The sequence below is a fragment of the Aestuariicoccus sp. MJ-SS9 genome, from assembly GCF_032586235.1.
Taxonomy (GTDB): domain Bacteria; phylum Pseudomonadota; class Alphaproteobacteria; order Rhodobacterales; family Rhodobacteraceae; genus Aestuariicoccus.
Genome location: NZ_JAWHTD010000008.1, coordinates 1 through 111,731, shown reverse-complemented (window position 1 = coordinate 111,731; position 111,731 = coordinate 1). Strand labels below are relative to the sequence as shown.

Sequence of the window (111,731 nt, the reverse complement as noted above, 5' to 3'; positions counted from 1 at the left end):
GTCGGCGAGTTGGCGGGTGATCTCGTCGCTTTCCATCTCGGCCATGATCGCCCCGGCATCCAGCCCGAGCGTTTCGGCGATGCGGGTAAGCGCGGTGTCGGTGGGATCGCCGTTCAGGGTGATCAGCGCATCGTGCACGTCCTTGTAGGCCGCGTCGCCGGCCACCATCCGCGTGGCCATGGCAAAGCGCGATGAGATCACCGAGGCCTCGCCCAGGATCGGGAATTCCTTGAGGATCAGCCGGATATTGCCGTCGCTGGCGACCAGCTCTTCGACCTCGGGATGGGCGCGGCGGCAATAGCCGCAGCGGTAGTCGGTGAACTCGACGATGGTGATGTCGCCCTCGGGATTGCCGCCGACCCAGCTGTAGCCGTCGTCAAAGATCGCCTCGGCATTGTCGGTGACAAGCTGCACATCCGCCTGCGCCTGGGCCTGCGCCTGCCGCGCCTCGAGAGCATTGACCGCCTCGATGATCACCTCGGGGTTTTCCATCAGGTAGCGGCGCACTTCCTCACCGAAGGCGGCGCGCTGGTCGTCGGTCATCGCCTCGGCGTCGAAGGCCTGAGCGGGGCCGCTGGCCAGCGTCAAGGCCAGAGCGGCGGCGGTCAGGGGGGCGGTGTATCGCATATGTCGGGGTCTCCGGAACTTGGGGGATCGAGGCCGGGCCATGGGCTCAGCGTTGTCTTTCAAAGGCACTTAACACATCCTGCGCCCGTTGCCACGGGCCGGAACCGCGCGGCAGCCGGGCGACGGCGCGTTTGGCGTGGATGGCCGCGTCTTTCAGCCGTCCTTGCAGCGCATAGCGTTCGGCGGTGACGACCGAGGCCATGGCTGGCTGGCCGATCTTGGCATAGGCCACCGCCAGATCGCGCAGCACGCGGCCGTCGCGCCAGTCGCGACCGCGCGCCGCCTCGAGCGAGCGCAGCGCGGCCTGTGCGTTGCCGTTGGCCAGCTGCGCGCGGCCCAGACCTCCGAGGATCTGCGGCTCGCGCGGGGCCAGCTTGGCGGCCTGGGCATAGACGCGCTCGGCCTCGGTCGCGCGGCGGCTTTCAAGAAGGATCTGCCCCTTGAGGTCATAGAGATACGCATCGCGCGGGCGCAGCGCGATGGCGCCGTCGATCGCTTTGAGCGCGCGGCCGAGGTCGCTTTGCCGGTGATAGGCCACCGCCTCGCGCATCAGGTCGATGTCGCGGCTCGGGCCTTCGCCGATGCGGCGCAGGGTCCATTTCGGCGCGCGCTTGAAGGCCGAAAGCTTGCCCTTGGCGCGGGCGAACCAGTATTGCGCGGCCTTGTCCTGGATGATCTCGCCGTCGCGCGCGGCGACAAAGCTTTTCATGGCGCGCAGCCGGTCGCGGGTCAGCGGATGGGTGCGCATGTAAGGATCCTGCCGCCCGGCCGACAGCGCCTCTTGTCCGCGGAAGATGTCCAGCACTTCGACCGCGCCTCTTGGATCGACGCCCGCGCGCAGCAGGTAGCGGACCGAACTTTGATCGGCCGAGGCCTCTTCGGCGCGGGTATGGGCCAGGAACGACCGCGTCGCCGCCGAGGACGTGCCCAGAGCGATGCCCGCTGCCGCGTCGCCGCGGCCCGCGCTGGCCGCGGCGGCGGCCAGCACCAGCCCCAGCCCCGCGGCGGTGCGGGCCGAACGCATGTTGCCCACGCGGCGCGAGATGTGGCCGTTGGCGATATGCGCGGCCTCATGCGCGATCACCGCCTGCAGGGCGCGGGCGGTGTCGAGCTTCAGGATCAGGCCGGAATGGATGAAGATGTGCTGGGTGTCGACGATGAAGGCGTTGAGCGAGCTGTCGTCGGTCACCAGGATGCGCACCTGCGACGGGCTCAGCCCGGCGGCGCGCAGGATCGGCTTGGCCAGTTCGGTCAGGCTGTATTCCATATCCGCGTCGCGCAACAGCGTCGTGGCACGCAGCGGGGTCGCCGCCAGCAGCGCCAGCAGCAGCAATCCTGCCATCAGGTTCCGGTGAAACATTGACGCGCCGCCCCGTTCGCTCGTACTTCGCACATGGCGCACCATAAGGAGACGGGGATGAGGAACTCAAGCCGGGGGGCGGTCGATCCCTTTATTGTGATGGACGTGATGGAGGCCGCGCGGCAGGCCGAAGAGGCGGGGCGGCACATCATCCACATGGAGGTGGGCCAGCCCGGCACTCCCGCGCCCGCCGCCGCGCGCGCCGCCGTCGCCGTGGCCATGCAGGACGGCGACCCGATGGGCTACACGGTGGCGCTGGGCCTGCCCGCGCTGCGCCAGCGCATCGCAAGGCTTTACGGCGATTGGTATAATGTCGATCTGGATCCGGCGCGGGTGGTGGTGACGCCGGGCTCGTCCGGCGGGTTCATCCTGGCCTTCACGGCGCTCTTCGACGCGGGTGACCGGGTGGCGCTGGGGGCGCCGGGCTATCCGTCCTACCGCCAGATCCTGCGCGCGCTCGATCTGGTGCCGGTCGAGGTGCAGACCTCGGCGGCAAACCGCCTGCAGCCGGTGCCCGCCGATCTCGAGGGCATCGAGTACCAGGGGCTGATGGTCGCCTCGCCCGCAAACCCCACCGGCACGATGCTGGACCGTGCCGCGATGGGTGCGCTCGTCGAGGCGGCGCAGGCGCGCGGCGCGGCCTTCCTGTCGGACGAGATCTATCACGGCATCGAATACGAGGCGAAGGCGGTTACCGCGCTGGAAATCAGCGACGATGTCTGCGTGATCAACTCGTTTTCCAAGTATTTCAGCATGACCGGCTGGCGCGTGGGCTGGCTGGTGGTGCCGCCCGCGCAGGTGCGCCAGGTCGAGCGTCTGGCCCAGAACATGTTCATCTGCGCACCCCATGCGGCCCAAGTGGCCGCGCTGGCGGCGATGGACGCAACCGAGGAATTGCAGGCCAACATGGCCGTCTACGCCGAAAACCGGCGGCTGATGATCGAAGGCCTGCCGCGCGCCGGGTTCGACCGGATCGCGCCGCCCGACGGGGCGTTCTACGTCTATGCTGACGTCAGCCATCTGACCGACGATTCGCGCGCCTTTGCGCGGGAAATTCTCGATCAGGCCGGTGTTGCCGTGACGCCGGGGCTGGATTTCGATCCTGTGCGCGGGGCCGGGACGCTGCGGTTTTCCTATGCCCGCAGCACCGAGGACATCGCCGAGGGGCTGGCGCGGCTGGAACGGTTCATGGCGGCGCGCGGCTAAGTGCGCTTTGCCGAAACGCGGTGGAAATCGGCCGATCCGGGGGTGCCAAACCGGCGCGCCCGGTGTACCCTCGGCCCGCGCGCCCGAAAGAGGTGCGGCGGAAAGAGCACGAGCGGGATGATCCGACTTTTGACCCTTTGTCTGGGCCTTCTGGCCGGTGCCGCGCAGGCGCAGGACCTTGGCGCCGTGGCGCGGTTCGAATCCGGCGCGATCAGCGACCGGACCTTCGGCGGCACCGATGTGACGCTGACTCTGTCGCAGGGCGTGCCGTGGCGCATCTTCACCCTGACCGACCCGCTGCGGCTGGTGCTGGATTTCAAGGAAGTCGACTGGAGCGCGGCCCGGCCCGAGGCGCTGGACCGCTCCGACCGGATCACCGCGCTGCGGATGGGGCCGTTCCGGCCGGGCTGGTCGCGTCTGGTGGCCGCGCTCGACCGGCCGATGCGGATCGACAGCGCCGGGCTGCGCATCGACGAGGAAAGCGGCCGCGCGACGCTGGATGTGGCGCTGTCGAAGACCGACGCCGAAAGCTTTGCCGCCACGGCGGGCCTGCCGCGCACGCCGGGCTGGGACGCGCCGACCGATCAGGTGGTGCTGCGCGCGCCGCCGCCGCGCGACGGGCCGCGCGATCTGGTGGTGATGCTGGACCCCGGGCATGGCGGCATCGACCCCGGCGCCGAAACCGAAAGCATCAACGAGGCGCAGCTGATGCTGACCTTCGCCCGCGAATTGCAAGAGGTGCTGCGCCGCGCGGGCGGCTTCGACGTGCGCCTGACGCGCGAGGCCGATGTCTTTGTGTCGCTGGAGGGGCGGGTGGCGTTGGCCCATGCGGCGGGGGCGGATCTGTTCATCTCGCTGCACGCCGACGCGCTGGACGAGGGCGTGGCGCGCGGCGCGACGGTCTACACCCTGTCCGAAGAGGCGTCCGACGCGGCCTCGGCCGCGCTCGCCGAACGGCACGACCGCGACGCGCTGCTCAGCGGGCTCGATTTGTCGGGATCGGACGACCGGGTGGCGGGGGTCCTGCTCGATCTGGCGCGGCTCGACAACAGCCCGCGCAGCCAGGCGCTGGCGGGCCATCTGGTGGCGGGGATCCGCAACGCCGTGGGGCAGGTGCACAAGCGCCCGCGCCGGCAGGCGGGCTTTTCGGTGCTCAAGGCCGCCGACATCCCCTCGGTGCTGATCGAGCTGGGGTTTCTGTCCACACGCGGCGATCTGGAAAAGCTTAGCGATCCGATCTGGCGGGCGGGCATGGCCGCGGGCATCCGCGACGGTATCCAGTCCTGGGCGCTGGAAGACGCGGCGCTGGCCCGGCTCCGGCGGCAGTGACCGGCGATCACAAAGGCGGGAACCGGCCCATGCACGCAACGTTGCGGTTTTGACCTTGGCCGCCGTCGCGTATAGTGGACACTCAGCGATCTAAGGGGCTCTTTGCGTGACACGGTTCATCCTCTCGTTCTTCGGTGCGATCTTCAGCGTGGTGACGCTGGGGCTGATGATGGTCGCGCTGACCATCGGGGCGGTGTTCTGGATGTACGGCCGCGACCTGCCCAGCCACGAAAGCCTTGCGCAATACACCCCGCCGACGATCAGCCGCATCTATTCGGTCCAAGGCAGGATCATCGACGAATTCGCGCAGGAACGGCGGCTTTTCACGCCCGCCAGCGAGATCCCCGATCTGGTAAAACAGGCGTTCATCAGCGCCGAGGACAAGAATTTCTATCAACATCAGGGCTATGACGTGCGCGGCATCGCGGCGGCGGCGATCGACGCGGTGCGCTCGCGCGGGCGCGATCTGCGCGGCGCCTCGACGATCACCCAGCAGGTGATGAAGAACTTTCTGCTGTCCGGCGACCGGCGCGCCGAACGCAAGATCAAGGAAATCATTCTGGCCAGCCGCGTCGAGCAGGCGCTGAGCAAGGAAAAGATCCTCGAGCTTTATCTCAACGAGATTTTCCTGGGTCAGAACTCTTACGGGGTCACGGCCGCCGCGCAGACCTATTTCAACAAGACCCTGCTGCAGCTCGCCCCGCACGAGGCGGCGTTCCTCGCCTCGCTGCCCAAGGCGCCGTCGAACTTCCATCCGGTGCGCAACAAGGACCGGGTGCTGGCGCGGCGCGACTTCGTTCTCAAGGAGATGTTCGAGAACGGCTTTATCGACGAGGCGACCTACCGGTCCGAGGTCGAACAGCCGCTGCGGTCGGTGCAGAACGGCGATTTCGAACCCTACCAGCAGGCGCTGCCGCCGCGCGATTACTTCACCGACGAAATCCGCCGCCAGCTCAGCCGCGATTTCGGCGAGGGCGAGTTCTTTTCGGGCGGCTTCAGCGTGCGCGCGACCGTCGATCCCGAGATGCAGCTAGAGGCCGCCGATGCGCTGCGCCGCAAGCTCGAGGAATACGACCGCGGCGTGGGGCGCTGGCGCGGCACCGGCGTCACACTGCCTGCCGAGGCCATGGCAGACGAGGCCGCCTGGCGCGATGCGCTGGCCCAGACCGACGTGGCGCGCGACATCTCGCTAGATGGGAAGTGGCACGCGGCAGTGGTGCGGGAGGTGCGCGATCAGGAGCTGCTGATCGGGATCGAGGACATCCCGCTTGACGATCCGCGCGGCATGGCCGTGCCGCGCGCGGACACCAGCTGGTTTTCGGGCAGCCTCAGGGACAACTTCTCGGTCGGCGACGTGATCCATGTGCGCGCGCTGACCGACGGCGACGCCTTCCAGAGCTGGTCGCTGCGGCAGGTGCCCGAGGTGCAGGGCGGGTTCATGGCGATGGACGTCAACACCGGGCGGGTGATCGCCATGCAGGGCGGGTTCTCGTACCAGCATTCGGTGTTCAACCGTGCCACCCAGGCGCAGCGCCAGCCTGGGTCCAGCTTCAAGCCCTTCGTCTATGCCGCGGCGCTCGACAGCGGCTACAGCCCGGCGACCATCGTCATCGACGCCCCGATCGAGATCAACACCCCGCAGGGCGTCTGGCGCCCCAAGAACGCCAGCAACCAGTTCTACGGGCCCACCCCGCTGCGCACCGGGATCGAGCGGTCGCGTAACCTGATGACCGTGCGTCTGGCGCAGGAGGTGGGGATGGACGTGGTTGCCCGCTATGCCGAGCGTTTCGGCGTCTACGACAACATGGGCCGGGTGCTGGCCAATTCGCTGGGCTCGGACGAGACCACGCTTTTCAAGATGGTGGCGGCCTATGCCATGTTCGCCAACGGCGGCGAACGGGTCGAGCCCACGCTGGTCGACCGGGTTCAGGACCGCTATGGCAACAGCGTCTATCGCCACGACGCCGCAAAGGGCAACGAGCGCACCTGCGTCAATTGCGACGATCCCAACCTGCCGCCTGGACAGGCCCCGCGCATCGAGAACAAGCGCGAGCGGATCATGGATGCGGTCACCGCCTATCAGCTGACCTCGATGATGCAGGGCGTGGTCGAGCGCGGCACCGCCAGCCGGACCGTGAACCTCAGCGTGCCCACGGCAGGCAAGACCGGCACCACCAATGACGCCAAGGACGTGTGGTTCGTGGGCTTCACCTCGAACATCGTGGCCGGGTGCTATATCGGCTTCGACACGCCGCGCGGTCTTGGCCGGGGGGCCTCGGGCGGCGGGTTCTGCGGGCCGGTCTTCACCCAGTTCATGCAGAAGGCGGTCGAGAAATACGGCGGCGGCAAGTTCCGCGTGCCCGAGGCCTGCCAGTTCATCAAGATCGACCGTTTCACCGGCGCGCGTCTGAGCAACGATGCCAGCGGCCCCAACGTGGTGGCCGAGTGTTTCCGCGAGGGCGAGGATCCCATGTTCGGCATCCAGTTCGACGGCGGCTTCGCGATGGGTGGCAACTTTGACCTGATCACCCCGGATGGCGGCAGCGCCCGGCAGGTCACCACCTCGACCGGGCGCAAAGGCACGGTCGGCCCCAAAGCCAGCTTTGGCACGCTCAGCTCGGGCGGCCTATACTAAGCGGGGGGCGGCTGGGGCCTTCCCACCCGGTGGCCCGTCTTACGGCAGGCTGATCTTGCGGACATAGACCGGCACATCGGCAATCGCGACCAGGCTTTCGCTGCCGTCAAAGACGGCCGCCAGTTCGGGGATGTCGGTGGACATCTCGAAACTGCCGCTCAGCGGTTTGCCGAGCGCCGTGCTCATCAGCAAGTCGGTGAGTTGATCGTAGCGATAGATGCGGCTGAACGCTGGATTGGCGGCCGAGAATGGACGTGCTTCGTTGGGGCTCCAGACCGGTTTGCCGGTCGTGAAGGAGAGGCTGACCGAGAACGCGCCGTCATCGGTGCTGATGCTCCACGCGTCTTGATGATCGCGCCCAAGGTTGGCATTGCCGGACTGGGTCAGTGTGCGTGTCACCGTTGCCTGTCGCTCCGTTCCGTAGGTATCCGATCCGTCCGAGACATAATTTCTGTAGATGAAAATGCGCACCGCGTCGCCGGACGCCTCTTTTGCCAGCCCCAGAAATGCCACCGCTCGACGGTTCGGCGGGTCGGTGACATTGCCTTCCGCGTCGTACCCGGCGCGCTGATCGATCAGGTTCGTTATCAGGTTCGCGCCTGAGAACGGGCCTCTGGGGAAGGGGACCGGAACCCAGCCTTCCGGAGCCCACGCAGCCAGCGCATCGCTCTCGACGGTGAATGCCAGCGTCACCCGGCTCTCGATGCTTGAGCCGATGGGCGTTTCCGCCGCAGCAGCCAGATGGGTCGCCACGATCATCAGGCCGCCCAGCAGCAGCCTTTTGGCAAGTGGCAGAATCGTGCGGATCATGATGGACCTCCCGTATTGAACGCCCGGCCGTCGGCCCCGCCGGTCGACAGCCATCGCGGATCCAGCGTAAGGCCATGCCGCGCGGTCCTCGTTGATGCGTGTCAAGAACCGGGCCGGGCGCGCGCCACCTTGTCGAGCCGCGGGCCGCTTGGTATCACGCAGTCCTTGAGGCACGAACAGGACACCCCCAATGCGCGCAGAAGCTCAGAACACCGTCGAGAAGATCGAGAAATCGCTCGATCTGCTGCGCCAGCGGCTGGATTGGGACACCGCCCAGCACCGGCTCGAGGAATTCAACGCCCGGGTCGAGGATCCGAATCTCTGGAACGATCCGGAGGCGGCGCAAAAGCTGATGCGCGACCGGCAGCTGCTGGTCGACGCGATCGAGACCTATACCACCATCAAGCAGGACCTGTCGGACAACGTCGAACTGATCGAGCTGGGCGAGATGGAGGACGACGCCGAGGTCGTGGCCGAGGCCGAGGCGACGCTGAAGGCGCTGGCCGAGAAGGCCGCCAAGAAAGAGCTCGAGGCGCTGCTGGACGGCGAGGCGGATGGCAACGATACCTTCCTCGAGATCAACGCGGGCGCGGGCGGGACCGAAAGCTGCGACTGGGCCAATATGCTGGCGCGGATGTATGTGCGCTGGGCCGAGCAGCACGGTTATGACGTCGAACTGCAATCCGAACAGCCCGGCGAAGAGGCGGGGGTCAAATCGGCGGCCTACAAGATCAGCGGGCCCAACGCCTACGGCTGGCTCAAATCCGAAAGCGGCGTGCACCGGCTGGTGCGCATCTCTCCGTTCGATTCGGCGGCCAAGCGGCATACCTCGTTCTGCTCGGTCTGGGTCTATCCGGTGGTGGACGACAATATCGAGATCGAGGTGAACCCCGCCGATATCCGCATCGACACCTACCGGTCGTCGGGGGCGGGCGGGCAGCACGTCAACACCACCGACTCGGCGGTTCGGATCACCCACCATCCCACAGGGATCGTCGTGACCAGCTCGGAAAAATCGCAGCACCAGAACCGCGACATCGCCATGAAGGCGCTGAAGTCGCGGCTGTATCAGCTGGAGCTGGAACGCCGCACCGCCGACATCAACGCCGCGCACGAGGCCAAGGGCGATGCGGGCTGGGGCAACCAGATCCGGTCATACGTGCTGCAGCCCTACCAGATGGTGAAGGACCTGCGCACGGGGTTCGAGACTTCGGACACCAAGGGCGTTCTCGACGGCGATCTCGACGGGTTCATGGCGGCGACGCTGGCGCTGCAGGTCTCGGGCAAAAGCCGGGCTGACGCGCAGGGCGAGTGACCCGCCGCAGCGAAGACGCCCACAAGGGCGGATGAGCTGCTCCTCAAGCCCTTGCGGGCTTTCCTCGCGGCGGTGTTTGCGCTTTAATCCGAACTCGAAACGCGCGGGCCCGGTCGAAGGAGGAAGACCATGCCCGATACACCCAAACCCGGCGTCCCCGAACTGGGCGCCGTGACGCCCGCCATCCTGCGCGAGGCGCTGCGTCGCGGCGGGCAGGACATGCGCCGCGCGCCGGTCTTCGCGCTTGTCTTCGCGGGCTTCTACGTGCTGTCGGGCTGGGCGATGACGCAGATCACGCTGGCCACTGGCACGACCTTCTGGCTGGTTCTGGCCGCGATCGGCTTTCCGCTGCTGGGGCCTTTCGCGGCGGTGGGTTTTTACGACGTCAGCCGCCGGATCGCGCAGGGCCGCCCGCTGGACCAGGCCGAGATCCTGAGCGTGATCCTGCGACAGTCCAAGCGCCAGTTGCCGTCGATGTCGGCGGTGATCGTCGTGGTTTTCCTCTTCTGGTTCTTTTTCGGCCACATGGTCTTTGCGCTTTTTCTGGGCCTTTCGACCATGACCAACATCTCCTCGAGCTTCGATGTGTTCCTGACCGTCAACGGGCTGACCATGCTGGCGGTGGGCACCGGCATCGGTGCTGCCTTTGCCACGCTGCTCTACATGCTCACCGTTCTGGCGCTACCGATGCTGCTGGACCGCGAGATCGACTTTGTCACCGCGATGATCACCTCGTTCCAGTACGTTGCCCGGCATCCGGTGGTGATGCTGGGCTGGGGGGCGTTCATCGCGGTTGCGCTCTTTGTGTCCTTGCTGCCGGCGTTTCTGGGCCTCTTTCTGACCTTGCCGCTGCTGGGGCACGCCACCTGGCACCTCTATGACATGCTGGCCTATGGCACTGCGCCGCGTCCCGCCGCGACCCCGCAGCATGGCTGATCTGGATCAATAATCGTCGCAGTTCCGGGTGTTACGATCGCCGTGCATCCCGTTGGCCGCCTTGCGCCCGGCGCGGGTGCAGGGCAAACACATCCGGGAGGGACACCTATGTTTCGACGCATTTCCACGATGGCGATGGGCGCCGCTCTGGCCGTGATGGCCGGTCCGGGGCTGGCGCAGGACGCCGATCTCGGCGAGGCGATCTATACGCAATATTGCGCGACCTGTCATGGCGCTGGCGGTCAGGGCAATGGCCCGCTGACCGATCTGTTGACCACGCAGGTCCCCGATCTGACCCAGCTGTCGGCGGGGAACGACAATGTCTTTCCGATGCTGCAGGTGATCCACGTGATCGACGGGCGGACCGGATTGCGCGCGCATGGCGGGCCGATGCCGGTCTATGGCGCGCTCTTCAGCGAGGAAAGCCCGTCGGACACCAAATACGGCGATGTGCTTTTTACCCGCGGCAAGGTGCTGTCGCTGGCCTATTACCTGGAGACGATCCAGCAATAGCGCGCGGGCACCCGCTGCCGGTCGGGCGCCAAGGCACCGCCCGGCCGGCAGCCAGTTGCCTTCAGGGCGCCTATTCCTCGCGCCCGTGCGCGCGCAGGCTGGCGCGCAGTGCGCCACAGCGCGGGTCGCCAAGTTCCAGCGCGTAGACATAGGCATGGGTCAGGAAGAAACAGCTGGCGTCGAGGTCGTTCGCCCCCGCCGCGGCCTCTGAATAAAGTGCCACGAGTGCGGCCTTGTCACCGCCCGCATGGGCCGCCAGAAGCCGCGCGTGCAGATCGCCGCCCGTCATTCCGCCGCATGCGGCTGCCCGCGCCAGGCCTCGACCTTGGCGGCGACCCAGGCGTGGAAGCAATGCGTCGGGCTGTCCATCGCCGGCGAGAACCGCCCGCCGTCAAAACCCACCGCGTGCCGGCCGCGCTGCATGCCTTCGACCACAAAGATGTCCTCTTCGAACACGGTCTTCCAAAGCTGCGTGTTGCGCTGGCGCAGCCCGCCGTCGGTCTTCGGCCGGGCGTAATAGAGGTGGACATGCTCGACCGTCTTTTCCGGGCCCTCGGGCACCAGGACGATGGCGAAGGCGTGGTCGCGATGCACCCCCAAGAGGACGTTGGGATAGACCGCGATATATTCGGCGGCGGTGTCCCACTTGGATGAGAGCCCCTCGAAATCGGGGAAGCTTTCGCCGTTTTCGTTGGTCAGCTGGCGATAGACCAGCGTGCCCTGGCCGGAATATTCGCCGGGCTTTTCGATGTGGTAGTGATCCTCCAGCCGCGAATAGGCGTTCAGCCCCGGATGCACCCAGGGCAGGTGGTAGCTTTCGCAGTAGTTCTCGATCGCGAGCTTCCAGTTGGTCGCCACCTCGAGCTGAAAGCGGCTGTCGCTGCCGCCGTGGTAGACCGGCTGTTCGAATTCGGCCCAGCGGGCCATGGCATCGGCCATGGCGACCTCGAAGGCGGGCGCGTCGCCGCTGACGTTGATCCAGACGACGTCGCGCCAGATGTGGCTGCGCACTTCGACAAGGCCCAGCGTCGCGCGGTCGATGGCTTCGTGCGTGTTGTGGCCGGGGCCCCCCACATGGGGCGTGCTGACCAGCCGGCCGTCGGTGGCGTAGCACCAGGAATGATAGGGGCAGCGGATCGCGCCCTCGATCTTGCGCGGAGCATCGACGAGGATCATCCCGCGATGACGGCAGATGTTCTGGAACACCCGCACCGCGCCGTCCCGCCCGCGCACCAGCAAAAGCGGCATGCCCAGAAAGTCGATGGGCTTGGCGTCGCCCGGCTCTGGCACATCGGCGGCCACGCCGAGGCCCGCCCATTGCGAAAAGAGCAGGGCGTGCTTTTCTTCGTCATAAACGGCGGGGTCGATGTAATGCGCGTTGGGCAGCCCCTGTGCCTGATCGACATTGCGGCGAACGGCAGAGAGATCGGTGACAAAAGAGGCCATCGGCAGCGCTCCTGCATGGGTTGGACACCCTGCTTTAACGGCCATGGCCCGGGCCGCCCCGCCTGTTCGCGACCGCCTTGTCCCGACCGCGACATCGCGGCGGTCTCAGGTAAAGGGCTGGTCGAGCCGCAATTGCTGGCGGTGGAAGGTCGGCAGGTCCTCGGCCGGACAGAGCCCGGTTCTGCGCGCCGCGCCCAGCACCTTCGCCGTGTCGCGCCCGAGATATTCATAGACCAGACGCGCCACGCGTTTTCCCGTTACCGTCTCCCGCGTCGTGCGCGCGGCATATCCGACCCAGAAGGCGTTCGAGATCGACGGCAGGGGGGACAGGAAATTGAAGGTCGTCGTCAACGAATTGCGCCGGCTGACAAAGGCCGCGACTCCGCCCTCCTGCGGCAGCAGGACGCCGCGGAATTCGCGGTTGGCGGGATCGTCGCGCAGACCCTGCTGCAGCATGGCCTGCCTGGCCTCGAAGCCGCGCAGAAAGGCAAAGCCGTCGCGCCGAAAGACGTAGACGAGGTTTTGCAGACACAGAGCGTTGTCGACGAAGCTGGGCCGCGAGAACCTGTAGAAGCCGGAGGGAAAGGTCTCTTCGTTCAGCGGGATCACGCCGGCGCCGATGAACTCGGCCACCACCGGGTGGTTCAGGATATCGCGGAAGGACGGTTGGATGTCGTCGACCGGTTGAAGCAGGATCCGCGCGTCGACGTCGAAGAAGGTGCAGATGCGATAAAGCACGTCCGGGCGCGGAAAGCTTTCGCCGGCGAGGTAGCGGTTGAATTGCGTTCGGTTGATCTTGAGATCGCGGCAGAGCGCCGAAATCGAGGTGGCATTCCGCGCGAGTTTACGCAGATTGGCCCCCAGCATGCTGCGCAGATCGGCAGGGCTGGGAGCGGGCGGCGAAGCATCCGTCATCGGGTCTTCCGGGTGTTTGTCTAGAATATAGCATACCAAGCCGACGGGTTCGAAAATTGACTGACACTGAATGGCGTCAGCGTTGACGCCATTCAGTGTCAAGGGTGCCGCCTGTCGTTAAGAATTGCAATAAGTTGCTCTTAAAATTTTGCGATCGCCGAACCTTGCCGCGCCAGGACGCCGCGGACGTTCGGGCATGGAGAAGCGGATCTTCCATACGCGGCTGGCGGCGTCCAACGCAGCGATTGGCGCAGGAGGATCGGCCGATCAGGCGGCCGATGCCGCCCCGGAACATCGGAGCGAGCCGAGGATCGGGGAGGCCCTGGTAGCCTCGGGGCCAGGAGGGAGGGTGGCGCGCGCCGTTACGTCCCGCGCGACAGAGCGGCGACGCCGGTGCGAGCGACTTCCACAAGACCGAGAGGGCGCATCAGATCGGCGAAGGCGTCGATCTTGTCAGGCGTCCCGGTCAGCTGGAAAACAAAGCTTTCCAAAGTGCTGTCGACCACATTGGCGCGGAAGATATCCGCAAGCCGCAGTGCCTCGACCCTTTTGTCGCCGGTTCCGGCCACCTTGAACAGCGCCAGCTCGCGTTCGACCGAACGGCCCTCGACCGTGAGATCGTGCACGTCGTGCACCGACACGATCCGGCCCAGCTGGGCCTTGATCTGTTCGATGACCTGTGGCGTGCCGGTGGTGACGATGGTGATGCGCGACAGGTGCCCCTCGTGGTCGACCTCGGCCACGGTCAGGCTGTCGATATTGTAGCCGCGCCCGGAAAAGAGCCCGATCACACGGGCCAGCACGCCGGGCTCGTTCTCCACCAGAACGGCCAGAGTGTGGGTTTCCTGAACGTCCGAAAAGGTGGGACGCAGGTTGTAGGCGGAATGACGGGACGAGCCTTTCTTGATCTTCAGAGGCGACATGGTTCTTCCTTCGGTTCGACCGCACGGGGCCGGATTTTTAGTAAAAATCCGGATCGGAAAATTTCGAATTTTCCGATCCGTTTTCTTTGCAAGAAAACGCGGCCGGTTACACCAGAACCGCGCCTTTGGACCCGATGGCGTCGTCGGTCGATGCGTCCCCGAGCAGCATCTTGTTGTGAGGCTCGCCCGACGGAATCATGGGGAAACAGTTTTCGTGCTTCTCCACCAGGCAATCGAAGATTACCGGCCCGTCGTGCTCGATCATCTCCATGATGGCGTCGTCGAGATCGGCCGGGTCCGAGCACAGGATGCCCTTGGCCCCGAAGGCCTCGGCCAGTTTGACGAAGTCGGGCAGCGCTTCGGACCAGGATTCCGAATAGCGCTCGCCGTGCAGCAATTGCTGCCATTGCCGCACCATGCCGAGGCGTTCGTTGTTGAGGATGAACTGCTTGACCGGCAGGCGGTATTGCACCGCGGTGCCCATTTCCTGCATGTTCATCAGCCACGACGCTTCGCCGGCCACGTTGATCACCAGCGCTTCGGGATGCGCCATCTGGACGCCGATCGAGGCCGGGAAGCCGTAGCCCATGGTGCCCAGCCCGCCCGAGGTCATCCAGCGGTTGGGGTCCTCGAAGCCCAGGTACTGCGCCGCCCACATCTGGTGCTGGCCCACTTCGGTGCAGATGTAGCGGTCACGTCCCTTGGTCAGCGCTTCGAGCCGGGACAAAGCATGCTGCGGCTTGATCGTCGTTTCCGAAGGCTTGAACTTCAGGCAATCGACCTTCTTCCATTCCTCGATGCTGTGCCACCATTTGGCCAGCCCCTCGCGGTTGACCTTGCGCCCGCGGGACTTCCAGACCTTGAGCACATCCTCCAGCACATGGCCGACATCGCCGATAATGGGCATGTCGACGCGGATCACCTTGTTGATCGACGAAGGGTCGATGTCGATATGCGCCTTCTTCGACCGGGGCGAAAACGCGTCCAGCCGCCCGGTGATCCGGTCGTCGAAGCGCGCGCCCACATTGATCATCAGATCGCAGCCGTGCATCGCCAGGTTGGCCTCGTAGAGCCCGTGCATGCCCAACATGCCCAGCCAGTGCTTGCCCGAGGCCGGGTAGGCGCCCAGCCCCATCAGTGTCGAAGTGATCGGGAAGCCGGTGGCGTCCACCAGTTCGCGCAGCAATTGCGATGCGCCGGGGCCCGAGTTGATCACCCCGCCGCCGGTATAGAATACCGGCCGCTCGGCGGTCTCGATCGCCTCGACCAGCTCCTGGATGGTGTCCATGTCGCCCTTGACCTGCGGCTGGTAATGGCCGACCGGGGCCTTCGGCTTGGGCGTATAGTCGGCGCTGGCGAACTGCACATCCTTGGGGATGTCGACCAGCACCGGGCCGGGACGGCCCGAGGTGGCGACGTGGAAGGCCTGATGGATGACCGAGCCGAGCTTTTCGGTGTCCTTGACCAGCCAGTTGTGCTTGGTGCAGGGGCGGGTGATGCCCACGGTGTCGGCCTCCTGAAAGGCGTCCGAGCCGATCATGAAGGTGGGGACCTGCCCCGTCAGCACCACGATCGGGATCGAATCCAGCAGCGCATCGGTCAGGCCGGTCACCGCGTTGGTGGCACCTGGGCCCGAGGTCACCAGAACCACGCCGGGCTTGCCGGTGGCGCGGGCATAGCCCTCGGCGGCGTGGACCGCGCCCTGTTCGTGCCGCACCAGAATGTGGCGGATGTCATTTTGCAGGAAAATCTCGTCGTAAATCGGCAGTACCGCGCCCCCGGGATATCCGAATACCGTGTCCACACCCTGATCCCGCAGGGCCTGAACCACCATTTTCGCTCCGGTCATTTGCCGTGTCATAAGCTTGTGTCTCCGTTTACGACGTCTTTGTTTTTGCGCATAAAAAAGCCCCCGAGGATCATCCGGGGGCGCATGGGGAACCGAAAGGGTTTCCGTTACCGGCCCATGCGCCATGTTCCTACGATGATAATCAGCGGTGCCACGATGGACGCTCCTTTGCGTTGCGCGTGGACATTATGGCGGACGCCGGGGGGCGTCAACCGCTGCAATGCCGAAAAAACGAACGCCGGGGTCGATTTTTCTTTGCATTTGTTTCGTGGGCAGGGCGTTTGCGGGACATTTTCGGAAACAAGCCCATGGCGGATCGGGAGCGAGCGCGACCGCGCGCGAAAACGTGAATTGAAGAGGAACGGGTTGTGCGGCAGAGTTGAACTCATCGGTTCACTTATTCCGCCAGGGGGCTGGCATGAAGACGCATATCACACATCGCAATTTCACCATGGCGCACGCGGCGGTTCTGGCCGCCCTGATCGGCGCGGCCTGCCTGTTGAGCCCGCTCAACGGCGGGACGCATTATCCGGTGGCACAGGCGGCCGACACGCCGGAGCACGGGGCGGTCGACACCGGCCACACCGCAATCGTGGTCCGGACTGCGGGCGCGAAAGACGGCGTGGTCTGGTTCTTCGGCGCGCGCATCAAGGCGCAGTGTGACACTGCGGCGGACCAGCCCACCGCCCTTTGAACCCAAGCCCTATCAGACGTTGACGCCGGTGCCCTGCAGCACACCGTGTTCCAGCGCATAGCGCGTCAGCCCGGCGGTCGAACTGATGCCCAGCTTGCGTTTGATGTTCTTGCGGTGAGTCTCGACCGTGCGCACCGAGATATCCAGCGACTGGGCCACTTCCTTGTTGGATTTGCCCTGCGCCAGTTGCAGCAGCACCGTCTGTTCGCGGGTTGTCAGCTGTTCGCGCACGCCGGCGGCGGGCGAAAGCGCCCCCTCGGCCCCGGTGCAAAGATAAGTGTCGCCCGTCATCACCGCGTCGATGGCGCGCTTGATTTCTTCGGTGGGGACGTCCTTGAGCACATAACCCCGCGCGCCGTGGCTCATCGCGGTCGATACGTATTCGGGCGTGTCGTGCATCGACAGCACCAGAATGCGCGTCTTGGGCTTGCGTTCCAGGATCATCTCGGTGGCCGAAAGACCGTTGAGCCCGGGCATGTTCAGATCCATCAGGATGACGTCGGGCGACAATTCGTCGAGCCGGTCGATCATCTGCCTGCCGTCCGACAGCGTGGCGAGCACCTCGATATCGTCGTAGCCCTCGAGAATCGCCTCGATCCCCTCGGCCACCATGGGATGATCGTCGACGACGACGACGCGGGTCCTTTCGGTCATGCCTGAGCCTTTCTGATGTCGGAATGCCCCGGTTCGGGGGGCAGCATATGCGTCAGCGGCACCTTGGCCTCGATCACCGTGCCGCTGCGCGACGACAGCACGCGCAGCACGCCGCCCAGCTGCTCCATGCGTTCCTGCATGTTGCGCAGGCCGATGCCGTGGCTGTCCTTGTCGGTCGCGTTCAGCCCGCGCCCGTTGTCGGAGATGCGCAAGGTGGCCCCGGTGCGGTGGCCGCGCACGTCGATCTGCACCTCGGTCGCGCCGGAATGGCGCTCGACATTGGTCAGCGCCTCCTGCGCGATGCGGTAGAGCGCGATCTTGGCGTCCTGGTCCAGCCGGTTGCGGAAGACCACGGTGTCGAACCGGGTCTCGATGCCCGTACGGGCGCGGAAATCGTCGGTCAGCGACTTGAGCGCCGGGCCGAGGCCCAGATCGTCAAGCACGCCGGGCCGCAGGTCGCGGCTGATTCGGCGCACTTCCTGAATGGCCTGGCCCAGGTTCTCGACGCCCTTTTCCAGCGTGTCCTCGGCGCGCGCGTCGCCTTGCGCGACCCTGCGGCGGGCGATGTCGAGCGCATATTTCACCCCGACGAGGATCTGGCTGATCCCGTCATGAAGTTCGCGCGCGACGCGGCTGCGTTCCTCTTCCTGCGCGTCGAAGACCCGCTGGGTCAGCTCCTTGAGCTTGGCGTCCGCCAGCCGCCGTTCGCGGATGTTGAGGATCAGCCCCGAACCGAACACCAGCAGCAGCGCCGCCAGCGTGATCGCGCCGATATAAAGGAACGTGCGCTGCACCCGCGCCTCGACCTCGGCGCGCGCGGCGGCGACGGTCTCGAGCGCATCGTCGATGAACACGCCCGTGCCGACGGCCCAGCGCCACGACGGGAAGGAGGTGACATAGGTGATCATGCGCGCCTCTTGCCCGGTCGAGGGCTTGGGCCAGAGGTGTTCGACATATCCCGCGCCAGAACGCGCGGTGTGGATGAATTCGGCCACCACCGGCGTACCCTCGCTGTCGGTGAGGTCGATGAAATTGCCGTTGATCATCTCGGTCTGGCGCGGGCTGACCAGGTTGTTGCCGTCATAATCGTAGACAAAGAAAAAGCCCTCTTCGCCATAGATCATCGCCGCAAGGATCTGCATCACCTGCTGCTTGGCCTCTTCGTCGTCGGGCGGGGCGTTGCCGTAGATAAAGTAGAACCCGTTGCGCGCCTGGGTGACGTAGTTGCGCAATTCCTGCTTTTTCGCCTCGATCAGCTGGTTCTCCAGGCTGCGGATCTCGCGGTCGGCCAGCTCCCGCGATTGCATGGCCACCAGCACGGCAATGGCGCTGACCGCCAGCACGAGCGGAACGGCCGCCAGAAGAAAGAGTTTCTGGCGGTAGCTGAGCCGGAAATGTGCAAGTCCGAGAGCCATGCGCAACGCTATCCCATCGCAACGGGGCTGTGCAATCGCGTCCGCCACGGGCGCGGCGGCGCGGTCCGGTCTGGCCCGGCAGGGCCGTTAGCGCCAACAGCGGGAGTTCTCCTGAAAATCGGTCAGATTTTCTGCCCAACTCCGTAGCAGTGGGTATTTCTTTGGCGGAAATGCCCCGCTAGGGTCCGCCGCACTGTCAACGATCCGCGCGGGCCTCGGGGGAGCCGGGATCCGCGCATCCATAAACGGGAGGACCTCTATGGATCGTCGCTCATTCCTTCGGGCATCAACCGTCGGTGCAGGCGCTGCTGCTGCAACGACGCTCGCCACGCCGCTGGTGGCGCAAAGCACCCGCACCCTGACCATGGTCACCTCGTGGCCGCGCGGCTTTGCCGTTCTGGACGACGCCGCCAGCTACTTCGAGACCATGGTGCGCGAAATGTCCGGTGGCAGCCTCGTCATCGACAAGAAAGCCCCGGGCGAACTGGTGGGCGCGCTGGAAGTGTTCGACGCCGTGTCGTCGGGCCAGGCCGACCTCTATCACTCGGCCGATTACTATTTCATCGGTCAGCACCCGGGCTACGCCTATTTCACCGCCGTGCCCTTCGGCGGCACCGCGCAGGAAGTCAGCAACTGGTACTACCACGGCGGCGGCGAAGAGCTGCACGACGAGCTGGGCATGATCTTCAACCTCAAGGGTCTGCTGGCGGGTAACTCGGGCTCGCAGTCGGGCGGCTGGTTCCGCAAGGAAATCAACTCGGCCGACGACTTCAACGGCCTCAAGTTCCGGATGCCCGGTCTGGGTGGCAAGGTGCTGGGCGAGCTCGGCGCATCGGTGCAGAACATCCCCGGCGGCGAGCTTTACCAGGCGCTGTCCTCGGGCGCGCTGGACGGTCTGGAGTGGGTGGGCCCGATGGCCGACGAACGCGCCGGCTTCCAGGAAGTGGCCAAGATCTACTACACCGCCGGCTTCCACGAGCCGGGCTCGGCGCTGGCGTCGTCGGTCAACCTCGACGTCTGGAACGAGCTGTCGGATACCCACAAGGCGATCATGCGCTACGCGTCGATGGCCACGACCCAGTACCAGCTGGCCGAAACCCTGGCCAACAACGGCGCCGCTCTGGCGCGTCTGCAGGCACAGGGCGTCAAGACGCTGCAATTCCCCGACGACGTCTGGGATGCCTTCGGCTCCGCATCGGCCAAGGTCATGGACGAGAACATGGGCGACGAGCTCTTCGCCAAGATCCGCAACTCGTTCGAAGCCAGCCTGGCACAGTCGGCGTCGTGGATTCAAAAGTCCGACGGCTACTACGTCGAACAGCGCGTGCGCGTGCTGGGCGGCTGAACCAAGCCTTGAGAACCGGAGGCCCTCTGCCCGGCAGAGGGCCTCTTTTGACGTCGGTGCCGAAATCTTTGAAAGATTTCGGTCCGATTTCTTTCAAAGAAATCGGCGCGATCCGGTTTCGGGTGCACGGAAAACGTGGGGGACATCATGGAAGAAGAGGCCACGGGATCGGCCATCGGAGCGCTGGGGGACGGCATCCTTTGGGTGCTGACCAACATTGCCATGGCGTTTTACAATTTCGGCTACGCCATAACGCATCCGCAGCTCTGGCTGGACTGGTCGGACAAGGAAGCCGTGATGCGCTTCATCTACTACGGCGGGTCGGTCGAATTTTTCTTCGTTGTCTTCACCGCTTTCCTGGTGATGACCGCGGTCGGGATGTACAACAACCGCTTCATGTGGGGCGCCGTTCGGGTGCTGGAGGGGTTCGCCAACACCGTCGGGCGCCTGTTCGCCTGGGCGGGTCTTCTGATGGTGCTGCAGCAGGTCATCATCGTCTTCATGCAGCGCATCTTCACCCGGCCCGATATCTCTATCGGCTTCGGCATTCCGCTGCAGTTCGACATCTCGTGGTATGCCGAAGAGCTCAAGCTCTACAACGCCCTCGTGGTTTCGCTCTGCCTGACCTACACCTTCGTGCAGGGCGGCCATGTGCGCGTCGACCTGGTCTACAGCGCGGTGCGCTTCCGCACCAAGAAGGTGATCGACATGTTCGGGTCGCTCTTCTTCATGATGCCGATGGCGGTGCTGATCTGGATGTATTCCTGGTACTTCCTGTGGCGGCACCTGATCGTGCCCAAGCCTTCGGCCTCCGACCAGCTCGACCGTCTGCTGATGAAATCGCGCGCGCTGCGCTGGAACGTCGAGACCATCGGCTTCAGCCCCAACGGCTTTACCGGCTACTTCCTGTTCAAGATCCTCATGGTCGCGCTGGTCGGTATGATCTTCATCCACGCCATCGCCTATTTCTTCCGTTCGTATCTGGAATGGAAAGAGGGTGAGGAAAGCGAAAACAAGTATCTCGACAAAGACGTGCTCGAAGAGGGTGAAGAGCCCTACGATCACGCAGAATTTTAAGGGGCAACGCTATGCTGTTCGGACTTGATGGCGTCGAGATTGGCCTGATCATCGTCTTTCTCACGCTCTTTTCCGCGATCCTGTCGGGCTTTCCGGTGGCCTTCGCCATCGGCGGTGCGGGGGTCATATCCTTCGGGATCATCGCCGCGCTCGACAGTGCGGGCCTGCTGATCCACCAGGCCATCGACACCGGGTCTGACGCCTATTCGGCGCTGGTGTCGAGCGGGGTGAAACCGGATCTGATCTCGATCTTCCGTTACCCCGACCTGCCGCGCATGGCCGAACCGGTGTTCCCGCAGGGCTGGGAATACGCGCTCGACCGCAATGTCAGCTTCATCGTCAACCGCATCAACGAGCGGGTCATCGCCGGGCAGAGCATCGAGACCCTGCTGGCGGTGCTGATGTTCGTGCTGATGGGCATCGTGCTGGAGCGCTCGAAGATCGCGAACGATCTGCTGACCACCATGGCGCGGGTTTTTGGCCCGTTGCCGGGCGGTCTGGCCGTGTCCATCGTCGTTGTGGGCGCGTTCCTCGCCGCCTCGACCGGGATCGTCGGCGCGACCGTGGTCACCATGGGCCTGCTGGCGTTGCCGACGATGCTGCGGAACAACTATTCGCCAGAGCTGGCCACGGGTGTGATCGCCGCGTCGGGGACGCTGGGGCAGATTATCCCGCCATCGATCGTGATCGTTCTGCTGGGAACGCTGGCTGGCGACCTCTACTCGGCCGCGCAGGAGAACCGCGCCATCGAGGCCGGCTGCACCGACGCGCTGACCTATCTGGGCGAACCCGCGGTGGTGTCTGTCGGCACGCTCTTCCAGGCGGCGCTGCTGCCGGGGATCATGCTGGCGGGGCTCTATGCCGCCTATGCCTTTGGCTTTGCCATGCTCAACCCGTCCAAGGCGCCTGCCGTTGAACTGGGTGCGTCCAACAACGAGCCGGTCACACGAGGTGAGGCCTTTACCTGGTTCCTCGGCGTGCCGATCGGCCTGATCGCGGGCGTCATGCTGCTGGCCAACGTGGGCGTCGTGGGCAACCAGTCGACCACCGTGTCCAGCTTTTCGGACATCGGCGAGGCGGCCAGCCTGCGCACCAACGTGTCCGAGGATTGCCAGGCGTCGATGATCGAGCTTCACGGGCAAGAGGCCTGGGACACCGCCATCGCCCAGCAGGCCGTGATCGACTCGTCGGGCGGCGCGACCGAAAGCACCCGCCTGACGCCCGAAGAGATCGAGGCCGCCCGCGCCGATCTGGTGGCCAGTGCCGCCCCCATCGGGACCGGTATCGCGATCCTGACGGTGATGCTGGGGCTGATCCTGGCGGTGGCGCGTGGCGTGTCGCCGTCCGCCGACCCTATGCCGCTGCTGGTCGGGGCCGGGGGGCTGGTGCTTGGTCTTCTGGTCGACATCATAGCCCTTGGCCCGCTGACCACGCCCGGCACCACAGTCGTGCTGATGGTGATCCCGTGGCTGATCGCGCTCTGGGGCTGTATGCACGCGGTCAAACGCCTGTCGCAGAACGAACTGATCCGCGTGGTCTTCCCGCCGCTGGTTCTGATCGTGGCGGTGCTGGGCTCGATCCTGGGCGGCATCACCAACCCCACGCCCGCCGCGGCGCTGGGTGCGGCCGGTGCGATCATGCTGGCGGCCTACCGCAAGCTGAAAGAGCAGGACCGCAGCCCCAAGGTGATCATCTGGTCGACCCTTGCGGTGATCGTGATGATCCTCGTGGGCATCAACTTCGATCTGCGCATCAACACCGACGAGGTCGGGTTCGAATCCTGGGTGGCGTTCTTCTTTGCCTATGCCGCCTATCTCTATGCGCTCTTCGGGTTGCTGTTCAGCTGCTGGATCCTGTTCAAGTCGGGGGTTCTGACCCCGGCGGTGCGCGAGACCGCCAAGGTGACCAGCATGGTCTTTACCATCCTGATCGCCAGCCAGCTGTTGAACCTTGTGGTGATCTCTTTCGGGGGCGAGCATTACATCCAGGACTTCCTCAAGAGCTTCGATAACGAGTTCAAGGTCTTCCTGATCGTGATGCTGGTGCTCTTCATCCTCGGCTTCGTTCTGGACTTCCTCGAGATCATCTACATCGTCGTGCCCATCGTGGGGCCGGTGATCTATGGCGGATCGTTCGATCCCAAATGGGTGACGATCATGATCGCGGTGAACCTGCAGACCTCGTTCCTGACGCCGCCCTTCGGCTTTGCGCTGTTCTATCTGCGCGGGGTCGCGCCGAAAGAGGTCACCACCGGCCATATCTACCGCGGCGTGGTGCCTTTTGTGCTGATCCAGGTGGTGGGGCTTTCGATCCTGTGGTTCTTCCCGGGCATCGTCACGATCCTGCCCGATCTGATGAACTGACGGGGCCACCCCGAAACCAGAAAAGGCCGCCCTTCGAGGCGGCCTTTTTCATGTCTGTAGAGCGCTACCCGTCCGGGCCGGCTCATGGTCGAGAATGTGGTGCAGCGCGGTCGGCCCGCGTGGCGCTCAGCCCAGCCGGTCCGGCAGGGCGATATTGGCGACCTGTTCGGCGATGGGATCGTTGGACAGCGGATGGGTGTCGGCACTGTGGGCCTTGGGGTCGTCCAGCCGCTGCCACGCGCCACGGCTGTAAATCTCGAGCGCGTCGAACTGCGCCTTGTAGCCCATCTTGTCGCTGCCGGGCACCCAATAGCCCAGGTAGACATAGGGCAGACCAGCCTCGCGCGCGATCTCGACATGGTCGAGGATCATCCAGGTGCCCAGCGATTGCCGCTGCAGATCGGGGTCGTAGAAGGAATAGACCATCGACAGCCCGTCATCGAGCACATCGGTCAGGCACACGGCCGCCAGATGCTTGTTGGTGTCGGTGTATTCCACCACACGCGACCGGATCGGCGTTTCCTCGATCATCGCGGCGAATTCGAAGACGTCCATATCGGCCATGCCGCCATCGGCATGGCGAAGGTCTAGGTAACGGCGGAAGAGGTCGTATTGCGCCTCGGTCGCCCAGGGGCTCGAGGCGCGGCGCGCCAGATGGGCGTTGCGGCGGATGGTGCGGCGCTGGCCCTTGGACGGCTTGAACCGCTGCACGTCGATCCGCGCCGAAAGACACGCCGCGCAATCCGAACAGGACGGACGGTAAAGCACGTTCTGCGACCGGCGAAAGCCCTGCTTGGATAGGGCATCGTTCAGCCGGTCGGCGTTTTCGCCCTGAAGCGCGGTGAACAGCTTTCGCTCCATCCGGTCCGGAAGATACGGACAGGGCTGCGGGGCCGTCACATAGAATTGCGGCGCAAGAGGCAGCGAATGGCGCATTTGGATCCCGAGGGTCAGCTGGTCGGATCAAAGCCTAGCAACGAATTTCGTCGCCGCCAACCCCTTCCGCCATCGCGGTTTTCGGGGAGGCGGCGACCCGCCGCTCAGGCGCGGCGGTTGATCATCGCGGTGCCCAACCCCATGTCCGTCAGGCTTTGACCGCGCTCGGAGGTGACGATCGTCACGATCGACACGAACTGGATCAGCGGGATCGACATCGACACGGTGTATCCAAGCGTGTGCAAAAGCGCCGTGCCGCCGTCCAGCCGCCGCCCGTAGGCATCGCGCAGCTCGATCGCCATCAGGCGCATGCCCCAGGTGGCCGATCCGCCCGCGATGGTGGCCGCGCGATAGACGAAGCCCACCACCAGGAACAGGAACGGCAGGAAGAAAAGGCCGATGAAGGCGGTCATGACGACGACCGGCACCACCAGCGCCAGGATCAGAATCGAGTCGATCACCCAGGCCAGCGCGCGTTTCAGCGTGACGTCGGCGTAAAACTCCGCCTGCGTCACCGGATCGGGCAGGTGATCTGTCGGGGTGGCGTAACGGTTCATGTCTTCTCTCTCGGGCAAGGGCCGGGGCCCGTTTTGCGGGCCCCGGTCGTAGGTGTCAAATCAGGCGTCTTCGTCTTCGCGCGTGGCTTCCCGGGCCTTGCGGGCGCGGTCGTCCATGAACTGGTCGAACTCGGCCTTGTCCTTGGCTTCGCGGAGGCGCTCGAGGAACGCCTCAAAGCTTTCCTGTTCTTCCTCCAGCCGGCGCAGCGTTTCGGCCTTGTAGGCGTCAAAGGCGCTGTTGCCACTGGATTTCATCGCCGTAAAGGCGTGGCGGGTGCGGTTCGAGCCGCGGCAGGATTTCGAAAACATGCGTTTGCTCCAGATCAGGTAGGCCAGAAGGGCAAGACCGACGGGCCAGAAGAAGATGAAACCAAGCACCATGGCCGCGATCCAGGCACCCTTGCCCTTGTGATCCAGCCAGGCCTCGGCACGCGTCAGCCAGCCGGAATGGGCAGGCAGCGGGGCGTTTTGTGCGACGGTGGTCATTTTGGTCTCCGTTTCTCTGTCGTGTGTCTCGGTGTTAATGTGAATGCTTTTCACATCACACTAGATCGGGATCAGAGCCGGAGCCTTCAAGGGTCAATGTGAACGTTTTTTACATTTTCTTGCTATGGGTTTGTTTTCATAGTTAAAATCCTATGAATTTTCAGGGGTTATCAGGCCGTGAAGCGGGCCGGAACGGCGTCTGTCAGGGCGACCAAAGCCTCCGGCGCGATGGGAAAGACATGCCGCGGCGTGCCTGCTGCCGCCCAGAGCAGGTCGAACGCCATCAGCCTGGGGTCGATCCAGGCGCGCACCGGGGTCAGGTGCCCGACCGGCGACACGCCCCCGATGGCAAAGCCGGTCTGCGCGCGCACCTGCGCCGCATCCGCCCGCACCAGCGGCTCGCCCACCGCCGACGCCGCCAGCGCCGGATCGACCCGGTTGCCGCCCGCCGTCAGCAGCAGCACCACGTCGCCGGTCGTGGCGGTGCCGAAAATCATGGATTTCGCGATCTGGTCGAGGTGACAGCCGACGCTGTCCGCGGCCTCGCCAGCCGTGCGGGCCTGCCCCACATCTCGGATGTCCGGGGCGATCCCGGCGGCTTCCAGCGCCGCGCGCACACGTTTCAGGCTCTTGCTCATGCGGCGCACCGTGGCGCAGCGCGCGGGCTGCCGCAAGTGGCCCATTGCGCTTTGCCGCGCCGCGTGGCCTTCTGCCGCCATGTGCTTTCGCGACCGTATCACGCGCCTGCCGCGCCCCTATGAGCCCGACCGCGCCGAAGAGGCCTGCGCCTTCGTGCCCTGGGCCGAGGGCCCCGTGGCCGAGCTGATCGCGGGCACGGCGGGCAGCTCGCCCTATCTTCGCACGCTGATCGAAAAAGAGGGCGGCTGGCTCGAGGCGGCGATGGACGCGCCCGAACGCGCCTTCGACGCTGTCTGCGCCGACATCCGCGCGGCCCCGCCCGACACCATCGGCGTCACGCTGCGGCAGGCCAAGCGGCGGGTCGCGCTGCTGATCGCGCTGGCCGATCTGGCCGGCGTCTGGCCGCTGGAGGAGGTGACAGGCCGTCTGACCGATTTCGCCGATCTGGCCGCGACCAGCGCGCTCCGCGCCGCCATCGGCGTCGAGATCCGGCGCAAGAAACTGCCCGGCCAGACCGAAGACGACATCGACACTGCCGGCGGCATGGTGGCGCTGGCCATGGGCAAGATGGGCGCGCATGAGCTCAACTACAGTTCCGACATCGACCTGATCTGCCTCTTCGACGAGACCCGCTTCGATCCCGGCGATTACCACGAGGCCCGCGCGAGTTTCGTGCGCGCGACCCGCAAGATGGCCACCACGCTGAGCGACCTGACCGGCGAGGGCTATGTCTTTCGCACCGATCTGCGGCTGCGCCCCGATCCGTCGGTGACGCCCGTCTGCATGGCGATGGAGGCCGCCGAGCGGTATTACGAAAGCCTCGGGCGGACCTGGGAACGCGCGGCCTATATCAAGGCGCGCCCGGCGGCGGGCGATCTTGCGGCGGGGCGGCGGTTTCTGGAAACGCTGCGGCCCTTCGTCTGGCGCAAACACCTCGATTTCGCGGCCATCCAGGACGCCCACGACATGCGCCTGCGCATCCGCGAACACAAAGGGCTGGGCGGGCCGATCACACTGCCGGGCCACAACATGAAGCTGGGGCGCGGCGGCATCCGCGAGATCGAGTTCTTCACCCAGACCCGCCAGATCATCGCCGGCGGGCGCGACCCGGATCTGCGGGTGCGCGGCACGGTCGAGGGGCTGCGGGTGCTGGCGTCCAAAGGGTGGGTGCCCGAAGGGGTGGCCGAGACGCTGGTCGCGCATTACCGCGCCCACCGCGAGGTCGAACACCGGGTCCAGATGGTCCGCGACGCCCAGACCCATGACCTGCCGCAATCGGACGACGGCTTTGACCGGCTGGCCTGCCTCATGGGCACCGACAGCGCCAGCCTGCGCGCCGATCTGAGCGCGCGGCTGGCCGAGGTGCACGAGCTGACCGAGGGCTTCTTCGCCCCCGGCACCGAAGACGCCGCCGCGCCGCAGGCGCTGGATCAAAGCGAGATTCCCAAGCGCTGGCCCAGCTATCCCGCGCTGCGTTCGGAACGGGCGGTTGGCATCTTCAACCGGCTCAAGCCTGAAATCCTGCGGCGGCTGGAAAAGGCTGCGCGCCCCGAAGAGGCGCTTGTCGCCTTCGACGGCTTTCTCGAAGGCCTGCCGGCGGGCGTGCAGCTTTTCTCGCTTTTCGAGGCCAATCCGCAGCTTATCGACCTGCTGGTGGGGATCGTCAGCGTCTCGCCCGATCTGGGGCGCTATCTGGCGCGGAATTCGGGCGTTTTCGACGCGGTGATCGGCGGCGATTTCTTTAGCCCCTGGCCGGGGGCGGCGGTGTTGGAGGCGATGCTGCGCGAACAACTGGCCCGCGACGACGATTACGAGCGCAAGCTCGACACCGCGCGGCGTTGGGGCAAGGAATGGCATTTCCGTGTCGGTGTGCACCTGCTGCGCGGGCTGATGGACACCGAGGAGGCGGGCCGCGCCTATGCCGATCTGGCCCAGGCGTCGCTGGCCGCCCTCTGGCCCGAGGTCGTGGCGCGATTCGCCGAAAAGCACGGGCGCCTGCCCGGGCGCGGTGCGATCGTGCTGGGGATGGGCTCGCTGGGCGCTGCGCGGCTGCATGCGCGGTCCGATCTGGATGTGATCGTGATCTACGACCCCGAGGACGACGAGGCCTCGGACGGGCGGCGGCCCTTGCCCGCGCGCACCTATTACGCGCGGCTGACGCAGGCGATGATCACCGCGATGACCGCGCCGATGGCCGAGGGGCGGCTTTACGAGGTCGACATGCGGCTGCGGCCCTCTGGCAACCAGGGGCCGGTGGCGACCTCGTGGAAGGCCTTCCAGACCTACCAGCGGACCGAGGCCTGGGTATGGGAACATCTGGCGCTGACCCGCGCCCGGCCGGTGGCGGGGTCCGAGACGCTGGCGCGGGATGTGGAGAGTTTCCGGCGGAGCTTGCTGGGTGAGGCGCGGGACCGGGACGCGGTGCTGCGCGAAGTGGCCGTCATGCGCGCGCGCATCGCCGAGGCCAAAGGCGCCGGCGATCCCTGGGATCCCAAGCTGGGGCGCGGGCGGATGCAGGACATCGAACTGGTGGCGCAGGCGGGCGCGCTTTTGTCCGGGGCGTCGCCGCGCAACGCGACCGACGGACTTCAGGCGGCGGCGACCTGCGGCTGGCTGACGGCGGCCGAGGCCGATCACCTGGCGGCGACATACCGGCTCTGCTGGGCGCTGCAGATCGGTGCGCGGCTGATCCGCGAGACCGCCCTCGATCCGGAGGATCTGGGCGAGGCCGGCTGCGCCTTTCTGCTGCGGCTGACCGATGCGCCGGATATGCCCGCCCTGGCGTCGCGGCTAGAGCAGATGGCCGCGCGGGCGGCTGCCATCATCGACGCGGCGCTGCCGGAGGATGACACGCGATGAGAAAAGGGGATGCGACGGACCCGAAGGGCCTGATCGCCGAAAGTTACGCCATCGACGGCATCAGCTATTCCGAATGCCGGTCGATCTTTCTGGATTGGGCGCTGGCGGTGCCGGTGGATGCCGACACCGCCACGCTGATCGCCGAATTGCTGGCGCGGCACGGGGCCGAGGGGCACCCGATGACGCAGGTGCTGCGCGAAGGGCAAGAGGCCATGGCCCGTCCCAGACGCCGCGGCGGCTGGCGTTCCCGCCCGCGCCAGGCGTAACCTCGCCCCGGACCTGATCCGGGGCCTCGTGGCGGGCGCCGGACGCCCCGGAGCGGGGTCCGGGGCAGGGTTGCGTCAGCGGGGCAGGGCGGCGGCTTCGCGGGCGAGGGCTTCGATCCCGGCCCAGTCGCCCTTGGCGATCAGCTCTTTCGGTGCGACCCAGCTGCCGCCGACGCAGAGCGTGTTGGAGAGCGAAAGGTACTCGCCCGCGTTCTTCAGCGACACGCCGCCCGTGGGGCAGAAGCGGACCTGCGGGATCGGCGCGCCGATGGCCTTGAGCGCGGGTACGCCGCCATTGGCCTCGGCGGGGAAGAATTTCTGTACCGAATAGCCGCGTTCCAGCAGCCGCATTGCCTCGGACGCGGTGGCAGCACCCGGCAGCAGTGGAAGGCCCGCGCTTTCGCAGGCCTCGAGCAGGGTGTCGGTCGCGCCGGGCGAGACGCCGAAACGCGCGCCGGCCTCTTGCGCGGCGTGCACGTCCGACGGGGTCAGCAGCGTGCCCGCGCCGACCACCCCGCCCTCGACCTTGGCCATTTCGCGGATCACGTCGAGTGCCGCGTCGGTGCGCAGGGTGACCTCGAGCACGGGCAGGCCGCCGCGGACCAGCGCCTCGGCCAGAGGGCGGGCGGTGGCGGCGTCGTCGATGACCAGCACCGGGATCACCGGGGCAAGGCGGCAGAGGCGTTCGGTTTCAAGGCTTGCGGCGAGGGGCGTGAGCATGTTCGGACCTTTGCGTTCTGGGGCCGGCGGCGGAGCCTCCGGCGGGAGTATTTTTGCCAAGAAGAAGCAGGGGGCGTGGTGTCAGACGACCACGCCCGCGCCCTTGGAGGCAAGACCGACATTGGCGCGGAAGACCTCGAATATCTCGCGGCCGACGCCGTGGCCGTTGCCGGAAAGATCGGCGGTGACGGGCTCGCGCTTGTCGAAATCCGGGGCCAGGCATTCGATCGTGCCCGCGACCGCGTCGACCCGGACAATATCGCCATCGCGGACCCGGGCGAGCGGGCCGCCGTCGGCGGCCTCGGGGCAGACGTGGATGGCCGAGGGGACCTTGCCGCTGGCGCCCGACATGCGGCCGTCGGTCACGAGCGCCACCTTGAGGCCGCGGTCCTGCAGCACCGCCAGTGTGGGCGTGAGCCCGTGCAGTTCCGGCATGCCGTTCGAGCGCGGCCCCTGGAAGCGCACGACGATCACCGTGTCAGAGGTGAATTCGCCGGCCTTGAAAGCGGTCTTGACCGCCGCCTGGTCGTGGAAGACGCGGGCCGGGGCCTCGATCACGTGGCGTTCGGGCGCGACGGCGGAGGTTTTCATCATGCCGTGGCCGAGGTTGCCGTAAAGCTGCTTGAGCCCGCCGGTGGCCTGGAAAGGGTCGGTGGCGGGGCGCAGGATGCGGTCGTTCTGGGTTTCCTTGGGCCCATCGGTATAGACCACGCGGCCGTCGCGGATCTGCGGCTCGCGGGTGTAGAGCGACAGGCCGTCGCCCGCGACGGTCTTGACGTCCTCGTGCAGGAGGCCCGCCGAGAGCAGCTCGCCCATCATGTATTGCAGCCCGCCCGCGGCGTGGAAGTGGTTCACGTCCGCCAGCCCGTTGGGATAGACCTTGGCCATCAGCGGCGTCACCGACGAGATATCGTCGAAATCCTCGAGCTCGAGCGCGATGCCGGCGGCGCGCGCCATTGCCGGAAGGTGCATCACCAGGTTGGTCGAGCCGCCCGTGGCCATGAGCCCCACGATACCATTGACGAAGGCCTTGGCGTCGAGGATGTCGCAGACCGGGCGATAATCGTTGCCCAGGTTGGTGATCTCGAGCGCGCGTTCGGTGCCGGCCACCGTCAGCGCTTCGCGCAGCGGGGTTCCGGGATTGACGAAGGAGGCGCCGGGCAGGTGCAGGCCCATGAACTCCATCAGCATCTGGTTGGAATTGGCGGTGCCGTAGAAGGTGCAGGTGCCGGGCGAGTGATAGGAGGCCATCTCGGCCTCCATCAGCCTGTCGCGGCCCACCTCGCCGGCGGCGAACTGCTGGCGCACCTTGGCCTTTTCGTCGTTGGGCAGGCCCGAGGGCATGGGACCGGCGGGCAGGAAGATGCCGGGGATATAGCCGAAGGTGGCCGCGCCGATCACGAGGCCCGGCACGATCTTGTCGCAGACGCCCAGATAAAGCGCGCTGTCGAAGACGTTGTGCGACAGCGCCACGCCCGCGGCCAGCGCAATCACGTCGCGCGAAAAGAGCGACAGCTCCATCCCGACCTGGCCCTGGGTGACGCCATCGCACATGGCCGGGACCCCGCCCGCGACCTGCGCGGTGCCGCCCTGCGCGCGGGCGGCGGCGCGGATGATGTCGGGGTATCTTTCGAACGGCTGATGCGCCGAGAGCATGTCGTTATAGGCGCTGACGATCCCTATATTGGGCGCGCGCCCGGTGGCGAGCGCATCCTTGTCCTCGCCCATCGCCGCATAGGCGTGGGCCTGGTTGCCGCAGGTCAGATGGGCGCGGCGCGGGCCTTCGTCGGCGGCGCGGCGCATCCGGTCGAGATAGGTGCCGCGCATGTCGGCCGAACGGGTCTCGATCCGCTCTGTCACTTCGGCGATGGTGGCGTTGAGTGTCATGGCGTCCTCCCTCAGGTGTCGCGTTGGGCGCGGGATACCCCGGTTAGCGCTAACAGTAAAGGTCCCCCGGTTTGATTTCCTGCGGCAAAGCGCCCCCGGCGCCGCAGGATTGGTGCGCAGATGGAAACGCATTGGGCGCCAGAAAGAAACACTGCTTTTGCCTCAAATCCGACCGAATTGCCGGTGATTCTCCTCGATGGAAAGCCGCGCCGGAGAGCGCGGGCTGGATCGAGAGGGTGAGAAATGAAACTTCTTCGGATCATGGCGCTGATGGGCGTGGCGGCGGGGCTGTCGGCCTGCGCGCAGGTGGACACCGCGATGCGCAACGCGCCGTTCGAGACGCTGCCGAGCGAGGCGGTCGTGCCGGTCAGCATACCGGCCGATCACGCCGAAATCCCCATGACGTCGCTGGACCCCGCGACATTGCCCGCGGCCCGCCCGCTGCCCGACAGCCCCGGCTACCGGTCGGCGTCGGCGCTTGGCATCGGCGAGGTCAAGATCGTGGTGCCGCAGGATCTCAAGGTGTCCGAGGCCAATCTCTTTTATCCCTGGGGCGACATCGTCTGGCGCGGTGATCCTTACGGCAACCGCAAGGAACAGGTGGCGGCGATCTTCCGCGACGCGCTGGAGCGCGCCAGGCCCGACACCGCAGGGGCGCGCGTTGCAACGGTCGAGATCACGCTGCGCCGGTTCCATTCGGTCAGCGAAAAGACCCGCTATTCCATCGGAGGGGTGCACAACATCGTTTTCGACCTGGTGCTGCGCGATCCCGAAAGCGGCGCGGTGCTGCGCGAGGTGAAGGAACTCAGGACCAATCTGAATGCGCTGGGCGGCGAGCGGGCCAAGGCGGCGGACCGTCAGGGGCTGACGATGAAGGAACGCATCGCGCGGCATCTGCGGCAGGTCTTTGTGGCCGAGCTGACCCACCCCGGCGGCTACAAGAACGTCGGGCCCCGGCTGGCGCAGGCGGCGGGCCAGATATAACCGGGCTTTCCCCCGGACGAGGCCAAGGATAGAGAGGGCGGTATGACACCGCCCTCTTTGCCCGTTGTACGTCTCAAGCCCAAGGCCAATGCCCGCGCGATCCGCCGCGGGTTTCCCTGGGTCTATGCCAATGAACTGGTCGTTGACCGGCGCACCAAGGCGCTGGTGCCCGGCACGGTCGCCCTGCTGGAGGATGCCGAGCGAACGGCCCTGGGGCTGGTCGCGGTCAACCCGGCCTCGCGGATCGTCTGCCGGATGCTCGACCGCGAGGGCGCGGCAGTGCCGGATCGCGACTGGTTCGCCGCACGGCTGGCCCGCGCGCTGGAATTGCGCGAGCGGCTCTTCGAGGCGCCCTACTACCGGCTGATCCATGCCGAGGCCGACGGGCTGCCCGGCGTGATCATCGACCGGTTCGGCGACATCGCGGTGGTGCAGCCCAACGCGGCATGGGCCGATGTGCTGCTGGAGCCGTTGGTCGAGGCGCTGGTCGAGGTCACGGGCGTGACAACGGTGCTGAAGAACGCGGGCGGGCGTGGGCGGCAGCTGGAAGGGCTTGACGATGCGGACGCGGTGCTGCGTGGTGCGGCGCCCGATGCGCCGGTGCCGGTGGGGATGAACGGGGCCACTTACATGGCCGATCTGACCGGCGGTCAGAAGACCGGGCTGTTCTATGATCAGCGGCCCAATCATGCCTTCGCCGCGCGTCTGGCGCGGGATGCGCGGGTGCTCGACGTCTTCAGCCATGTGGGCGGCTTCGCGCTGGCGTCGCTGGCGGGGGGCGCTGTGTCGGCGCTGTCGGTGGACGGCTCGGCCCCGGCGCTGGCGCTGGCCCAAGAGGGCGCGCGCCGGATGGGGGCGGAGGCGCGCCTCGCCACGCGGCAGGGCGATGCGTTCGACGTGCTGGGCGCGCTGGGCGACGAGGCGGCGCGGTTCGATCTGGTGATCTGCGACCCGCCCGCCTTTGCGCCGGCCAAACCGGCGCTCGATGCCGGGCTGCGCGCCTATGAGCGCGTGGCGCGGCTGTCGGCGGGACTGGTGGAGGAGGGCGGCTTTCTGGTGCTCTGCTCGTGCTCGCACGCGGCCGATCTGACGGCCTTTACCGGTGCCTGCCTGCGCGGCATCGGACGCGCCGGGCGGCGCGCGCAGCTGATCCACACCGGGCAGGCGGGGCCTGACCATCCGCTGCTGCCGCAGCTGGCTGAAAGCGGCTATCTCAAGGCGCTGTTTTTCCGGCTGTGAAGGTTCTGATCGACACCTGCGTGCTTTATCCGACCGTGATGCGCGAGGTGGTGCTGGGCGTGGCGGCGACCGGCGCCTTCACGCCGCTCTGGTCGGCGCGCATCCTCGAGGAATGGGCCCGCGCCGCGCGCAAGCTGGGCCCGGGGGGCGAGGCGCAGGCGCGCGGCGAGATCGCCACGCTTGGCGCGGCATGGCCGGGGGCCGAGATGACCTGGCCGCCATCGCTCGAGGCGCGGCTGTGGTTGCCGGACCCGGCCGATGTGCATGTGCTGGCCGCCGCCATCGCCGGGTCGGCGGATCTGATCCTGACACTGAACGCGTCGGATTTTCCACGCAACGTGCTGGCCGAGGAAGGGCTGAGCCGCGCCGATCCCGACGCCTTTCTGCTGGGGTGCTGGCAGGCCGATCCCGAGGGCGTCGGACAGGTCTGCGAGCGGGTGCTGGCCGAGGCGCGGCGGCTGTCGGGCGAGGACTGGCAGATGCGCGCGCTTTTGAAAAAAGCGCGCCTGCCGCGGCTCGGCAAGGCGCTGGGCTAGGCGGGGCGCTCGTCAAGCCCTTGCGGCCTTTCCTCGCGACGGCTCACGTTCCCGACAGGGGCGCGTAACACGGCTGGCGGCAGGGGCCGCGGGCTGCTAGCGCTCTGGAAAACCAAGGAGCTTGCCGGTGTCCGCCATGTCCCTCGCCGCTGCGTTCGGCGTCATCGTTCTGTTGAGTTTCTGGGCCGCGCCGCGCCGCGCCACGGTCGAGGGATTTTTCGGCGGGTTGGGGGCGGACGGGCGCGCGCCGGGGCTCTGGACGCTGGTGCTGAGCCAGGTGACCACCTGGATTTTCGCGCGCTCGCTGATGAATTCGGCCATCCTGGGCTATTACTACGGCATTGCCGGCACTTTGGCCTATGCCGCCTATTACGGGTCGTTCCTGAGCGGCGGCTATATCGTGGCGCGGCTGCGTGCGCACGGCGCAAGGTCGATGCAGGACTGGCTGCGCGACGAATACGGCGCGGCGGGCACCGGGGCCTATAACCTGGTGATCGCGCTCAGGCTCTTGTCCGAGGTGTTCGCCAACCTGCTGGTGGTGGGGCTGATCTTTGCCGCGGTCGCGCCGGGCAGCGATCTGGCCGCGATCGTGGTCGTGGCGGCGCTGGCGCTGGCCTATTCCGCCTGGGGCGGTCTGAGTGCGGCGCTGCGGACCGACGTGGTTCAGATGGTGCTGTTCCTGGGGGTCTTCGCGCTGGCCTTTGCCGCGTTGGTGCTGAGCCCGGGCTTTTCGCTGGGCGCGGTGGTGACGGCGCCCGGTGTCTCGGGCGGCTATCTGGGATGGGTGCTGCTGGCGGTGGCGGCGTTGCAGGTGTTTTCCTACCCGGCGCACGACCCGGTGATGATGGACCGCGGTTTCATCGCGGATGAGGCGACGACGCGCGCGTCCTTCCTGCATGCCTTCTGGATTTCGGCGCTTTGCATCCTGGCCTTCGGGGCCTTCGGCATCCAGGCGAGCCTGGTGGGCGCGGCCTATGAGGGCCAGCTGATCGGCACCTGGGGCGCGATGTTCCCCGCGCCGGTTTTTGCGGCGCTGATGCTGTCGCTGCTGGTCTCGGCGCTGTCGACGCTGGATTCGGCGCTTTCCTCGGCGGCGCGGCTGGTGGTCGAAGAGCTGCGCCTGGCGCCCCGGTCGCTGCTGGGCGGGCGGCTGGCGATGGCGGTCTTTGCACTGGCGGGCACGGGCCTGACGCTCTGGGGCAGCCAGACTTTGTTCGACGCAGTGGCGGTCAGCGGCACGGCGAGCCTCTTTCTGACGCCGGTCTTGATCGTCGGGCTGGTGCTGCGGCGGCGGATCGCCGTCTGGGCCTATCTTGCGGCCTGGGGCGCGGCGATGGCGGGGGCGGCGGTCTATTTCGCGCGCGGCACGGCCTGGGGGGCGGCGATCCTGCCGGAGGGGCACAAATACGAGCAGCTCTTCGCGATCTGCCTCGTGGTGCTGATCGCCGGGTTCGCGGCGGTGCTGTTGGGCAGCCGGAGGGTTGCAGCCGCCAAGGCGGGCTGATACGGCTGCTTCGCAAATCCGATGGTTTCCATCGGGAATAGACGCGAGGCATCAAGGCAACCGTGAGCGCGCCGGTCCCAAGGCTTGAAATCCGCAATCTGACCCGCCGCTTCGATGGCAAGGCGGTGGTCGATGACGTGTCGCTGACGATCCAGCCGGGGCATGTGACCTGCCTGCTGGGCCCGTCGGGCTGCGGCAAGTCGACGACGCTGCGGATGATCGCCGGGGTCGAGATGCAGGACAGCGGCACCATCCATGTGGACGGCGCGCTGATTTGCGACACGGTGTTCCGGGTGCCGCCCGAGCGGCGCTCGATCGGGCTGATGTTCCAGGATTTCGCGCTGTTCCCGCATCTCAGCGTGGGCGAGAACGTGGCCTTTGGCCTGAGCGGGTCGGGGTCGGAAAAGCGCGCGCGGTCGCTGGCGCTGCTGGAACGGGTCGGGCTGGGGCATTTCATCGACGAATATCCGCATCAGTTGTCTGGCGGCGAGCAGCAGCGCGTGGCGCTGGCGCGCGCGCTGGCGCCTCAGCCGCGGATCATGCTGATGGACGAGCCGTTTTCGGGGCTCGACAACCGGCTGCGCGACGGCATCCGAGACGAGACCCTGGCGCTGTTGAAGGAAGAGGGGACCAGCGTTCTGCTGGTCACGCACGAGCCCGAAGAGGCCATGCGCATGGCCGACGAAATCGCGCTGATGCGCGACGGTCGGATTGTCCAGCGCGGTGCGCCCTACAACATCTACAATGCGCCGGTGGACAAGGCGGCGGTGGCCTTTTTCAGCGATATCAATGTTTTGCGCGGCGAAGTTCGCGGGGCTCTGACGCGCACACCCTTTGGTCAATTCCTGGCGCCCGGCGTGCCGGACGGGGCGGAGGTGGACATCGTCTTTCGCCCTCAGCACGTGGGCATCGACTTTGACCGCGGCGGCAAGGGGCCGAACCCGACGCCGCTGCAGGGCAACCCGGCGCGCGGGCTGGTCGAGAGGGCGCGGTTCATGGGGTCGGAAAGCCTGGTGGAATTCCGCATGGATCATGACGGCGAATTGCTGCGGGCCACGGTGCCCAACGTCTTTCTGCCGAAACCCGGCACGCCCATGTGGCTGAGCGTGCGGCGCGACCGCTGTTTCGTGTTTCCGGTGAAGGATTAGCGACTTCAGGGCAAGGCGACTTTGGCAGCGGCGGGGGGCCAGCCCCCCGTGCCCCCCGGATATTTATAACCAGATGAAAGCGGGATCAGCGCTCTTGATCGAGCGCGTGCCAGTCCTTGAGGGTCTTGCCGGGTTCGTCCACGAAGAGGCCGGGCAGGATGGTCAGGGTGTCGATGCGGTCGATGCGGAAGGTTTCAAACGTCTGGGTTGTTTCGGACCAGACCACGCAGGTCCAGATCCTGCCCCAGTAATCGAGATGCAGGGGGCGGACGTCTTGCGCGGCTGCGTCGGCGAAGGTCAGGCGCAGTTTTTGCCGCGCGCGGATGGCCGAGCGGATCGCCGGCATGTGGCGGAACCCCAGGGCGGCGGCGGCGAACGGGTAGGTGGCGAAGCCGAAGCGGCCGGCCGCCATGCCGCTGTCCTCGGGCAGCACGGCGTCGATCTTGGCCGAGAGGCTTTCGGCCGCCGCGGCCAGGTCGGGAATGCCGCCGGCGCCCACGGCGGCGAGGCCCAGATGCAGGACCTCTAGCTCGGTCTCGGTCAGGTTGAGCGGTGGCAAAGTGGTGGTGGCGCGCGCCGCGTAGCCCAGACCGCGCGCGCCCTCGACCGGCACGCCAGAGGCGGCGAGCGTGTCCATGTCGCGGTAGATCGTGCGGACGGACACGCCGAGATCCTGGGCCAGCGCTTCGGCGGTGTGGACGCGCCCGTCGCGCAGGCGCTGCATCAGCGCGTAGAGCCGGTCGGCGCGTTTCATGCGGTGATTCCCCTGGTGAGACGCCCATATACTGACAAAAACCTGTCACCTGACAAGTTGCTGACAAAAAACCCGCCCGAATCGCCCTGGCAACGTGGCTTTGGCGCTTTTCCGGGGCGGCGAAAGACACTAGATACCGCATGTGATTTCGGCGCGCGGCCTGATGCCGCCGCCGCGTGACAGGAGAAGACACATGCTCAACAATATCGGCCTTCCGGGCCTTCTGCTGATCGCCGTTGTCGTGCTGGTGCTGTTTGGCCGTGGCAAGATCTCGTCGCTGATGGGCGAGGTGGGCAAAGGCATCACCGCGTTCAAGAAGGGCGTGAGCGAGGGCGGCCAGGAAGCGGAGGACGAAGCCAAGGCGGTCGACGCCAAGGACGTGACCCCCGCGAACGAATCCGAGACCAACGACAAGACCAAGGCCTGAGCGCAGCATGTTCGATCTTGGCTGGACCGAGCTTCTGGTCATCGGGATCGTGGCCCTGATCGTGGTCGGGCCCAAGGATCTGCCGATGCTGTTCCGCAGCGTGGGCCGGTTCATGGGCAAGGCACGCGGCATGGCCCGCGAATTCAGCCGCGCGATGAACGACGCCGCCGACGAATCCGGCGTCCGTGACGTGGCCAAGACGTTCAAATCGGCGACCAACCCCGTGGGGTCGGCCATGGACGGGGTCAAGGGTGCGGCCAAGTCGATGACCAATCTCGACCCCGACAGCGAGATCGGCAAATTGTCGGCCGAGCGTGAGGCCGCGCGCAAGAAGATCGAGGCCGCAAGCGCCCGCAAGGCTGCGGAGCGCAAGCAGCGCGAGGCGGAAGAGGCGCTGAAAAAGGCCGATCAGATCGAGGCCGATCTGAAGGCCGAGACCGACGGCAAGCCCAAGGATGATGCATGAGTGTGGGTGACGAGATCGAAGACAGCGCCGCGCCGCTGATCGAGCATCTGGCCGAGCTGCGCACACGGCTCATTCGCTGTGTGGTCTATTTCCTGATCGGCATGGTGATCTGTTTCACCGTGGCGACCCCGATCTTCAACTTCCTCACAGCGCCGCTCTGCCAGGTTCTGGCTCAGCGCGGGCAGGATTGCGACCTGATCTTCATCAGCCCGCAAGAGGGCTTCTTCGTCGCCATCAAAGTGTCGCTTCTGGGCGGGTTCATCCTGTCTTTTCCGTTCATCGCCAATCAGTTGTGGCGCTTTGTTGCGCCGGGACTCTACAAGTCCGAGAAAGGCGCGTTCCTGCCGTTCCTGATCGCGTCGCCCTTTATGTTCCTGCTGGGCGCGTCCTTTGCCTTTTACGTGGTCACGCCGCTGGCCTATGACTTCTTCCTCGGCTTTCAGCAGTTCGGCGGCGAGGGCGAGGCGCTGCCGCAGGGCGGGCAGAACGCGGCACCCCTGTCGGTGGTGTTCCAGGGCTCGGCGCAGGAATACCTGAACCTGACGGTCAAGTTCATCGTCGCCTTCGGGCTCTGCTTTCAACTGCCGGTGCTGCTGACCCTTATGGGCAAGGCGGGGCTGGTGTCGGCCAAGGGGCTGGGCGAGGTGCGCAAATACGCGGTGGTCGGCATCCTGGTGCTGGCGGCCCTCGTGACGCCGCCCGACGTGATCACCCAGGTCATCCTTTTCGTCGTGGTCTACGGTCTTTACGAGGTGTCGATCTTCCTCGTGGGCCGCGTGGAAAAGAAGCGCGAGGCAGAGCTGCGAAAGCAGGGGCTCTGGTTCGACGACGACGAGGAAGAAGACCCGCTGATGCGCGAATTCGACGAGGACGACGGCAAGTGACCGACCCGATGGAGCGTATCGCCGAGGCGCTGGAGCGTATGGCGCCCGCGCCGATGGCCGCGCCTGAATTCGATGCCGCCGAGGCCTTTGTCTGGCATGTGGCCCCTGACCGGCTGGAACCCGTGGCAGAGGTCAACCGCATCGACCTGGCGCTGCTGATCGGGATCGAGCGGACGCGCGACACTCTCTTGCAGAACACCCGCCAGTTCGCGCGCGGGCTGCCGGCGAACAACGCGTTGCTCTGGGGCTCGCGCGGGATGGGCAAGTCGAGCCTGGTGAAGGCGGTACATGCCACCGTGCGCGACGAGGGGCACGATCTGAAGCTGGTCGAGCTGCAGCGCGAGGATCTGCCGTCGGTGGGCCGTCTGCTGAACCTGCTGCGCGCCTCGAAGGCGCGTTTCGTGCTCTATTGCGACGACCTGTCGTTCAGCCATGACGACCAGCATTACAAATCCCTGAAGGCGGTGCTGGACGGCGGGATCGAGGGGCGGACGGACAACGTGGTGTTCTACGCCACCTCCAACCGCCGCCACCTGATGCCCCGCGACATGATCGAGAACGAACGGTCCTCGGCGATCAACCCCTCCGAGGCGGTCGAGGAAAAGGTGTCGCTGTCGGACCGTTTCGGGCTTTGGCTGGGCTTCCATCCTTGCACGCAGGACGATTACCTGTCGATGATCCGGGGCTATTGCGCCGCTTACGGCGTGCCCTTCGACGAGGACACCCTGCGCGCCGAGGCGATCGAGTGGCAGGCGACGCGCGGCGCGCGGTCTGGCCGGGTGGCCTGGCAGTTCTTCACCGATCTGGCGGGCCGGCAGGGCGTGGCGCTGGCGTAAGCCCGCACTTTCTTGACAAATATCAAGGCTCTCGCGGTTCGGCGTGGCAGGCTTTGCATCGGTAGCCTTGCAAGGGAGCGGGTGCGATGCGGACCCTCCAAGCGGTTCTTGGTCTGTCGATGGCGATTGTTCTAAGCGGCGTCACGGCGGCCAAAGCGCAGGATCCGTTCCTTGGCAAACAGGAGTTTCTACAGCGCTGCGCCGTGTGCCACGGCGCGGAAGGGGCCGGGGACGGGCCGGTGGGCGAGCTTTTCGCGATCAAGCCCAGGGACCTGAGGACGCTGGCGCGGGAAAACGGTGGGACTTATCCGTTCGCCAGAATCTACGCCACGATCGACGGGCGTGACAGGATCCCGGGCCACGGGGGGCCGGAGATGCCGATCTGGGGCGACTTCCTGGAGGCCGAGGCGCTGGTGGAGGACCGGGGCATAAGCCCGGAGGATGCGCAGATGATCGCATCGGCTCGGATCATCGCGCTGACCCAGTATATCGGGTCTCTCCAGCTCAAGTGAAGGGAGCCGGGGACGCGGCCATTCTGGCCGCGCGGGCCGTCTTGCGGCGGGTTGGCCACCCCGCTGCAAGGCGGCTTCGCACGTTTTGTCAGGGCCGGATCAGGGCAGATATCCCATCGGATCGACGCTGTCGAAGCCTTCGCGCACCTCGAAATGCACAAAGGACGGATCGCCCGCGCGGACCTTGCCGATCACCTGACCGCGGCTGACGGCGTCGCCTTTCTTGACGGTCAGGCCCGACAGATGGGTGTAGACGGTCAGCACGTCGTCGGGATGCTTGATCACCACGATGGGGACGTTTTCGTCATTGGTGGTGATCGCCGCCACCTGGCCGCTGGCCGCGGCCTTGACCGATGTGCCGGACGGGGCCGAGATGTCGATCCCGTCGTTCCGGCCCTTGGCGTATTCACGGATGATCCGCCCTTCCACCGGCAAGGACATGCGCGCGCTTGCGGTACGTGTTGACGTGTTGCCCAGGTCCGGCGCGGGCGGCGTGGGCGCAGGCGCGGCGGCCGCCGGCGGCAAGGGTTGCGAGGCCGAGGGCGGCGTGGGCGTGGGCGATCCGGCGCCGGGCGGCGGCGTGTCCTCTTCGGGGTCCGGCGCGGGCGCGGGTTCGGCCACGGGGATCAGCAGGAACTGGCCCTCGCGCACGCTGAAGTCGCGGTCGAGCGCGTTCCAATCGGCCAGCGACCGGGGCGAGACGTTGTAGAGCCGCGCGATGGTAAAGGCGGTCTCGCCGCGCTCGACCTGGTGGCGGACCGGCTCGACCCCGGTCTGCACCGGGGGGGCTGCGCGCGGCGGTGTGGCGTCGGCATTGTCGATGGCGTTGCCCGCCAGCGTGGTTATGTCCACCGAGGCCGGTGGCCGGATCGGCCCGGTGCCCGGCGCACCGGTCGCGGGCGAGGGTTCGGCCACGCGGCGCGGCAGCGCGATGATCTCGCCCCGGCGCAGCGTGTCCTCGGGCCGGATGCCGTTGTAGCGCGCCAGTTCGGCGGCGGGCAGGCCGATGCGGTTGGCCACATCCGCCAGCGTGTCGCCGCGCCGGGCGATGGCCACCTGGTAATTGGGGTAGGATATGATCCCGCGGTCGTCGGCGGCAGGCCGTTCGGCCAAGGCGGCGCGGGCGGCGGCCGATGTGTCGACCGGGCCGCCCATCTTGCCGCGCAGGTCGAAATCCAGCTCTTGCGAACAGGCCCCCAGCGCCAGCAGCGCCAGAGCGGCCGAGCCGAGCCGAAGGGTAGAGGTCAGGCGAAGGGTCATCTCGATGTCCTCGGGCGCGCCCCCGTTATCGCCGGGGCGTCGTTGATCGGTCATCCGCGGTCAGCTGTCCTTGCCCAGACCTTCGACCAGCGGCACAAAGCGCACGGGGCGCAACTCGTCGTATTCGTAGCCTGTCTCGTGCCGGGTGACACGGATCAGGCTTTGCACCGCGTCCGACTGGCCCACGGGCACGACCATGATACCGCCAATCTTGAGCTGGGCCAAGAGCGGGCCGGGCGGATCCTCGGCGGCGGCGGTCACAAGAATGCGGTCGAAGGGGGCCTGATCGGGCAGGCCAAAGCTGCCATCGGCGGTAAAGGCGGTGATATTGGTGATCTTGAGATGGTCGAAGACCTCTCGCGCCTCGCGTACCAGCCGCCGGTGCCGGTCGACGGTATAGACCCGCCGCGCAAGCTGGCTGAGGATCGCCGCCTGATAGCCCGACCCGGTGCCCACCTCGAGCACCTTGTCGCGGCTCGAGACATGCAGCGCCTGGGTCATCAGCCCCACGACCGACGGTTGGCTGATGGTCTGGCCACAGGCGATGGGCAGGGGCATGTCCTCATAAGCGCGGTCGGTGAAATAGCCGCGCACGAAGGGCGCGCGGTCGATCTTTTCCATTGCCGTCAGCACAGCCTTGTCCGTCACCCCGCGCGAGCGCAGGGCATAGACGAACTGCATCTGGCGTTCGGCCTCGTCCATCAGTCGAACGCATCTTTCATCGCATCGAGCGCATCATGCGCGGTCAGGTCGGCGCGCATGGGCGTCACGCTGATATAGCCGTCCAGGTTGACGCGCGCGTCCGATCCGGGCGCGGTGCTGGCGCGCTGATCGCCGCCACGGATCCACAGGAACCGCCGGCCCGAGGGCGACATATGCGGCTCGACCGAAAAGCCGGTGCCCTGGCGCAGCCCCTGCGGGGCCAGCAGCGTGCCCTTGACGTCCGCCGCCGGGACGGGCGGAAAGTTGACGTTGTAAAAGAGGTGGTAATGCGAGTTGTTCGCCGGCCCAGCCCTGAGGATCCGCCGCACGGTGTCGGCGCCATGCACCGCCGAGGCCTCGAACGGGTTGTCGGCCTGGACGTTGGCGGGGCCGTAATATTGCGACAGGGCGATGGCCGGGATGCCCTGCAACGCCGCTTCCATCGCGCCGCCGATGGTGCCGGAATAAAGCGTGTTCTCGGCCGAGTTGTTGCCCCGGTTCACGCCGGAAAGCACCAGATCGGGCTTTTCGTCCTTCAGCACGTCATGCAGCCCGGCCAGCACGCAGTCGGCGGGGCTGCCCTCGGCGGCGAAGGTGCGGTCGTCCATCTGGATGATCATCATCGGATGGGTGTAGCTGATGCAATGGCCGACCCCGGATTGCTCGAAGGCGGGCGCGACGGTCCAGACCTCGCCTTCGGGGCCGGCGATGTCGGCGGCGATGGTCTGAAGCACCCGCAGGCCTGGGGCGTTGATACCGTCGTCATTGGTGATGAGAATGCGCATGATCCGCCTCTGGATGTTTGAATCTTAGTAGGGAATGTCCCCCGGCGGGGCAAGCGCGGCGCAGCCCCGGCCACAGGTTCGCACCGCGCTGCGGCGGCGGGGTCACTTGGGGCGCGCAAAACCGGCGCGCCGCCTGCCGTTTCAGGCGAATTCGGCGATCAGCCGCTGCGCCTCGTCGCGGGGCGAGGCGAGCTTGTCTCGGTCCTCGCCGGGATAGAAGCGGGCGCGGGTCGCGGTGGCCATGGGCCTGGGCGTCAGGATATGCACCTTCGGCCCGGTGTTGGCCGTCTCGGCCTGCCAGCTCTGCGCCAGCGCGATCTGTGCGGCCTTGGTGGTGCCGTAATGGCCAAAGAACTTCTGCCCGCCCTGCGGATCGTCAAAAAAGACCGCCTGACCGTCGGTGCTCAGCAGCGGCGCGATGTAGGGGATCAGATGCCCCATGGCGGCGATGTTGGTGTCCAGCGATTTCCGCCAGTCCTTGGCGTCCATATGGCTGGCCGGGGTAAGGGGGGCCGCGTGGATCGCCGTATGCACCCAGAGCGCGGCACCGCCCCAGCGGTCATAAACCGACCGGCAGAGCTGCGCCATGGCGTCGGGTTTGGTGATGTCCATCGGCGCCAGCGTGGCCGCGCCGCCCCGGGCCTGGATGCGGTCGTCCAGATCCTCGAGCCCGCCCACGGTGCGGGCGACGGCGACGATGTGGTGGGTGTCCGACAGCGCCTCGGCCAGGGCAAAGCCCAGACCGCGCGACGCGCCGGTGATGATGGCAAGAGGCTGTGTCATGGGCGCGTCTTGGGGCCAAGCGGCGGAAAGGTCAAGCCGCCGGGCTTAGCCGGGCACGTCGAGCCAGCGCGCGCGGCCCCGGTCGTCGATCGCAAGGCGGCCGTCTTCGATGGCGATCACGCGGTCGCCGCCGATCCGGTCGCCGGTGGTGACGGTGCTGATCCGCCCGCCCGGCAGGCGCACCAGCGCCTCGGGCGCATCGGAGGTGCCGAAGGTGCCCAGCAGGACCGGGCCGCGGTTCGGCAGATCGGCTGTCACTGTCGCCGTGGCGGCGACGTTTTCGGGGGTATTCTCGTTTGCCATGAGGTCTCTCGTTTGACTGAGCGGCGCAGATATGCTGCGCCGCGGCAAAGCGAAAGGGGCGGGCCGGGCGGAACCGGCGCGTTGGCAGGGAATCGCCGATCAGGCCCGCGTCACTCGGCGGCTGTCTTCAGCTTGAAGCCCTTTTCGATCATGTCCGCCGGTTCGATCGGGTATTCGCCCGAGAAACACGCATCGCAATATTGCGGCTGCGCGTTGTTGCGGCCCTGCGCCTCGCCCACGGCGCGGTAAAGCCCGTCGAGCGAGATGAACCGAAGCGAATCGACGCCCAGATGCTCGCGCATCTCGTCCTCGGACATGGTGGCGGCCAGCAGCTTTTCGCGCTGCGGCGTGTCGACGCCGTAAAAGCAGGGCCAGGCCGTGGGCGGCGAGGCGATGCGGAAATGCACCTCGGCCGCGCCCGCGTCGAGGATCATCTCCTTGATCTTGCGGCTGGTGGTGCCGCGCACCACGCTGTCGTCCACCAGGATCACACGCTTGCCCCTGATGAGCGCGCGGTTGACGTTGAGCTTGAGCCGCACACCCATGTTGCGGATCTGCTCGGTCGGTTCGATGAAGGTGCGGCCCATGTACTGGTTGCGGATGATGCCCATGCCGTAGGGAATGCCCGATTCGTGGGCAAAACCGATGGCCGCCGGGGTGCCGCTGTCGGGCACGGGGCAGACGAGATCGGCATCGACAGGGGTCTCGCGGGCCAGCTCGACACCGATCTGGCGGCGGGTCTCATAGACGCTGCGCCCGCCGATGATGCTGTCGGGACGCGAGAAATAGACATGCTCGAAAATGCAGAAGCGCGCCCGCGCGGGGCGGAAGGGGCGGTGCGACTGGACACCGCCGTCGGCGGTGACGACGACCATCTCGCCCGGCTCGATCTCGCGCACGAACTCGGCGCCGATGATGTCGAGCGCGCATGTCTCCGAGCTCAGGCACCAGCCGTCGGCCAGCTTGCCCAGCACCAGCGGGCGCACGCCCAGCGGGTCGCGCACGCCGATAAGCTTGGTGCGGGTCATGGCCACGACCGAAAACGCGCCCTCGACCTTGCGCAGCGCCTCTTCCATGCGGTCGGGGATGGTGCGGCCCATGGAGCGTGCCATCAGGTGGATGATGCACTCGCTGTCCGAGGAGGACTGAAAGATCGAGCCCCGTTCGATCAGCTCGCGCCGCAGTTGGTCGGCATTGGTGATGTTACCGTTATGCGCGATCGCCGCGCCGCCCATGGCGAACTCGCCGAAGAAGGGCTGCACGTCGCGGATGGCTGTCTGGCCCTTGGAACCGGCGGTGGAATAGCGCACATGCCCGATGGCCAGCGGCCCGGGCAAGGTTTCCATCAGCTTGGCGTTGGTGAAATTGTCGCGCACATAGCCGAAGCGGTGCACCGAGTTGAAGCCGGGACCGGGGTTGTGGGCGACGATGCCGCCGGCCTCCTGTCCGCGGTGCTGCAGGGCGTGCAGACCGAGTGCCACGAAATTCGCGGCGTCCTTGGGGCCGACGACCCCGAAGATGCCGCATTCTTCTCGCAGTTTGTCGTCGTCGAAGGGATGGGCGGGGGGCATGGTGGCGTCGGACAAAGGCAGCTCCGAATCCTTATCGCAGGGCGTTACCCCCTCTTAAGCGTTGAAGCGGTGCATGTCACGAAACGATGACAGTGCCAGTCCGGTCGGCGCGACGCGAGCAGGGACGTTTTCCGGGATCGTTGAAAAAGGCGTCAGGCGGTGCTACCGTATCGGTTGTATTTTAGGAGTTCATTATGATACGCATTTTTAATGGGGTCTTTTGCGTCGCTTTCCTCTGGCCCTTTGTCGGCCCCGCTACGGCGGCCTCCGGGTGCCAGGATTGGATGACCGCCTTGATCCATGCGGTTGAAGCCCAGGAAAGCGAAGTCCGCAAAAGACTGATCCAGTGCCTGGCCCATTAAGATCATTTCGAAACGACCGGCAAGCCCGTCCAAAGTGGCCCCGACGACAAAAGGCATTTCGTGATCTCGCTGGGTCATCCGCCGACGCTGGCGCTGCGCAGCATTTCAACGGTTGTCGAAGAAGACGCCGCATCGGACGACGAAGAAGATGCTGCATCGGAAGACCAAGCAGTCGCCAAGCAGACCAGATATAGTTTGGCCGCTGCTGTCGCGGCGGATAGCGGTTCTGGCACGAGCTGCGCCAACTGGTATGCGATGCCCATCGGCCAGAGCGGGGATCCGGATCGGATGGAACTGGATAGACCCATCTGGGCCGGCCCGGATCCCTTGCGGGATCAACTGCTTGACCATTTCGGCGGTCAGATCGGCACCGCCTGGACGGGCGACCCGCTGCGGGTCGATCCGATGGTCTTGTCGGTCATCCTGTCACCGGACATCGAGTATCAGCCCAGCGACGTCATGAAGGCTTTCGAGGCGGCGCAGAAATGGGTGAACTACAAGTCTAAAGAGCCTTACAGCGTAGACTATTTCATAGATAATGACGCGGCGGTGCTGGGCACGGACCGGTTTTCGGACCGGATTGGATATACCCTTGGCGGGATCGCCATGCAGGGCGAGCATATGGGGGTATCGCCGGAACACGGAAGCGGAGTTCTGCACATTCCAAATCTCACGGTCTATTCGCGTGACCTTTCGACCATGATGTCCGGGAATTGACGGCAATGTGGTTTGATGATGTGATCAAGGAAGTGGTGGTGTTGGCGACCAGCGCCGGCATTTCCTTTGGAATATGCGCCTTTGTGGCAGCGGCGGCACTGGACGATTATACGCGCAACCGGGCGCTGCCGGCGCTCTTTGGCCTCTCGATAATCGGGGCCGCCGCCGGGATCACCGGCGGTCTCAGCCGCGACGGCGCGGTGGGCGAAATCATACCGGCGGCGCTGGCGCTTGTGGGCAGCGTTGCGGCCTATGTGTTCGGGGTCGAAAAAGACACCGGTGCCGGTGCACGGGCCGGGTTCGCGGCGGCGGCCTTCGCTTTGTCGCTCAGCTTTGGCTATGCGGCGGGGGCCGCGCGCCGCAGCCCCACAGAGATCACCGCAAGCCGTGTCGCGGCCTGTGATGCACTTTTTGCGAATGCCTTGGTGCTGGCAGACAAGGTCGCATTTCGCCGCGCAGTGGATGTGCATGGCTGGCATTGCGCGGGGTTCTACGCCGGCCAAATCACGGACGTCGCCGATCCGTCATGGACCCCGCCGGGCGATGATGGCAAGGCCAACGGGTCAGACCTCAGGACCGCCGGCTACAACGCTATTCGGCAGAAGATATTTCTGGATATGGTGACCGCCCGAAATTGATGCCCGGCCGGTAGGGCGGGCGGGCTCCGCCGAAGCCGGCGGGGCGCCCGGCTCAGGCGTCGTTCGGCCCCGGTGCGTCGCAGACGCCGACCAGTTCCTCGTATTGCGTCGTGATCCAGCCCAGGGCCTGTTCGGGGTTCTGCTCTTCGATGCGCTCGGTCAGGCGGGTGAAGACCGCCGCCGAGCGGCTGTCGTCGACCATCGCGATGTCCTGCGTCGTAATCACCGTCTCGTAGACGAAGAACGCGACCGCCACCAACAGCACCCCGCGCGCGACGCCGAAGAGAAAGCCCAGCCCCTGGTCCAGCCCGCCAAGTGCCGAACGCTGCACCAGCGACGAAAAGAGCGGCGTGAAGAAGGACACCACCACCAGAGCCACCGCAAAGACGGCGGCGAAGGCGGCGATGATGCTCAGCTCGCAGCTGTCGGACAGGAATTCGCCGATCACCGGCACCTCCTTGACCAGCGGCTGCACCTGCGGGGCGAAGATAAAGGCCAGAAGGGCGGCGGCGATCCAGCCGGCGATGGCCATGGTCTCGCGCACCAGTCCGCGGGAATACGCCAGCAACGCCGACAGGACGATGACAATGGCGACGACGCCATCAATTACGGTAAAACCTTCCATCCGGTCTCTGCCCTTTGCTCTTTTAACCGCGTTATCCCGCGCCGAACACATCGCCCACGAACGCGGTCAGGTCGGCCATCTGTGTGAGCGTCATGCCACTGGCGGCGGCGGCCTTTCCGCCCGACGGCAGGATCGCCGACGAGAAACCAAGTTTGCGCGCCTCTTTCAACCTGTTTTCGGCCTGCGCCACCGGGCGCAGGGCACCTGATAGGCTGATTTCGCCGAAAACGACAGTCTCGGGCGGCAGCGCCGCGTCTTCGCGCGCCGAAAGTAGCGCCGCAGCCACAGCCAGATCCGCCGCCGGTTCGCTGACCTTCATGCCGCCCGCGACATTCAGATAGACGTCGAGCCCCGCAAAGGGGATGCCGCAGCGCGCCTCGAGCACCGCCAGGATCATGGCAAGGCGGCTGCCGTCCCAGCCCACGACCGAGCGGCGCGGCTGGGCGTGCGGGGTGGGGGCGACCAGCGCCTGGAATTCCACCAGCAACGGCCGCGTGCCCTCGATCCCGCTGAAGACCACCGAGCCGGGGCTGGGCTGGCCGCGTTCGCTGAGGAACAGCGCCGACGGATTCAAGACCTCGGCCAGCCCGGCGCCGGTCATCTCGAAGACGCCGATTTCGTCGGCGGGGCCAAAGCGGTTCTTGACCGCGCGCAAGATCCGGAACTGGTGCCCGCGCTCGCCTTCGAAATAGAGCACCGTGTCGACCATGTGTTCGACCACGCGGGGGCCCGCGATCTGGCCGTCCTTGGTGACATGGCCGACCATGATCACCGCCGTGCCGTGGCGCTTGGCAAAGCTCGTCAGTTCATGCGCGGCGGCGCGGACCTGGCTGACCGAGCCGGGCGCGCTGTCGACATTGTCGGCCCACATGGTCTGGATCGAATCGATGATCGCCAGCTTCGGCTTTTCCTGTTCCAGCGTGGTCAGGATGTTGCGCAGGTTGGTCTCGGCCGCCAGCCGCACAGGGGCCTGATCCAGCCCCAGCCGCTGCGCGCGCATCCGCACCTGCGCGCTGGCCTCTTCGCCGCTGACATAGATCGTACCCAGCCCGGCCTGCGCGAAATGCGCCGCGGCCTGCAAAAGCAGCGTCGACTTGCCGATCCCCGGATCGCCGCCCACCAGCACCGCCGAACCGGGCACCAGCCCGCCACCCAGTACGCGGTCAAGCTCGCTCAGCGCGCTGGCGGTGCGCGGCGGGGGGGCCTCGGTGCTGGAAAGATCGCTCAGCGCGACGCTGCGCCCGCGCGCCGCCCCCAGGGATTTCTTCGCCGGGCCCGCCGACAGGGGTTTTTCCTCGACGATGGAATTCCACTCGCCACAGGCCTCGCAGCGGCCCGACCACTTGCTGGTGGTGGCGCCGCAGGACTGGCAGACGAAAGAGGCAGAGGCTTTGGCCATGCCGCCGCTTTTGGCGCATCCGCGCGCGCCCCGCAAGCGCGCTTAGCGGTGATGGGTCACTCGGCGGCGCGGCGGGCCAGCAGCTTGACGATCTGCGGATCGTTCTCGGCGATGTCGTCCAGCTCTTCGGGGCCATAATGCGGCGCGGCGGCGGGTTCGGCGGCGCGCTCCGGCGGTTCGGCTTCATCCGGCAGGATCTCGGGCAGCACCTCGGCCAATGCGTCGCAAAGCCGGTCGAGCTGGGCCCGCGCCACCTGTTCGTCGATCTCGATCCGGTCGAGCCAGGGCCGCATCTCGGACAGAACCCCCTTGGCGTTGTCGAGCCTTGCGTTGAAATCCTCGATCTCCTGCTGGCGGGCGATCAGGAAATCGCGGGCGCGCGCGACGTTGCGGTCGGAATAGACCTGCGCCAGCTCGCGGCTGATGTGGCTCATCTGCGCGGCCACTTCGAGGATCGGCGTCTCGAGCTCCGTCAGGTCGGGGTGATCGCGCAGAAACGCGATGCGCTCGCGTATCGAATCGAATTCCGAGGACATGGAGAACACGCCTTCACGATCCGCCGCATGGGCCGCCGCATAGGCGCGGGCGACGTCCTGCATGCCGATGTGAAAGCGCCGGTGCGAATTTTCCAGCGCCATGACCCGCGCGTTCATCGGCAGGAAAAAGCACAACAACACAAAAAGCCCGGTGATCCCGAGCTGCACCGCGATCCCCGCCTGCGGGACCACGATGTCGCCGAATTGCAGCGGCAGAACCAGCCAGTCCGCTTCGCCCGCCGCACAGGCCAGCGCATAGCCGGTCAGCGCGAGTGCGCTCAGGGCGACGGCCGCGATGGCCACCTGCTGAAGGATCATCTGCATCAGCGCAGCCGCTGACCGAAACGTGGAGAACATGAATTTTCCCCCGAATAATCGACACTTGAAATCCATCGGCAAGATTACGCCGATCCCACGACCTTACCTAATCAAAAATTAACTATTTGGCGGGGGCGGAAACAATTTCATGCATGCGGCGGCATTGTTTCCTGATTGGCATCAATCCCGGGGCGAAGCCCGATCAGCAGCGACGCCAGGATGCAGCCGGTGAAAAGGTAAAGCCCCCAGGCGACCTCGATCCGGCCGACACCGATGCCCTTCACGATGGTGATGTAAAGCGCGATCAGAAAGATATCGGCCATCGCCAGCTTGCCCAGAACGGTCAGCGCGGGCAGGGCGCGGGCATCCAGCAGGCCGAAGTGATAAAGCGCCAGCCCGATTGTCTTGAGATAAGGCGCAAAGAGCGCAAAAACCGTCACCAGCAGCGCCAGCACCACGTCGCTCGACCAGAGCGCCTGCAGCCCGCTGATCACGCTGATCTCGCTCAGCCCGAAAAGTGGCAGCAGCCCGGCGCGCAGCAGCGGCGCGAACCACGCAACCGGATAGAGCACCAGCAGCGACAGGTTCAGCCAGCGCAGCGTCAGAGCCATGTCGCCACCCAAAGCCCCAGCAGCCCGGCCAGCGCCAGCCCGTGCACCGCGTCGATCCAGCGCCAGCGCGCGCCGGGCACGACGGCCGACAGCGCGAGGATGGCAGTCATCGCCAGCAACGCCATCATGCCCGTCCCCAAGGCCATGACCCGTGCTGCGCGGGGATAGACGGGCAGGCCGGTCATCCCCAAAGCGGGGGCAAGGATCGTCGCGACCCCGGCCAGCGCGGCGGCCAGCGCCAGCGCCGCCAGCCAGCGCGACGGCCCGGACGCGCCGATGACGCGCGCCAGCGCCAACAAGGCCAGCAGTTCGGGATAGACGAAATTCTTGGCAAAGATGAACGCGAGGAAAACGGGGCTCGGTTCGAGAAAGCTCATCGCACCGCCTCGATCGGGCCGTTGGCGCGGCCGTGGATGAATTGGTCGAGATAAGGATCGCCGCTGTCGTCCATCTCGGCCACGGGCCCGGTCCACTTGATCACCCCGTCGTGCAGCATCGCCACGTTGTCGGCGATGGCGCGCACGCTGCTCATGTCGTGGGTGATGGTCATGGCCGTGGCCCCCATCTCGACCACGATTTCGCGGATCAGATCGTTGATGACGCCCGCCATGATCGGGTCGAGCCCGGTTGTCGGTTCGTCGAAAAAGATGATCTCGGGCTCGGCGGCGATGGCGCGGGCGAGGCCGACGCGTTTCTGCATGCCGCCCGACAGCTCAGCGGGGAGCTTGTCGGCCACCTCGGGTTTCAGCCCGACCCGGCGCAGCTTTTCCACCGCGATGGCGCGGGCCTCGTCGCGCGGGCGCTTGAGCGAGCCGCGCAGAAGGCGGAACGAGACGTTCTGCCACACAGGCAGCGAATCGAACAAAGCGCCGCCCTGAAACAGCATCCCGAAGCGCGCCAGAAAGGCGTCGCGGTCGCGCGGATGGGTGGCGTCCTGCCCGTCGACCCGGATGGTGCCGCTGTCGGGCCGGACCAGCCCCAGCACGCATTTCAGCGCCACCGACTTGCCGGTGCCCGACCCGCCGATGATCACCATCGAGGTGCCACGCGCGATATCAAGATTAACACCCTGCAGCACATGGTTGGAATCGAAGGATTTCTTGACGTCCCGCAGCTCGATCATACCGAAAAGAACACCCCTGTCAGAACGAAGTTCGCCGCCAGGATCAGCACCGCCGCCGCCTCGACCGAGCCTTTGGTCGCGCGGCCAACGCCCTGTGCGCCGCGGCCCGAGTGCATGCCGTAGTAGCAGCCCATCAGCGCGGCGATCCCGCCGAATGCGGCGCCCTTGATCAAGGACGAGAGAATATCAAGGAATTCAAGGAAGTCCGCCGTGTTCTTGATGTAGGCGGCGGCGTTGAACCCCAGCGATCCCGTGGCCACGAAATAGCCCCCCGCGATGCCGATCACATCGCCCACGGCGACCAGCATCGGCACCACGATCAATGCGGCCAGCAGGCGCGGCGCGGTGAGGTACTTCATCGGATGGGTGGACAGCGTCACCAGCGCGTCGATCTGCTCGGTCACCTTCATCGTGGCGATCTCGGCGGCGATGGACGAGGTCACGCGCGCCGCGATCATCAGCCCGACCAGCACCGGCCCCAGTTCGCGCACCATGCCGATGGCGACGATCTGCGGCACCACCGCCTCGGCGTTGAAACGTGCGCCGCCGGCGTAGATCTGCAGCGCCAGCGCGCCGCCGGTGAAGATCGCGGTCAGCCCCACCACCGGCAGCGACAGCCAGCCGATGTTCAGCAGCGCATTGGCGAATTCGCGGCCGTAGAAGGGCGGGCGCAGGATATGGGTGATCGCGTCGACGGCAAAGAGCGACACACGCCCGACCGCGGCCAGGAACGCCAGGGTAAGCGCCCCCAGCGCGGCAAGAGGGGCCGCGACGTTCATGCGCCGGTATAGCGCCGGTTGTAGCGCGCGCCCAGCGATGTCAGGATCTCATACCCGATGGTGCCGGCGGCCTCGGCGACGGTGTCGATGGATTGATGCCGGCCCAGCAGTTCGACGCTGACGGGCGGGGCCTTGGCATTGCTGACGTCGATCCCGATCAGGTCCATGGAAATCCGGCCCAGGATCTTGCACCGCGTCTCGCCCGCCCAGACCGAGGCCTTGGGCCCCATCGCGCGGATGATGCCGTCGGCGTATCCGGCCGCGATGGTGGCGACGTGGATGTTTTCCTCGGCCACGAAAGTGTTGCCGTAGCCGATGGTCTCGCCCACCGCGACCTCGCGGATCTGAATCACGGGGATGTCCAGCGTGACCACGGGCACCGCGTCGACGTAGGGCAGCCCGCCGTAAAGCCCGATGCCCGGGCGGGTGACGTCGAAGTGAAAGCTTTCGTCCATCAGCACGCCCCCGGTTGCTGACAGCGAGCGGGGCGCGTCGATGCCATCGGTCATCGCGCGGAAATTGTCGTTCTGGCGGGTGTTCATCGGATGAGCGGCCTCGTCCGCGCAGGCCAGGTGGCTCATCACCAAAGCGGGGTTCTGCGCCAGCGCGATGTCGCGCAGCGCGCTCCATTCCGCGAGCTCCATCCCCAGCCGGTTCATCCCAGTGTCGAGCTGGATGCCAAAGCCATGGCCCGGCAGGCTTTCCACATGGCGCAGCATCTGGTCGATGGAATTGAGCATCGGCACCAGGTTCGCCCCGGCGATCAGATCGGCGTCGCCCTCCATATGGCCCGAAAAGACGCAGATCTCGGGGCCGGGGCCAAGGATCCGGCGCAGTTCCGCGCCTTCTTCGGCCAACGCCACGAAGAACCGCCGCGCGCCTTCCTTGGCCAGCGCCGTCGCCACCGGCCCCACGCCGAGACCATAGGCGTCGGCCTTGACCACGGCCGCGGTTTCCGCGTCGGTCTTGCGGTCCAGCGCGCGCCAGTTCGCGCGGATCGCGTCGAGGTCGATTGTCAGGGTCGCTTGTGCCATGGGCAGGGGTGTTTCACCCGATGGCCCGCAGGGTCAAGACGAAAAAGCGCGCGCGCCCCGGATGAGCGGTTGAGCGGGGCGTTGGGCGCGGCTACTGCTGAGGCATGAAAGACGCGACACCGCCCGATTTCGAAGCCGCGCTGCGGCGCAAGATCGACCTCAAGACCAAGCCGCAGGGCGCGCTTGGCCGGATCGAGGATCTGGCCGCAAGCATCGCGCGGCTGCAGGGCACGCTGAGCCCGCGCATGGAAAGCTGCGAGCTGATGCTATTCGCCGCCGATCACGGCATCGCCGCCGAAGGCGTGTCGGCCTATCCGCAAGAGGTGACGCGGCAGATGGTGCTGAACTTCGCCGCCGGCGGGGCCGCCGCCTGCGTCTTTGCGCGGTCGCTGGGGCTGGGTCTGCATGTGGTGAACGCGGGGGTCAAGGGCGGGGTCTTCGGGATGGAGGGCATTCTGGACCGGCCCGTGGCCGAGGGCACCGCCAGTTTCCTCGGCGGTCCGGCGATGACCCAAGTGCAAGTGGATCAGGCGCTGGCGACGGGCGGCGCACTGGCAACAGCCAGCACGGCCGATGCGCTCGCCTTCGGCGAGATGGGGATCGGCAACACGTCATCTGCCGTGCTGATCGCGCACAAGATGCTGGGCCGCCCGGTGGCCGATCTGGTGGGTCGGGGCACCGGGCTGGACGATGCGGGGCTGGCGCGCAAACGCGCGGTTCTGGAACGGGCGGCGGCGCGGACCGGCGACCTCGATGCTTTGAACACCCTGCGCCACTACGGCGGATTCGAGATCGCCATGATGGCCGGTGCCATGATCGGGGCGGCGTCGCGCCGGCAGGTGGTGATCGTCGACGGCTTCATCGTCACCGCCGCCGCCCTGCTGGCCTGCGCCATGGAACCGGCGGCGCGCGCGGCGATGGTCTTTGCCCATGCCTCGGCCGAGCCCGGCCACCGCGCCATGACCGAGGCGCTGGAGGCGCGCCCCTTGCTCGACCTCGACATGCGGCTGGGCGAGGGCACCGGCGCGGCGCTGGCCTGGCCGCTGCTGCGCGCGGCGGTGGACATGCTCAACGGCATGGCGAGCTTTGACGACGCCGGGGTCTCGGGGCCGGTATGAAGGACTCTCTGAGGATCGAGCTGAACCTTTTGCTGTTGGCGGTGCAGTTCCTGACCCGCCTGCCGGTGCCGCGCGACCTGCCGTTTTCCGACGATCTGCTGATCCGCGCGACGAAATACTACCCGCTGGTCGGCTGCCTCATTGGCGCGATCGGCGGGGCAGTGCTTTGGCTTGCGGCGCTCTGGCTGCCGGCCACTGCGGCGGTGCTGCTGTCGCTGGCGGCGACCCTGCTGGCCACCGGGGCCTTTCACGAGGACGGGCTGGCGGATGCCGCCGACGGGCTGGGCGGCGGGCTGACCGCCGAACGCGCGATGGAGATCATGCGCGACAGCCGCATCGGCACCTATGGCGCGGTGGCGCTGGGCACGGCTTTGGCGCTGAAGGTGGCGCTGCTGTCGACGCTGCCGCCGGGCACGGCGGCGGCCCTGCTGGTGGCCGGGCACGGGCTGGGCCGGATGGCGTCGGTGCATGTGATTGCGACGACGGGCTATGCCCGCGACAAGGGCGCGAAATTCGTCGCCCCCACGGTCACCGCCGACGGCTACCGCGTGGCCTTGGGCACGTCCCTGGCGATCCTGTTGGCGATGATGCTGGGCTTCGGCATCGGCGCGGCCTTTTTCGCCATCCTCGTGTCGATCGCGATCGCCCAGGTCTTCCGCGCGCTGATCCTGCGCAAGCTGGGCGGCTATACCGGTGATTGCCTCGGCGCGACGATGATCCTGGGCGAGCTGGGCGTCTACCTCGGGGCGGTTGCGTGGCTCTGACGCTGGTGCGGCATACCACGCCCGACGTGACGCCGGGCACGTGCTACGGGCGCACGGATCTGCCGCTGGCGGGCAGTTTCGAGACCGAGGCCGAGGCGGTGCTGGCTTCGCTGCCGCCGGTCGGGCGCATCGTCACCTCGCCGCTCTACCGCTGCCGCAGGCTGGCCGAGCGGATCGCGTCGCGGCAGGGCGCGGAACTGGACGTGTCGGAGGCCTGTATCGAGATGGATTTCGGCGCCTGGGAAGGGCGGCTCTGGTCCGAACTGCCGCGGGCCGAGCTCGACGGCTGGGCCGCCGATTTCATGGGCTATCGCGGACACGGCGGCGAGAGCGTGGCCCAGTTGCTGACGCGGGTGCGCGCGGGGTTGGCCGCGCTGCCGCCGGGGACGCTGGTGGTCACACATTCGGGTGTCATCAAGGCCGCGCTGGCGGCGCGGGGCGATGCGGATGGCTGGGAACACCAGCCGCCGTTCGGAGGAATTGTGCGGGTCTGAGATTTGGCCGGGTGTGGTCGCCGTCTGAAGGCGATCCCTCTTTGCCCCCAATTCGCGGAATCAAGGCCGCAGGCCGCCGCGACCAGCGCCTGCCCGTCCCGTCGGGCTGGCGCTTTGGCGACGTGGGCGCGCCGATTATTCGAAGCGATGACTTGGCAAAGATAAAGCGCACAGACCAGCTGTCGCAGCGCCACCCCACGGGCAGGCGCTGGTCGCGGCTTGTGATGCGCCGCCAAACCTTTCCGAACCCCTGCTCAGGCACTCTCCGTCTGTCCGGCCTCGGCGGCCTCGGGATGCAGCCTGTCGTCCTGCAGATGCCAGGTGGCGGGCGGGGACATGCGGGCGCGCAGCCGTGTCAGCCGCCAGGCCTGCCGGCCGGGGGTGTGGGCCGGGTCCATCTGCCAGCGCGTCTCGACCCCGGGGGCGCCGCCCGCGCCGGGGGTCAGCAACAGCCCCAGCGGACGGCACATCCCATGGCCCGCCCCGGCCTCGGCGGCAAGGTGCAGGCGGCGCACCGGGGTCAGCGGCGGCGGTTCGGGCAGATCGGCCACCACCACGGGCACGCATCCGGCGCGCAGCGCCTCTTCCATGCACCACAGAATGTCCTCGGGCCGGCGGGGGGTCACGAAGGTCACCGCGCCGGGGGGCATCAGCGCCGCCATGCCGTCGGGATTGAGCGGGTCGCCCCCCCAGTCGCGCCCGATCCAGAACACCGGCCCGCCGCCGGCGGCGGCCAGCCGCAGCGCCAGCGTGCGCCGAGCCCGGCCGCAAAGCTCGTGCACCCGGGCCAGCGGCAGCCGGACCTCGCCCCAGAGCGTGAGCGCGGGGGGCGGGTCGTGCGGACGGCGGCTGAGGGTGGCGGCGGCAGGCATAGGGATAAGGATATATGTTCTGTTTTTGTTCTCAAGTGATTCCTCTGTCCGATGCCCCTTGCCGAGCCCGGCCGGGGCGGCCATTCTGCGCCCTGAACAACCCAGCCGGAGCCCCATGCGCGCGCTGATCCTCGCCTTCCTGTGCTGTCTCGCCTCTCCGCTGGCGGCGGAGCGTGTCACCGTCTTCGCCGCTGCCAGTCTTGGCGACGTGCTGGAGGACGCGGGCGAGGCCTGGACGGGCGACAGCGGGAACGAGCTGGTGATCGTGGCGGCGGGAAGCTCGGTCCTGGCGCGTCAGATCGTGCAGGGGGCGCCGGCGGATGTGTATCTTTCGGCCAGCCCCGACTGGATGGACTGGGCCGAGGCGCAGGGCGCGGTGGACCCGGCCACGCGGCGCACCTTGATGGGCAACAGCCTGGTGCTGGTGGGGCAGGCGGGGGGCGGGGACCTGGCCCTGACGGATCTGCCCGAGCGGCTGGGCGAGGGGCGGCTGGCCATGGCCCTGACCGAGGCGGTGCCCGCAGGCATCTACGGCCGCGCGGCGCTGACCGCGCTGGGGCTTTGGGAGCCGCTCCGCCTGCGGCTGGCCGAGACGGACAACGTGCGCGCCGCGCTGGCGCTGGTGGCGCTGGGCGAGGCGCCTTACGGCGTGGTCTATGCCACCGACGCCCTGGCCGAGCCGCGGGTGCGGGTCGTGGCGGCCTTCCCGCAAGGCAGCCATCCGCCCATCGCCTATCCCGGGGCGGTCACCACCGCCGCGCGCCATCCCGGCGCGGCGGCGGCCTTTCTCGACTGGATGCAGGGCGATGCGGCCCGCGCCATTCTGGCGCGGCACGGCTTTGCCCCGCCGCCCTGAGCGCCCGGCCCGTCATGCGATTGTATCGAAAGGGCAAAACGAGGCTTTGTTGCGCCGCCCGACTGGGGTAAGCGGTGACGGATGGAACGCTTTGGACCCGAGGAATGGCAGGCGGTCGCGCTGTCGCTGAAGGTGGCCTTCTGGGCCACCGTGCTGAGCCTGCCCGTGGGGCTGGCGACGGCGCTGGCGCTGGCGCGCGGGCGGTTCTGGGGGCGGCAGCTGCTCAATGGCGTGGTGCATCTGCCGCTGATCCTGCCGCCGGTGGTGACGGGCTATCTGCTGCTGCTGACCTTCGGGCTGCAGGGGCCGGTGGGCGGGTTCCTGGACCGGGTCTTTGGGGTGACGCTGGCGTTCCGCTGGACCGGGGCGGCGCTGGCGGCGGCGATCATGGCTTTTCCGCTGATGGTGCGGGCGATGCGGCTGGCGATCGAGGCGGTCGATCCCAAGCTCGAGGAGGCGGCCTCGACCCTCGGCGCGTCGCGGCTGACGGTGTTCCGGACGGTGACGCTGCCGCTGATCGCGCCGGGGGTGCTGGCGGGGGCGGTGCTGGCCTTCGCCAAGGCGATGGGCGAATTCGGCGCGACGATCACCTTTGTGTCGAACATCCCCGGCGAGACGCGGACGATCCCCTCGGCCATCTATGCCTTCCTGCAGGTGCCGGGCGGCGAAAGCGCGGCCTTCCGGCTGGTGCTTTTGTCGGTGGCGGTGGCGATGGCGGCGCTGTTTATGTCGGAGTGGCTGGCCCGCCGGATCGCGGCGCGGATCGCGGCGCGATGAGGGGTTGGGTGTTTCGGGCGCGGTGCGCGAACCCGCGGCGGGGCCGCGGAACCGCACACCCTACGGGGCGCGCGGCGTGACGCTGTCGGTGCAGATACGCGCCCGGTTGGGGGCGTTCGATCTGGACGTCGGGTTTGACGCGCCTGCCGGTGTGACGGTGCTTTTCGGGCGTTCGGGGTCGGGCAAGACCAGCTTGGTCAAGGCGGTCGCGGGGCTGGTGCGGCCCGACGCGGGCCGGATCGCGGTGGGGGGCCGTGTGCTTTTCGACGCCGGGGCCGGCATCGACGTGCCGGTGCCGCAGCGGCGGCTGGGCTATGTGTTCCAGGAAGGCCGTCTCTTCCCGCATCTGAGTGTGCGCGACAACCTGCTCTACGCCCGCCGCGTCACCGGCCGCAGGGGCGGCGATCTGGACCGGGTGGTCGATTTGCTGGGCATCGCGCCGCTGCTGGCGCGCCGGCCCGGCGCGCTCTCGGGCGGCGAGGCGCAGCGGGTGGCGATCGGGCGGGCGCTTTTGTCGGACCCGGATATGCTCTTGATGGACGAGCCGCTGGCGGCGCTCGATGCCGCGCGCAAGGCCGAAATCCTGCCCTATCTCGAGCGGCTGCGCAGCGAGACGGGCCTGCCGATCCTCTATGTCAGCCACAACATGGCCGAGGTCGCCCGGCTGGCGACCCATGTGGTCGTGCTGGAGGACGGCCGGGTGTTCCGCGCGGGTGCGGCGGAGGATCTGCTGTCGGACCCGTCGATGGTGCGGGTTCTGGGAGTGCGCGACGCGGGCGCTGTGCTGCCCGCGCGCGTCGCCGCCCAGGCCGGCGACGGGGTGACCGAGCTTGCGGTTTCGGGCGGGCGGCTCTGCCTGCCGGAGATCGAGGCGGCGGTGGGCACGGCCCTCAGGGTGCGGATCCTGGCGCAGGACGTGATCCTGGCAACCGAGCGGCCGCGCGCGATCTCGGCGCTCAATATCCTGCCGGTCACGGTTCTGGCGCTCAGGCGCGGGCATGGGCCGGGGGTGATCGTGCAGTTGCAGGCGGGCGGCGACCGGCTGTTGGCGCGGGTCACGCGGCGCAGCGCCGATGCGCTGGGGCTGGCGCCGGGCAAGCCCTGTTTCGCGGTGCTGAAATCGGTCGCCGTGGCCCAAAGCGACATCGGCCAGCGCCTGGCGCCGGAAGGCTGAGCGCCGACCGAATGCGGTCCGCCCCTTCGAAGCAGTGGCGCGCACGGTCCGGTTGGTGTGTCTCGGGGACGGGACAGGGAACATACCGCGGGGCGCACTCATATCGAGAAGCGAAAATGCAGCCACATTTCAGAGTTGTGCGGGAATGCCGCGGGGATGCGCACCTTTCGTGTCGTTGCCATGCAAACCGCTGATCTCGCGCATTTTTCGGTGCCGAGGGGGTGGAATCGACGGGCCCAGACCCTAAGGTGCGCCGGAATTCAGGGACAGGAGATCAGGCCATGAAACGCAATCCGCTGGGACGCACGGGGATCGAGGTATCCGAGCTTTGCCTGGGCACCATGACCTATGGCACGCAGACGGACCCTGCCGACGCCCATGCGCAGATGGACCGGGCGCTGGAGGCCGGGATCAACATGCTCGACACCGCCGAGATGTATCCGGTCAACCCTGTGAGCGCCGAAACCCAGGGCCGGAGCGAAGAGATCGTCGGCGAGTGGTTCGCCCGCACCGGGCGGCGCGACGCCTGGGTGCTGGCGACCAAGCATTCCGGCAAGGGGCTGGGACATGTGCGCGACGGTATCGGCATCACCGCCGAGACGATCCCGCAGGCGGTCGAGGGCTCGCTGAAGCGGCTGCGGACCGATGTGATCGACCTCTACCAGTTTCACTGGCCCAACCGTGGCAGTTATATGTTCCGGCAGAACTGGCGCTACGATCCGTCCGGCCAGAACCGCGCCGAGACCGTGCAGCACATGCACGATGCGCTGGGCGCGCTGTCGCGCGAGGTCGAGCGGGGGACGATCCGCGCCTTCGGGCTCTCGAACGAGAGCGCCTGGGGCACGGCGATGTGGCTGCGCGTCGCCGAAGAGACCGGCGGGCTGCGGGTGGCCTCGATCCAGAACGAATATTCGTTGCTCTGCCGGATGGCCGACACGGACCTGGCAGAGCTGATGGTGAACGAGGATGTCGGGCTTTTGCCGTTCTCGCCGCTGGCGGCGGGGCTGCTGACCGGCAAATACCAGGGCGGCGCGGTGCCCGATGGCTCGCGCATGTCGATCAACGGCAACCTAGGGGGCCGTAAGTCCGAAAGGGTTTTCGGCGCGGTCGACGCCTATCTCGGGGTGGCGCGGGACTTTGGCCTCGACCCGGTGCAGATGGCGCTGGCGTGGTCGGCGCGGCGGCCTTTCGTGACCTCGTCTATCTTCGGCGCGACGACCCTGGCCCAGCTCGACCATCTGCTGGGTGCGGCGGAGGTGGTGCTGAGCGAGGAGTTGCTGGAGCGGCTGGACGCGGAGCACAAGGCACATCCGATGCCGTATTGACCCCGTTCTGGCGGGGGGTGCGGGCGCTTGTTCTGTGCAGGGAAGCCCGAGCCTAGAGGCCGGATTGGGGGCCAGCCCCCAAACCCCCGGGATATTTATGGATCGATGAAGATAGGGGGTGTCGCTTTTGAAGGCGACGGGCGGCGGCGGCGGCCGCAGGGTGCGTACGGTGAATGAGGAAAGGCAGGGCATGCAGGTTGGATTCGTGGGATTGGGCGCGGTGGGCGCCAAGCTGGCGGGGTCGCTTTTGCGCAATGGCGTCGCGTTGAGCGTCTTCGATCTGGACCCCGCGCCGGTCGCGGAGTTCGTGGCGCGCGGGGCGGCGGCGGGCGCGGGCGCGGCGCAGCTGATGCGCGACTGCGACGTGGTGATCACCAGCCTGCCGAGCCCGGCTGCGTCAGAGGCCGTGCTGGCCGAGATGCTGCCCGAGATGGGTCCGGGCAAGATCTGGATCGAGATGTCGACCACCGATCCCAAGGCCATCGTCGATCAGGCCGCACGGGTCGCGGCCACCGGGGCGGTGGCGATGGAATGCCCGGTGTCGGGCGGCTGCCACCGGGCGGCGACGGGCAATATCAGCATTTTTGCGGGCGGCGAGCGGGCCGGCTTCGAGACGGTGCTGCCGTTGCTCACGCTGCTGGGGCGGCGGGTGCTGCACACCGGGGCGATCGGCACGGCCTCGACGCTGAAGGTGATGACCAATTACCTTGCCAACGCCAATCTGCTGACGCTCTGCGAGGCGCTGACCACGATGAAGGCGGCGGGCATGGACATGGCCACGACCTATGAGGCGATCCGCATCTCGTCGGGAAATTCCTTCGTGCACGAGACCGAGAGCCAGCTGATCCTGTCGGGATCGCGCGACGTGGATTTCAGCATGGACCTTGTACTCAAGGACATCGGTCTTTTTCAGCAGCTGGCCGAGGATCACGGCGTGCCGCTGGAGCTGTCGCCGCAGATCATCGCGATGATGCAGGACGGGCAGCGCCGTTACGGCGCGCGGGCGCAGTCGGACCGGATGATCGAGCGGCTGGAGGAGGCCTCGGGGCAGAGCGTGCTGGCCGAGGGCTTTCCGCAGGTGCTGGTCGACGACGAGCCTGAGGAACGCGGCTATGAGGTGACTGTGTCGCGCTGAGTGCTTTCCCCGCCCGCCGTTCCGCCGTAAGAGGCGGAGGCGAGGCAATGCGAAGGGGCAAGCGGCATGAGCGACGACATCCTGGCCGAGGTTTCGGCCTCGGTCCCGCGGCGGGCGATCGGCGTGGGCACGCTGTTCGGGCTTGGCGGGCTTTTGATCTATGTGGCCATGTCCACGCCGCCGGCGCTGGTCTGGCAGCTGTTCCTCATTGCGCTGGGGCTGGCGTCGATCTGGGCCGGGCAGATGATGCTGCGGGCCACGCGGCTGACGATCCGGCTGACGCGCGAGGGGCTCTTTGACAGCGAGGGCACGGTGCTGGCGCCGATGGAGAACATCGACAGGGTCGACCGCAGCATGTTCGCCAACAAGCCGTCCAACGGGTTCATGGTGATCCTGAAGGAGCCCGCGCCGCGCGGCTGGCGGCTGGGCATGTGGTGGCGGCTGGGCCGGCGGCTGGCCATCGGCGGGGTGACGCCGGGGGCGCAGACCAAACCCATGGCCGACATCATGATGGCGATCAAGGCGGGCCACGTCTGACATCTGACCGCCGGGCGGCGGCAGGCGCGGGCGGCGTCCCGGGCCTGACCCTTGACCTCGCCGCCGGCCGGTTATCCTTTGCGGCAGGAGCGGGCGGCGGTCAGGGGGCGTTTTTGCCCTTGCCTTTGCCGGGTTCGACATTGTTGGTGCAGGCGTCCCAGTTTTCGGCATTGTTGGTGCATTCCGAACCGTCTGGTGCCGACTGGTCGTCGTTGATCCAGCCGTTGTTCTCGCCCGCGTAAAGCAATTGCGGCGCATGGCGGGGCCGGGTGAAGCTGTAGGTCACGATCTCGAACGGATCGAGCGCCACCTTGAACACCGGGTCGTAATCGTCCCAGGTTTCCACGACGCTGTCGTTATGCGCCATCATGGGCAGGCGGTCCTGGTAGTCCTTCATCATGTTGTCGGCCAGCGGCGGATAATCGCCGCGCGATTCTGACCAGACCACCTGGTACTTTGCGTTATTTTCGTTGTAGCGCACCACGGTGATCCGCAGGTCGGTTTCGTCGCCCTGGGATTTGTTCAACATGGCGGCCTCCTCCGTTCGGTTCCTGCACGAAGGCAGCGGTCGAGATGATTGCGGTGAACCCCTGGGCGTCGGATTGCAGAGCCGAGCTTATGTTTCCCGCCGGAGAGATCGCGGTGTATTTGTGGCACGCCCGCAGCATCATCATTTCGTTGTCCTTGCCGTGGGTGAATTCGCGTTGCGGGTGCACCGTCGGCGATGTGTCGAGTGGGGTCGGGGATGGTCCAGTTGCGCAGGTCGAGCTTGATCATCTCGAATCTGGAGCGTGTCCAGGCGATCCGGTCGTACGATGGCCTTTTCGCGGATCGACTGCTTGAGCGACGCGTGGTCGTAGACCGTTCCCGTCCCCAGCCGTGACTGCGGGGCCGGAATTGCGGTTTCCGCGCCGGCGCGGCGTCGAAACCCATTCGCAAGTTTACTCATCCCTTTACCTTCCACCCGGATTTCGCCGGGGTAACGCCCCACAAATGCAAATAATGCGGGGCGGGTATTGCCGGGCCGGAATGTCCAAATCGGGGTGCTTTCGAGAGAAATTAGGATAAAATTCCATTTCAATTGAGGCTATTACTGGCTTTTTCGAATGCTGAATTTCGCACGCGTCGACATAGTTCGCCTTGTGGAAAAGACGATTTCGCCGCTTCCGGGAAATTGCCGGAAAAACGGTTGGACCGGGTGGGCGACATGGTTACTCTCCCCCAAGGTCCGGTTTGGACAGACAGTTGCGGGCAACGCAGCACGCCGGAACCAAGGGAGGAAGACCATGGCCGCACCGGCGAACGAACCGACGTTCCGCGAATCCGTAGACCTCATGTTCAATCGCGCGGTGGCGCTGATGGATCTGCCCCCCGGGCTCGAGGAAAAGATACGCGTCTGCAACTCGACCTATACGGTGCGCTTCGGCGTGCGGCTGCGCGGCAAGATCCATACCTTCACCGGATACCGGTCGGTGCATTCCGAACATATGGAGCCCGTCAAGGGCGGCATCCGTTTCGCCATGTCGGTCAACCAGGACGAGGTCGAGGCGCTGGCGGCGCTGATGACCTACAAATGCGCGCTGGTCGAGGCGCCCTTCGGCGGCTCGAAGGGCGGGCTCTGCATCAATCCGCGCGACTACGACGAACACGAGATGGAACAGGTCACCCGCCGCTTTGCCTATGAGCTGGCCAAGCGCGACCTGATCAACCCCTCGCAGAACGTGCCCGCCCCGGACATGGGCACGGGCGAGCGCGAGATGGCCTGGATCGCCGACCAGTACCGCCGGATGAACACCACCGACATCAATGCAGCGGCCTGCGTGACCGGCAAGCCGATCCACGCCGGCGGCATCCAGGGCCGGACCGAGGCCACCGGGCGCGGCGTGCAATACGCGCTGCGCGAATTCTTCCGACACCCCGAGGACGTGAAGGCCAGCGGCATGACCGGCACGCTCGACGGCAAGAGGGTGATCGTGCAGGGCCTGGGCAACGTGGGCTTTCACGCGGCCAAGTTCCTGCAGGAGGAAGACGGCTGCAAGATTGTCGGGATCATCGAATACGACGGCGCGCTTTACAACGAAGACGGCATCGACGTGCAATCCGTGCGCGACTGGATCGTCAAGCACGGCGGCGTCAGCTCTTATCCCGACGCCACGCACACCGCCGAAGGGGCGGACGTGCTGGAGCACGATTGCGACATCCTGATCCCCGCGGCGCTGGAGGGGGTGATCAACTTGTCCAATGCCGCGCGCATCAAGGCCCCGCTGATCATCGAGGCCGCCAACGGTCCCATCACGGCGGGGGCGGACGACGTCCTGCGCTCTAAGGGCACGGTCATCATCCCCGACATGTACGCCAACGCGGGCGGCGTGACTGTGTCCTATTTCGAATGGGTCAAGAACCTCAGCCATATCCGCTTTGGCCGGATGCAGCGCCGCCAGGAAGAGGCGCGCCACCAGCTGGTGGTGGACGAGCTGGAGCGGCTGGACCGGTATCTGGGCGACGCGTGGTCGCTGCGCCCCGAGTTCAAGAAAAAGTACCTGCGCGGCGCCGACGAGCTGGAGCTGGTCCGCTCGGGGCTCGACGACACGATGCGCATCGCCTACCAGTCCATGCGCGAAGTCTGGCACGGCCGCGAGGACGTGACCGACCTGCGCACCGCCGCCTATCTGGTCGCCATCGAAAAGGTCGCCAAATCGTACCGGGCCAAGGGGCTTTAGCGGCCCCGACCCCGGCCAAAGGCGACGCTGCAGAAAACCCGGCCCCACGGCCGGGTTTTTTGCAACGTTTCACTATGAACCGGGCGGGGCACGCCGGGGCGCGGGATCGCTGCGCCGCGGTGATCCGCGCAACTCTTGGAAACATCTCTGAAAAGCCGAGTTTTATGCCGCGCGCTCGCCCGATTTTAGACTCCAGCGCGCCACGCCTTGCCGCCATCCTGCCACAATCCGACCCATATCATGATCACTTCACCCGGACATCTTGCCCGGCGTATGAAAGGGACAAGCATTATGGAAGCTCTGGAACGCCGTCTGGCCCGGTTCCGGTCTGACGAGAGCGGCAGTCAAACGATCGAATCCGTGATCTGGTTGCCCGTGTTTTCCATGTTTCTGGTGCTGATCATCGACGTGAGCATGGTGTTCAACAAACAATCCGAATTGCTGCGCATCGTGCAGGATGCCAACCGCGCCTATTCGACCGGGCGGCTCGCGTCCGCGGCAGAGGCCGAGAGCTTTGTCCAGGCGGCGGTGGCGAATTACACGTCCAACCCGTCGGTTACCACGACGCTGGTGAACGGGGTGATCACGACCCGGCTGGTGGTTCCGGCGACCGACCTCATGCCGATCAACAGCTTCCCGGTGTTCAAGGACAAGGACGTCGTGATCGCCACCCAGCATCTGGCAGAGTTCTGAGGAGACCCGCGATGCAGACCAAACCCCTCATCGGCCGGTTCCTGCGGGACGAGACCGGCACCTTCACCGTCCTGTCGCTCTATTTCACCGCCATCGCCATGATCGTCGGTGGGCTGGCGATAGACTATTCCAACCGCACGGCCAAGCAGACCCGCCTGCAGACGGCGGTCGACGCGGTGGGCCATGCCGCCTTGCTGACCAAGTTGCGCGGCACCGGGGACGCGCAGGCCAAGGCGCTCGAGATCGCCACCAGCAACCTGCCCGACCGGCTGCACGGTGACGCGATCCTGGCCGAAGACATCGTCTTTGGCTATTGGGACGACGACGCCGCGGAATTCGTGCCCGACCCGCACGCGCGCGACGCGGTCCAGGTGACCGCCCGCCGCAATGTGGCGCGCGACAACATCGTGACCAACCTCATGCTGCAGGCCATCGGCTATGACGGCTTCGAGGTCGAGACCGACACCGTCTTCGACCTGTGGGAGCCGCCCTGCTTTCTCAATGGGTTCATGGCCGACCAAAGCGTCGACATTCAGGGCAACAACCAGTTCGGCCCGTATTTCTGCCTGCACGGCAACACCCACGTCAAGCTGAGCTCGAACAACGGGTTCGACCCCGGCGCCATCGTGTCGATGCCGATCCCCGAGGATCTGCAACTGCCCAGCTCTGGTTTCGACAGCAACGCCGATCTGGCCGAGGCGCTGCGGTATTCCTATTACCCGTTCAACATCCTCAACCGGCTGGATGACATCGTGGCCGAGCTTCTGAGCGGTGGCGAGGCGCTGCCGGACTACATCGTCGGCCTTGGCCCCATCGCGCTTTCGGGCAACAAGCTGGCGCCGGAGGATTTCGAAACCGGCCGCATTCACACGATGCTCAATTGCAGCGGAAACCAGCAGGTCACCCTGGATCCGGGACTTTTCAGCGGTTTCGTCTTCGTGACCAATTGCAAGGTCAAGTTCAATCAGGGCGTCGCTCTCGAGGATGTGGTGATCGCCACCACCAACGACGATCCCAAGTCGTTCAACTCGCCCTCCGGCCTGACGCTGGGCCGCCCGGACGATTGCGCGCCGGGCGGCGGGGTCGCGCTGCTGACCTACGGCGGGTTCGAAGTGGCCTCGGATCTCAAGGTCCACGGCAGTCAGGTCGTGGCGCGCGGCTCGATCACCTTCAGCGCGCAGGCGCAGGGCATCCAGGGCGTGTCGATGATCGCCGGTGGCAATATCGACAGCACCTCGAATATCGACATGAACGGCTGCCCGCCCGAAGGCATGGACCCGGTCACGCTGGAACGCGTGGTGCGGATGGTGCGCTGAGCGCCCACAAGGTCAGTCCGCGTCATGCTCTGTCGCGGACTGACCTGCCGGTGTCGAAAACCGCAAGCCTCGCGGCTTTGGGCTTGCTACCACCGAAGGGGCGGTCTCTGATGGCCGCGCATACCGGTGGAGAGGTCATATGCGGTTTTCAGGCCTGCGCGTCCTGCGCGAGGGATTGACCGGCAACAAGGGATGGACGCCGCATTGGCGCGACCCCGCTCCGAAGGACGAATACGACATCGTCATCATCGGCGGCGGCGGGCATGGGTTGTCGACCGCCTATTACCTCGCGCGCGAACACGGGCTGACCAATGTCGCGGTGCTGGAGAAAGGCTATCTCGGCGGTGGCAATGTGGGGCGCAACACCACCATCGTGCGCGCCAATTACTTCCTGCCCGGCAATTCGGAATTCTATTCGCACTCGCTCAGGCTCTGGGAGGGGCTGGAGGCCGAGCTGAACTACAACGTGATGCATTCGCAGCGCGGGCTGATCAACCTCTTCCACTCCGACGGCCAGCGCGACGCCTTCGCGCGGCGCGGCAATGCGATGATCAATCAGGGCGACGACGCGATCCTGCTGGACCGCGCAGGGGTGCGCCGGCATCTGCCGTATCTGGATTTCGACAATGTGCGGTTTCCGATCTACGGCGGGCTGCTGCACCCGCGCGGCGGCACCGCCCGGCACGACGCGGTGGCCTGGGGATACGCGCGCGGCGCCGACCGGCGCGGCGTCGATCTGATCCAGAATTGCGAGGTCACCGGCATCGACATCTCGGGCGGCCGCGTGACCGGCGTGCAGACCACGCGCGGCGCGATCCGCGCCAAGAAGGTGGGCATCGTGGTGGCGGGACGCTCGGGTCAGGTGGCGGCGATGGCGGGGATGCGGCTGCCGATCGAAAGCCACATCCTGCAGGCCTTCGTGACCGAGGGGCTCAAGCCGGTGATCGACCACGTGGTCAGCTTTGGCATGGGCCATTTCTATATCAGCCAGTCCGACAAGGGCGGGCTGGTCTTCGGTGGCGATCTGGATTTCTACGCGTCCTATGCGCAGCGCGGCAATCTGCCGATGAAAGAGCACGTGATGGACGCCGCGATGACGCTGATGCCGATGATCGGCAAGGCGCGGGTGCTGCGCAGCTGGGGCGGGATCATGGACATGACGCCCGACGGCTCGCCCATCATCGACAAGACGCCGGTCGAGGGGCTCTATATCGACTGCGGCTGGTGTTACGGCGGGTTCAAGGCGGTGCCGGGCAGCGGGTTCTCTTTCGCGCATCTGATCGCGCAAGACCGGCATCACGCCCCCGCCGCGCGCTTCCGGCTGGACCGCTTCGCGACGGGGCGCGGGCTGATGGACGAGGAGGGGACCGGTGCGCAGCACAACCTGCACTAGGCGCCCCGGGCGGGCCGTGGATTTGAGTATTTTTGCCAAGAAGAAGCAGGGGGACGGGCCCTTGTTTCAGAGGGGGACGCGATGAGGATACCTTGCCCCATTTGCGGCGAGCGCGACCGGCGCGAGTTTTATTACCAGGGGGCCGCGTCGATGCTGGAGCGCCCCGCGCCCGGGGCCGGGGCGGCGGTGTGGGATGGTTTTTTGCACCTGCGCGACAACCCGGCGGGCGAGACGCGGGACCTTTGGTATCATGAGGCGGGCTGCGGGGCCTGGCTGGTGGTGACGCGCGATACGGTGACCCATGCGGTCCAGGGGGCGGAGCTGGTCGATGCGGGTTGAGGGCAGAGGCTGGGCGCTGGGCGACGAGCCGCTGCGCTTTCAGTGGGACGGGCGCTGGATGGGCGGTCGGCAGGGCGACACGCTGGCCAGCGCGCTGATGGCCGCCGACGTGCGGCTGATGGGGCGGTCGTTCAAGTACCACCGTCCGCGCGGCGTGCTGACCGCCGGGTCGGAAGAGCCCAACGCGCTGGTGACCGTCGGGCAGGGCGCGGGGTTGGAGCCGAATGTGCGCGCCACCACGCAAGAGCTGTTCGACGGGCTGGTGGCGCAGAGCCAGAACCGCTGGCCGTTGCTGGAGTGGGATCTGCTGAGCCTCAATGACCTGGCCGCGCCGTTTCTGTCGGCGGGGTTCTATTACAAGACCTTCATGTGGCCGCGCGCCTTTTGGGAGCGGGTCTATGAGCCGTTCATCCGCCGCGCCGCGGGGCTGGGGGCGCTCAGCGGGCGTCATAACGAGGATGCCTACGAAAAGGCCTTTGCCTTTTGCGACGTGCTGGTGATCGGCGGCGGACCCGCGGGGCTGATGGCCGCGCAGACGGCGGCGCGCGCCGGGGCGGATGTGATTTTGTGCTGCGAAGACAACGCGTTCGGCGGGCGTCTTCTGGCAGAGGATGAAGTCGTGGAGGACCGGCCCGGGCGCGACTGGGCGGCGGAGATGGCTGCGGATTTGGCGCAGATGGACAACGTCCGGCTGATGCCGCGCACCACGGTCACGGGGGCCTACGATCAGGGCACCTATGGCGCGCTCGAGCGGGTGGGCCACCATCTGCCGCGCCGCGACGGGCTGCCGCGCGAGTGTTTCTGGCGGATCGTGGCGCGGCGTGCGGTGCTTTGCGCCGGGGCGCTGGAGCGTCCGGTGGCGTTTCGCGACAACGATCGGCCGGGGATCCTGACGGCGGGGGCGCTGCGCGCCTATCTCAACCGCTGGGGCACGGTGCCGGGGCGGTCGGTGGCGGTTTTCGGCAACAACGACGATGCGCATCGCACCGCGCGCGATCTCATTGCGGCGGGGGTGCATGTGGCGGCGGTTATCGACAGCCGTCACGACGCCGCGCCGCAGGTGGACGCGCCGGTCTATACCGGCGCAGTGGTGTCGCGTGCCCATGGCGGGCGGCACGGGGTGGATGCGATCACCCTCCGTCACGGCGATGGCCGGGAAGAGCGGATCGCGGTGTCGTGCCTGGCGATGTCGGGGGGGTGGAACCCGTCTGTGCACTTGATGTGTCACATGAACGGACGCCCGCAATGGTCTGAGGATATTGCTGCTTTCGTGTCTACGCCCGGTATGGTGCCCGGCATGGCTGCGGCCGGGGCGGCGGCGGGTGTCTTTGACACGGGCGGCTGTCTGCGCAGCGGCGCCGAGGCCGGGTTGCAGGCGGCGACGGACCTTGGTTTCCGGGGCGATCTGCCGAAACTGCCCGAGGCCGAGGATACCCCCTACCGGATGCAGCAGCTTTGGGCGGTGCCGGGCAAGGGGCGCGCCTGGCTCGATTTCCAGAACGACGTGACGGTCAAGGACGTGGCACAGGCGGCGGTCGAGAACTTTCGCTCGGTCGAGCATATGAAGCGCTATACCACCCAGGGAATGGCGACCGATCAGGGCAAGAATTCCAACGTCGCGGCGCTGGCGGTGCTGGCGGATGTCACCGGGCGGACGATCCCCGAGACCGGAACAACGACCTTCCGCCCGCCCTATACCCCCGTCAGCATCGCGGCGATGGGCGCGGGCAGCCAGGGCGCGGGCTTTGCGCCGCAGCGCTTTACCACCAGCCATGAGGCCAGCGTCGAGATGGGCGCGCCGATGATCGAGGCGGGGCTGTGGTACCGGCCCAGCTATTTCCCGCGCGAGGGCGAGCATGACTGGCGGCAAGCCTGCGACCGCGAGGTCGGGATGGTGCGGCAGGCGGTGGGGGTCTGCGATGTCTCGACCCTTGGCAAGATCGACCTGCAAGGCCCTGATGTCGGGCGGTTTCTCGATTTCGTCTACACCAACACTTTCAGTACGCTGAAGCCGGGGCGCGTGCGGTACGGGCTGATGCTGCGCGAGGACGGGCACGTCATGGACGACGGCACCACCGCGCGGTTGTCAGAGAGCCAGTGGGTGATGACCACGACCACCGCCGCAGCGGGGCCGGTGATGCGGCATCTGGACTGGGTGCATCAGGCATATTGCCGCGACATGGACCTGCGGTTCATCTCGGTGACCGAGCAATGGGCGCAATTCGCCGTCGCCGGGCCAAAGTCGCGCGAGCTGCTGAACGGGCTGTTGGATGCACCGATCGACAACGATGGCTGGTCGTTCATGGCCTGCGGGGCGGTGTCGGTGCTGGGGGTCGCGGGGCGGCTCTTCCGGATATCGTTCTCGGGCGAACATGCCTACGAGATCGCGGTGCCCAGCCGCTATGGCGCGGCGCTCTTTCGCGCGCTGGTGGCGCGGGCCGAGGCGATGGGGGGCGGGGCTTACGGGATGGAGGCGCTGAACGTGCTGCGCATCGAGAAGGGGCATATCACGCATTCGGAAATCCACGGGCGCACCACGGCGCATGACATCGGCATGGGGCGGATGATCTCGGCCAAAAAGGACTGCATCGGCAAGGTCATGGCGGCGCGGCCCGGTCTGGTCGAGGACCGCGAAGAGCTGGTGGGGCTGCGGCCCGTTGAGGCCGCAGGGCGACTGACGGCGGGCGCGCATCTCTTTGCGCCGGGGATGGATGCGGTGCGCGAGAATGACGAGGGCTATGTCACCAGCGTCGGCCATTCGCCGACGCTGGGCGAGATGCGGGGGCTGGCGTTCCTCAGCGGCGGACGGATCCGGCATGGGCAGAAGATCAGGCTGGTGGATCACCTGCGGGGTGTCGAGACGCTTTGCGAGGTGACCGACCCGGTGGCCTTCGATGCTGAGGGAGGGCGCGTGCGTGGCTGAATTGCAGGCTTTGACCCCTTGCGCCGGGCTGCTTCCGGTGACCCGGGGGGCGGTGTCGCTGAGCGAGGTCGATGTGGGCGCGATCACCTCGGTCGCGCCGTTCCGGGGGCGGGAGGCGGCGCTGTCTGCGGCGCTGGAGGCGGCGCATGGCATGGCCTTTCCGGCGCCCAACCGCGCGACGGGGCGCGCGGGCGCAAGGGCGGTCTGGTTCGGGGCGGGGCAGGCGATGCTGCTGGGGCCCGCGCCGGAGGCGGCCTTGGCGGAACATGCCGCGCTGACGGATCAGTCGGACGGCTGGGCGGTGGTGCGGATCGAGGGCGCAGGCGTCGAGGCGGTGCTGGCGCGGCTGGTGCCCGTCGATCTGCGCGGCGGGGTCTTCAGGCGCGGGCACACGGCGCGCACGATGCTGGGGCATATGAACGTGTCGATCACCCGCGTGGGGGCGGAGGCGTTCCAGATCATGGCCTTCCGGTCGATGGCGCGCACACTGGTCCACGATCTGACGACCGCCATGGCGCAGGTCGCCGCGCGGGGGGAGGCCGGGTGAGCCGGAGGCCTGGCCGGACCGGGGGCCCATAGCTTCGGCGGTCGGGCAAAACGGCGGACCGATCCAAAGGAGCGCGGCAAGGCCGCGCGCCGGATGTCTCGGCCCCTGCCTTTGGCCGGGGCCTCGGGCCGCCCGGTGGCCAGGGTGGCGCGGCAGGGGTCGGCTGGACTCTGGGGACGGTTGCGCCGATATTGAGGGCATGAGTCTGCCCCCGGGATTTCTGGATGAACTGCGCACCCGCACCAGCCTGAGCCAGGTGGTGGGCCGCAAGGTCATGTGGGATGCGCGCAAGTCCAACCAGGGCAAGGGCGACATGTGGGCGCCGTGCCCCTTCCACCAGGAAAAATCAGCGTCTTTTCATGTGGATGACCGCAAGGGCTTTTATTACTGCTTTGGCTGCCATGCCAAGGGCGACGCGATTTCCTTTGTCCGCGAGACAGAGAATGTCGGCTTCATGGAGGCGGTGGAGATTCTGGCGGGCGAGGCGGGCATGCCCATGCCCGCGCGCGACCCCAAGGCGCAGGAGAAGGCCGACCGGCGCACCCAGATGGCCGAGGTCATGGAGCAGGCGCTGCAATTCTACCGGCTGCAGCTGAAGACCGGGGCGGCGGGCGCAGCGCGCGCCTATCTCGACCGGCGCGGGCTGGGGGCCGGGACGCTCGACCGGTTCGAGATCGGTTTTGCGCCCGAGGGCTGGCAGACGCTCTGGGATCACCTGCGCGGCAAGGGCGTGGCCGAGGATCTGATCCTTGGCGCGGGGCTGGCCAAGCCGTCGTCGAAGGGCGGCAAGCCTTATGACGTCTTCCGCAACCGCATCCTCTTTCCGATCCGCGACGCACGCGGGCGGGCCATTGCCTTTGGCGGGCGGGCGATGGACCCGAACGACAACGCCAAATACCTCAACTCGCCCGAGACCGAGCTGTTCGACAAGGGGCGCAACCTTTATAACCTCGGCCCCGCGCGCGAGGCGGCGGGCAAGGGCCAGCCGCTGATCGTGGCCGAGGGCTATATGGATGTGATCGCGCTGGTGGAGGCGGGGTTCGGCGGGGCGGTGGCGCCGCTGGGAACGGCGGTGACCGAAACCCAGCTGCAGCTGATGTGGCGGCTGTCGGACGAGCCGCTGATCGCGCTCGACGGCGACACGGCGGGGCTGCGCGCCGCCTTCCGGGTGATCGACCTGGCGCTGCCGCTGCTGGAGGCGGGGAAATCCCTGCGCTTCGCGCTGATGCCCGAGGGCAAGGACCCCGACGATCTGATCCGCGCCGAAGGCGCGGGCGCGGTGCAGAAGGTGCTGGATGCGGCGCTGCCCATGGTGCAGCTGATGTGGCGGCAGGAAACCGAGGGCCGGGTCTTTGACAGCCCCGAGCGCAAGGCGGCGCTGGATCGCAGCTTGCGCGAGCGGATCAAGCGCATTCAGGATCCGTCGCTGCGCCATCACTATGGCGAAGAGATCAAGGAACTGCGCTGGCAGCTCTTCCGCCCGCAGCGCGGCGGGGCCCGTACCGGGGCACAGCGCCGCTGGGGCGCGAACGCGCCCGCAGTGCCGGTGGCCAGCACGCGCGCCTCGCTTCTGGCGGCGGCCGGGGACGAGGCGCAGTCGCATCTGCGCGTGGCGGTGATCCTTGCGGCGGTCTTGTCGGCGCCCGAAATCGTCGAGGAATTCGAGACCGATCTCGCCCAGATGGCCTGCGCCGATCCGACCCATGCGCGGCTGCGCGACTGCCTGATCCACAACGTGGGCCGGGACGCCGACACGGTCGAAGAGGCCGCCCATGCCGCCATCGGCGCGGAGGCCCTTGAAACCTTGCGCGGGGCGGCCCATGTGGCCCTGACACCCTGCGTCCGTCAGCCCGGCAACGCCGAGCTGGCGCGTATGACCGTGGCCGAGGAACTGGCCAAGCTGGCGGCGCAGGCCGGTCTTGCCGCCGAGATCGCCGAAGCCGAGGAAGACCTCGGCGCGCTGGCCGACGAGGCCGTGACCTGGCGGCTGGCGCAGGCGGCGCAGGCCCGCAACCGGGCCGTGCGCAGCCAGCGCGAGGACACGGCGGAATACGACACCGGGCCCAACGGGGCGCGGATCGACCGCGACGAACGCAGCGCCTTTGCCGCGCTGATGCAGACCATCCGCTTTGATAAACCGGGTCGCGGATAGCGCACCGGCTTGTTAAAGCGCAAAGAAATTGGGGATATGGGTGGCCGAATCACCCAGAAGCGCTAATGATTCGTATATACGAATCACCAACGCGCCCCGCCCGATGAAGGAGCCGTCCATGGCCGCAAAAGACAACGACGACGCCAAGACCGAAGATCGCGACGAGGAGGTCAGCCTGGATATGAGCCAGACGGCCGTCAAGAAGATGATCGCCGAGGCGCGCGAACGCGGCTACATCACCTACGACCAGCTCAACGAGGTTCTGCCGCCCGATCAGGTCAGCTCGGACCAGATCGAGGACGTGATGTCGATGCTGTCGGAAATGGGCATCCAGGTCACCGAAGACGACGAAGAGGCCGAGGAGGAAGAGCAGAAAGGCTCGACCGAACTGGTGGATGCCTCGCAGGGCAAAGAGGTGGCGCTGTCCTCGGGCACGTCCGAAAAGCTGGATCGCACCGACGACCCTGTGCGCATGTACCTGCGCGAGATGGGCAGCGTCGAGCTGCTGAGCCGCGAAGGCGAGATCGCCATCGCCAAGCGCATCGAGGCCGGCCGCAACACAATGATCGCGGGGCTTTGTGAAAGCCCGCTGACGTTTCAGGCCATCACTATCTGGCGCGAGGAACTCTTGTCCGAAGAGATCCTGCTGCGCGACGTGATCGACCTGGAAACCACCTTTGGCAACCAGATGGGCGAGGATGGAGAGGTCACCGAACCGGTGGTCGACACCTCGAATGTCGAGACCGCCAAGTCCAGCAAGACCGACGACCAGCCCGAGCTCGACGCCGACGGAAACCCGATCAGCAAGGATGACGACGACGACGAGGACGAACAGGCCAACATGAGCCTGGCTGCCATGGAAACCGCGCTGAAACCGCGGGTCCTGGAAACGCTCGACACCATCGCGCGCGATTACGAAGAGCTGTCCGAGATGCAGGACAGCCGCATCTCGGCCACGCTGAACGAGGACGGGTCGTTCAGCAGCGGCGACGAGGAACGCTATCAGAAGCTGCGCGGCGAGATTGTCGAACTGGTCAACGAGCTGCACCTGCACAACAACCGGATCGAGGCGCTGATCGACCAGCTTTACGGCATCAACAAGCGCATCATGTCCATCGACAGCGCCATGGTAAAGCTGGCCGACCAGGCCCGCATCAACCGGCGCGAATTCATCGACGAATACCGCGGCCGCGAGCTCGATCCCAACTGGATGGAGCGGATGGCCGCGAAGCAGGGCCGCGGCTGGCAGATGTTCATCGAACGCTCGTCCGACAAGGTCGAGGAACTGCGCGCGGACATGGCGCAGGTCGGCCAGTACGTCGGTCTCGACATCAGCGAATTCCGCCGCATCGTGCAGCAGGTCCAGAAGGGCGAGAAAGAGGCGCGTCAGGCCAAGAAGGAAATGGTCGAGGCCAACCTGCGTCTGGTGATCTCGATCGCCAAGAAATACACGAACCGCGGCCTGCAATTCCTTGATCTCATTCAGGAAGGCAACATCGGCCTGATGAAGGCCGTGGACAAGTTCGAGTACCGCCGGGGCTACAAGTTCAGCACCTACGCCACCTGGTGGATCCGTCAGGCGATCACGCGCAGCATCGCGGATCAGGCCCGCACGATCCGCATCCCCGTGCACATGATCGAGACGATCAACAAGCTGGTGCGCACAGGCCGCCAGATGCTGCACGAGATCGGCCGCGAACCGACGCCGGAAGAGCTGGCCGAAAAGCTGCAGATGCCGCTCGAGAAGGTCCGCAAGGTGATGAAGATCGCCAAGGAACCGATCAGCCTCGAGACGCCCATCGGCGACGAGGAAGACAGCCAGCTGGGCGATTTCATCGAAGACAAGAACGCGGTTCTTCCCCTCGACAGCGCAATCCAGGAGAACCTCAAGGAAACCACGACGCGGGTATTGTCGTCCCTCACCCCGCGCGAGGAACGGGTTCTGCGGATGCGCTTTGGCATCGGCATGAACACCGACCACACGCTTGAGGAAGTGGGCCAGCAGTTCAGCGTGACCCGCGAACGCATCCGCCAGATCGAGGCCAAGGCCCTGCGCAAGCTCAAGCACCCCTCGCGCTCGCGCAAGCTGCGGTCGTTCCTGGATCAGTAGGGGGCCGCATGTCTCTGCTTTCGCGACTTTTCGGCGGTGGTGGTGGCTCGAAAGAGCCCGCATCCGCCGAGTCGGTGGAATACAAGGGCTTTCGCATCACGCCCGAGCCGATTTCAGAGGGCGGGAATTTTCGCATCGCCGCGCGGATCGAAATGGATGTGGAGGGCGAGACCAAGACCCACCATCTGATCCGCGCCGATGTGGTCAACGACCGCGATGCGGCCGAAGAGGCGTCGCTGCGCAAGGCGCGGCAGATCATCGACGAGCAGGGCACGCGGATATTCGGCTGATGCGCGGCGGGGTTGGGGGATGAGCGCCCTGCTCGGATGGCTGCAACGCCTGTCCTGGATCATCGTTTTGCTGCTCTGCGCGACGCTTGGGCTCGCGCCCTTCGTGCCCGAACCGCATGTCTGGGAAAAGCTGAAGATGCTGGCGGCGGGCGAACTGGCCCGGCCGGCCGATATCTTCGATCTGCTCTTTCACGGCGCGCCCTGGGGGCTTCTGGCGCTCAAGATCGTCGTCACGCGCCGCAAGGTGTGACGCGCCGCCCCGTCGGGGACAGCGCAGCGCGCTCGCTGAAGGGGTCTAGTTGACCGGCATCAGGAACACTTCCTGCACATTGGCGCGGGCGTCGGCATTCAGCGCATAAAGCACGGCATCGGCCACGTCCTCGGGCTTCAGCTTGTCGGGCTTGGCCTCGTCGAAGAAGGGCGTGTCGACCATGCCCGGCGCGATCACCGTGCAGCGCCCGCCGAAATCGCGCATTTCTTCGGCCAGGTTGCCGCCGTAGCCGTGCACGAACCATTTCGACGCGCCATAGACCGAGCCCTTGATGTGCCGCCGCCCGGCGGCGGACCCGGTCAGCAGCAGATGGCCCTTGGTCTTTTTCAGATGCGGCATGGCGGCCTTGGCGGTCCAGAGCACGCCGAGGATATTGAGCCGCACCAGCCGCTCCCATTCCCCAGGGTCGCCCGCATCAGTCCCGGCGGCCGAGAGGCCGGTTCCCGCATTGGCGAAGGCGGCGTGGACGCCGCCGAAGCGGTCGGCCAATTGGTCGAGCGCCGCGGTTTGCGACGCCAGGTCGCCCGCATCGCCGGGCAGGGCGAGCGCCGCATCGCCCAGCTCTGCCGCCAGCGCCGCCAGCTTGTCCTTGGATCGCGCAAAAAGCCCGACGTTCCAGCCCGCCGCGACGGCGGCGCGGGCGGTTGCGGCCCCGATGCCCGAAGAGGCGCCGGTGATGAAGAGTGTCTTGTCGGTCATGTCGGTCTCCTGTCAGGGGTCCGACACCAACGCGCGGCGGGCGGGCCGGGTTTCATCCCGGCCCGCAACGTTCAGGTCAGATGCGTGTTGAAGAACTCGATCGTGCGCGACCAGCTCAGCTCTGCCGCGGCCTCGTCATAGCGCGGGGTGCTGTCGTTGTGGAACCCGTGGTTCACGCCGGGATAGATATGCGCGGTAAAGTCCTTGCCGTGCTCTTGCAGCGCCGCCTCATAGGGCGGCCAGCCCTCGTTGATGCGGTTGTCGAGCTCGGCGTATTGCAGCAGCAGCGGGGCCTGGATGCGCGGCACGTCCTCGGCCGCGGCCTGGCGGCCGTAATAGGGCACACCCGCGGCCAGTTCCGGATAGGCCACCGCCATCGCGTTGACCACGCCGCCGCCATAGCAAAAGCCCGTGGCGCCGACCTTGCCGGTGGTGTCGGAGTGATCCTTGAGGAATTCGAACGCGGCAAAGAAGTCGTTCATCAGCTTCTCGGTGTCGACTGTGCGCTGCAGCTCGCGCCCCTCGGCATCGTTGCCGGGATAGCCGCCGACCGAGGTCAGCCCGTCCGGCGCCAGCGCGATGAAGCCCGCCTTGGCGACGCGGCGCGCAACATCCTCGATATATGGGTTCAGCCCGCGGTTCTCGTGCACGACGACGACCGCCGGCACCGGCCCTTCGACATTGGCGGGGCGCACCAGATAGCCGCGCACCTCGCCATGGCCGTTGGGCGAGGGATACATGATGTATTCCGGCAGGATGTCGGGATCGGTGAAGTCGACCTGATGCGCCAGGGCGTAATCGGGCGACAGCATGTTCAAAACCGCGGCGGCGGTAAGGCCCGCTGCGGTAAACCGCCCGGCCCGTTCGAGAAATTCGCGCTTGGTGATGTGGCCGTGGGCGTAATAGTCGTAAAGATCAAGCAGTTCCTGATCGAAGTCGGCGGCGGTCATGCGCTTGGGTGCGGTGTGTTCGTTCAAAGTGGCCTCCCTGTCTGGCTGCGGCGTCCGGTTCGGTGACCAAGCCGCTGCGTCAAAAGGTAGCGCTGTCGAAAGAAAGGAAAGGGTCGTGTCGCAACAGACCGAATTTTCCATCCCGACGCGGGGTCCGGGGCTTTACGAATTCACCTCTGAGGTGGCGGGATGGGTGCGGGGCACCGGGCTGCTGACGCTTTTTGTCCGGCACACCTCGGCGAGCCTTCTGGTGCAGGAAAACGCCGATCCCGAGGTGCGGACCGATCTGACCGCCTTCTTTCACCGCCTGGTGCCGCCCAGCGACGATCCGTCGATGGCGTATCTGACCCATACCTACGAGGGTCCCGACGATATGCCCGCGCACATCAAGGCGGCGCTGCTGCCGGTGTCGCTGTCGATCCCGGTGACCGACGGCAGGCTGGCGCTGGGCACCTGGCAGGGCATTTATCTTTTCGAGCACCGCCGCGCGCCGCACCTGCGCAATGTTGCTGCGCATCTGGGGCCGTGAGGGGGTGCGGGCCGCGACCGGCGTCTGCCCGTGGGGTGGCGCTGCAACCTGAGTTCTCAGCGCTTTATCCCAGCCAAGTAATTGCGCCGAAAGAGCGGCGCGCCTGCATCTGCCAAAGCGCCAGCCCGCCGGGACGGGCAGGCGCTGGTCGCGGCGGCCTGCGGCCTTGATTCCGCGACTTGGGGTGCGCTGAACGAACGCCCGCCTGCCGACAGTTGACTTAACCGCGCCGCCGCCCGACGCTGCGGCATGACCGACCCGATCCTGACCTCTGACGCCTATATCGCCGCCCGCGCCGGCGACGTCTCGGACTGGTGCGCGACCATCTTCGACTATGGAGAACCCGCCTGGCGCGAATACCGCTCGGCGGGCTGGTATGTTGCGCGGCTGAGGGCCGAGGGCTTTACCGTCGAAGAAGGCTCGGGCGGGATGCCCACGGCCTTCTGCGCAGAATGGTCGAACGGGCCGGGGCCGGTCGTGGGGATGTACGCCGAATACGACGCCGTGCCGGGCAATTGCCAGGCCGCCGCCCCCGAACCGCGCCCCCGCGACGGGCTGGGCGTGATGGCCGCCGGGCACACCGACCCGCATTCCGGGCTGGGGATCGGCGCGCTGGCGGGACTGCTGGCCACCAAGGCGGCGATGGAGCGGCACGGCATCGCGGGCGGTCTGCGCTTTACCGGCGAGCCGGCGGAGAAGGTGCGCGGCTCGAAACCCATCCACGCCGCCAAGGGCTATTACGACGGGCTGGCGGCGATGCTGTCCTTCCATCCGTTCTACATGCTGCCGCTCTGCAACACCGTGCGCTGGGACACGCAATGCGGCGCGGCCTATTCCTTTGTCTATCGTTTCGAGTGCGACGCGCCGCAGCTCTGGGGCGCGACCGACGGCGCGCCGATCCCGCAAAGCCATTCCGACATCCGCGCCCCCGGGGCAAACGACGCGCTGATGCTGACCTACCAGAACGCCCGCGCCCTGCGCGACGCGATGCTGCCCCATCGCGGCGGCTGGTCGGTGTCCGAGGCGATCCTCGCCACCGGGCAGGCCACCGCCGACAACCTGCCGGCCCTGCGCGCCGATCTGCAATACATGATCCGTGTGCCCGACCTGGCGATGGCCGAGCAGATCACCGCGCAGCTCGACCGGGTGGCCGAGCATGCCGCCGCCATGACCGGCTGCCGGGTTCGCAAGATATGGGTCAGCAAATCCCGCCCCGGGCTGACCAACCACGCCATGGCCAAGGCGGTCTGGCAGGCAATCGAGGCTGTGGGACCACCGGTCTGGGACGAGGCGGCGCTGGCGCTGGCGCGTCAGGTGCAAACGGCCTGCGGCACGGCCCCGATGGACGCGCCGCTGATCCCCGAATGCACGAGCCTCATCGCGCCCGAACGGGCCGAGGCGATCCTGCGGCGCGACCTGCCGCCGCGCCAGGCCAACAGCACCTCGGACGATTACACCGACATGACCTGGCACACCCCCACCGCGCGGTTCTACATCGCGCGGCCCGCGCTGCGGGGCGGGCCTTATCCGCCTTGGGCGATGAACGCTCTGGGCGGGATGCCGCCGCTGATCGACGCGATGGTGCAAACGGCGGCGCGGGTGCTGTCGCGGGCGGCGCTGCGGGTGCTCTTGGACGCCGCACTGCGCGAGACCGCTGAGGAGGAATTCCGACGGCGGCGCGAGGAGGGCGGCGACATCCCGCCGCTCTGCGATTACGATCCGCCGGTCGATCTGCCCTGGCCCGAATATGTCGAAACCCCGCGCGGGCGCGGCTGGCATATCCCGGGCTGATCCCGGCGCGCCCGGCCTGAAATCAGTATTCGCCCCCGCATCTTGGGGCTGCATTTCCCCTCTACCCAAATTCTGGCGGCTCCCCTATAGTGGCTGTGGATAAGAGGGGGCCAACCCCCTTCCATGAGGCAGGAAAAGCAGACAACAAGAACGAGGGGGACGGCTCATGCGCTGCCCGTTTTGCGGAAACATCGACACCCAGGTGAAGGATTCCCGGCCCGCCGAGGATCACGTCAGCATCCGGCGGCGTCGCTTCTGCCCGGCCTGTGGCGGGCGCTTCACCACCTATGAACGCGTGCAGCTGCGCGACCTCGTGGTGATAAAAACCAACGGCCGGCGTGAGGATTTCGACCGCGACAAGCTGGAACGCTCGATCCGGATCGCCTTGCAGAAACGCCCCATCGACCCCGAGCGGATCGACCAGATGATCTCGGGCATCGTGCGGCGGCTCGAGAGCATGGGCGAGACCGACATCCCCTCCAAGCAGATCGGCGAGATCGTGATGGAAACCCTGGCGCGGATCGACACCGTGGCCTTTGTCCGCTTCGCCAGCGTCTACAAGAACTTCCAGGAAGCCGACGACTTCGACAAGTTCGTCAGCGAGCTGCGTCCCGAAACCCCGCCCGAGAAGTGAACCCCGAGGACCGCGCGCATATGGCCCATGCGCTGCGGCTGGGCCGCCGCGCCATGGGACGCAGCTGGCCCAACCCGGCGGTCGGCTGCGTGATCGTGCGCGACGGCCGGGTGGTCGGGCGCGGCTGGACCGGCGCGGGCGGGCGGCCCCATGCCGAACCGCAGGCGCTGGCGCAGGCCGGTGCGGCGGCCTGGGGCGCCACCGCCTATGTCACGCTGGAACCCTGTTCCCACCACGGCGTCACCCCGCCCTGCGCCGAGGCACTGATCGACGCCGGGATTGCCCGCGTCGTGGCCCCCGTTGCCGACAGCGATCCGCGGGTCTCGGGCGGCGGCTTTGCCCGGCTGCGCGAGGCCGGGATCGAGGTCACCACCGGCGTTCTGGCGGACGAGGCCGAATACGATCACGCCGGGTTCTTCCTGCGCGTGACCGAAGGACGGCCCTGGGTGACGCTCAAGCTCGCCACTTCGTTCGATGGCCGCATCGCCACGGCCACGGGCGAAAGCCGCTGGATCACCGGGCCGGGCGCGCGCCGGGTGGTGCACGGGATGCGCGCCTGCCACGATGCGGTGATGGTGGGGGCGGGGACCGCGCGGGCGGACGACCCCATGCTCACCGTACGCGGCTTTGGCACCGTGGCGCAGCCGGTGCGGGTGGTGGTGTCGCGGCTCATCGACCTGTCGCTGATGGGGCAGCTGGCGCGCAGCGCGCGCGAGGTGCCGGTCTGGATCTGCCACGGCCCCGACGCCCGGTCCGAGACCCGCGAGGCCTGGGCCGGGCTTGGGGCCGAGCTTTTGCCCTGCGCGCTTTCGGGTCGCCAGGTCGACGCTCGGTCGGTGCTGCGCGCGCTGGGGGGCCGCGGTCTGACGCGGGTCTTCTGCGAAGGCGGCGGCACCCTGGCGGCGACGCTTCTGTCGGCGGGGCTGGTGGACGAGCTGGTGGGCTTTACGGCGGGCGTGGCCCTGGGCGCCGAAGGCCAGCCCGCGCTGGGGGCCATGGGGCTCGATGCGCTGGCCGATGCTCCGCGCTTTAAGCTGATCGAGACCCGCGCGGTGGACGGCGACGTCATGCACCGCTGGCGGCGGCGGTCGGAGCCGACAGGTCAGACCGACAGTCCGAAGTTGTGAGGGGCGCGAAACGCGGCGGGGGCCGGGCCGGTTTTCCATGTTTCCGGAACGGCCGGGGGGGCGGGAGGTCCCGGGTCGAGCCCGGTCCTGTGGCGCGCCGAGCGCGACGAGTAGCGCTCACGAAGCCCCGCCGTCACCGGCCGCAAGGTGGTCTGCGTCGGCGGCGCCCCAGATGCGCCCGTCTGGCCGGTGGCCCTCGTCGCGTCGAAAACCTTGTGCCGGACATTCCCGGCTTGGGAGCAGGCTGCGCGCCTGACTGGTCATGACGACCGGGCGCAGGCACCTTGTTCGCACAACGCGGTCCCGGGCTCGACCCGGGATCTCCGGGCACAGAGATGCGTCCAGCTGGCCGATGCTCTCTTGGCCCCGACCGCCTCTCCGCCCCGGCTTCAGACTGCTCCATGCGAATGGCCACCCGTGACGACCGGGCACGCAGCGATCACAGGCTCAATGCGATCCAGCGCTCGACCCGGGACCTCCGGGCCCAGCCGCCTGTCACCGGCGCCAGAGATGCGCCTGGCTGGCCAGCAGTCCCTGAACCTTCGACAGCGTCCTGTTGAACGGCCCCGGCGCGGGGACCGCGCCGGTGGCGAGGCGTTCGGCGATCACCTCGACCGGGCAGGGCAGGCCGGTCAGCGGGTCGCGGTAGCGCGGGTAGTCGATCAGCGCCGCATGCACCAGCCCGGCCAGGTCGGGCCGGGCGCGGCGGCGCTCGGGCACCGGGCCGAGGTCCGTCGTCAGCCCCCATCCGGCGTAGAACGGCGCGCCCAGCGTCGTGACGGGCACGCCGCGCAACAGCGCCTCGAACCCGGTGAGCGAGGTCAGCGTCCAGACCGCATCGACCCGTCCCAGAAGTGCCGCCATGTCGACGCCTTCGACCACCTTATCCGCCAAGTCCAGCGCATCGGGAACCTTTCCTGCGCGCAGACCCGCCGTGACGTCGGGATGCGGCTTGTAGAGGATCGCGGCCTCTGGATTGGCCTCGCGCGCCGCGCGCAAGAGCGCCGCGTTGGTGCGCAGCTCGCCGCAGCCCGCCAGGATCGAGGCGTCGTCCTCGACCTGCCCGGGCACCAGGATCAGCGGCCCCTCGGGCAGGTCCGACAGATCGGGCAGCGGCGCGCCGGTGTTGTATTTCGACAGGCCCGCGCCAGTCAGCATTCGGATCAGACGCTCGGCCCGGTCGCGCTGATCGCTGCGCAGCTGCGCGCGGGCGGCGATCAGCGCCTCGAGCCGCGAGGGGCGGCTCGGGTCGTAATAGATCCCCAGATCGTCCACCACCAGCGACAGCGGCGGCACCAGTTCGGCCCCCAGCCCGCGCGAGCGCAGGAAACCGTCCTCGACCCGCGCGGCCCGATCGTCCCGGGCCTTGCCCGCCCAGACCATGCGGCGGCGGCCCGTCGCTTCGGCCTTGTCAGCGGCCGCGCCTTCGGCAAAGACCATCTTGCGGTGCTGTCCGAAGAAGCGTTGCAGATGCCCGCGCTTCCAAAGCCGCATGCCCTCGGCGACCCAGCCTGCGCGGTCCTCGCGCCAGGCGCGGGCCTGCGCCTCGAGCGTGGCCAGCACGTCCTCCAGCTCGGCACGGGCGTCGCGACAGGGGTCGTACCACACCGGATAGAGCATCATCGCGGCGGCAAAAAGCTGCGCGCGGGTCAGGCGGCGCTGGCGGCGGGCGAGGGGGGTTTCGTCTTCGCTCAGCCCCCATCCGGCATAGAAGGGCTGGCCGAAGACGCGGGGGCGGTGGCCCGCCAGGATCGCCTCGAACCCCAGCTGGGACGACACGGTATAAACGGCGGTCGCGCCGTCGAGCAGCGCCCAGGGCGAGCAGGGCGCGTCGTGCAGGCTGACCGGGTCGCCGGCATCCTGGGCGGTGAAATGCCCAGCGCGGTGCCCGGCGGCGGTTTCGGGGTGGGTCTTGATCACGATCCGCGCGCCGGGGTTTTCCTCGCGCGCCACAAAGAGCATCTCGAGAAAGCGGTTCCGGTCAGCCCCGCTTGCGGTGACCGAGGCATCGCCCCGGGTCTGGTCCACCACCAGCACATAGCCGGGTTCGGGCACCGGGGCTGCGGGATCGACGGCGGCGTATTTGGTCAGATGGCCTTCTTTCATCCGGGCGATGGCGTCGCGGGCGCGCGCCATCAGCGCGCTGTCGTCCAGCGGATGGGTGGCCAGCAGGGTTTCCAGATCCGACGGTTGGGCGGGGTCGAAATGCACGCCCGCGCCGTCGATCAGCAGACCCAGCGGCGGCTCGCCGTCGCGCCCGGGAAAGAGCGAACGCAGGAAGGCGTCCTCGATGCGCACCAGCGGCGCGTCGTGGCGCGCCGCCACCGTCTCGCCGCGATGCGCGGTGGGCGAGCGGCCCCAGACGCCCACCGCATCGCCGTCTCGCGGCAGGCCCAGCGACACGCGGTAGCCTGCCAGCGACAGGATGCGGCGCAGCCGCCGCCCGGTCAGGAAACCGCCGTTATAGACGCACAAACGCCGGGGCGTTCCGGCCCCGGCGTCTGGCGATGTCCCGTTGCCCGAGGGCAAGCGTGTCAGCCCCCGCTCAGCGTCGTGGCGGCGGTGTCGATGGTGCTGATGGCCCCCAGCGACCCGGTCAGCGCCGAGATCGTCTTGTTCCACTGGGTGAAGGGCGCCTCGGTCACGTAAAGCGTATCCTCGTCGCGGATCACGAAGTCACGGGCCATGAACATGCCGTTGGGCTCGGTCAGATCCAGCACATAGACCATTCGCTGCGCGCCTTGCAGATCGCCGCGGCCCAGCACCTGGTTGGCGATTTCAGCCGGTTCGTTGCGGAAGACGAAGACCCCGGTCGGGTCCGAGGCGGTGGCCACAAGGCCGCCGACCTGCGCGATGGCCTCGACTGCGCTCAGCGTCTGGCTTTCGAACGGCACGCGCGCCTGGGTGCCGGTGGCGCCGAGCGCGGTAAAGGCGCGGGTGTCCTCCTCGACCAGAATGCGGTCGCCGCCGCGCAGGGCGATGTCGAACTCGGGGTTGTCGTAAAGATCCTGGAACCAGATCTTGCCCTTGTGCTCGCCCCGCAGCACGACGACCTGGGCGATCTCGGGCTCGATGGTCAGCCCCCCGGCACGCGCCAGCATGGCCGAGAGCGTGCGCGTGGGCCGCTCGATCGCATAGACGCCCTGACCGCCGACCGCACCCACCAGGCTTACGGTCGAACCGTCGCCGGCAAGGCGGCGCACCTGCACCTGTGGGTCCGGCGTCTGATCCTCGAGCCGGTTGGTGATGATCCGGCGGATCGCCTCGGGCGTGTTGCCCGACGCCTTGATGCGGCCCGCATAGGGCACGAAGATAAAGCCCGACCCGTCGACCTGCACCTCTTCGAGCAGGGTCGAATTGGTCGCCTCGCCGGCCAGAAGACCGTCATCGACGTTTTCCCAGATCGTCAGGCCCAGCGTGTCGCCCGGCTGGATCGTGTCCGATCCGACCACGCCGGCGTTCTTGAACGTATCGGTGAACCCGAGCGCCGGGACCACGGCGGTGGCGCGGGTCACCCGGTCGTTCACGGCGACGATAAAGGCGTCGCCCTCGCGCTGCACCGATCCGGCAAAGATTTCACGTTTGTTGGGGCCAACGCGCGGAAGGCCGCAGGATGCCAGAATCGACACCGCGGCCAGAAGGGCGACGGACTTCGCCCACCGGTTTGAGGGGGTTTTCACTGCTCGGTCTCCTCGACCTGTTTTTGTTCTGCCTCGGTTTTTTGGGTAAGCTACCGAAATGCCGTTGCAAAAGCCAGCGTCGAGGTGAAAGGCCCCTAGCGCACGACGCGCAACTGTTGCCTTGGGGCCGCGGTCCCGCGCCGCAGCGCGTCGTAAGGATCGTCCGCGGCCAGCATCATGTCGACCACCTGGCGCAACAGCTGACGCCGCCCGCGGGCCGAGTAAAACCCGCCCGGCAGCTGCGAGGTCTCCAGCAGATAGCGCCGGTAATCCTTGTAGGCGCGGTTGTCGGGACGGGCCGGGGTGGCAAAGAACTCGGCCAGCGGCTGGTCCGACACGAATTCGGGTTTGGAATAGACCGCATCCCCGAAGACCTTCAGCGGAATGCCCCGCCAGAGCACCTGCTGCGCGGCGGTGGAATTGACCGTGACGGCCGTGCGCGCATCGTTGAGCAGCTGCGCCAGCTTGCCGCCGCGCACGTAATGCACCCGGTCGGCGACGCCGTGCTGGCGGGCGAAACGCCGGATGGCGCGGCGTACCGGCACGCGGCCGTCCTCCAGCGGATGCGCCTTGAAGACCAGGTGATGATGGCCGGGCGCGCCTTTGGCAAAGCCCTCCACCACCAGTTCGAGGAACTCGGTCATGGTGGTGAACGGCGAATGCATCTGGAACGAACTGTCATGCTCCAGCTGCAAGAGCGCCAGGTGATAGGGAAAGCCCCCCAGCCGGATCCGCTGCGTGGCGATCACCCGGTCGGCCCAGGTCAAGGGCATCAGCAAGAGCCGCCGCAGGTAAAGCTGGAATTCCTTGGTCACCGGGATTGCGCGATGCGGGCGGAAGTTGCGGTAATCGCCGTTCCGGAACATCACGAACCAATGATAAAGCGCGCCGTAAAAGATATGCTGGCGCATGTCGCCCCAATGAGCGGGCGGCAGCGGCGCCTCCATGTCCGATTGCGCCAGCGCGGCCTGCATGTCGGCGATGCTCATCTGCATCAGCCGCGAATGCCCGTTCGACCCGCCGCGCTCGTAGGTCACCCAATAGGGGCGCATGTAGCCTTCCTCGAAGACATGCACATTCAGCCCGCGCGTCCGCGCTTCCTCGACCGCCTGGGCGTGGATCGGCCGGGTGTCGCCGTAAAGCACGATGTCTGTGACGCCGCGCGTCTCGATCAGCTCGGCAAAGGCCGCGGGCCAGGCTGCCGCCGCGCCGGTAAAGGGGATGTAGCTTTGAGGATGAAACCAGAACGCCCGGTCGCCCGCGTTGAAGCCCACGCGCCAGACCTCGGCCCCGGTCTTGCGCAGCATCTTGCCCAGTCGGTTGAAAAACGGCCCGTGCGGCCCCTGCAGGAACACGAAGACCCGTTTTTGCCCGGTTGCGTTGGCCATGGCGGCGATTTATTCCCGTGTGGCTGACCTAACTCATAGCGCCGCAGTTCGGCGAAAATAAGGCCCCTCGAAAGGAACCGCCGATGTTCACCGGTATCGTGACCGACATGGGAAAGATCGAAAAGCTCGAACAGCGCGGCGACCTGCTGGCGCGGATCGGCACGGCCTACGACACCGCCGGCATAGACATCGGCGCCTCGATCGCCTGCGACGGCGTCTGCCTGACGGTGATCGCGCTAGGCGATCATTGGTTCGAGGTCGAGATCAGCGCCGAAACCGTCAGCAAGACCAATCTCGACACCTGGGCCGAGGGCCGCCGCGTCAACCTGGAACGCGCCTTGCGGGTGGGCGACGAGCTGGGCGGCCATATCGTGTCGGGCCATGTGGACGGCGTGGCCGAGGTGACCGCGGTGCGCGACGAAGGCGACAGCACCCGCGTCACCCTGCGCGCGCCCGAGGGCCTTGCGCGCTTCATCGCACCCAAGGGCTCGGTCGCGCTCAACGGCACGTCACTCACGGTGAACGAAGTCGACGGCGCCGAGTTCGGCATCAACTTCATTCCTCACACCAAAGAGGTCACCACCTGGGGCAGGGTCGCGGTCGGCGACCGCGTCAACCTCGAGATCGACACCCTGGCCCGCTACGTCGCCCGCCTCGCCGAAAGCCTCTGACCCTCTTCTTCTTGTCCGAAAATACGCCCGCCACGGCCACGCCGCCTGAAAACTTGGGCCCCGCACCGGCCGCCCGGCTGCAATCGACCCCTTCGGCCGGCCCCGATCCCCGCAATCGCGGCATTCTCAAACCCCCGGCCCGTCCGAAAGCCCCCAACTTCTTCTTGGCAAAAATACTCCCGCCGGAGGCTCTGCCGCCAGCCACATCCACGCCGCCCGCAAGCCGGGGCCACACACAAGCCGCAAAGCGCCAATCAAGAAAAAAGCGTGCGCAGCACTCCGTCGGATCACTCCGCCGGGGCAAAGCCCAGGATCAACTGCCGCAGTCCGAGCGCCGCCCCCGCCACGATCGACACCGCCGTCACCGGGGCCGACCAGGCCAGCACGGAAAAGGCCGACAGGCCCTGTCCGACGCTGCAGCCCATCGCGATCACCGCGCCGAAGCCCATCAGCGCCGCGCCGATGATCTGGCGGCGCAGCTCGCGCGGGTCCTCGCAGGCCTCCCAGCGGAAATGGCCCTTGATCAGCGAACCGATAAAGGCCCCCAGCCACACGCCCGCCACCGAGCCCACAGCAAAGGTCACCGGCCAGGCCGATCCGGTCATCCACCACAGGATCGATTCGCCCAGCGGCGCGGCAAAGGAATGCGACACCACCGGCACCGCCTCGAACCCCGAGGCGGCCACCCACGAGGTCCCCGCCCAGGCCGTCAGCGCCGCCAGCGCCACCGCCAGCGCCCAGACCACCTGCATCGGCTTGGCCCAGAGCGCGCGCGACATACCCGCAAACACCAGGATCGCCGCCCCCATCGCCATGCCCAGCACCGCCACCGGCAGCCCGGTCCAGCCCGCAAGCTGATGCGCGATGCCCGGCGCTGCGCCGGTCACGGCCTCCTGCGGGAACAGCAGCACCCTGAGCCCTGCCAGCGGGCCGGACATGATGACATAGGTCGCAACCCCCATCACCAGCACGATCACGAAACTGCGCAGATCGCCGCCGCCCAGCCGCGCGATGGCGCCATAGCCGCAATTGCCCGCCAGCGCCATGCCATAGCCGAAAAGCAGCCCGCCGATGACCGAGGCATGGGGCATCCAGCGCAGGCCAAGATAATAGCTCTCGGCCGGATCGAAGACCCCTCCCGCCATCAGCGCAAAGGTCCCGAAGACCGCCGCCCCGATGGCCAGACCCCACATGCGCAGCCGCGTGTCCGATCCGCCGTAAAGCCAGTCCTCGATCGCGCCCATGGTGCAGAACCGCCCCAGCCGGGCCGCCAGCCCCAGCAGCACGCCGCCCACAAGCCCGATCAGCGCGACCAGATGATGTTCGCTCAGAATGCTCAGAATGTCTTGCATCGGTCCGGGCCTCCTCCTGCCCTGACACGTTTCCCCCGCTTCACTGTGCCGGGGCAGGGCGCTTGGGGCAAGGGCCGATCGCGGCCTTGCCCGAAACGCGACGCCGTACCGGGCGGTCAGCGAAGCCTAGTCGTCCTTGCAGAAAAGCTCGTAGACGCATTCCAGCATCTTGCGCGGGCGTTCGTCGGCCAGGCGGTAATAGATCGCCTTGCCCTCGCGCCGGGGCACCACCAGCCCCTCCAGCCGCAGCCGAGACAATTGCTGGCTGACCGCCGCCTGCCGCGCCGCCAGCAGATCCTCGAGCTCGGTCACCGATTTTTCGCCCGACACCAGATGGCACAGGATCATCAGCCGGCCTTCGTGGCTGATCGCCTTCAGGAAGGCCGCGGCGGTGGTGGCCTTTTCGGCGATACGGTCGAATTCCTCGTCGCTCAGGTCTTCGTTCAATACAGGCAGAGCCATGGCGGCACTCCTCAGTTCATGACGGCGGATGCGTCGAAATCCGTATGATCGTCCAGCATGCGGGACAAAAGCGGCCAAAAGAAATCCTCACCCGGATAGCCTTCGATGCGGTCGATTTCCGCACCGTCCACGACCAGGATGAAGGTGGGTGTGAAATTCACCGGCCGGGCATAGGACACGCCCTCGGGCCGGTCGTCGATGTCGATCCGCCGCAGCGGGGCGAATTGCCCTTCGGCGGTCTTTTCATAGGCCGGGGCGATCTCTTTTTCCCAGCGCGCGCAATAAACGCAGCCCTTCTGATCGACCATGACAAGCATCGGCGTCGCCAGCACCGGCGCGCCGATTATTAGAAAACTCAGGGCCAGTGCGGCCAGACGGCTCAGGATCATGCATCACCGATTGACGAAGGCTTCTCGTACAACATAATCTGAATATGTGAATTGATCAAGGAGTCGCGCGCATATGTTCGATATCAGCTATGCGGGCGCGGCCCTGGCGGGGCTTTTGAGCTTTTTCACCCCCTGCATCCTGCCGATGGTCCCGTTCTACCTGTGCTACATGGCCGGCATCTCGATGTCGGAACTGCGCGCCGACACGGGCATCGCGCCGGGCGCGCAGCGCCGGCTGGTGGTGTCGGCGGTGTTCTTCGCCGCGGGCGTCACGACGATCTTTGTGCTGCTGGGGCTGGGGGCCACTGCGGTGGGGCAGGCCTTCGCCACCTGGCGCGATCCCCTGTCTTACGTCGCTGCGGCGGTGCTGGCGGTCTTCGGGCTGCATTTCCTGGGCGTGATCCGGGTGCCCATCCTTTACCGCGAGGCGCGCATCGAAAGCGAGGCAGAGCCCAAGACCCTTCTGGGCGCCTATGTGATGGGCCTCGCCTTCGGCTTCGGCTGGACGCCCTGCGTCGGCCCGGCGCTGGCGTCGATCCTGATGATCGCCAGCGGCATGGGCGATCTGACGCGCGGGGGGTTGCTTCTGTTCGTCTACGGGGTGGGGATGACCGCGCCTTTCGTCGTCGCCGCGCTCTTTTCCGGCCCCTTCCTGCGCTGGACCGCGCGGCACCGCGACAAGCTGAAATATGTCGAAAAGGTGATGGGCGTCATGCTGATCGTGTTTGCGATCCTGATCGCGACCGATACTGTGAACCTCATCGCCAATGCGATGCTGGAATGGTTCCCCGGCTGGGTGGCCTACACCTGACCCGACCGGCCCTTATCGATGGAGAACGCCATGAAACACCTGATTGCGAGCGCCGCGCTGGCGCTTATGACGGCGCTGCCCGTGGGCGCGGCCGAACTGGGCGACGACGGTCTGCACAAGACCCCGTGGATGCGCGACACCTTCAAGGACCTGCGCGAGGACCTGGCCGAGGCCAATGCCGAGGGCAAGCGCCTGGCGCTCTTCTTCGAGCAGCGCGGCTGCATCTACTGCACCAAGATGCACAACGAAGTGTTCCCCGATCCCGTGGTCGGCGGCTATATCGAGGACAATTACTTTGTGGTGCAGCTGAACCTGCACGGCGACATCGAAGTGACCGATCTGGACGGCGAGGCGCTGTCCGAAAAGGACATGGCGCGCAAGTGGCGGGTGATGTTCACGCCGACCATCATGTTCCTGCCCGAAGAGGTGCCCGAGGGCACTTCGGCGGTCGATGCGGCCGTCGCGGTGATGCCCGGCGCCTTCGGCAAGGGCACCACGCTGGACATGTTCACCTGGGTGAACGAAAAGCGCTACGAACTTGATAACGGGGAAGATTTCCAGCGTTACCACGCCCGCATGATCCAGGAACGCAACGACGGCAGTACCGACTGATTGCCACAAAAATTCGGGCAATCAATTCAATTCTTCGAATTTGTTGTTGCGTGAATCGCCTTCGGTAGCCTACGGTATACGAAAGTCGGTCACCCTGTAGCCGGGCCGACCACCTAGGGAGGGAATATGAGGCTAAGTATCATTTCGACAGCTGCAATGCTGGCGGCAAGCGTGGCATTCGCCGATTCGGTTTCGCCCAACGACGTGAAGTTCGACGAGTACGGCGCGATCGAGGCGTCGCTCAGCGGCGCGCCGGGCGACGCGGCCAACGGCGCCAAGGTGATGACGACCCGCAGCAAGGGCAATTGCGTGGCCTGCCACGCGGTGACCGCGCTGCAGGACGCGCCGTTCCACGGCGAGGTGGGCCCGACGCTCGACGGGGTGGGCGGCTATCGCTCGGCCGAAGAGCTGCGCGGCATCGTCGCCAACGCCAAGATGATGTTCGAGGGCACCGTCATGCCCGCGTTCTACAAGACCAGCGGCTTCACCCGGCCCGGTGACGGATACACCGGCAAGGCCGCAAAAGAGGAAGACCTGACGCCGATCCTGACGGCTCAGGAAGTCGAGGATGTGGTCGCGTTCCTGCTTACCCTGCAGGACTGAGCCGCGACCTACCGCAATTCGAGGAGAAACGAGACATGGATTTCACGAGACGTGAGACGCTTGCGATCGGCGCCGGTGCGGCGCTGATGACCGTTCTGCCGTTCCGCGCAAACGCGGCGGTGGACGATCTGATCGCAGAATTCACCGGCGGCGCCGCCGTCGGCGACGCCGGCGTGGAGCTGACCGCGCCCGAGATCGCCGAGAACGGCAACACCGTGCCGATCGAGGTCAGCGCCCCCGGCGCCGCCGCGATCATGGTGCTGGCCGCCGGCAACCCGACGCCGCCCGTGGCGACGTTCAACTTCGGCACACTGGCCGCGCAACAGGCGGCCTCCACCCGGATCCGTCTGGCGGGCACGCAGGACGTGATCGCGATTGCACAACTGGCGGACGGCAGCTTTGCCCGGACGTCGAAGACCGTGAAGGTCACCATCGGCGGCTGCGGCGGCTGAGGCAGAGGAGACAAAGAACATGGCATCTGGAGTCAAACCCCGCGTCAAGGTCCCGAAAAAGGCGGCTGCCGGTGAAGAGATCACCATCAAGACGCTGATCAGCCACAAGATGGAATCCGGCCAGCGCAAGGACAGCGACGGCAACACCATTCCGCGCTCGATCATCAACCGCTTCACCTGCGACTTCAACGGTGAGAACGTGATCGACGTCAAGATGGAACCGGCGATCTCGACCAACCCCTATTTTGAATTCTACGCGACCGTTCCGGAAGCGGGCGAGTTCAAGTTCACCTGGTATGACGACGACGGGTCGGTCTACGAGGACGCAAAAGAGATTTCCGTCGGCTAAGGCCGGTGGCCGGCCTTGCCCCCGGATTTGGGGGCAGGGCCGTTTCCAGGGAGGGAAAACATGAGAATAAGAGCAATGACGGCCATGACCGCCGCGCTGATCGCCACGGCGCCGCTGGTTCTGGCAGGGGGCGCGGATGACGATCATCTCGTCATCAACGGCGAGATCGACATGACGACCAAAGCCGCCGCACCCGCACATATGGAAGAGACCGGCATCGACACGATCATGTCGGGCTGGCACTTTCGGTCGGACGAAACCCAGGCGCTCGAGATGGACGATTTCGACAACCCGGGCATGATCTTCGTCGACAACGGGATCGACGCGTGGAACACCGCCGAGGGGACCGAGGACAAGTCCTGCGCATCCTGCCACGGCGCGCCCGAGGATATGGCCGGCGTCAAGCCGACCTACCCCAAGTGGAACGCAGAGGCCGGCGAGCTGCGGACGCTGCAGATGCAGGTCAACGACTGCCGCACCAACCGCATGGGCGCCGAGGCGTGGAAATACGACTCGGGCGACGCCATCAACATGGAGGCGCTTTTGTCCTCCGTGTCGCGCGGCATGCCCGTGGACGTGGCCATCGACGGCCCCGTGGCCGATGCGTGGGAAATGGGCAAAGAGCTCTATTACACCCGCACCGGCCAGCTGGAACTGTCCTGCGCCTCGTGCCACGAGGAAAACTATGGCAACTACATCCGCGCCGACCATCTCAGCCAGGGCCAGATCAACGGTTTCCCGACCTACCGTCTGAAGAACGCCAAGCTGAACGGGGTGCACAGCCGCTTCAAGGGCTGCGTGCGCGACACCCGCGCCGAAACCTACAGCGCTGGCAGCCCCGAATTCGTGGCGCTCGAGCTGTACGTGACCAGCCGCGGCAACGGCCTGTCGGTCGAAGGCCCCTCGGTCCGCAACTGATCTGAACTTGCCCCGTGCCAGTCTTTGGCGCGGGGCTTTCCTCCCCTCAACGCATTCAAATATGCGTATATGTAACGTAAACGAAAGGCCGCTTCGATGATCTCACGTCGCGATTTTCTGCAAGCGTCCATGGCCGCTTCGGCGCTTTACGGCGCCAGCGGTTTTGGCAATTGGTCCAGGCTGGCCGCGCAGCAGGCGCTGACCCAGGATCAGCTTCTGCAATTCGACACCTTCGGCAACGTATCGCTGATCCATGTCACCGACATCCACGCCCAGCTCAAGCCGATCTATTTCCGCGAACCCGAGGTCAATATCGGCGTGGGCGGCAACAAGGGCGCGGTGCCGCATGTCACCGGCGCGGACTTCCGCAAGCTTTACGGTATCGACGATGGAAGTCCGTCGCATTACGCGTTGACCTACAACGATTTTTCGGCGCTGGCCAAAAGCTATGGCCGGATGGGCGGGATGGACCGCGTGGCCACCGTCGTGAACGCCATCCGCGCCGACCGGCCCGACGCGCTGCTGCTTGACGGCGGCGACACCTGGCACGGCAGCTACACCTGTTTCCACACCCAGGGCCAGGACATGGTCAACGTCATGAACGCCCTGCGGCCCGACGCGATGACCTTCCACTGGGAATTCACCCTCGGCTCCGAGCGCGTGAACGAGCTGGTCGAGGGCCTGCCTTTCGACGCGCTTGGGCAGAACATCTTCGACGCCGAATGGGACGAACCGGCCGAGCTTTTCAAGCCCTACCAGTTCTTCGAACGTGGCGGCGTCAAGATCGCCGTGATCGGCCAGGCTTTCCCCTACATGCCGATCGCAAACCCGGGCTGGATGTTCCCCGAATACAGCTTCGGCATCCGCGACGAGAACATGCAGGCCATGGTCGATGAGGTCCGCGCCGAGGGCGCCGAGCTGGTCGTCTGCCTGTCGCACAACGGTTTTGACGTCGACAAGAAGATGGCCAGCATCGTGACCGGCATCGATGTGATCCTGTCGGGCCACACCCACGACGCGCTGCCCGAACCGGTGCTGGTGGGCGAGACGATCATCGTGGCCTCCGGCTCGAACGGCAAATTCGTCAGCCGCGTCGATCTCGACGTTCAGAACGGCCGCATGATGGGCTTCCGCCACAAGCTGATCCCGATCTTCTCGGACGTGATCACCCCCGATGCCGAGATGACCGCGCTGATCGACGAGCAGCGCGCGCCCTATGCCGACCAGCTTTCCGAGGTGGTGGGCACGTCGGATTCGCTGCTCTACCGGCGCGGCAATTTCAACGGCTCTTGGGACGATCTGATCTGCGACGCGCTGCTGTCCGAACGTGAGGCCGAGATCGCCCTGTCGCCCGGCGTGCGCTGGGGCCCGTCGATTCTGCCGGGGCAAGAGATCACCCGCGAGGACGTCTGGAACGTCACCTCGATGACCTACGGCGAGGCGTATCGCACGGAAATGACCGGTGAATTCCTCAAGGTCGTGCTGGAAGACGTGGCCGACAACATCTTCAACCCCGATCCCTATTACCAGCAGGGCGGGGACATGGTGCGCACCGGCGGTCTGGGCTACCGGATCGACATCAACAAGCCGCAGGGCGAGCGCATCAGCGACATGGTGCTGCTGCGCACCGGCGAGGCGATCGACCCCGCGCGGGCCTACGTCGTCGCCGGCTGGGCGAGCGTGAACGAAGGCACCGAAGGCCCGCCCATCTGGGACGTGGTCGAAAACCACATTCGCAAACTGGGCAACGTCAGCGTCGCCCCGAACACTTCGGTCGAGGTGGTGGGCATCTGACCCCACCCGATGAAAAGGAGAACCCCATGAGCAAGAGAGAGACAGGCCCCTCCCGCCGCCAGTTCCTCACCAGCGCCGCGGCGCTGGGGGCAGGGGCTGCGGCTGCGACCGCCGCACGCGCGGCCGGCCCCGATCCGCTGATCACAGAGGTGCAGCCCTGGGCGTCCGGCTTTGGCGACGGCGTCGACGCCACCCCCTACGGTCTGCCGATCAAGTTCGAGGACGACGTCGTCCGCCGCAACGTCGAATGGCTGACCGCCGACACGATCAGCTCGATCAACTTCACGCCGATCCACGCGCTGGATGGCACGATCACCCCGCAGGGCTGCGCGTTCGAGCGTCACCACTCGGGCGCGATCGAGCTGGCCAAGCAGGATTACCGCCTGATGATCAACGGTCTGGTCGATCAGCCGCTGGTCTTCAGCTATGCCGACCTGGAGCGCTTCCCGCGCGAAAACCACGTGTATTTCTGCGAATGCGCGGCGAATACCGGAATGGAATGGGCCGGTGCGCAGCTGAATGGCGCGCAGTTCACCCACGGCATGATCCACAATATGGAATACACCGGCGTTCCCCTGCGCACCCTGCTGGCCGAGGCCGGGCTCGACGCCGCGGGCGATCTGGCAGGCAAGTGGGTCTATGTCGAGGGTGCGGATGCGTCCTCGAACGGCCGCTCGATCCCGATGGAAAAGGCGCTCGACGACGTTCTGGTCGCCTTCAAGGCCAATGGCGAGGCTTTGCGCAAGGAACACGGCTATCCTGTGCGGCTCGTCGTGCCGGGCTGGGAAGGCAATATGTGGGTCAAGTGGCTGCGCCGGATCGAGGTCATGGACGGCCCCGTGGAAAGCCGCGAGGAGACCAGCAAATACACCGACGTGCTCGAAGACGGCACGGCCCGCAAATGGACCTGGGTGATGGATGCCAAATCGGTCATCACCTCGCCCAGCCCGCAATCCCCCATCACTCACGGAAGCGGGCCGCTGGTGATCACCGGTCTGGCCTGGTCGGGCCACGGCAGGATCACCCGCGTCGATGTGTCAAAGGACGGCGGCATCACCTGGGAAACCGCGCGTCTGGCCAAGGAGGGCGAGAACAAGGCGCTGACGCGCTTCTATCTCGACACCGCCTGGGACGGCGAAGAGATGCTGCTGCAAAGCCGCGCCATCGACGAGACCGGCTATGTCCAGCCCACCAAGGCGCAGCTGCGCGAGGTGCGCGGGCTGAATTCGATCTATCACAACAATTGTATCCAGACGTGGCACGTCAAAACCAATGGGGAGGCGGAAAATGTCGAGGTCTCTTAAGCTTTTCGGCGGCTCCGCCGTCGGAACGGTCGTGATGCTGACCCTCGCGGTCAATTTCGCCGACCGCAACATCGCGCCGATGCCGGAAAATCCCGATCTGATGGCGGCGTTGCCGGCCCCCGTGGCCCCCGCCGCCCCGGCAGGCGGGCTGATCGGGTCGGCCGATGCCGCGACCGGCTCTGACGCGCATTACGGGCTGGGCCGCCCGGCGCTGCCCGAGGAACTTGCCGCCTGGGATCTGGACGTGTCGCCCGACGGCACCGGCCTGCCCGACGGCTCGGGCTCGGTCGCCGACGGCGAGGTGCTCTTCGCCGAGAATTGCGCGGCCTGTCACGGGGTCTTTGCCGAAGGCGTGGGCAACTGGCCCAAGCTCGCCGGCGGCGAGGGCACCCTGGCCGACGACGACCCGGTCAAGACCGTGGGCAGCTACTGGCCCTATCTCTCGACCGTCTGGGATTACGTAAACCGCTCGATGCCCTTCGGCAACGCGCAGTCGCTGACCCCGGACGAGGTCTATGCGATCACCGCCTACATCCTCTATTCCAACTGGCTGGTCGAAGACGATTTCGTGCTGTCAAAAGACACCTTCGCCGAGGTCGAGATGCCCAACGCGGACAATTTCATCGTCGATGACCGGGCCGAGACGGAATACACGATCTGGCGCACCGAGCCCTGCATGAGCGAGTGCAAGGACAGCGCGGAAATCACCATGCGCGCCACCGTGCTCGACGTGACCCCCGAAGAAGAGGGCGCCGTCGAAGAGGCGGCTGCGACCACCGAAGCGCCCGCCGCGACCGAAACCGCCGAGACCTCTGAACCCGAGGCCCCGGCCGAAACCGTCACCGTGGCCGCCATCGACGAGGCGTTGGCCGCCGAGGGCGAAAAGGTGTTCCGCAAGTGCAAGGCCTGCCACCAGGTCGGCGACGGCGCCAAGAACCGCTCGGGCCCGCAACTGAACGGTATCGTGGGCCGCGCCGTGGGCAGCGCCGACGGCTTCAAATACTCCAGCGCCATGAGCGGCATGGGCGGCGTCTGGGACGAGGCCACCTTGGCCGGTTTCCTCGCCGATCCGCGCGGGGCGGTGAAAGGCACAAAGATGGCCTTTGCCGGGCTGAAGTCGGACGAGGATATCGCGGCGGTGACCGAGTACCTCAAGACCTTCGCCGAGTAAGCCCGTGCGCGGGCGGTTCCTCCCGTCGCTGGTCGTGCTGCTGGCGCTCGCCAGCGGCGCGGCCGCCGACGAGGAGGCCGTCCCGCTGGGCGATGCTGCACGCGGCGAAGCGATCTTCGCTCAGAGCAGCGGATGCCACCAGATCGGGCCGGGGGCGGAAAACCGCATCGGCCCGCATCTCAACAACATCTTCGACCGCGCCGCCGGGGCGGTCGAGGACTTTCCCTATTCCAAAGCGATGCAACGCGCCGCGGCGGACGGGCTGACCTGGGACTACGAAAGGCTCGACGCCTATATCGCCAATCCCCGTGCGCTTGTCAGCGGCACCCGCATGTCCTTTCGCGGGGTCAAGGATCCGCAGGACCGTCACGACGTGATCGCCTATCTGCGGCGCTTTTCGGCCGATCCCCAGAACATCCCCGAGGCCGCCCCGACGGCCGTCGCGCGCGAGGTCGATCTGCCGCCCGAGGTGCTCTCCATCGTCGGCGACGTGGCCTACGGCGAATACCTGGCCAGCGAATGCAAGACCTGCCACCAGAGCGACGGGTCGGACGCGGGCATCCCCTCGATCACGCGCTGGCCGGTCGAAGATTTCGTCATCGCCATGCACGCCTACAAACAGAAGTTGCGTCCGCACCCGGTCATGCAGATGATGGCGGGGCGGCTTTCGGACGAGGAGATCGCCGCGCTGGCCGCGTATTTCAAGAATTTGGAGTAAGCGGTCACCCGGTCCGCGAGAACGGGCTGTTTCTAGGGAGGAATTGACATGCATATGAAAAGACGGGCTTTTATCGCCACAAGCGCAGCAGCGGCGGGTCTTGCCGCACCGATGCTTCGGGCGCAGGGCAAACCGCGCGCGGTGGTCGTCGGCGGCGGCGCGGGCGGGGCCACCGCCGCGCGCTACATCGCCAAGGATTCGGGCGCGCGATCGACGTCACCCTGATCGAACCGGCGCGGCACTACTACACCTGCTTTTTCTCGAACCTCTATATCGGCGGCTTCCGCGAGATGGCGAGCCTCGGGCATTCCTACGGCACGCTGGCGGCGGAGTACGGGATCAACGTGGTGCACGACTGGGCTACGGGCATCGACCGCGACGCGCGCACGGTCGCCTTGGCGGGCGGCGGGTCGATGCCCTACGACCGTCTGGTGCTGTCGCCGGGCATCGACTTTGTCGAGGGGTCGGTTGCGGGCTGGGATCTGTCGGCGCAGAACGCCATGCCCCATGCCTACAAGGGCGGCAGCCAGACCGAGCTTCTGCGCGCACAGGTCGACGCCATGCCCGAAGGCGGCACCTTTGTGATGGTCGCCCCGCCCAACCCCTACCGCTGCCCGCCGGGGCCCTACGAGCGGGTGAGCATGGTGGCCCACCGGCTGAAAGCCAACAATCCGACGGCCAAGATCATCATCGCCGACCCGAAAGAGAATTTCTCGAAACAAGGGCTCTTCGAGGATGGCTGGGAGAGCCATTTTCCCGGCATGATCACCCGCATCGGGCCGGATTTCGGCGGCCAGAACACCAGCGTCAACCCGGCGGAGATGACCGTGGACATCGACGGCGAGGTGATCCGAGCCGATGCGGTCAACGTCATCCCGGCGATGAAGGCGGGGCGGATCTGCGAGACGGCGGGCCTGACCGACGGCAACTGGGCGCCGGTCACCGGCCACACGATGCAGAGCCGGGTGGATGAGAACATCCATGTGCTGGGGGATTCGGCGGCGCAGGGCGATATGCCGAAATCCGGGTTCTCGGCCAACAGCCAGGCCAAGGTCGCGGCGATGGCGGTGCGCGGCGCGCTGACCGGCAGCCGGGTCTTTCCGGCCAAGTTCTCGAACACCTGCTGGTCGCTCATCGACACCGACGACGGCGTCAAGGTGGGGGCCACCTACGAGGCGACGGATGAAAAGATCGCCAAGGTCGACGGCTTCATCAGCCAGACCGGCGAGGACGCGGCGCTGCGCAAGGCGACCTATGAGGAAAGCATCGGCTGGTACGCGGGCATCACCGCGGACATGTTTGGCTGATCCTGCGCCAAGGGACGGTGCGCGCAGAGCGCGCACCCTACGGGCGATACGCTTGGTTCGGTGCGCGCGACCAGCGTCACCGGCTCAAGCCGTGGCCAGCGTCAGCCCGTGGGGTGGCGCTGCAACTGGGCTTCTGCGCGCTTTGCCTTTGCCAAGTCATTGCTGCGAATAGTCGGTGCGCCCCGATCTGCCAAAGCGCCAGCCCGCCGGGACGGGCAGGCGCTGACAGCAGGCGGCCTTCGGCCTTGAGTCCGCGACTTCGGGGCGCTGAAGGGGGTCTAACGCACCTCTACGCCACCCGCAGCCCCTTCATATCCGCCAGCAGCGCCGGGATCTTTTCCTTGAACTTGAAGAGCCCCGCCGTCGCGTGCGGCCAGGCGCGGGCGTCGTAGGGGCGCAGCGGGCGCAGCACGGGCAGGTCGGGGATCTGATGCAGGATCTGCGCCGAGGGGCCCACCGGCGCATAGGGTGTGACGATTTGCGTGGCGCCTGCGTCGCGCGCCCATTGCGCCGCCTCCGACCCGCTGGTCAGCCCTTGGGTCACCGGGCCCAGCAGCGCGCCGTAGCGTGTCACGGTTTCGTCCATCAGCGCGGTCTTGAACGCCCGCACCCGCGGCGCGGGCTCCAGCACCGACAACCCGCCAGTGGCGTCCAGCACCGCCGTGGCCACCGGCGCAAGCCCCAGATCGAAGAGCCAGCCGGGGCTCAGATCGTCCTCGTGCAGCACCAGCGCGGTAGGGCGGGCGGGGTCGAAGCGATCGCCCTCGGGCGGGGCCATGCGCGGCGGATGGGCGGGGCCCTCCAGAGGCGGGGCCTCGGCGGCCAGCCCCTGCGGCGCAAAGCGGTTCTCGGTATACCGCGCGATATTCGAGGCCCGCGCCAAATAGGTCTTGCCCCGCGTCTGCAGCCCCGCCACCCAGCGCCAGCCCAGCGTGTTCGAGGCCGGATCGCCGTCCAGCAGATGGCGCAGGAAGAAATCCGCCCCCAGCTCCCATGGCAGGCGCAGGGTAAAGATCCAGATCGAGGCGAACCACATCCGCGCGTGGTTGTGCAGATAGCCCGTCTCGGCCAACTCTTGCGCCCAGTGGTCGAAGGCGTCGATCCCGGTCCGGCCGTGGCAGGCGTCCTCCCAGGCGCGGCGCAGGCCGGCCTGGGTCTGCACCTCGTCCCAGCGCTGCGCCAGCCCGGCGCGGTAGCCGCCCCAGACCGCCGGGCGCATCTCGAGCCAGCCTTTCCAGTAGCTGCGCCAGAACACCTCTTGCACGAATTTTTCGGCGGCGCGGTGCGAATGGCGGCCCAGCACGGCCCCAAGCACCTCTTCTTCGGTCAGGATCCGGTGGCGGATGTAGGGCGACAGGGTCGACACGCCCGCGTGACGGCCCGGGCCCAGGTCGTAATTGCGCCGCGCGGCGTAATCGCGCCCGGCCCTGGGCACGAAGGCCGCGAGCCGTTCGAGCGCTGCGGTTCGGGTCGGGAGGAAAGGATCATTTGCCTGCATGGCGGCAAGGGTAGGGCGTGGCGTGGCGGCTTCAAGCGTCGAAGCGTTGCCCGGACAGCGCCGTGCGGCGACTTCGGGGGCCGTCAATAAAGTTAACTAATTCAATAATTTATGGGTCATATCCGCTGCCCCAATGTTTCGCGTGCGAAACATTAAGTCACATATGCTGACCTATCTCTGATCCCAGGACGCATTTGCCCGCCGCCCCTTGCAGCCCCCGGGGTGCGATACTAAGACTCCGGGGAACACGGCGTTACCCATTTCCCCTTAACGAGCAGGCAGGCGGCCATGAAAGATCCCTTCGAGACATACATGAACACCCTCGTCCCCATGGTGGTCGAGCAAACCAGCCGGGGCGAGCGCGCCTACGACATTTTCTCGCGCCTGCTGAAAGAGCGCATCATCTTCCTGTCGGGGCCGGTGCATGACGGCATGTCGTCGCTGATCGTTGCGCAGCTTCTGCACCTCGAGGCGGAGAACCCGTCGAAGGAAATCAGCATGTACATCAACTCGCCCGGCGGGGTGGTGACCAGCGGCCTGTCGATCTACGACACGATGCAGTACATCAAACCCAAGGTCAGCACGCTGGTGATCGGGCAGGCGGCCTCGATGGGCTCGCTGTTGCTGACGGCGGGCGAGCCGGGGATGCGGTTCTCGCTACCCAACAGCCGGGTGATGGTGCACCAGCCCTCGGGCGGCTATCAGGGCCAGGCCACGGATATCATGATCCACGCGCAGGAAACCCAGAAGCTCAAGACGCGGCTCAACGAGATCTACGTCAAGCACACGGGCCAGACCCTGAAAAAGGTCGAGGCGGCGCTGGAGCGCGACAACTTCATGTCGCCCGAAGAGGCCAAGGATTGGGGGCTCATCGACGAGATCGTGGAGAGCCGGGGCAAGGCGGATGCCGACGCTTAACAATCCGGCAAATTTGCGATTGTAGACCGCCATGGCCTGTCCTAAGCTTTGCGCAACGGGGCGGGCCATGTAACTTAACGGGCGGGGGCGGCCCGGCGCGTACCTGCGAAACGGCCCAGAAAGGTTCGATATGGCGACGAATTCAGGCGGCGACAGCAAGAACACCCTCTATTGCAGCTTTTGCGGAAAAAGCCAGCATGAGGTGCGCAAGCTGATCGCGGGTCCCACGGTGTTCATCTGCGACGAATGCGTCGAGCTTTGCATGGACATCATCCGCGAGGAGACCAAAGGCTCGGGCCTGAAATCCTCGGAAGGGGTGCCCACTCCGCGCGAAATCTGCAATGTGCTCGACGATTACGTGATCGGCCAGGAAATGGCCAAGCGTGTGTTGTCGGTCGCGGTGCACAACCATTACAAACGGTTGAACCACGCGCAGAAAACCGGCGATATCGAGCTGGCGAAATCCAACATCCTGCTGATCGGCCCCACCGGTTGCGGCAAGACCCTGCTGGCGCAGACGCTGGCGCGCATTCTGGATGTGCCGTTCACCATGGCCGACGCCACCACGCTGACCGAGGCCGGCTACGTGGGCGAGGATGTCGAGAACATCATCCTGAAATTGTTGCAGGCCTCCGAATACAACGTCGAACGCGCGCAGCGCGGCATCGTCTATATCGACGAGGTCGACAAGATCACCCGCAAGTCCGAAAACCCCTCGATCACCCGCGACGTGTCGGGCGAGGGCGTGCAGCAGGCGCTGCTGAAACTGATGGAGGGTACCGTGGCCTCGGTACCGCCGCAGGGCGGGCGCAAGCATCCGCAGCAGGAATTCCTGCAGGTGGACACCACGAACATCCTCTTCATCTGCGGCGGCGCCTTTGCCGGGCTCGACAAGATCATTTCGCAACGGGGCAAGGGCTCGGCCATGGGCTTTGGCGCGGATGTGCGCGATGTGGACGCGCGCAACGTGGGCGAGGTGTTCAAGGACCTCGAACCCGAGGACCTGCTGAAATTCGGCCTGATCCCGGAATTCGTCGGCCGCCTGCCGGTGCTGGCCACGCTCGAGGATCTGGACGAGGACGCGCTGGTCACCATCCTGACGCAGCCCAAGAACGCCCTGGTCAAGCAATACCAGCGCCTCTTCGAGATGGAGGACACGCAGCTGACCTTCACCGACGACGCGCTTTCGGCCATCGCCAAGCGCGCCATCGAACGCAAGACCGGCGCACGCGGCCTGCGCTCGATCCTCGAGGCGATCCTGCTCGAGACGATGTTCGAACTGCCGGGCATGGACAGCGTCAGCAAAGTGGTCGTGAACGAGGAAGCGGTGAACACCAACGCCCAGCCCTTGATAATCCACGACGACAGCAAGGACGCCGCCTCGGCAGGGTGAGTGTACGGGTTCTCAGGAATTTTTATATCAAGGGCAACGTGTTACAGCGTTGCCTTTTCTGTAACAGGCGGCCTCTCCGCGAAGGGGCGCGTTGAGAATACAAGGCCGCGGGAACCATGATCCAGCAGATGGAATTACGCTATAGCGATGGCATCGACACGATGGTCGGGCAGTTGGTGTGGGACGATGCCTTGCGCGATCCCGCGCCGGGTGTGCTCGTGGCGCCAGCCTTTGGTGGGCTAAGCCCGTTTGAAGTCGCAACCGCTGAGGCGCTCGCGGGCCTTGGCTATGTTGCCCTAGCGGTTGATTATTATGGCGACGGCAAGCGGGCGCGGAACGGGGATGAGGCCTCGGCCTGGATGGCGGTTTTGAACGCCGACCGCTCTATCTTGATCCGGCGCATGCAGGCGGCGCTTGTCGCACTCAAAGATCAGACGCAGGTTGACGCAACCCGTACCGGGGCTTTGGGCTATTGCCTTGGCGGTAAAGCGGTTTTGGACCTGGCGCGCAGTGGCGCGGCATTTCAGGCCTGCGTGCCTGTGCACGGGGTTTTTGATGCGCCAGAGGGCGTCTTAGGCCCGATTGTGCCGTCTGTGCTTGCGCTGCATGGGTGGGACGATCCGCTGGCCACGCCCCAGGATGTCGAAGCTTTGGCGGCCGAGCTGACCAAAAACTGTGCGGATTGGCAAATTCAGGCCTTTGGCCATACCGGACATGCGTTCACCAACCCGATGGCACAAGACAAGGCCGGAGGCATGATGTACAGCGAGCGGGCGACCAAACGCAGTTGGGCCGCGCTGACCTCGTTTCTTGCGGAATGCCTGACCCCGGAGTGATCCCTCACACCGCAAGGAAATCATCAAAATCCAACAAGAAAAACCAAGATCATGACCATCAAACGAATTTCCTCGGGCGGAGAATATGAAGCAAAGATCGGCTATTGCCGCGCGGTGGTGGCGGGCGGTTTCGTCCACGTCGCGGGCACCGTCGGGCAGGGCGACAGCGTGACCGAGCAATGTGCAAGCGCGCTCGAGACGATCGGCAAGGCGCTTGGTGAGGCGGGGGTAGGGTTCGGCGATGTGGTGCGCGTCACCTACATGCTGCCCGACAGGTCCGAGTTCGAGGCTTGCTGGCCAATCCTGTCGGACACATTCGGCGCAAACCCGCCGGCTGCGACGATGATCGAATGCGGGCTGATCGACCCCAAATACCGCATCGAAATCGAAGTGACCGCGCTGGCCCGTTAGGCGCCGTTTTCTTGCAAAGAAAACGGACCGAAATCTTTGTAAGATTTCGATGCCCGGCCGCATCCCCTGCGCGGCCTTGTCACTGGACGTCGCGGCGCGCATGGGGCATACCGGCTGCAACGGATCTCGGAGGTTTGCATGGGCATTCTCAACACGCTTCTGCGCGCGGTGACCTGGTGGAACGGCCAGACCCTGAACACGCAGCTCTGGACCTGGCGCAACGGCGTCAAGGTCGGCGAGGACGAACAAGGCAACACCTTTTACCAGACCAAGGACGGCAAGCGCCGCTGGGTCATCTTCAACGGCGAGGCCGAGGCCAGCCGCGTCAGCCCCGACTGGCATGGCTGGCTGCACCACACCTTCAAGGAAACGCCCGCCGACCGCCCCTTGCCGCACAAGGCCTGGGAAAAGCCGCATCAGGAGAACCTGACCGGCACCGCGCTGGCCTATGCGCCGGCTGGGTCGATCCGGCGCGAGGCCCCGCGCGAGCGCCGCGATTACGAGGCCTGGAGCCCGGAATAACCCGATGCCCGAACACATGACCGAAGTTCTGGTGGGCGGCGCCGTTCTGGCCGCCGCGATCGCCTTTGGCGCCTACACGGTGCAAAGCGCCGGGCTTTCCATGGGGCAGGACGGCTATCCGCTGACCGCCAGTTTCCGCTCGCTCGAGGGGGTGAGCGTCGGCACCGACGTGCGGCTTGCGGGCGTCAAGGTGGGCACCGTCACCGACATCGACCTCAACACCGAAACCTACCGCGCGGACACGGTCGTCAGCATCCGCAGCGGCATCGAGATCCCCGACGACAGCGCCATCGCGATTGCATCCGAGGGCTTGCTGGGTGGCAATTTCGTGGAAATATCGCCCGGCGGATCGCCGTTCTATTTCGAACCGGGTGACGAGATCCTCGATACCCAAGGCGCGGTCAGCCTGGTGTCGCTCCTGTTGAAATTCGTGGCGGGCGAGGACGAATGATCCGCGTGGCGGCGCTTGTGATGGCCGCGTCCCTGCCGGTGGCGGCGCAAGAGGCGGTCAGCACTGGCAGCGGCGCGACGCTTCGGGCGCTCGACAAGCTCAACGGCACCGTGCAGGATCTCGACCTGCCCAACGGCGGCACCGCCCGGGTCGGCCGGGTCGAGGTGATGCTGGGCGAATGCCGCTATCCCGAAGGCGACCCGGCAGGCGACGCCTATGCGTTCGTCACTGTTCGAGAGGCCGGCGTGGCAGATCCGGTGTTTCGCGGCTGGATGATTGCCTCGTCGCCTGCGCTTAACCCGATGGAGCATCCGCGCTACGACGTTTGGGTGCTGCGCTGCACCACCTCCTGACCGCTCCGCGCCAGCGGTTTCGCGGCGAAATCCGCGTCATGTTCCAGCGCCTCGGCAAGCCTGCGGCGATAGTCGGCGCGGGTGATCTCGACCGCGCCGAGAGAGGCGAGATGGCTGGTCAGAAACTGCGTGTCAAAAAGCGTGAATCCGCATCGACGCAGGTGATCGACCAGAAAGGCCAGCGCGATCTTGGAGGCGTCGGTCCGGCGCGAAAACATCGATTCGCCACAAAAGACCGCGCCCGTTGTGACGCCGTAGACCCCGCCGGCCAGCTCGCCCTCCATCCAGACCTCGATCGAATGGGCATGACCCATGTCGTGCAACGCGCTGTAAAGGCGCCGTAATTCCGGGTTGATCCAGGTCTCGGGCCGGTCGCTGCAACCGTCGATCACGCCTTCGAAATCCTGATCCAGCGTCACCCGGTAATCGTTGCGCCTGAGCCGCCGCGCCAGGCTGCGCGAAATGCGGAACCCATCGAGCGGCAGCACGCCGCGCCGCCTGGGATCGACCCAGAAAAGCTCTGGGTCGTCCTGATGTTCGGCCATGGGAAAGATGCCCGAGCGGTAGGCGTGCAGCAAAAGCTCTGGCGTGATGTCAGTCATGCCAGAGCCTTTCCTTGCCGCCAGAGGGTGACGCCCGCTTTCATGGGCGCGACCCTAGCCGGAGGGCAGCGCCTGTTCCAACCACTTCTCGAGCCAGTGGATGTTGTAGCTGCCGGTGTGGATGTCGGGTTCCTGAAGGAGCGCGTGAAAGAGCGGTACGGTGGTGTCGATGCCGTCGACGATCAGCTCGCCAAGCGCACGATTGAGGCGCGCCAGCGCCTCGGGCCGGTCGCGGCCGTGCACGATCAGCTTGCCGATCAGGCTGTCGTAATAGGGCGGGATCCGGTAGCCGTCATAAAGCGCGCTGTCCATGCGCACGCCAAGCCCGCCGGGCGCGTGATATTGCGTGATCCGCCCCGGGGAGGGCGAGAAATTCGGCAGCTTCTCGGCGTTGATGCGGACCTCGATGGCGTGGCCGTTGATCTTGAGATCGTCCTGCGTGAACGACAGCGGCAGGCCCGAGGCGACGCGGATCTGTTCGCGCACCAGATCGACGCCAAAGATCGCCTCGGTCACCGGATGTTCGACCTGCAGGCGGGTGTTCATCTCGATGAAGTAGAACTCGCCGTTCTCGTACAGAAATTCGACCGTGCCCGCGCCGGCATAGTTGATTCGGGCCACCGCGTCGGCGCAGATCTTGCCAATGCGCGCGCGCTCTTCTTCGGTGATGACGGGGCCGGGGGCCTCTTCAAAGACCTTCTGGTGACGGCGCTGGAGCGAGCAGTCGCGCTCGCCCAAATGCACCGCATTGCCCTTGCCGTCGCCAAAGACCTGAATTTCGATGTGGCGCGGCGTGGTCAGGTACTTTTCGATATAGCATTCGTCGTTGCCAAAGGCGGCCTTGGCCTCGGAGCGGGCGGTCATGAAGGCACGCTCCATGTCGGCGGCGCTTTGGGCCACCTTCATGCCGCGCCCGCCGCCGCCGGCGGTGGCCTTGACGATGACGGGATAGCCGATCTCGTCGCCGATCCTTTGGGCCGCGGCCAGGTCGGGCACGCCCCCGTCCGAGCCCGGAACGCAAGGCACGCCGAGGTCCTTCATCGTGTCCTTGGCGGTGATCTTGTCGCCCATGACGCGGATATGTTCCGCCGTGGGGCCGATGAATTTCAGATCGTGATCCTCGACCACCTGCACGAAACGGGCGTTTTCCGACAGGAACCCATAGCCTGGATGGATCGCCTGCGCGCCGGTCACCTCGCAGGCCGAGATGATGGCCGGGATCGACAGATAGCTGTCGGTGCCGGGGGCGGGGCCGATGCAGATGGTCTCGTCGGCCATGCGCACATGCATCGCGTCGGCATCGGCGGTGGAATGCACCGCGACGCTGGCGATGCCCATCTCGCGGCAGGCGCGAATCACGCGCAGCGCAATCTCGCCGCGGTTTGCGATCAGGATCTTGTCGAACATCGCGCTTATTCCAGGATCACGAGCGGCGCGCCGTATTCGACCGGGGCGCCGTCCTCGACCAGAATGCGCTTGACCGTGCCGGCGCGCGGGGCCGGGATGTGGTTCATGGTCTTCATCGCCTCGACGATCAGCAGCGTGTCGCCTTCGTTGACCGTGGCGCCGACGCTGATGAAGGAGGGCGCGCCGGGTTCGGCCTGCATGTAGACCGTGCCGACCATGGGTGAGGTGACGGCGCCGGGATGCGCGGCGGGGTCCTCGGGCAGGGGGGCGGCGGGTTCGGGCGCGGCGGCGGGTGCCGGGGCCGCGGCGGCCACGGTCTGAACCGGTGCGGCGGCCTGCGGCTGCAAGCGGCTGACGCGCACGTTCAGGCTGTCGTCCTCGCCATATTCGCGCTTGACCTGAAGCTCGGTCAGATCGTTTTCGCGCAGCAATTCCGCCAAGGCCTGGATAAAGGCCACATCGGCATCATGGGTGTTTTTCGTCATTCAATCCTCGCCCGGTTCCTCGGGCCCGCGGTTATGCCGCCGACCACTATGGCTGCCCGCTTATAGGCCAAGGGCGCAGGCTTGAAAAGCGACCCTTACGGGTCTTCGGGCGGGATCGGTTCAGGGTCTTCGTCCGGCGCCGTGAAGGCCGAGTCGCGGGTCAGCGCCGCGATGGGGTCGAAGGGGTCCGACGGCCTGGCGGACGCGGGGGCCGCCGGCGGGGAGTCTTTCGGGGCCGGGGGCGCTGAGCCGGAGGGGACGGTCTGCTGTTGGTCCAGAATTTCGAGGATTTTCAGCTGCATGATCGACGGTGGCGCGGTATGCGTGTCCGGGTCGGTGCCGCCGTTCGGCACGCGCCAGAAGTCGGCGGGCGATTTCGTCTCAAGGATCGTCTCGGCGGTCTCAGGGACCGGTTTGACGGCGTCGGGCGTTTCGGTGTGAACCGCGTCGGTCGGGCGGTCGGGCGACAGCCCGGGTGTCAGCGGCGCGATGCCCGTATAGGCGGGTGGAACATACATGATTTCGCTCCGTTCAGCGTCTCCCCCGACAGAGGGTAACACGACGGCGCAAATTTCGCAGCGACACCCTTAAAATTGAAAATGAATTCTTGGGCTTACACTGTGTCAGGATGTTTCCCCGGGCCGGGCCGGCCCGGGGCGGCGGGCTCACCCCTTGTTCATTCTGTTTTCGATGAGGTCGTCGACGACTTCGGGTTCGGCGAGTGTTGAGGTGTCGCCGAG

Annotated in this window: 113 protein-coding genes and 1 pseudogene (1 of these 114 running past the window's edge); 67 read left to right on the top strand and 47 right to left on the bottom strand. The window is 66.6% G+C overall.

Annotation, left to right across the window (positions count from 1 at the left end; translation table 11 throughout):
* Both RXV88_RS08435 and RXV88_RS08430 read right to left on the bottom strand, forming a co-directional pair.
* Positions 1-627, bottom strand: partial view of a DsbA family protein gene (locus RXV88_RS08435; RefSeq protein WP_316291937.1) — the 5' portion only. 132 nt of this gene lie to the left of the window's left edge; 627 of the gene's 759 nt are visible here — the first part of the coding sequence; it begins with the start codon at positions 625-627; the stop codon falls past the left edge of the window.
* A gap of 46 nt (positions 628-673) precedes the next feature.
* A complete protein-coding gene (locus tag RXV88_RS08430) occupies positions 674-1,969 on the bottom strand; it encodes a M48 family metalloprotease (protein ID WP_316291936.1) in 1,296 nt (431 codons plus the stop codon).
* Between the two features lie 75 nt (positions 1,970-2,044).
* On the opposite strand from RXV88_RS08430, the gene RXV88_RS08425 reads away from it, so the two are divergent.
* From RXV88_RS08425 to RXV88_RS08415, 3 genes are all read left to right on the top strand, one after another.
* The gene (locus RXV88_RS08425; RefSeq protein ID WP_316291935.1) at positions 2,045-3,193 is read left to right on the top strand and encodes a pyridoxal phosphate-dependent aminotransferase; all 1,149 of its coding nucleotides are present in this window, start codon (positions 2,045-2,047) and stop codon (positions 3,191-3,193) included.
* A 117-nt stretch (positions 3,194-3,310) separates the two neighbouring features.
* Complete coding sequence (locus RXV88_RS08420; protein WP_316291933.1) at positions 3,311-4,522, top strand: N-acetylmuramoyl-L-alanine amidase; 1,212 nt, start codon at positions 3,311-3,313, stop codon at positions 4,520-4,522.
* Between the two features lie 106 nt (positions 4,523-4,628).
* Complete coding sequence (locus RXV88_RS08415; RefSeq protein ID WP_316291930.1) at positions 4,629-7,157, top strand: PBP1A family penicillin-binding protein; 2,529 nt, start codon at positions 4,629-4,631, stop codon at positions 7,155-7,157.
* A 39-nt stretch (positions 7,158-7,196) separates the two neighbouring features.
* Here the strand turns inward: RXV88_RS08415 and RXV88_RS08410 are convergent, their stop codons facing one another.
* Positions 7,197-7,967, bottom strand: coding sequence for a hypothetical protein (locus RXV88_RS08410; protein ID WP_316291929.1), 771 nt, complete (start codon positions 7,965-7,967; stop codon positions 7,197-7,199).
* A gap of 190 nt (positions 7,968-8,157) precedes the next feature.
* On the opposite strand from RXV88_RS08410, the gene prfB reads away from it, so the two are divergent.
* The 3 genes from prfB (at position 8,158) to RXV88_RS08395 (ending at position 10,731) form a co-directional block, all read left to right on the top strand.
* Complete coding sequence (gene prfB / locus RXV88_RS08405) at positions 8,158-9,282, top strand: peptide chain release factor 2 (RefSeq protein ID WP_316291928.1); 1,125 nt, start codon at positions 8,158-8,160, stop codon at positions 9,280-9,282.
* A gap of 129 nt (positions 9,283-9,411) precedes the next feature.
* Positions 9,412-10,218, top strand: a complete 807-nt coding sequence (locus RXV88_RS08400; protein ID WP_316291927.1) for a DUF2189 domain-containing protein — start codon at positions 9,412-9,414, stop codon at positions 10,216-10,218.
* A 108-nt stretch (positions 10,219-10,326) separates the two neighbouring features.
* The gene (locus RXV88_RS08395; protein WP_316291925.1) at positions 10,327-10,731 is read left to right on the top strand and encodes a cytochrome c; all 405 of its coding nucleotides are present in this window, start codon (positions 10,327-10,329) and stop codon (positions 10,729-10,731) included.
* 70 nt (positions 10,732-10,801) lie between these two features.
* Here the strand turns inward: RXV88_RS08395 and RXV88_RS08390 are convergent, their stop codons facing one another.
* The 5 genes from RXV88_RS08390 to RXV88_RS08370 form a co-directional block, all read right to left on the bottom strand.
* Positions 10,802-11,020 (bottom strand): hypothetical protein, encoded by a 219-nt coding sequence (locus RXV88_RS08390; protein ID WP_316291923.1) that lies wholly within the window; start codon positions 11,018-11,020, stop codon positions 10,802-10,804.
* Entirely contained in the window at positions 11,017-12,177 is a 1,161-nt protein-coding gene (locus tag RXV88_RS08385) for an aromatic ring-hydroxylating dioxygenase subunit alpha (protein WP_316291921.1), read from the bottom strand. The genes RXV88_RS08390 and RXV88_RS08385 overlap by 4 nt, the downstream gene beginning before the upstream one ends.
* 105 nt (positions 12,178-12,282) lie before the next feature.
* A complete protein-coding gene (locus tag RXV88_RS08380; RefSeq protein ID WP_316291920.1) occupies positions 12,283-13,092 on the bottom strand; it encodes a helix-turn-helix transcriptional regulator in 810 nt (269 codons plus the stop codon).
* A gap of 362 nt (positions 13,093-13,454) precedes the next feature.
* Positions 13,455-14,015, bottom strand: a complete 561-nt coding sequence (gene ilvN, locus RXV88_RS08375; RefSeq protein ID WP_316291918.1) for an acetolactate synthase small subunit — start codon at positions 14,013-14,015, stop codon at positions 13,455-13,457.
* Positions 14,016-14,121: 106 nt separating this feature from the next.
* A complete protein-coding gene (locus tag RXV88_RS08370) occupies positions 14,122-15,876 on the bottom strand; it encodes an acetolactate synthase 3 large subunit (RefSeq protein WP_316291916.1) in 1,755 nt (584 codons plus the stop codon).
* 406 nt (positions 15,877-16,282) lie between these two features.
* Here RXV88_RS08370 and RXV88_RS08365 point away from each other — a divergent pair, with 406 nt between their 5' ends.
* Positions 16,283-16,558 (top strand): hypothetical protein, encoded by a 276-nt coding sequence (locus tag RXV88_RS08365; RefSeq protein ID WP_316291915.1) that lies wholly within the window; start codon positions 16,283-16,285, stop codon positions 16,556-16,558.
* 12 nt (positions 16,559-16,570) lie between these two features.
* Here the strand turns inward: RXV88_RS08365 and RXV88_RS08360 are convergent, their stop codons facing one another.
* Both RXV88_RS08360 and RXV88_RS08355 read right to left on the bottom strand, forming a co-directional pair.
* On the bottom strand, positions 16,571-17,212 hold the full coding sequence (locus RXV88_RS08360; protein ID WP_316291914.1) for a response regulator transcription factor: 642 nt from the start codon (positions 17,210-17,212) through the stop codon (positions 16,571-16,573).
* Positions 17,209-18,627: a cache domain-containing protein gene (locus RXV88_RS08355; RefSeq protein WP_316291913.1), complete on the bottom strand. Its 1,419-nt coding sequence runs from the start codon at positions 18,625-18,627 to the stop codon at positions 17,209-17,211. The genes RXV88_RS08360 and RXV88_RS08355 overlap by 4 nt, the downstream gene beginning before the upstream one ends.
* A gap of 259 nt (positions 18,628-18,886) precedes the next feature.
* Between RXV88_RS08355 and RXV88_RS08350 the strand changes: the two genes are divergently transcribed.
* From RXV88_RS08350 to RXV88_RS08340, 3 genes are all read left to right on the top strand, one after another.
* Positions 18,887-19,972, top strand: coding sequence for a TRAP transporter substrate-binding protein (locus tag RXV88_RS08350; RefSeq protein ID WP_316291910.1), 1,086 nt, complete (start codon positions 18,887-18,889; stop codon positions 19,970-19,972).
* 147 nt (positions 19,973-20,119) lie between these two features.
* On the top strand, positions 20,120-21,049 hold the full coding sequence (locus RXV88_RS08345; RefSeq protein WP_316291907.1) for a TRAP transporter small permease subunit: 930 nt from the start codon (positions 20,120-20,122) through the stop codon (positions 21,047-21,049).
* 11 nt (positions 21,050-21,060) lie between these two features.
* Positions 21,061-23,412, top strand: a complete 2,352-nt coding sequence (locus RXV88_RS08340; protein ID WP_316291905.1) for a TRAP transporter large permease subunit — start codon at positions 21,061-21,063, stop codon at positions 23,410-23,412.
* 126 nt (positions 23,413-23,538) lie between these two features.
* Here RXV88_RS08340 and RXV88_RS08335 read toward each other — a convergent pair whose 3' ends face one another.
* The 4 genes from RXV88_RS08335 to RXV88_RS08320 all read right to left on the bottom strand — a co-directional run bounded on the left by RXV88_RS08335 (position 23,539) and on the right by RXV88_RS08320 (position 26,029).
* The gene (locus RXV88_RS08335) at positions 23,539-24,348 is read right to left on the bottom strand and encodes an arginyltransferase (protein ID WP_316291903.1); all 810 of its coding nucleotides are present in this window, start codon (positions 24,346-24,348) and stop codon (positions 23,539-23,541) included.
* Positions 24,349-24,452: 104 nt separating this feature from the next.
* Complete coding sequence (locus RXV88_RS08330; RefSeq protein WP_316291902.1) at positions 24,453-24,905, bottom strand: RDD family protein; 453 nt, start codon at positions 24,903-24,905, stop codon at positions 24,453-24,455.
* 60 nt (positions 24,906-24,965) lie between these two features.
* Positions 24,966-25,391: a DUF2852 domain-containing protein gene (locus RXV88_RS08325; protein WP_316291901.1), complete on the bottom strand. Its 426-nt coding sequence runs from the start codon at positions 25,389-25,391 to the stop codon at positions 24,966-24,968.
* A gap of 170 nt (positions 25,392-25,561) precedes the next feature.
* Positions 25,562-26,029 carry a YbaK/EbsC family protein gene (locus RXV88_RS08320; RefSeq protein ID WP_316291900.1) on the bottom strand — a complete coding sequence of 156 codons (468 nt, stop codon included), beginning with the start codon at positions 26,027-26,029 and terminating at the stop codon, positions 25,562-25,564.
* Positions 26,030-26,108: 79 nt separating this feature from the next.
* Here RXV88_RS08320 and RXV88_RS08315 point away from each other — a divergent pair, with 79 nt between their 5' ends.
* Positions 26,109-28,889, top strand: coding sequence for a glutamine-synthetase adenylyltransferase (locus RXV88_RS08315; RefSeq protein ID WP_316292000.1), 2,781 nt, complete (start codon positions 26,109-26,111; stop codon positions 28,887-28,889).
* Positions 28,886-29,155, top strand: a complete 270-nt coding sequence (locus tag RXV88_RS08310; protein WP_316291898.1) for a hypothetical protein — start codon at positions 28,886-28,888, stop codon at positions 29,153-29,155. Before RXV88_RS08315 ends, RXV88_RS08310 begins: the two co-directional genes overlap by 4 nt.
* A 75-nt stretch (positions 29,156-29,230) precedes the next feature.
* Here the strand turns inward: RXV88_RS08310 and eda are convergent, their stop codons facing one another.
* A complete protein-coding gene (eda, locus tag RXV88_RS08305) occupies positions 29,231-29,875 on the bottom strand; it encodes a bifunctional 4-hydroxy-2-oxoglutarate aldolase/2-dehydro-3-deoxy-phosphogluconate aldolase (protein ID WP_316291897.1) in 645 nt (214 codons plus the stop codon).
* An 81-nt stretch (positions 29,876-29,956) separates the two neighbouring features.
* The gene (gene edd, locus RXV88_RS08300; RefSeq protein WP_316291894.1) at positions 29,957-31,762 is read right to left on the bottom strand and encodes a phosphogluconate dehydratase; all 1,806 of its coding nucleotides are present in this window, start codon (positions 31,760-31,762) and stop codon (positions 29,957-29,959) included.
* Between the two features lie 243 nt (positions 31,763-32,005).
* Between edd and RXV88_RS08295 the strand changes: the two genes are divergently transcribed.
* From RXV88_RS08295 to RXV88_RS08275, 5 genes are all read left to right on the top strand, one after another.
* Positions 32,006-32,746: a DUF6778 family protein gene (locus tag RXV88_RS08295; protein ID WP_316291893.1), complete on the top strand. Its 741-nt coding sequence runs from the start codon at positions 32,006-32,008 to the stop codon at positions 32,744-32,746.
* Between the two features lie 42 nt (positions 32,747-32,788).
* Positions 32,789-33,985: an RSP_2647 family RNA methyltransferase gene (locus RXV88_RS08290; protein WP_316291891.1), complete on the top strand. Its 1,197-nt coding sequence runs from the start codon at positions 32,789-32,791 to the stop codon at positions 33,983-33,985.
* A complete protein-coding gene (locus RXV88_RS08285; RefSeq protein WP_316291889.1) occupies positions 33,982-34,521 on the top strand; it encodes an RSP_2648 family PIN domain-containing protein in 540 nt (179 codons plus the stop codon). Before RXV88_RS08290 ends, RXV88_RS08285 begins: the two co-directional genes overlap by 4 nt.
* 136 nt (positions 34,522-34,657) lie before the next feature.
* Complete coding sequence (locus RXV88_RS08280; protein WP_410468809.1) at positions 34,658-36,025, top strand: sodium:proline symporter; 1,368 nt, start codon at positions 34,658-34,660, stop codon at positions 36,023-36,025.
* 62 nt (positions 36,026-36,087) lie between these two features.
* Positions 36,088-37,173: an ABC transporter ATP-binding protein gene (locus RXV88_RS08275; RefSeq protein WP_316291886.1), complete on the top strand. Its 1,086-nt coding sequence runs from the start codon at positions 36,088-36,090 to the stop codon at positions 37,171-37,173.
* Between the two features lie 85 nt (positions 37,174-37,258).
* Here RXV88_RS08275 and RXV88_RS08270 read toward each other — a convergent pair whose 3' ends face one another.
* The gene (locus tag RXV88_RS08270) at positions 37,259-37,927 is read right to left on the bottom strand and encodes a YafY family protein (protein ID WP_316291884.1); all 669 of its coding nucleotides are present in this window, start codon (positions 37,925-37,927) and stop codon (positions 37,259-37,261) included.
* A gap of 193 nt (positions 37,928-38,120) precedes the next feature.
* Between RXV88_RS08270 and RXV88_RS08265 the strand changes: the two genes are divergently transcribed.
* The 5 genes from RXV88_RS08265 (at position 38,121) to RXV88_RS08245 (ending at position 41,052) form a co-directional block, all read left to right on the top strand.
* Positions 38,121-38,354 carry a twin-arginine translocase TatA/TatE family subunit gene (locus RXV88_RS08265; protein ID WP_316291882.1) on the top strand — a complete coding sequence of 78 codons (234 nt, stop codon included), beginning with the start codon at positions 38,121-38,123 and terminating at the stop codon, positions 38,352-38,354.
* Between the two features lie 7 nt (positions 38,355-38,361).
* Positions 38,362-38,820, top strand: coding sequence for a Sec-independent protein translocase protein TatB (tatB, locus tag RXV88_RS08260; RefSeq protein ID WP_316291880.1), 459 nt, complete (start codon positions 38,362-38,364; stop codon positions 38,818-38,820).
* A complete protein-coding gene (gene tatC / locus RXV88_RS08255; RefSeq protein ID WP_316291879.1) occupies positions 38,817-39,704 on the top strand; it encodes a twin-arginine translocase subunit TatC in 888 nt (295 codons plus the stop codon). Before tatB ends, tatC begins: the two co-directional genes overlap by 4 nt.
* A gap of 8 nt (positions 39,705-39,712) precedes the next feature.
* Positions 39,713-40,540, top strand: coding sequence for an ATP-binding protein (locus RXV88_RS08250; RefSeq protein WP_410468808.1), 828 nt, complete (start codon positions 39,713-39,715; stop codon positions 40,538-40,540).
* An 86-nt stretch (positions 40,541-40,626) separates the two neighbouring features.
* A complete protein-coding gene (locus tag RXV88_RS08245) occupies positions 40,627-41,052 on the top strand; it encodes a c-type cytochrome (protein WP_316291876.1) in 426 nt (141 codons plus the stop codon).
* A gap of 99 nt (positions 41,053-41,151) precedes the next feature.
* Here the strand turns inward: RXV88_RS08245 and RXV88_RS08240 are convergent, their stop codons facing one another.
* The 7 genes from RXV88_RS08240 to RXV88_RS08210 all read right to left on the bottom strand — a co-directional run bounded on the left by RXV88_RS08240 (position 41,152) and on the right by RXV88_RS08210 (position 46,896).
* Positions 41,152-42,312 carry a peptidoglycan DD-metalloendopeptidase family protein gene (locus RXV88_RS08240; protein ID WP_316291998.1) on the bottom strand — a complete coding sequence of 387 codons (1,161 nt, stop codon included), beginning with the start codon at positions 42,310-42,312 and terminating at the stop codon, positions 41,152-41,154.
* 60 nt (positions 42,313-42,372) lie between these two features.
* Entirely contained in the window at positions 42,373-43,014 is a 642-nt protein-coding gene (locus RXV88_RS08235) for a protein-L-isoaspartate(D-aspartate) O-methyltransferase (protein ID WP_316291875.1), read from the bottom strand.
* Entirely contained in the window at positions 43,014-43,799 is a 786-nt protein-coding gene (gene surE / locus RXV88_RS08230) for a 5'/3'-nucleotidase SurE (protein WP_316291874.1), read from the bottom strand. The genes RXV88_RS08235 and surE overlap by 1 nt, the downstream gene beginning before the upstream one ends.
* A 141-nt stretch (positions 43,800-43,940) precedes the next feature.
* Positions 43,941-44,582: an SDR family oxidoreductase gene (locus RXV88_RS08225; RefSeq protein WP_316291873.1), complete on the bottom strand. Its 642-nt coding sequence runs from the start codon at positions 44,580-44,582 to the stop codon at positions 43,941-43,943.
* Positions 44,583-44,627: 45 nt separating this feature from the next.
* On the bottom strand, positions 44,628-44,885 hold the full coding sequence (locus RXV88_RS08220) for an amidophosphoribosyltransferase (protein WP_316291871.1): 258 nt from the start codon (positions 44,883-44,885) through the stop codon (positions 44,628-44,630).
* 110 nt (positions 44,886-44,995) lie between these two features.
* Positions 44,996-46,456 (bottom strand): amidophosphoribosyltransferase, encoded by a 1,461-nt coding sequence (purF, locus tag RXV88_RS08215; RefSeq protein WP_316291997.1) that lies wholly within the window; start codon positions 46,454-46,456, stop codon positions 44,996-44,998.
* A gap of 152 nt (positions 46,457-46,608) precedes the next feature.
* A complete protein-coding gene (locus RXV88_RS08210) occupies positions 46,609-46,896 on the bottom strand; it encodes a hypothetical protein (protein ID WP_316291869.1) in 288 nt (95 codons plus the stop codon).
* Between RXV88_RS08210 and RXV88_RS08205 the strand changes: the two genes are divergently transcribed.
* Positions 46,879-47,535 (top strand): hypothetical protein, encoded by a 657-nt coding sequence (locus tag RXV88_RS08205; RefSeq protein ID WP_316291867.1) that lies wholly within the window; start codon positions 46,879-46,881, stop codon positions 47,533-47,535. The two genes, RXV88_RS08210 and RXV88_RS08205, sit on opposite strands and share 18 nt — an antisense overlap.
* Positions 47,536-47,540: 5 nt before the next feature.
* A complete protein-coding gene (locus RXV88_RS08200) occupies positions 47,541-48,173 on the top strand; it encodes a hypothetical protein (protein ID WP_316291865.1) in 633 nt (210 codons plus the stop codon).
* Between the two features lie 52 nt (positions 48,174-48,225).
* Here RXV88_RS08200 and RXV88_RS08195 read toward each other — a convergent pair whose 3' ends face one another.
* The 8 genes from RXV88_RS08195 to alr all read right to left on the bottom strand — a co-directional run bounded on the left by RXV88_RS08195 (position 48,226) and on the right by alr (position 54,598).
* A complete protein-coding gene (locus RXV88_RS08195) occupies positions 48,226-48,798 on the bottom strand; it encodes a CvpA family protein (RefSeq protein WP_316291863.1) in 573 nt (190 codons plus the stop codon).
* A 31-nt stretch (positions 48,799-48,829) separates the two neighbouring features.
* Complete coding sequence (gene radA, locus RXV88_RS08190; RefSeq protein WP_316291862.1) at positions 48,830-50,197, bottom strand: DNA repair protein RadA; 1,368 nt, start codon at positions 50,195-50,197, stop codon at positions 48,830-48,832.
* 56 nt (positions 50,198-50,253) lie between these two features.
* Positions 50,254-51,090 (bottom strand): DNA repair protein, encoded by an 837-nt coding sequence (locus RXV88_RS08185; protein ID WP_316291860.1) that lies wholly within the window; start codon positions 51,088-51,090, stop codon positions 50,254-50,256.
* A gap of 107 nt (positions 51,091-51,197) precedes the next feature.
* Complete coding sequence (locus RXV88_RS08180; RefSeq protein WP_316291859.1) at positions 51,198-51,662, bottom strand: paraquat-inducible protein A; 465 nt, start codon at positions 51,660-51,662, stop codon at positions 51,198-51,200.
* On the bottom strand, positions 51,653-52,039 hold the full coding sequence (locus tag RXV88_RS08175; protein WP_316291858.1) for a hypothetical protein: 387 nt from the start codon (positions 52,037-52,039) through the stop codon (positions 51,653-51,655). The genes RXV88_RS08180 and RXV88_RS08175 overlap by 10 nt, the downstream gene beginning before the upstream one ends.
* On the bottom strand, positions 52,036-52,785 hold the full coding sequence (locus tag RXV88_RS08170) for an ABC transporter ATP-binding protein (protein ID WP_316291855.1): 750 nt from the start codon (positions 52,783-52,785) through the stop codon (positions 52,036-52,038). Before RXV88_RS08170 ends, RXV88_RS08175 begins: the two co-directional genes overlap by 4 nt.
* On the bottom strand, positions 52,782-53,564 hold the full coding sequence (locus RXV88_RS08165; protein ID WP_316291853.1) for an ABC transporter permease: 783 nt from the start codon (positions 53,562-53,564) through the stop codon (positions 52,782-52,784). Before RXV88_RS08165 ends, RXV88_RS08170 begins: the two co-directional genes overlap by 4 nt.
* Positions 53,561-54,598: an alanine racemase gene (gene alr / locus RXV88_RS08160; RefSeq protein ID WP_316291851.1), complete on the bottom strand. Its 1,038-nt coding sequence runs from the start codon at positions 54,596-54,598 to the stop codon at positions 53,561-53,563. The genes RXV88_RS08165 and alr overlap by 4 nt, the downstream gene beginning before the upstream one ends.
* Positions 54,599-54,702: 104 nt before the next feature.
* Between alr and cobT the strand changes: the two genes are divergently transcribed.
* Genes cobT through cobC form a run of 3 tightly spaced genes read left to right on the top strand, consistent with a single transcriptional unit; the run spans position 54,703 to position 56,974 of the window.
* On the top strand, positions 54,703-55,716 hold the full coding sequence (cobT, locus tag RXV88_RS08155; RefSeq protein WP_316291850.1) for a nicotinate-nucleotide--dimethylbenzimidazole phosphoribosyltransferase: 1,014 nt from the start codon (positions 54,703-54,705) through the stop codon (positions 55,714-55,716).
* A complete protein-coding gene (gene cobS / locus RXV88_RS08150) occupies positions 55,713-56,480 on the top strand; it encodes an adenosylcobinamide-GDP ribazoletransferase (RefSeq protein ID WP_316291849.1) in 768 nt (255 codons plus the stop codon). The genes cobT and cobS overlap by 4 nt, the downstream gene beginning before the upstream one ends.
* A complete protein-coding gene (gene cobC, locus RXV88_RS08145; RefSeq protein WP_316291846.1) occupies positions 56,471-56,974 on the top strand; it encodes an alpha-ribazole phosphatase family protein in 504 nt (167 codons plus the stop codon). Before cobS ends, cobC begins: the two co-directional genes overlap by 10 nt.
* Before the next feature lie 254 nt (positions 56,975-57,228).
* On the opposite strand, the gene RXV88_RS08140 is transcribed toward cobC, so the two are convergent.
* Positions 57,229-57,846, bottom strand: coding sequence for a hypothetical protein (locus RXV88_RS08140; protein ID WP_316291845.1), 618 nt, complete (start codon positions 57,844-57,846; stop codon positions 57,229-57,231).
* A gap of 115 nt (positions 57,847-57,961) precedes the next feature.
* Between RXV88_RS08140 and modA the strand changes: the two genes are divergently transcribed.
* The 6 genes from modA to RXV88_RS08110 all read left to right on the top strand — a co-directional run bounded on the left by modA (position 57,962) and on the right by RXV88_RS08110 (position 63,650).
* Complete coding sequence (modA, locus tag RXV88_RS08135; RefSeq protein WP_316291844.1) at positions 57,962-58,702, top strand: molybdate ABC transporter substrate-binding protein; 741 nt, start codon at positions 57,962-57,964, stop codon at positions 58,700-58,702.
* A gap of 81 nt (positions 58,703-58,783) precedes the next feature.
* Complete coding sequence (gene modB / locus RXV88_RS08130; RefSeq protein WP_316291841.1) at positions 58,784-59,479, top strand: molybdate ABC transporter permease subunit; 696 nt, start codon at positions 58,784-58,786, stop codon at positions 59,477-59,479.
* A 76-nt stretch (positions 59,480-59,555) separates the two neighbouring features.
* Positions 59,556-60,653 carry a molybdenum ABC transporter ATP-binding protein gene (gene modC, locus RXV88_RS08125; protein WP_316291996.1) on the top strand — a complete coding sequence of 366 codons (1,098 nt, stop codon included), beginning with the start codon at positions 59,556-59,558 and terminating at the stop codon, positions 60,651-60,653.
* Between the two features lie 281 nt (positions 60,654-60,934).
* A complete protein-coding gene (locus tag RXV88_RS08120; RefSeq protein ID WP_316291840.1) occupies positions 60,935-61,978 on the top strand; it encodes an aldo/keto reductase in 1,044 nt (347 codons plus the stop codon).
* A gap of 169 nt (positions 61,979-62,147) precedes the next feature.
* The gene (locus RXV88_RS08115) at positions 62,148-63,113 is read left to right on the top strand and encodes an NAD(P)-dependent oxidoreductase (protein WP_316291995.1); all 966 of its coding nucleotides are present in this window, start codon (positions 62,148-62,150) and stop codon (positions 63,111-63,113) included.
* Between the two features lie 66 nt (positions 63,114-63,179).
* The gene (locus RXV88_RS08110) at positions 63,180-63,650 is read left to right on the top strand and encodes a hypothetical protein (protein ID WP_316291838.1); all 471 of its coding nucleotides are present in this window, start codon (positions 63,180-63,182) and stop codon (positions 63,648-63,650) included.
* Between the two features lie 100 nt (positions 63,651-63,750).
* Here the strand turns inward: RXV88_RS08110 and RXV88_RS08105 are convergent, their stop codons facing one another.
* Positions 63,751-64,179 carry a hypothetical protein gene (locus tag RXV88_RS08105; RefSeq protein ID WP_316291836.1) on the bottom strand — a complete coding sequence of 143 codons (429 nt, stop codon included), beginning with the start codon at positions 64,177-64,179 and terminating at the stop codon, positions 63,751-63,753.
* 757 nt (positions 64,180-64,936) lie between these two features.
* On the opposite strand from RXV88_RS08105, the gene RXV88_RS08100 reads away from it, so the two are divergent.
* From RXV88_RS08100 to RXV88_RS08050, 11 genes are all read left to right on the top strand, one after another.
* Entirely contained in the window at positions 64,937-66,370 is a 1,434-nt protein-coding gene (locus tag RXV88_RS08100; protein WP_316291835.1) for a Glu/Leu/Phe/Val dehydrogenase, read from the top strand.
* A 291-nt stretch (positions 66,371-66,661) separates the two neighbouring features.
* A complete protein-coding gene (locus tag RXV88_RS08095; RefSeq protein WP_316291832.1) occupies positions 66,662-67,063 on the top strand; it encodes a TadE/TadG family type IV pilus assembly protein in 402 nt (133 codons plus the stop codon).
* Positions 67,064-67,074: 11 nt separating this feature from the next.
* A complete protein-coding gene (locus tag RXV88_RS08090) occupies positions 67,075-68,379 on the top strand; it encodes a pilus assembly protein TadG-related protein (RefSeq protein WP_316291829.1) in 1,305 nt (434 codons plus the stop codon).
* Between the two features lie 139 nt (positions 68,380-68,518).
* Positions 68,519-69,772 carry a sarcosine oxidase subunit beta family protein gene (locus RXV88_RS08085; protein ID WP_316291827.1) on the top strand — a complete coding sequence of 418 codons (1,254 nt, stop codon included), beginning with the start codon at positions 68,519-68,521 and terminating at the stop codon, positions 69,770-69,772.
* An 81-nt stretch (positions 69,773-69,853) separates the two neighbouring features.
* The gene (locus RXV88_RS08080) at positions 69,854-70,111 is read left to right on the top strand and encodes a sarcosine oxidase subunit delta (protein WP_316291824.1); all 258 of its coding nucleotides are present in this window, start codon (positions 69,854-69,856) and stop codon (positions 70,109-70,111) included.
* Entirely contained in the window at positions 70,101-73,034 is a 2,934-nt protein-coding gene (locus RXV88_RS08075) for a sarcosine oxidase subunit alpha family protein (RefSeq protein ID WP_316291823.1), read from the top strand. The genes RXV88_RS08080 and RXV88_RS08075 overlap by 11 nt, the downstream gene beginning before the upstream one ends.
* The gene (locus RXV88_RS08070) at positions 73,027-73,581 is read left to right on the top strand and encodes a sarcosine oxidase subunit gamma (protein ID WP_316291822.1); all 555 of its coding nucleotides are present in this window, start codon (positions 73,027-73,029) and stop codon (positions 73,579-73,581) included. Before RXV88_RS08075 ends, RXV88_RS08070 begins: the two co-directional genes overlap by 8 nt.
* 199 nt (positions 73,582-73,780) lie before the next feature.
* On the top strand, positions 73,781-75,733 hold the full coding sequence (gene dnaG / locus RXV88_RS08065) for a DNA primase (RefSeq protein WP_316291820.1): 1,953 nt from the start codon (positions 73,781-73,783) through the stop codon (positions 75,731-75,733).
* 118 nt (positions 75,734-75,851) lie between these two features.
* Entirely contained in the window at positions 75,852-77,843 is a 1,992-nt protein-coding gene (gene rpoD / locus RXV88_RS08060) for an RNA polymerase sigma factor RpoD (protein WP_316291818.1), read from the top strand.
* A gap of 8 nt (positions 77,844-77,851) precedes the next feature.
* Positions 77,852-78,133 (top strand): HlyU family transcriptional regulator, encoded by a 282-nt coding sequence (locus tag RXV88_RS08055; protein WP_316291816.1) that lies wholly within the window; start codon positions 77,852-77,854, stop codon positions 78,131-78,133.
* 19 nt (positions 78,134-78,152) lie between these two features.
* Positions 78,153-78,383 carry an RND transporter gene (locus RXV88_RS08050; RefSeq protein ID WP_316291815.1) on the top strand — a complete coding sequence of 77 codons (231 nt, stop codon included), beginning with the start codon at positions 78,153-78,155 and terminating at the stop codon, positions 78,381-78,383.
* A 45-nt stretch (positions 78,384-78,428) separates the two neighbouring features.
* Here the strand turns inward: RXV88_RS08050 and RXV88_RS08045 are convergent, their stop codons facing one another.
* Complete coding sequence (locus RXV88_RS08045) at positions 78,429-79,103, bottom strand: SDR family oxidoreductase (protein ID WP_316291814.1); 675 nt, start codon at positions 79,101-79,103, stop codon at positions 78,429-78,431.
* A 71-nt stretch (positions 79,104-79,174) separates the two neighbouring features.
* Positions 79,175-80,053 carry a YghX family hydrolase gene (gene yghX / locus RXV88_RS08040; RefSeq protein ID WP_316291994.1) on the bottom strand — a complete coding sequence of 293 codons (879 nt, stop codon included), beginning with the start codon at positions 80,051-80,053 and terminating at the stop codon, positions 79,175-79,177.
* Positions 80,054-80,168: 115 nt separating this feature from the next.
* On the opposite strand from yghX, the gene RXV88_RS08035 reads away from it, so the two are divergent.
* The 4 genes from RXV88_RS08035 to ribD all read left to right on the top strand — a co-directional run bounded on the left by RXV88_RS08035 (position 80,169) and on the right by ribD (position 84,134).
* Entirely contained in the window at positions 80,169-80,582 is a 414-nt protein-coding gene (locus RXV88_RS08035; RefSeq protein ID WP_316291812.1) for a secondary thiamine-phosphate synthase enzyme YjbQ, read from the top strand.
* A gap of 249 nt (positions 80,583-80,831) precedes the next feature.
* Positions 80,832-82,373: an amidohydrolase gene (locus RXV88_RS08030; RefSeq protein ID WP_316291810.1), complete on the top strand. Its 1,542-nt coding sequence runs from the start codon at positions 80,832-80,834 to the stop codon at positions 82,371-82,373.
* 166 nt (positions 82,374-82,539) lie between these two features.
* Positions 82,540-83,007: a transcriptional regulator NrdR gene (gene nrdR, locus RXV88_RS08025; RefSeq protein WP_316291809.1), complete on the top strand. Its 468-nt coding sequence runs from the start codon at positions 82,540-82,542 to the stop codon at positions 83,005-83,007.
* Positions 83,004-84,134 (top strand): bifunctional diaminohydroxyphosphoribosylaminopyrimidine deaminase/5-amino-6-(5-phosphoribosylamino)uracil reductase RibD, encoded by a 1,131-nt coding sequence (gene ribD / locus RXV88_RS08020; RefSeq protein WP_410468807.1) that lies wholly within the window; start codon positions 83,004-83,006, stop codon positions 84,132-84,134. The genes nrdR and ribD overlap by 4 nt, the downstream gene beginning before the upstream one ends.
* A 495-nt stretch (positions 84,135-84,629) precedes the next feature.
* On the opposite strand, the gene RXV88_RS08015 is transcribed toward ribD, so the two are convergent.
* From RXV88_RS08015 to RXV88_RS08005, 3 genes are all read right to left on the bottom strand, one after another.
* Positions 84,630-86,609, bottom strand: a complete 1,980-nt coding sequence (locus RXV88_RS08015) for a capsular polysaccharide biosynthesis protein (RefSeq protein ID WP_316291805.1) — start codon at positions 86,607-86,609, stop codon at positions 84,630-84,632.
* 59 nt (positions 86,610-86,668) lie between these two features.
* On the bottom strand, positions 86,669-87,814 hold the full coding sequence (locus tag RXV88_RS08010; protein WP_316291804.1) for a polysaccharide biosynthesis/export family protein: 1,146 nt from the start codon (positions 87,812-87,814) through the stop codon (positions 86,669-86,671).
* Positions 87,815-87,909: 95 nt separating this feature from the next.
* Complete coding sequence (locus RXV88_RS08005; RefSeq protein ID WP_316291803.1) at positions 87,910-89,202, bottom strand: capsular biosynthesis protein; 1,293 nt, start codon at positions 89,200-89,202, stop codon at positions 87,910-87,912.
* Positions 89,203-89,285: 83 nt separating this feature from the next.
* On the opposite strand from RXV88_RS08005, the gene RXV88_RS08000 reads away from it, so the two are divergent.
* Positions 89,286-89,873 (top strand): riboflavin synthase, encoded by a 588-nt coding sequence (locus tag RXV88_RS08000; RefSeq protein WP_316291802.1) that lies wholly within the window; start codon positions 89,286-89,288, stop codon positions 89,871-89,873.
* A gap of 287 nt (positions 89,874-90,160) precedes the next feature.
* Here RXV88_RS08000 and RXV88_RS07995 read toward each other — a convergent pair whose 3' ends face one another.
* From RXV88_RS07995 to RXV88_RS07985, 3 genes are all read right to left on the bottom strand, one after another.
* Positions 90,161-91,225: a YeeE/YedE family protein gene (locus RXV88_RS07995; protein WP_410468806.1), complete on the bottom strand. Its 1,065-nt coding sequence runs from the start codon at positions 91,223-91,225 to the stop codon at positions 90,161-90,163.
* A 126-nt stretch (positions 91,226-91,351) separates the two neighbouring features.
* A complete protein-coding gene (locus RXV88_RS07990; RefSeq protein ID WP_316291801.1) occupies positions 91,352-91,687 on the bottom strand; it encodes a metalloregulator ArsR/SmtB family transcription factor in 336 nt (111 codons plus the stop codon).
* Between the two features lie 11 nt (positions 91,688-91,698).
* Entirely contained in the window at positions 91,699-92,076 is a 378-nt protein-coding gene (locus RXV88_RS07985) for a thioredoxin fold domain-containing protein (RefSeq protein WP_316291799.1), read from the bottom strand.
* A 73-nt stretch (positions 92,077-92,149) separates the two neighbouring features.
* On the opposite strand from RXV88_RS07985, the gene RXV88_RS07980 reads away from it, so the two are divergent.
* The 11 genes and pseudogenes from RXV88_RS07980 to RXV88_RS07930 all read left to right on the top strand — a co-directional run bounded on the left by RXV88_RS07980 (position 92,150) and on the right by RXV88_RS07930 (position 102,115).
* Positions 92,150-92,887 carry a cytochrome c biogenesis CcdA family protein gene (locus RXV88_RS07980; RefSeq protein WP_316291798.1) on the top strand — a complete coding sequence of 246 codons (738 nt, stop codon included), beginning with the start codon at positions 92,150-92,152 and terminating at the stop codon, positions 92,885-92,887.
* Positions 92,888-92,917: 30 nt separating this feature from the next.
* Positions 92,918-93,499: a thioredoxin family protein gene (locus RXV88_RS07975; protein ID WP_316291796.1), complete on the top strand. Its 582-nt coding sequence runs from the start codon at positions 92,918-92,920 to the stop codon at positions 93,497-93,499.
* Between the two features lie 126 nt (positions 93,500-93,625).
* Positions 93,626-94,102 (top strand): sulfur oxidation c-type cytochrome SoxX, encoded by a 477-nt coding sequence (gene soxX / locus RXV88_RS07970; RefSeq protein ID WP_316291794.1) that lies wholly within the window; start codon positions 93,626-93,628, stop codon positions 94,100-94,102.
* Between the two features lie 35 nt (positions 94,103-94,137).
* Positions 94,138-94,554: a thiosulfate oxidation carrier protein SoxY gene (soxY, locus tag RXV88_RS07965; protein ID WP_316291793.1), complete on the top strand. Its 417-nt coding sequence runs from the start codon at positions 94,138-94,140 to the stop codon at positions 94,552-94,554.
* A 19-nt stretch (positions 94,555-94,573) separates the two neighbouring features.
* On the top strand, positions 94,574-94,903 hold the full coding sequence (gene soxZ / locus RXV88_RS07960; protein ID WP_316291791.1) for a thiosulfate oxidation carrier complex protein SoxZ: 330 nt from the start codon (positions 94,574-94,576) through the stop codon (positions 94,901-94,903).
* Between the two features lie 60 nt (positions 94,904-94,963).
* The gene (gene soxA / locus RXV88_RS07955) at positions 94,964-95,821 is read left to right on the top strand and encodes a sulfur oxidation c-type cytochrome SoxA (protein ID WP_316291789.1); all 858 of its coding nucleotides are present in this window, start codon (positions 94,964-94,966) and stop codon (positions 95,819-95,821) included.
* Between the two features lie 96 nt (positions 95,822-95,917).
* Entirely contained in the window at positions 95,918-97,615 is a 1,698-nt protein-coding gene (soxB, locus tag RXV88_RS07950; RefSeq protein ID WP_316291787.1) for a thiosulfohydrolase SoxB, read from the top strand.
* Between the two features lie 26 nt (positions 97,616-97,641).
* The gene (gene soxC, locus RXV88_RS07945) at positions 97,642-98,919 is read left to right on the top strand and encodes a sulfite dehydrogenase (protein ID WP_316291785.1); all 1,278 of its coding nucleotides are present in this window, start codon (positions 97,642-97,644) and stop codon (positions 98,917-98,919) included.
* Positions 98,903-100,090 (top strand): c-type cytochrome, encoded by a 1,188-nt coding sequence (locus RXV88_RS07940; protein ID WP_316291782.1) that lies wholly within the window; start codon positions 98,903-98,905, stop codon positions 100,088-100,090. The genes soxC and RXV88_RS07940 overlap by 17 nt, the downstream gene beginning before the upstream one ends.
* A 4-nt stretch (positions 100,091-100,094) precedes the next feature.
* A complete protein-coding gene (locus RXV88_RS07935; RefSeq protein ID WP_316291780.1) occupies positions 100,095-100,808 on the top strand; it encodes a c-type cytochrome in 714 nt (237 codons plus the stop codon).
* A gap of 48 nt (positions 100,809-100,856) precedes the next feature.
* Positions 100,857-102,115: pseudogene (locus tag RXV88_RS07930) on the top strand (FCSD flavin-binding domain-containing protein).
* Positions 102,116-102,404: 289 nt separating this feature from the next.
* Here the strand turns inward: RXV88_RS07930 and RXV88_RS07925 are convergent.
* Complete coding sequence (locus RXV88_RS07925; RefSeq protein ID WP_316291778.1) at positions 102,405-103,613, bottom strand: FAD-binding domain-containing protein; 1,209 nt, start codon at positions 103,611-103,613, stop codon at positions 102,405-102,407.
* A gap of 288 nt (positions 103,614-103,901) precedes the next feature.
* On the opposite strand from RXV88_RS07925, the gene RXV88_RS07920 reads away from it, so the two are divergent.
* From RXV88_RS07920 to RXV88_RS07890, 7 genes are all read left to right on the top strand, one after another.
* A complete protein-coding gene (locus tag RXV88_RS07920; RefSeq protein ID WP_316291776.1) occupies positions 103,902-104,531 on the top strand; it encodes an ATP-dependent Clp protease proteolytic subunit in 630 nt (209 codons plus the stop codon).
* A gap of 130 nt (positions 104,532-104,661) precedes the next feature.
* Positions 104,662-105,924, top strand: coding sequence for an ATP-dependent Clp protease ATP-binding subunit ClpX (gene clpX / locus RXV88_RS07915; protein WP_316291773.1), 1,263 nt, complete (start codon positions 104,662-104,664; stop codon positions 105,922-105,924).
* 116 nt (positions 105,925-106,040) lie between these two features.
* Positions 106,041-106,760, top strand: a complete 720-nt coding sequence (locus RXV88_RS07910; RefSeq protein ID WP_316291771.1) for a dienelactone hydrolase family protein — start codon at positions 106,041-106,043, stop codon at positions 106,758-106,760.
* 51 nt (positions 106,761-106,811) lie between these two features.
* Positions 106,812-107,171 carry a RidA family protein gene (locus RXV88_RS07905; RefSeq protein ID WP_316291770.1) on the top strand — a complete coding sequence of 120 codons (360 nt, stop codon included), beginning with the start codon at positions 106,812-106,814 and terminating at the stop codon, positions 107,169-107,171.
* Between the two features lie 138 nt (positions 107,172-107,309).
* Entirely contained in the window at positions 107,310-107,693 is a 384-nt protein-coding gene (locus tag RXV88_RS07900; protein ID WP_316291768.1) for an NADH:ubiquinone oxidoreductase subunit NDUFA12, read from the top strand.
* A 4-nt stretch (positions 107,694-107,697) separates the two neighbouring features.
* Positions 107,698-108,144 carry an outer membrane lipid asymmetry maintenance protein MlaD gene (gene mlaD / locus RXV88_RS07895; protein ID WP_316291766.1) on the top strand — a complete coding sequence of 149 codons (447 nt, stop codon included), beginning with the start codon at positions 107,698-107,700 and terminating at the stop codon, positions 108,142-108,144.
* Positions 108,141-108,497, top strand: a complete 357-nt coding sequence (locus tag RXV88_RS07890; protein WP_316291764.1) for a DUF2155 domain-containing protein — start codon at positions 108,141-108,143, stop codon at positions 108,495-108,497. The genes mlaD and RXV88_RS07890 overlap by 4 nt, the downstream gene beginning before the upstream one ends.
* Here the strand turns inward: RXV88_RS07890 and aat are convergent.
* The 4 genes from aat to RXV88_RS07870 all read right to left on the bottom strand — a co-directional run bounded on the left by aat (position 108,461) and on the right by RXV88_RS07870 (position 111,509).
* Positions 108,461-109,099: a leucyl/phenylalanyl-tRNA--protein transferase gene (gene aat, locus RXV88_RS07885; RefSeq protein ID WP_316291762.1), complete on the bottom strand. Its 639-nt coding sequence runs from the start codon at positions 109,097-109,099 to the stop codon at positions 108,461-108,463. The two genes, RXV88_RS07890 and aat, sit on opposite strands and share 37 nt — an antisense overlap.
* Before the next feature lie 54 nt (positions 109,100-109,153).
* Positions 109,154-110,506, bottom strand: a complete 1,353-nt coding sequence (gene accC / locus RXV88_RS07880; protein WP_316291760.1) for an acetyl-CoA carboxylase biotin carboxylase subunit — start codon at positions 110,504-110,506, stop codon at positions 109,154-109,156.
* Between the two features lie 5 nt (positions 110,507-110,511).
* Positions 110,512-110,991, bottom strand: coding sequence for an acetyl-CoA carboxylase biotin carboxyl carrier protein (accB, locus tag RXV88_RS07875; protein WP_316291758.1), 480 nt, complete (start codon positions 110,989-110,991; stop codon positions 110,512-110,514).
* A gap of 95 nt (positions 110,992-111,086) precedes the next feature.
* Positions 111,087-111,509: a hypothetical protein gene (locus tag RXV88_RS07870; protein ID WP_316291757.1), complete on the bottom strand. Its 423-nt coding sequence runs from the start codon at positions 111,507-111,509 to the stop codon at positions 111,087-111,089.
* Positions 111,510-111,731: the final 222 nt, after the last annotated feature.

Coding starts and splice junctions, on each gene's coding strand:
- modB (WP_316291841.1), top strand. CDS start 58,784: ATGGAACGCTTTGGACCCGAGGAATGGCAGGCGGTCGCGCTGTCGCTG.
- RXV88_RS08320 (WP_316291900.1), bottom strand. CDS start 26,029: ATGAGCAAGAGCCTGAAACGTGTGCGCGCGGCGCTGGAAGCCGCCGGG.
- accC (WP_316291760.1), bottom strand. CDS start 110,506: ATGTTCGACAAGATCCTGATCGCAAACCGCGGCGAGATTGCGCTGCGC.
- RXV88_RS08140 (WP_316291845.1), bottom strand. CDS start 57,846: ATGCCTGCCGCCGCCACCCTCAGCCGCCGTCCGCACGACCCGCCCCCC.
- RXV88_RS07920 (WP_316291776.1), top strand. CDS start 103,902: ATGAAAGATCCCTTCGAGACATACATGAACACCCTCGTCCCCATGGTG.
- RXV88_RS07975 (WP_316291796.1), top strand. CDS start 92,918: ATGAAACACCTGATTGCGAGCGCCGCGCTGGCGCTTATGACGGCGCTG.
- RXV88_RS08170 (WP_316291855.1), bottom strand. CDS start 52,785: ATGATCGAGCTGCGGGACGTCAAGAAATCCTTCGATTCCAACCATGTG.
- cobT (WP_316291850.1), top strand. CDS start 54,703: ATGAAAGACGCGACACCGCCCGATTTCGAAGCCGCGCTGCGGCGCAAG.
- RXV88_RS08400 (WP_316291927.1), top strand. CDS start 9,412: ATGCCCGATACACCCAAACCCGGCGTCCCCGAACTGGGCGCCGTGACG.
- RXV88_RS08265 (WP_316291882.1), top strand. CDS start 38,121: ATGCTCAACAATATCGGCCTTCCGGGCCTTCTGCTGATCGCCGTTGTC.
- cobS (WP_316291849.1), top strand. CDS start 55,713: ATGAAGGACTCTCTGAGGATCGAGCTGAACCTTTTGCTGTTGGCGGTG.
- RXV88_RS07910 (WP_316291771.1), top strand. CDS start 106,041: ATGATCCAGCAGATGGAATTACGCTATAGCGATGGCATCGACACGATG.
- RXV88_RS08180 (WP_316291859.1), bottom strand. CDS start 51,662: ATGGCTCTGACGCTGCGCTGGCTGAACCTGTCGCTGCTGGTGCTCTAT.
- RXV88_RS08220 (WP_316291871.1), bottom strand. CDS start 44,885: ATGGCAAACGAGAATACCCCCGAAAACGTCGCCGCCACGGCGACAGTG.
- RXV88_RS08385 (WP_316291921.1), bottom strand. CDS start 12,177: ATGGCCTCTTTTGTCACCGATCTCTCTGCCGTTCGCCGCAATGTCGAT.
- RXV88_RS08165 (WP_316291853.1), bottom strand. CDS start 53,564: ATGAACGTCGCGGCCCCTCTTGCCGCGCTGGGGGCGCTTACCCTGGCG.
- RXV88_RS07890 (WP_316291764.1), top strand. CDS start 108,141: ATGATCCGCGTGGCGGCGCTTGTGATGGCCGCGTCCCTGCCGGTGGCG.
- RXV88_RS08210 (WP_316291869.1), bottom strand. CDS start 46,896: ATGACCCAGCGAGATCACGAAATGCCTTTTGTCGTCGGGGCCACTTTG.
- RXV88_RS08185 (WP_316291860.1), bottom strand. CDS start 51,090: ATGTTCTCCACGTTTCGGTCAGCGGCTGCGCTGATGCAGATGATCCTT.
- RXV88_RS08250 (WP_410468808.1), top strand. CDS start 39,713: ATGGAGCGTATCGCCGAGGCGCTGGAGCGTATGGCGCCCGCGCCGATG.
- purF (WP_316291997.1), bottom strand. CDS start 46,456: ATGCCCCCCGCCCATCCCTTCGACGACGACAAACTGCGAGAAGAATGC.
- RXV88_RS07905 (WP_316291770.1), top strand. CDS start 106,812: ATGACCATCAAACGAATTTCCTCGGGCGGAGAATATGAAGCAAAGATC.
- RXV88_RS08000 (WP_316291802.1), top strand. CDS start 89,286: ATGTTCACCGGTATCGTGACCGACATGGGAAAGATCGAAAAGCTCGAA.
- radA (WP_316291862.1), bottom strand. CDS start 50,197: ATGGCCAAAGCCTCTGCCTCTTTCGTCTGCCAGTCCTGCGGCGCCACC.
- soxZ (WP_316291791.1), top strand. CDS start 94,574: ATGGCATCTGGAGTCAAACCCCGCGTCAAGGTCCCGAAAAAGGCGGCT.
- mlaD (WP_316291766.1), top strand. CDS start 107,698: ATGCCCGAACACATGACCGAAGTTCTGGTGGGCGGCGCCGTTCTGGCC.
- RXV88_RS08110 (WP_316291838.1), top strand. CDS start 63,180: ATGAGCGACGACATCCTGGCCGAGGTTTCGGCCTCGGTCCCGCGGCGG.
- dnaG (WP_316291820.1), top strand. CDS start 73,781: ATGAGTCTGCCCCCGGGATTTCTGGATGAACTGCGCACCCGCACCAGC.
- RXV88_RS08120 (WP_316291840.1), top strand. CDS start 60,935: ATGAAACGCAATCCGCTGGGACGCACGGGGATCGAGGTATCCGAGCTT.
- RXV88_RS08240 (WP_316291998.1), bottom strand. CDS start 42,312: ATGACCCTTCGCCTGACCTCTACCCTTCGGCTCGGCTCGGCCGCTCTG.
- surE (WP_316291874.1), bottom strand. CDS start 43,799: ATGCGCATTCTCATCACCAATGACGACGGTATCAACGCCCCAGGCCTG.
- RXV88_RS08105 (WP_316291836.1), bottom strand. CDS start 64,179: ATGTTGAACAAATCCCAGGGCGACGAAACCGACCTGCGGATCACCGTG.
- RXV88_RS08295 (WP_316291893.1), top strand. CDS start 32,006: ATGAAACTTCTTCGGATCATGGCGCTGATGGGCGTGGCGGCGGGGCTG.
- nrdR (WP_316291809.1), top strand. CDS start 82,540: ATGCGCTGCCCGTTTTGCGGAAACATCGACACCCAGGTGAAGGATTCC.
- RXV88_RS08175 (WP_316291858.1), bottom strand. CDS start 52,039: ATGAGCTTTCTCGAACCGAGCCCCGTTTTCCTCGCGTTCATCTTTGCC.
- prfB (WP_316291928.1), top strand. CDS start 8,158: ATGCGCGCAGAAGCTCAGAACACCGTCGAGAAGATCGAGAAATCGCTC.
- RXV88_RS08310 (WP_316291898.1), top strand. CDS start 28,886: ATGAGAAAAGGGGATGCGACGGACCCGAAGGGCCTGATCGCCGAAAGT.
- RXV88_RS08005 (WP_316291803.1), bottom strand. CDS start 89,202: ATGGCCAACGCAACCGGGCAAAAACGGGTCTTCGTGTTCCTGCAGGGG.
- modA (WP_316291844.1), top strand. CDS start 57,962: ATGCGCGCGCTGATCCTCGCCTTCCTGTGCTGTCTCGCCTCTCCGCTG.
- RXV88_RS08100 (WP_316291835.1), top strand. CDS start 64,937: ATGGCCGCACCGGCGAACGAACCGACGTTCCGCGAATCCGTAGACCTC.
- RXV88_RS08390 (WP_316291923.1), bottom strand. CDS start 11,020: ATGACGGGCGGCGATCTGCACGCGCGGCTTCTGGCGGCCCATGCGGGC.
- RXV88_RS08050 (WP_316291815.1), top strand. CDS start 78,153: ATGAGCGCCCTGCTCGGATGGCTGCAACGCCTGTCCTGGATCATCGTT.
- RXV88_RS08335 (WP_316291903.1), bottom strand. CDS start 24,348: ATGCGCCATTCGCTGCCTCTTGCGCCGCAATTCTATGTGACGGCCCCG.
- alr (WP_316291851.1), bottom strand. CDS start 54,598: ATGGCACAAGCGACCCTGACAATCGACCTCGACGCGATCCGCGCGAAC.
- tatB (WP_316291880.1), top strand. CDS start 38,362: ATGTTCGATCTTGGCTGGACCGAGCTTCTGGTCATCGGGATCGTGGCC.
- RXV88_RS07990 (WP_316291801.1), bottom strand. CDS start 91,687: ATGGCTCTGCCTGTATTGAACGAAGACCTGAGCGACGAGGAATTCGAC.
- soxY (WP_316291793.1), top strand. CDS start 94,138: ATGGATTTCACGAGACGTGAGACGCTTGCGATCGGCGCCGGTGCGGCG.
- RXV88_RS08315 (WP_316292000.1), top strand. CDS start 26,109: ATGTGCTTTCGCGACCGTATCACGCGCCTGCCGCGCCCCTATGAGCCC.
- RXV88_RS07870 (WP_316291757.1), bottom strand. CDS start 111,509: ATGTATGTTCCACCCGCCTATACGGGCATCGCGCCGCTGACACCCGGG.
- RXV88_RS08430 (WP_316291936.1), bottom strand. CDS start 1,969: ATGGCAGGATTGCTGCTGCTGGCGCTGCTGGCGGCGACCCCGCTGCGT.
- RXV88_RS08345 (WP_316291907.1), top strand. CDS start 20,120: ATGGAAGAAGAGGCCACGGGATCGGCCATCGGAGCGCTGGGGGACGGC.
- RXV88_RS08270 (WP_316291884.1), bottom strand. CDS start 37,927: ATGAAACGCGCCGACCGGCTCTACGCGCTGATGCAGCGCCTGCGCGAC.
- RXV88_RS08360 (WP_316291914.1), bottom strand. CDS start 17,212: ATGACCGAAAGGACCCGCGTCGTCGTCGTCGACGATCATCCCATGGTG.
- RXV88_RS08245 (WP_316291876.1), top strand. CDS start 40,627: ATGCGGACCCTCCAAGCGGTTCTTGGTCTGTCGATGGCGATTGTTCTA.
- RXV88_RS07900 (WP_316291768.1), top strand. CDS start 107,310: ATGGGCATTCTCAACACGCTTCTGCGCGCGGTGACCTGGTGGAACGGC.
- ilvN (WP_316291918.1), bottom strand. CDS start 14,015: ATGTCGCCTCTGAAGATCAAGAAAGGCTCGTCCCGTCATTCCGCCTAC.
- RXV88_RS08365 (WP_316291915.1), top strand. CDS start 16,283: ATGAAGACGCATATCACACATCGCAATTTCACCATGGCGCACGCGGCG.
- clpX (WP_316291773.1), top strand. CDS start 104,662: ATGGCGACGAATTCAGGCGGCGACAGCAAGAACACCCTCTATTGCAGC.
- RXV88_RS07940 (WP_316291782.1), top strand. CDS start 98,903: ATGTCGAGGTCTCTTAAGCTTTTCGGCGGCTCCGCCGTCGGAACGGTC.
- RXV88_RS08395 (WP_316291925.1), top strand. CDS start 10,327: ATGTTTCGACGCATTTCCACGATGGCGATGGGCGCCGCTCTGGCCGTG.
- tatC (WP_316291879.1), top strand. CDS start 38,817: ATGAGTGTGGGTGACGAGATCGAAGACAGCGCCGCGCCGCTGATCGAG.
- soxX (WP_316291794.1), top strand. CDS start 93,626: ATGAGGCTAAGTATCATTTCGACAGCTGCAATGCTGGCGGCAAGCGTG.
- RXV88_RS07995 (WP_410468806.1), bottom strand. CDS start 91,225: ATGCAAGACATTCTGAGCATTCTGAGCGAACATCATCTGGTCGCGCTG.
- RXV88_RS08030 (WP_316291810.1), top strand. CDS start 80,832: ATGACCGACCCGATCCTGACCTCTGACGCCTATATCGCCGCCCGCGCC.
- RXV88_RS08290 (WP_316291891.1), top strand. CDS start 32,789: ATGACACCGCCCTCTTTGCCCGTTGTACGTCTCAAGCCCAAGGCCAAT.
- RXV88_RS08200 (WP_316291865.1), top strand. CDS start 47,541: ATGTGGTTTGATGATGTGATCAAGGAAGTGGTGGTGTTGGCGACCAGC.
- RXV88_RS08355 (WP_316291913.1), bottom strand. CDS start 18,627: ATGGCTCTCGGACTTGCACATTTCCGGCTCAGCTACCGCCAGAAACTC.
- RXV88_RS08340 (WP_316291905.1), top strand. CDS start 21,061: ATGCTGTTCGGACTTGATGGCGTCGAGATTGGCCTGATCATCGTCTTT.
- yghX (WP_316291994.1), bottom strand. CDS start 80,053: ATGACCGCCGCCGACTTCGATCAGGAACTGCTTGATCTTTACGACTAT.
- RXV88_RS08280 (WP_410468809.1), top strand. CDS start 34,658: ATGTCCCTCGCCGCTGCGTTCGGCGTCATCGTTCTGTTGAGTTTCTGG.
- RXV88_RS08045 (WP_316291814.1), bottom strand. CDS start 79,103: ATGACCGACAAGACACTCTTCATCACCGGCGCCTCTTCGGGCATCGGG.
- RXV88_RS08370 (WP_316291916.1), bottom strand. CDS start 15,876: ATGACACGGCAAATGACCGGAGCGAAAATGGTGGTTCAGGCCCTGCGG.
- soxC (WP_316291785.1), top strand. CDS start 97,642: ATGAGCAAGAGAGAGACAGGCCCCTCCCGCCGCCAGTTCCTCACCAGC.
- RXV88_RS08080 (WP_316291824.1), top strand. CDS start 69,854: ATGAGGATACCTTGCCCCATTTGCGGCGAGCGCGACCGGCGCGAGTTT.
- RXV88_RS08225 (WP_316291873.1), bottom strand. CDS start 44,582: ATGACACAGCCTCTTGCCATCATCACCGGCGCGTCGCGCGGTCTGGGC.
- rpoD (WP_316291818.1), top strand. CDS start 75,852: ATGGCCGCAAAAGACAACGACGACGCCAAGACCGAAGATCGCGACGAG.
- RXV88_RS08195 (WP_316291863.1), bottom strand. CDS start 48,798: ATGGAAGGTTTTACCGTAATTGATGGCGTCGTCGCCATTGTCATCGTC.
- RXV88_RS08380 (WP_316291920.1), bottom strand. CDS start 13,092: ATGACGGATGCTTCGCCGCCCGCTCCCAGCCCTGCCGATCTGCGCAGC.
- RXV88_RS07980 (WP_316291798.1), top strand. CDS start 92,150: ATGTTCGATATCAGCTATGCGGGCGCGGCCCTGGCGGGGCTTTTGAGC.
- RXV88_RS08075 (WP_316291823.1), top strand. CDS start 70,101: ATGCGGGTTGAGGGCAGAGGCTGGGCGCTGGGCGACGAGCCGCTGCGC.
- RXV88_RS08410 (WP_316291929.1), bottom strand. CDS start 7,967: ATGATCCGCACGATTCTGCCACTTGCCAAAAGGCTGCTGCTGGGCGGC.
- RXV88_RS08090 (WP_316291829.1), top strand. CDS start 67,075: ATGCAGACCAAACCCCTCATCGGCCGGTTCCTGCGGGACGAGACCGGC.
- eda (WP_316291897.1), bottom strand. CDS start 29,875: ATGCTCACGCCCCTCGCCGCAAGCCTTGAAACCGAACGCCTCTGCCGC.
- soxA (WP_316291789.1), top strand. CDS start 94,964: ATGAGAATAAGAGCAATGACGGCCATGACCGCCGCGCTGATCGCCACG.
- soxB (WP_316291787.1), top strand. CDS start 95,918: ATGATCTCACGTCGCGATTTTCTGCAAGCGTCCATGGCCGCTTCGGCG.
- aat (WP_316291762.1), bottom strand. CDS start 109,099: ATGACTGACATCACGCCAGAGCTTTTGCTGCACGCCTACCGCTCGGGC.
- RXV88_RS08055 (WP_316291816.1), top strand. CDS start 77,852: ATGTCTCTGCTTTCGCGACTTTTCGGCGGTGGTGGTGGCTCGAAAGAG.
- RXV88_RS08330 (WP_316291902.1), bottom strand. CDS start 24,905: ATGAACCGTTACGCCACCCCGACAGATCACCTGCCCGATCCGGTGACG.
- RXV88_RS07925 (WP_316291778.1), bottom strand. CDS start 103,613: ATGCAGGCAAATGATCCTTTCCTCCCGACCCGAACCGCAGCGCTCGAA.
- RXV88_RS08085 (WP_316291827.1), top strand. CDS start 68,519: ATGCGGTTTTCAGGCCTGCGCGTCCTGCGCGAGGGATTGACCGGCAAC.
- RXV88_RS08325 (WP_316291901.1), bottom strand. CDS start 25,391: ATGACCACCGTCGCACAAAACGCCCCGCTGCCTGCCCATTCCGGCTGG.
- RXV88_RS08350 (WP_316291910.1), top strand. CDS start 18,887: ATGGATCGTCGCTCATTCCTTCGGGCATCAACCGTCGGTGCAGGCGCT.
- RXV88_RS08095 (WP_316291832.1), top strand. CDS start 66,662: ATGGAAGCTCTGGAACGCCGTCTGGCCCGGTTCCGGTCTGACGAGAGC.
- RXV88_RS08235 (WP_316291875.1), bottom strand. CDS start 43,014: ATGGACGAGGCCGAACGCCAGATGCAGTTCGTCTATGCCCTGCGCTCG.
- accB (WP_316291758.1), bottom strand. CDS start 110,991: ATGACGAAAAACACCCATGATGCCGATGTGGCCTTTATCCAGGCCTTG.
- RXV88_RS07985 (WP_316291799.1), bottom strand. CDS start 92,076: ATGATCCTGAGCCGTCTGGCCGCACTGGCCCTGAGTTTTCTAATAATC.
- RXV88_RS08420 (WP_316291933.1), top strand. CDS start 3,311: ATGATCCGACTTTTGACCCTTTGTCTGGGCCTTCTGGCCGGTGCCGCG.
- RXV88_RS08425 (WP_316291935.1), top strand. CDS start 2,045: ATGAGGAACTCAAGCCGGGGGGCGGTCGATCCCTTTATTGTGATGGAC.
- edd (WP_316291894.1), bottom strand. CDS start 31,762: ATGACACTCAACGCCACCATCGCCGAAGTGACAGAGCGGATCGAGACC.